Annotated in this window: 105 protein-coding genes (2 of these 105 running past the window's edge); 72 read left to right on the top strand and 33 right to left on the bottom strand. The window is 61.4% G+C overall.

What is annotated here, in order from left to right; genetic code table 11:
• From DM813_RS05910 to DM813_RS05895, 4 genes are all read right to left on the bottom strand, one after another.
• On the bottom strand, window positions 1-764 hold the 5' portion of the coding sequence (locus DM813_RS05910) for an ABC transporter ATP-binding protein (protein WP_128322482.1). 277 nt of this gene lie to the left of the window's left edge; 764 of the gene's 1,041 nt are visible here — the first part of the coding sequence; the start codon lies at window positions 762-764; its stop codon lies beyond the left edge, outside the window.
• Between the two features lie 148 nt (window positions 765-912).
• Complete coding sequence (ydcS, locus tag DM813_RS05905) at window positions 913-2,064, bottom strand: putative ABC transporter substrate-binding protein YdcS (RefSeq protein WP_128322481.1); 1,152 nt, start codon at window positions 2,062-2,064, stop codon at window positions 913-915.
• Window positions 2,065-2,152: 88 nt separating this feature from the next.
• Window positions 2,153-3,616 (bottom strand): gamma-aminobutyraldehyde dehydrogenase, encoded by a 1,464-nt coding sequence (locus tag DM813_RS05900; protein ID WP_128322480.1) that lies wholly within the window; start codon window positions 3,614-3,616, stop codon window positions 2,153-2,155.
• Between the two features lie 103 nt (window positions 3,617-3,719).
• Complete coding sequence (locus tag DM813_RS05895) at window positions 3,720-4,634, bottom strand: LysR family transcriptional regulator (protein ID WP_128322479.1); 915 nt, start codon at window positions 4,632-4,634, stop codon at window positions 3,720-3,722.
• A 212-nt stretch (window positions 4,635-4,846) separates the two neighbouring features.
• Here DM813_RS05895 and DM813_RS05890 point away from each other — a divergent pair, with 212 nt between their 5' ends.
• Window positions 4,847-6,772 carry an acetate--CoA ligase gene (locus DM813_RS05890; RefSeq protein ID WP_128322478.1) on the top strand — a complete coding sequence of 642 codons (1,926 nt, stop codon included), beginning with the start codon at window positions 4,847-4,849 and terminating at the stop codon, window positions 6,770-6,772.
• A 116-nt stretch (window positions 6,773-6,888) separates the two neighbouring features.
• Here DM813_RS05890 and DM813_RS05885 read toward each other — a convergent pair whose 3' ends face one another.
• From DM813_RS05885 to fabG, 3 genes are read right to left on the bottom strand one after another with little or no spacing between them, the layout of a single operon-like run.
• Window positions 6,889-8,199 (bottom strand): aspartate aminotransferase family protein, encoded by a 1,311-nt coding sequence (locus tag DM813_RS05885; protein ID WP_206617361.1) that lies wholly within the window; start codon window positions 8,197-8,199, stop codon window positions 6,889-6,891.
• 11 nt (window positions 8,200-8,210) lie between these two features.
• Complete coding sequence (locus DM813_RS05880; protein ID WP_206617360.1) at window positions 8,211-9,764, bottom strand: APC family permease; 1,554 nt, start codon at window positions 9,762-9,764, stop codon at window positions 8,211-8,213.
• A 38-nt stretch (window positions 9,765-9,802) separates the two neighbouring features.
• The gene (gene fabG / locus DM813_RS05875) at window positions 9,803-10,576 is read right to left on the bottom strand and encodes a 3-oxoacyl-ACP reductase FabG (RefSeq protein WP_128322476.1); all 774 of its coding nucleotides are present in this window, start codon (window positions 10,574-10,576) and stop codon (window positions 9,803-9,805) included.
• A 230-nt stretch (window positions 10,577-10,806) separates the two neighbouring features.
• Between fabG and DM813_RS05870 the strand changes: the two genes are divergently transcribed.
• Complete coding sequence (locus DM813_RS05870) at window positions 10,807-11,817, top strand: phosphotransferase enzyme family protein (protein ID WP_128322475.1); 1,011 nt, start codon at window positions 10,807-10,809, stop codon at window positions 11,815-11,817.
• 192 nt (window positions 11,818-12,009) lie between these two features.
• Window positions 12,010-13,089: an AraC-like transcriptional regulator QhpR gene (qhpR, locus tag DM813_RS05865; protein WP_128322474.1), complete on the top strand. Its 1,080-nt coding sequence runs from the start codon at window positions 12,010-12,012 to the stop codon at window positions 13,087-13,089.
• A 26-nt stretch (window positions 13,090-13,115) separates the two neighbouring features.
• Here the strand turns inward: qhpR and DM813_RS05860 are convergent, their stop codons facing one another.
• Window positions 13,116-14,648 (bottom strand): MDR family MFS transporter, encoded by a 1,533-nt coding sequence (locus tag DM813_RS05860; RefSeq protein WP_128322473.1) that lies wholly within the window; start codon window positions 14,646-14,648, stop codon window positions 13,116-13,118.
• Between the two features lie 51 nt (window positions 14,649-14,699).
• Entirely contained in the window at window positions 14,700-15,362 is a 663-nt protein-coding gene (locus DM813_RS05855; protein ID WP_128322472.1) for a TetR/AcrR family transcriptional regulator, read from the bottom strand.
• A 206-nt stretch (window positions 15,363-15,568) separates the two neighbouring features.
• Here DM813_RS05855 and DM813_RS05850 point away from each other — a divergent pair, with 206 nt between their 5' ends.
• The 15 genes from DM813_RS05850 (at window position 15,569) to DM813_RS05780 (ending at window position 31,593) form a co-directional block, all read left to right on the top strand.
• A complete protein-coding gene (locus DM813_RS05850; protein ID WP_128322471.1) occupies window positions 15,569-16,294 on the top strand; it encodes a tellurite resistance TerB family protein in 726 nt (241 codons plus the stop codon).
• A gap of 130 nt (window positions 16,295-16,424) precedes the next feature.
• Window positions 16,425-18,047: a methyl-accepting chemotaxis protein gene (locus DM813_RS05845; protein WP_128322470.1), complete on the top strand. Its 1,623-nt coding sequence runs from the start codon at window positions 16,425-16,427 to the stop codon at window positions 18,045-18,047.
• Window positions 18,048-18,054: 7 nt separating this feature from the next.
• The gene (locus tag DM813_RS05840; RefSeq protein WP_128322469.1) at window positions 18,055-18,591 is read left to right on the top strand and encodes a chemotaxis protein CheW; all 537 of its coding nucleotides are present in this window, start codon (window positions 18,055-18,057) and stop codon (window positions 18,589-18,591) included.
• On the top strand, window positions 18,588-19,847 hold the full coding sequence (locus DM813_RS05835; RefSeq protein ID WP_128322468.1) for a CheR family methyltransferase: 1,260 nt from the start codon (window positions 18,588-18,590) through the stop codon (window positions 19,845-19,847). Before DM813_RS05840 ends, DM813_RS05835 begins: the two co-directional genes overlap by 4 nt.
• Entirely contained in the window at window positions 19,844-20,506 is a 663-nt protein-coding gene (locus DM813_RS05830; RefSeq protein WP_128322467.1) for a chemotaxis protein CheW, read from the top strand. Before DM813_RS05835 ends, DM813_RS05830 begins: the two co-directional genes overlap by 4 nt.
• Window positions 20,503-22,794, top strand: coding sequence for a hybrid sensor histidine kinase/response regulator (locus DM813_RS05825; protein WP_128322466.1), 2,292 nt, complete (start codon window positions 20,503-20,505; stop codon window positions 22,792-22,794). The genes DM813_RS05830 and DM813_RS05825 overlap by 4 nt, the downstream gene beginning before the upstream one ends.
• Window positions 22,791-23,804 carry a chemotaxis response regulator protein-glutamate methylesterase gene (locus DM813_RS05820; RefSeq protein ID WP_128322465.1) on the top strand — a complete coding sequence of 338 codons (1,014 nt, stop codon included), beginning with the start codon at window positions 22,791-22,793 and terminating at the stop codon, window positions 23,802-23,804. Before DM813_RS05825 ends, DM813_RS05820 begins: the two co-directional genes overlap by 4 nt.
• A gap of 51 nt (window positions 23,805-23,855) precedes the next feature.
• Complete coding sequence (locus DM813_RS05815) at window positions 23,856-24,860, top strand: response regulator (protein ID WP_128322464.1); 1,005 nt, start codon at window positions 23,856-23,858, stop codon at window positions 24,858-24,860.
• Between the two features lie 160 nt (window positions 24,861-25,020).
• Window positions 25,021-26,116, top strand: a protein-coding gene (prfB, locus tag DM813_RS05810; RefSeq protein ID WP_128322463.1) for a peptide chain release factor 2 whose coding sequence is annotated in 2 segments (ribosomal slippage) — window positions 25,021-25,092 and window positions 25,094-26,116 — 1,095 coding nt in all. Because the reading frame shifts where the segments join, the coding sequence is not laid out codon by codon here.
• 71 nt (window positions 26,117-26,187) lie between these two features.
• Entirely contained in the window at window positions 26,188-27,690 is a 1,503-nt protein-coding gene (gene lysS / locus DM813_RS05805) for a lysine--tRNA ligase (RefSeq protein WP_128322462.1), read from the top strand.
• Between the two features lie 101 nt (window positions 27,691-27,791).
• Complete coding sequence (locus DM813_RS05800) at window positions 27,792-28,496, top strand: TetR/AcrR family transcriptional regulator (RefSeq protein ID WP_128322461.1); 705 nt, start codon at window positions 27,792-27,794, stop codon at window positions 28,494-28,496.
• Window positions 28,497-28,524: 28 nt separating this feature from the next.
• A complete protein-coding gene (locus DM813_RS05795; RefSeq protein ID WP_128322460.1) occupies window positions 28,525-29,070 on the top strand; it encodes a hypothetical protein in 546 nt (181 codons plus the stop codon).
• 24 nt (window positions 29,071-29,094) lie between these two features.
• Window positions 29,095-30,372, top strand: coding sequence for a flavohemoglobin expression-modulating QEGLA motif protein (locus tag DM813_RS05790; RefSeq protein ID WP_128322459.1), 1,278 nt, complete (start codon window positions 29,095-29,097; stop codon window positions 30,370-30,372).
• Entirely contained in the window at window positions 30,344-31,267 is a 924-nt protein-coding gene (locus DM813_RS05785; RefSeq protein WP_128322458.1) for an alpha/beta hydrolase, read from the top strand. Before DM813_RS05790 ends, DM813_RS05785 begins: the two co-directional genes overlap by 29 nt.
• Complete coding sequence (locus tag DM813_RS05780; RefSeq protein WP_128322457.1) at window positions 31,264-31,593, top strand: hypothetical protein; 330 nt, start codon at window positions 31,264-31,266, stop codon at window positions 31,591-31,593. Before DM813_RS05785 ends, DM813_RS05780 begins: the two co-directional genes overlap by 4 nt.
• Window positions 31,594-31,671: 78 nt before the next feature.
• Here DM813_RS05780 and DM813_RS05775 read toward each other — a convergent pair whose 3' ends face one another.
• From DM813_RS05775 to DM813_RS05765, 3 genes are all read right to left on the bottom strand, one after another.
• A complete protein-coding gene (locus tag DM813_RS05775) occupies window positions 31,672-32,460 on the bottom strand; it encodes an OmpA family protein (protein ID WP_128322456.1) in 789 nt (262 codons plus the stop codon).
• 50 nt (window positions 32,461-32,510) lie between these two features.
• Window positions 32,511-32,924, bottom strand: coding sequence for a DUF4398 domain-containing protein (locus DM813_RS05770; protein ID WP_128322455.1), 414 nt, complete (start codon window positions 32,922-32,924; stop codon window positions 32,511-32,513).
• Window positions 32,925-33,182: 258 nt separating this feature from the next.
• Window positions 33,183-33,527 carry a pilin assembly protein gene (locus DM813_RS05765; protein WP_128322454.1) on the bottom strand — a complete coding sequence of 115 codons (345 nt, stop codon included), beginning with the start codon at window positions 33,525-33,527 and terminating at the stop codon, window positions 33,183-33,185.
• A 135-nt stretch (window positions 33,528-33,662) separates the two neighbouring features.
• Here DM813_RS05765 and ppc point away from each other — a divergent pair, with 135 nt between their 5' ends.
• The 7 genes from ppc to DM813_RS05730 all read left to right on the top strand — a co-directional run bounded on the left by ppc (window position 33,663) and on the right by DM813_RS05730 (window position 40,810).
• Complete coding sequence (ppc, locus tag DM813_RS05760; protein WP_128322453.1) at window positions 33,663-36,290, top strand: phosphoenolpyruvate carboxylase; 2,628 nt, start codon at window positions 33,663-33,665, stop codon at window positions 36,288-36,290.
• 254 nt (window positions 36,291-36,544) lie between these two features.
• Window positions 36,545-37,195, top strand: coding sequence for an adenylate kinase (gene adk / locus DM813_RS05755; RefSeq protein WP_128322452.1), 651 nt, complete (start codon window positions 36,545-36,547; stop codon window positions 37,193-37,195).
• 87 nt (window positions 37,196-37,282) lie between these two features.
• Window positions 37,283-37,957, top strand: a complete 675-nt coding sequence (gene tsaB / locus DM813_RS05750; RefSeq protein ID WP_128322451.1) for a tRNA (adenosine(37)-N6)-threonylcarbamoyltransferase complex dimerization subunit type 1 TsaB — start codon at window positions 37,283-37,285, stop codon at window positions 37,955-37,957.
• Between the two features lie 130 nt (window positions 37,958-38,087).
• The gene (locus tag DM813_RS05745; RefSeq protein ID WP_128322450.1) at window positions 38,088-38,375 is read left to right on the top strand and encodes a hypothetical protein; all 288 of its coding nucleotides are present in this window, start codon (window positions 38,088-38,090) and stop codon (window positions 38,373-38,375) included.
• Window positions 38,376-38,378: 3 nt separating this feature from the next.
• Complete coding sequence (locus DM813_RS05740) at window positions 38,379-39,248, top strand: DUF72 domain-containing protein (RefSeq protein WP_128322449.1); 870 nt, start codon at window positions 38,379-38,381, stop codon at window positions 39,246-39,248.
• A 33-nt stretch (window positions 39,249-39,281) separates the two neighbouring features.
• A complete protein-coding gene (locus DM813_RS05735; protein WP_128322448.1) occupies window positions 39,282-40,112 on the top strand; it encodes an isocitrate lyase/PEP mutase family protein in 831 nt (276 codons plus the stop codon).
• Between the two features lie 5 nt (window positions 40,113-40,117).
• Window positions 40,118-40,810, top strand: a complete 693-nt coding sequence (locus tag DM813_RS05730) for an extensin family protein (RefSeq protein WP_241653138.1) — start codon at window positions 40,118-40,120, stop codon at window positions 40,808-40,810.
• A gap of 3 nt (window positions 40,811-40,813) precedes the next feature.
• Here DM813_RS05730 and DM813_RS05725 read toward each other — a convergent pair whose 3' ends face one another.
• Window positions 40,814-41,437 carry an energy transducer TonB gene (locus DM813_RS05725; RefSeq protein ID WP_128322447.1) on the bottom strand — a complete coding sequence of 208 codons (624 nt, stop codon included), beginning with the start codon at window positions 41,435-41,437 and terminating at the stop codon, window positions 40,814-40,816.
• A 95-nt stretch (window positions 41,438-41,532) separates the two neighbouring features.
• Here DM813_RS05725 and DM813_RS05720 point away from each other — a divergent pair, with 95 nt between their 5' ends.
• Entirely contained in the window at window positions 41,533-42,315 is a 783-nt protein-coding gene (locus DM813_RS05720) for a class I SAM-dependent methyltransferase (RefSeq protein ID WP_128322446.1), read from the top strand.
• Here DM813_RS05720 and DM813_RS05715 read toward each other — a convergent pair whose 3' ends face one another.
• A complete protein-coding gene (locus tag DM813_RS05715) occupies window positions 42,316-42,951 on the bottom strand; it encodes a TetR/AcrR family transcriptional regulator (protein WP_128322445.1) in 636 nt (211 codons plus the stop codon). It lies immediately after the preceding gene.
• 194 nt (window positions 42,952-43,145) lie between these two features.
• On the opposite strand from DM813_RS05715, the gene DM813_RS05710 reads away from it, so the two are divergent.
• On the top strand, window positions 43,146-44,246 hold the full coding sequence (locus tag DM813_RS05710) for an efflux RND transporter periplasmic adaptor subunit (protein WP_128322444.1): 1,101 nt from the start codon (window positions 43,146-43,148) through the stop codon (window positions 44,244-44,246).
• A gap of 6 nt (window positions 44,247-44,252) precedes the next feature.
• Window positions 44,253-47,318, top strand: a complete 3,066-nt coding sequence (locus tag DM813_RS05705) for an efflux RND transporter permease subunit (protein ID WP_128322443.1) — start codon at window positions 44,253-44,255, stop codon at window positions 47,316-47,318.
• A gap of 54 nt (window positions 47,319-47,372) precedes the next feature.
• Here the strand turns inward: DM813_RS05705 and DM813_RS05700 are convergent, their stop codons facing one another.
• From DM813_RS05700 to plsB, 3 genes are all read right to left on the bottom strand, one after another.
• Window positions 47,373-48,062 carry a DUF4197 domain-containing protein gene (locus DM813_RS05700; RefSeq protein ID WP_128322442.1) on the bottom strand — a complete coding sequence of 230 codons (690 nt, stop codon included), beginning with the start codon at window positions 48,060-48,062 and terminating at the stop codon, window positions 47,373-47,375.
• 33 nt (window positions 48,063-48,095) lie between these two features.
• On the bottom strand, window positions 48,096-48,494 hold the full coding sequence (locus DM813_RS05695; RefSeq protein WP_128322441.1) for a YbaY family lipoprotein: 399 nt from the start codon (window positions 48,492-48,494) through the stop codon (window positions 48,096-48,098).
• A gap of 83 nt (window positions 48,495-48,577) precedes the next feature.
• Window positions 48,578-51,064 carry a glycerol-3-phosphate 1-O-acyltransferase PlsB gene (gene plsB, locus DM813_RS05690; protein ID WP_128322440.1) on the bottom strand — a complete coding sequence of 829 codons (2,487 nt, stop codon included), beginning with the start codon at window positions 51,062-51,064 and terminating at the stop codon, window positions 48,578-48,580.
• Window positions 51,065-51,283: 219 nt separating this feature from the next.
• Between plsB and DM813_RS05685 the strand changes: the two genes are divergently transcribed.
• Complete coding sequence (locus DM813_RS05685; RefSeq protein WP_028942973.1) at window positions 51,284-51,493, top strand: cold-shock protein; 210 nt, start codon at window positions 51,284-51,286, stop codon at window positions 51,491-51,493.
• Between the two features lie 88 nt (window positions 51,494-51,581).
• Here DM813_RS05685 and DM813_RS05680 read toward each other — a convergent pair whose 3' ends face one another.
• The 4 genes from DM813_RS05680 to DM813_RS05665 all read right to left on the bottom strand — a co-directional run bounded on the left by DM813_RS05680 (window position 51,582) and on the right by DM813_RS05665 (window position 56,670).
• Window positions 51,582-51,959, bottom strand: a complete 378-nt coding sequence (locus tag DM813_RS05680) for a hypothetical protein (protein ID WP_128322439.1) — start codon at window positions 51,957-51,959, stop codon at window positions 51,582-51,584.
• A gap of 18 nt (window positions 51,960-51,977) precedes the next feature.
• Complete coding sequence (locus tag DM813_RS05675; protein WP_128322438.1) at window positions 51,978-52,790, bottom strand: putative RNA methyltransferase; 813 nt, start codon at window positions 52,788-52,790, stop codon at window positions 51,978-51,980.
• Entirely contained in the window at window positions 52,790-53,941 is a 1,152-nt protein-coding gene (dapE, locus tag DM813_RS05670) for a succinyl-diaminopimelate desuccinylase (protein ID WP_128322437.1), read from the bottom strand. The genes DM813_RS05675 and dapE overlap by 1 nt, the downstream gene beginning before the upstream one ends.
• Window positions 53,942-54,078: 137 nt before the next feature.
• The gene (locus tag DM813_RS05665) at window positions 54,079-56,670 is read right to left on the bottom strand and encodes a glycosyltransferase (protein ID WP_128322436.1); all 2,592 of its coding nucleotides are present in this window, start codon (window positions 56,668-56,670) and stop codon (window positions 54,079-54,081) included.
• Between the two features lie 289 nt (window positions 56,671-56,959).
• On the opposite strand from DM813_RS05665, the gene tcdA reads away from it, so the two are divergent.
• Window positions 56,960-57,784: a tRNA cyclic N6-threonylcarbamoyladenosine(37) synthase TcdA gene (gene tcdA, locus DM813_RS05660; RefSeq protein WP_128322435.1), complete on the top strand. Its 825-nt coding sequence runs from the start codon at window positions 56,960-56,962 to the stop codon at window positions 57,782-57,784.
• On the opposite strand, the gene DM813_RS05655 is transcribed toward tcdA, so the two are convergent.
• From DM813_RS05655 to DM813_RS05640, 4 genes are read right to left on the bottom strand one after another with little or no spacing between them, the layout of a single operon-like run.
• Entirely contained in the window at window positions 57,763-58,173 is a 411-nt protein-coding gene (locus DM813_RS05655) for a SufE family protein (protein ID WP_128322434.1), read from the bottom strand. The genes tcdA and DM813_RS05655 overlap by 22 nt on opposite strands.
• Complete coding sequence (locus DM813_RS05650) at window positions 58,170-59,375, bottom strand: aminotransferase class V-fold PLP-dependent enzyme (RefSeq protein ID WP_128322433.1); 1,206 nt, start codon at window positions 59,373-59,375, stop codon at window positions 58,170-58,172. Before DM813_RS05650 ends, DM813_RS05655 begins: the two co-directional genes overlap by 4 nt.
• 54 nt (window positions 59,376-59,429) lie before the next feature.
• Window positions 59,430-60,464, bottom strand: coding sequence for a 2,3,4,5-tetrahydropyridine-2,6-dicarboxylate N-succinyltransferase (dapD, locus tag DM813_RS05645; RefSeq protein WP_128322432.1), 1,035 nt, complete (start codon window positions 60,462-60,464; stop codon window positions 59,430-59,432).
• Window positions 60,465-60,506: 42 nt separating this feature from the next.
• The gene (locus tag DM813_RS05640) at window positions 60,507-60,869 is read right to left on the bottom strand and encodes an ArsC family reductase (RefSeq protein ID WP_128322431.1); all 363 of its coding nucleotides are present in this window, start codon (window positions 60,867-60,869) and stop codon (window positions 60,507-60,509) included.
• A gap of 232 nt (window positions 60,870-61,101) precedes the next feature.
• Between DM813_RS05640 and DM813_RS05635 the strand changes: the two genes are divergently transcribed.
• Window positions 61,102-62,748, top strand: coding sequence for a Na+/H+ antiporter (locus DM813_RS05635; RefSeq protein WP_128322430.1), 1,647 nt, complete (start codon window positions 61,102-61,104; stop codon window positions 62,746-62,748).
• An 88-nt stretch (window positions 62,749-62,836) separates the two neighbouring features.
• Here the strand turns inward: DM813_RS05635 and dapC are convergent, their stop codons facing one another.
• The 3 genes from dapC to map are packed head-to-tail and all read right to left on the bottom strand — an operon-like array spanning window position 62,837 to window position 67,569.
• Complete coding sequence (gene dapC, locus DM813_RS05630) at window positions 62,837-64,030, bottom strand: succinyldiaminopimelate transaminase (RefSeq protein ID WP_128322429.1); 1,194 nt, start codon at window positions 64,028-64,030, stop codon at window positions 62,837-62,839.
• A 22-nt stretch (window positions 64,031-64,052) separates the two neighbouring features.
• Window positions 64,053-66,752: a [protein-PII] uridylyltransferase gene (locus DM813_RS05625; RefSeq protein ID WP_128322428.1), complete on the bottom strand. Its 2,700-nt coding sequence runs from the start codon at window positions 66,750-66,752 to the stop codon at window positions 64,053-64,055.
• 34 nt (window positions 66,753-66,786) lie between these two features.
• Window positions 66,787-67,569 carry a type I methionyl aminopeptidase gene (gene map / locus DM813_RS05620; RefSeq protein ID WP_128322427.1) on the bottom strand — a complete coding sequence of 261 codons (783 nt, stop codon included), beginning with the start codon at window positions 67,567-67,569 and terminating at the stop codon, window positions 66,787-66,789.
• Window positions 67,570-67,909: 340 nt separating this feature from the next.
• Here map and rpsB point away from each other — a divergent pair, with 340 nt between their 5' ends.
• The 23 genes from rpsB to ispD all read left to right on the top strand — a co-directional run bounded on the left by rpsB (window position 67,910) and on the right by ispD (window position 93,888).
• Window positions 67,910-68,644 carry a 30S ribosomal protein S2 gene (gene rpsB / locus DM813_RS05615; RefSeq protein WP_038614011.1) on the top strand — a complete coding sequence of 245 codons (735 nt, stop codon included), beginning with the start codon at window positions 67,910-67,912 and terminating at the stop codon, window positions 68,642-68,644.
• Window positions 68,645-68,825: 181 nt separating this feature from the next.
• Complete coding sequence (gene tsf, locus DM813_RS05610; RefSeq protein WP_038614008.1) at window positions 68,826-69,689, top strand: translation elongation factor Ts; 864 nt, start codon at window positions 68,826-68,828, stop codon at window positions 69,687-69,689.
• Between the two features lie 181 nt (window positions 69,690-69,870).
• Window positions 69,871-70,614 (top strand): UMP kinase, encoded by a 744-nt coding sequence (gene pyrH / locus DM813_RS05605; RefSeq protein WP_027920035.1) that lies wholly within the window; start codon window positions 69,871-69,873, stop codon window positions 70,612-70,614.
• Window positions 70,611-71,168 carry a ribosome recycling factor gene (gene frr, locus DM813_RS05600; protein ID WP_045193626.1) on the top strand — a complete coding sequence of 186 codons (558 nt, stop codon included), beginning with the start codon at window positions 70,611-70,613 and terminating at the stop codon, window positions 71,166-71,168. The genes pyrH and frr overlap by 4 nt, the downstream gene beginning before the upstream one ends.
• A 16-nt stretch (window positions 71,169-71,184) precedes the next feature.
• Complete coding sequence (gene uppS / locus DM813_RS05595) at window positions 71,185-71,940, top strand: polyprenyl diphosphate synthase (protein ID WP_128322426.1); 756 nt, start codon at window positions 71,185-71,187, stop codon at window positions 71,938-71,940.
• Window positions 71,940-72,755 carry a phosphatidate cytidylyltransferase gene (locus tag DM813_RS05590; protein ID WP_128322425.1) on the top strand — a complete coding sequence of 272 codons (816 nt, stop codon included), beginning with the start codon at window positions 71,940-71,942 and terminating at the stop codon, window positions 72,753-72,755. The genes uppS and DM813_RS05590 overlap by 1 nt, the downstream gene beginning before the upstream one ends.
• Complete coding sequence (ispC, locus tag DM813_RS05585) at window positions 72,752-73,942, top strand: 1-deoxy-D-xylulose-5-phosphate reductoisomerase (protein WP_128322424.1); 1,191 nt, start codon at window positions 72,752-72,754, stop codon at window positions 73,940-73,942. The genes DM813_RS05590 and ispC overlap by 4 nt, the downstream gene beginning before the upstream one ends.
• A 42-nt stretch (window positions 73,943-73,984) precedes the next feature.
• On the top strand, window positions 73,985-75,337 hold the full coding sequence (rseP, locus tag DM813_RS05580) for an RIP metalloprotease RseP (RefSeq protein ID WP_128322423.1): 1,353 nt from the start codon (window positions 73,985-73,987) through the stop codon (window positions 75,335-75,337).
• A gap of 74 nt (window positions 75,338-75,411) precedes the next feature.
• Window positions 75,412-77,760 carry an outer membrane protein assembly factor BamA gene (gene bamA, locus DM813_RS05575; protein ID WP_128322422.1) on the top strand — a complete coding sequence of 783 codons (2,349 nt, stop codon included), beginning with the start codon at window positions 75,412-75,414 and terminating at the stop codon, window positions 77,758-77,760.
• A 44-nt stretch (window positions 77,761-77,804) separates the two neighbouring features.
• Window positions 77,805-78,308: an OmpH family outer membrane protein gene (locus tag DM813_RS05570; protein WP_128322421.1), complete on the top strand. Its 504-nt coding sequence runs from the start codon at window positions 77,805-77,807 to the stop codon at window positions 78,306-78,308.
• Between the two features lie 2 nt (window positions 78,309-78,310).
• Window positions 78,311-79,366 carry a UDP-3-O-(3-hydroxymyristoyl)glucosamine N-acyltransferase gene (lpxD, locus tag DM813_RS05565; protein ID WP_128322420.1) on the top strand — a complete coding sequence of 352 codons (1,056 nt, stop codon included), beginning with the start codon at window positions 78,311-78,313 and terminating at the stop codon, window positions 79,364-79,366.
• 112 nt (window positions 79,367-79,478) lie between these two features.
• Window positions 79,479-79,919 (top strand): 3-hydroxyacyl-ACP dehydratase FabZ, encoded by a 441-nt coding sequence (fabZ, locus tag DM813_RS05560; protein ID WP_010224833.1) that lies wholly within the window; start codon window positions 79,479-79,481, stop codon window positions 79,917-79,919.
• Window positions 79,916-80,692 carry an acyl-ACP--UDP-N-acetylglucosamine O-acyltransferase gene (lpxA, locus tag DM813_RS05555; RefSeq protein ID WP_128322419.1) on the top strand — a complete coding sequence of 259 codons (777 nt, stop codon included), beginning with the start codon at window positions 79,916-79,918 and terminating at the stop codon, window positions 80,690-80,692. Before fabZ ends, lpxA begins: the two co-directional genes overlap by 4 nt.
• Before the next feature lie 2 nt (window positions 80,693-80,694).
• On the top strand, window positions 80,695-81,822 hold the full coding sequence (gene lpxB / locus DM813_RS05550; protein WP_128322418.1) for a lipid-A-disaccharide synthase: 1,128 nt from the start codon (window positions 80,695-80,697) through the stop codon (window positions 81,820-81,822).
• Window positions 81,823-82,452, top strand: coding sequence for a ribonuclease HII (rnhB, locus tag DM813_RS05545; protein WP_128322417.1), 630 nt, complete (start codon window positions 81,823-81,825; stop codon window positions 82,450-82,452).
• Window positions 82,453-82,560: 108 nt separating this feature from the next.
• The gene (gene dnaE, locus DM813_RS05540; protein ID WP_128322416.1) at window positions 82,561-86,082 is read left to right on the top strand and encodes a DNA polymerase III subunit alpha; all 3,522 of its coding nucleotides are present in this window, start codon (window positions 82,561-82,563) and stop codon (window positions 86,080-86,082) included.
• A 98-nt stretch (window positions 86,083-86,180) separates the two neighbouring features.
• The gene (locus DM813_RS05535) at window positions 86,181-87,128 is read left to right on the top strand and encodes an acetyl-CoA carboxylase carboxyltransferase subunit alpha (protein ID WP_128322415.1); all 948 of its coding nucleotides are present in this window, start codon (window positions 86,181-86,183) and stop codon (window positions 87,126-87,128) included.
• 128 nt (window positions 87,129-87,256) lie between these two features.
• Window positions 87,257-88,549, top strand: a complete 1,293-nt coding sequence (gene tilS / locus DM813_RS05530; RefSeq protein WP_128322414.1) for a tRNA lysidine(34) synthetase TilS — start codon at window positions 87,257-87,259, stop codon at window positions 88,547-88,549.
• Window positions 88,550-88,820: 271 nt separating this feature from the next.
• Window positions 88,821-90,449 (top strand): CTP synthase, encoded by a 1,629-nt coding sequence (locus DM813_RS05525; RefSeq protein WP_128322413.1) that lies wholly within the window; start codon window positions 88,821-88,823, stop codon window positions 90,447-90,449.
• 3 nt (window positions 90,450-90,452) lie between these two features.
• The gene (gene kdsA, locus DM813_RS05520) at window positions 90,453-91,298 is read left to right on the top strand and encodes a 3-deoxy-8-phosphooctulonate synthase (protein WP_128322412.1); all 846 of its coding nucleotides are present in this window, start codon (window positions 90,453-90,455) and stop codon (window positions 91,296-91,298) included.
• A 154-nt stretch (window positions 91,299-91,452) separates the two neighbouring features.
• Window positions 91,453-92,742, top strand: a complete 1,290-nt coding sequence (eno, locus tag DM813_RS05515; RefSeq protein WP_128322411.1) for a phosphopyruvate hydratase — start codon at window positions 91,453-91,455, stop codon at window positions 92,740-92,742.
• A gap of 163 nt (window positions 92,743-92,905) precedes the next feature.
• Window positions 92,906-93,184, top strand: coding sequence for a cell division protein FtsB (gene ftsB / locus DM813_RS05510; RefSeq protein WP_128322410.1), 279 nt, complete (start codon window positions 92,906-92,908; stop codon window positions 93,182-93,184).
• Complete coding sequence (ispD, locus tag DM813_RS05505; protein WP_128322409.1) at window positions 93,181-93,888, top strand: 2-C-methyl-D-erythritol 4-phosphate cytidylyltransferase; 708 nt, start codon at window positions 93,181-93,183, stop codon at window positions 93,886-93,888. Before ftsB ends, ispD begins: the two co-directional genes overlap by 4 nt.
• A gap of 6 nt (window positions 93,889-93,894) precedes the next feature.
• Here the strand turns inward: ispD and DM813_RS05500 are convergent, their stop codons facing one another.
• The gene (locus DM813_RS05500; protein ID WP_128322408.1) at window positions 93,895-94,791 is read right to left on the bottom strand and encodes a LysR substrate-binding domain-containing protein; all 897 of its coding nucleotides are present in this window, start codon (window positions 94,789-94,791) and stop codon (window positions 93,895-93,897) included.
• A 106-nt stretch (window positions 94,792-94,897) separates the two neighbouring features.
• On the opposite strand from DM813_RS05500, the gene DM813_RS05495 reads away from it, so the two are divergent.
• From DM813_RS05495 to rpoS, 8 genes are all read left to right on the top strand, one after another.
• The gene (locus tag DM813_RS05495; RefSeq protein ID WP_128322407.1) at window positions 94,898-96,010 is read left to right on the top strand and encodes an S-(hydroxymethyl)glutathione dehydrogenase/class III alcohol dehydrogenase; all 1,113 of its coding nucleotides are present in this window, start codon (window positions 94,898-94,900) and stop codon (window positions 96,008-96,010) included.
• 8 nt (window positions 96,011-96,018) lie between these two features.
• Window positions 96,019-96,867: an S-formylglutathione hydrolase gene (gene fghA / locus DM813_RS05490; RefSeq protein WP_128322406.1), complete on the top strand. Its 849-nt coding sequence runs from the start codon at window positions 96,019-96,021 to the stop codon at window positions 96,865-96,867.
• A gap of 76 nt (window positions 96,868-96,943) precedes the next feature.
• Window positions 96,944-97,417, top strand: coding sequence for a 2-C-methyl-D-erythritol 2,4-cyclodiphosphate synthase (gene ispF / locus DM813_RS05485; RefSeq protein WP_128322405.1), 474 nt, complete (start codon window positions 96,944-96,946; stop codon window positions 97,415-97,417).
• Entirely contained in the window at window positions 97,414-98,472 is a 1,059-nt protein-coding gene (gene truD / locus DM813_RS05480; protein ID WP_128322404.1) for a tRNA pseudouridine(13) synthase TruD, read from the top strand. Before ispF ends, truD begins: the two co-directional genes overlap by 4 nt.
• Window positions 98,460-99,209 carry a 5'/3'-nucleotidase SurE gene (gene surE, locus DM813_RS05475; RefSeq protein WP_128322403.1) on the top strand — a complete coding sequence of 250 codons (750 nt, stop codon included), beginning with the start codon at window positions 98,460-98,462 and terminating at the stop codon, window positions 99,207-99,209. The genes truD and surE overlap by 13 nt, the downstream gene beginning before the upstream one ends.
• Complete coding sequence (locus DM813_RS05470; protein ID WP_128322402.1) at window positions 99,209-99,886, top strand: protein-L-isoaspartate(D-aspartate) O-methyltransferase; 678 nt, start codon at window positions 99,209-99,211, stop codon at window positions 99,884-99,886. Before surE ends, DM813_RS05470 begins: the two co-directional genes overlap by 1 nt.
• Window positions 99,887-100,065: 179 nt before the next feature.
• Window positions 100,066-100,938 (top strand): peptidoglycan DD-metalloendopeptidase family protein, encoded by an 873-nt coding sequence (locus DM813_RS05465; protein ID WP_128322401.1) that lies wholly within the window; start codon window positions 100,066-100,068, stop codon window positions 100,936-100,938.
• 107 nt (window positions 100,939-101,045) lie between these two features.
• Window positions 101,046-102,053, top strand: coding sequence for an RNA polymerase sigma factor RpoS (gene rpoS / locus DM813_RS05460; RefSeq protein WP_128322400.1), 1,008 nt, complete (start codon window positions 101,046-101,048; stop codon window positions 102,051-102,053).
• Between the two features lie 543 nt (window positions 102,054-102,596).
• Here the strand turns inward: rpoS and fdxA are convergent.
• Together fdxA and mutS are read right to left on the bottom strand one after the other, a co-directional pair.
• On the bottom strand, window positions 102,597-102,920 hold the full coding sequence (gene fdxA / locus DM813_RS05455; protein ID WP_060510084.1) for a ferredoxin FdxA: 324 nt from the start codon (window positions 102,918-102,920) through the stop codon (window positions 102,597-102,599).
• Window positions 102,921-103,060: 140 nt separating this feature from the next.
• Window positions 103,061-105,628, bottom strand: a complete 2,568-nt coding sequence (gene mutS / locus DM813_RS05450; RefSeq protein WP_128322399.1) for a DNA mismatch repair protein MutS — start codon at window positions 105,626-105,628, stop codon at window positions 103,061-103,063.
• A gap of 159 nt (window positions 105,629-105,787) precedes the next feature.
• Here mutS and DM813_RS05445 point away from each other — a divergent pair, with 159 nt between their 5' ends.
• The 7 genes from DM813_RS05445 (at window position 105,788) to recX (ending at window position 110,602) form a co-directional block, all read left to right on the top strand.
• A complete protein-coding gene (locus DM813_RS05445; protein WP_128322398.1) occupies window positions 105,788-106,531 on the top strand; it encodes a LexA family transcriptional regulator in 744 nt (247 codons plus the stop codon).
• Between the two features lie 429 nt (window positions 106,532-106,960).
• Window positions 106,961-107,314: a phage holin family protein gene (locus tag DM813_RS05440; protein ID WP_128322397.1), complete on the top strand. Its 354-nt coding sequence runs from the start codon at window positions 106,961-106,963 to the stop codon at window positions 107,312-107,314.
• Between the two features lie 65 nt (window positions 107,315-107,379).
• A complete protein-coding gene (locus DM813_RS05435; RefSeq protein ID WP_128322396.1) occupies window positions 107,380-107,931 on the top strand; it encodes a glycoside hydrolase family 19 protein in 552 nt (183 codons plus the stop codon).
• 32 nt (window positions 107,932-107,963) lie between these two features.
• A complete protein-coding gene (locus DM813_RS05430) occupies window positions 107,964-108,422 on the top strand; it encodes a lysis system i-spanin subunit Rz (RefSeq protein WP_128322903.1) in 459 nt (152 codons plus the stop codon).
• A gap of 44 nt (window positions 108,423-108,466) precedes the next feature.
• On the top strand, window positions 108,467-108,949 hold the full coding sequence (locus tag DM813_RS05425) for a CinA family protein (RefSeq protein WP_128322395.1): 483 nt from the start codon (window positions 108,467-108,469) through the stop codon (window positions 108,947-108,949).
• A gap of 103 nt (window positions 108,950-109,052) precedes the next feature.
• Entirely contained in the window at window positions 109,053-110,123 is a 1,071-nt protein-coding gene (gene recA, locus DM813_RS05420; RefSeq protein ID WP_128322394.1) for a recombinase RecA, read from the top strand.
• Window positions 110,124-110,131: 8 nt separating this feature from the next.
• Window positions 110,132-110,602, top strand: coding sequence for a recombination regulator RecX (recX, locus tag DM813_RS05415; protein ID WP_128322393.1), 471 nt, complete (start codon window positions 110,132-110,134; stop codon window positions 110,600-110,602).
• A gap of 10 nt (window positions 110,603-110,612) precedes the next feature.
• Here recX and DM813_RS05410 read toward each other — a convergent pair whose 3' ends face one another.
• Window positions 110,613-111,731, bottom strand: a complete 1,119-nt coding sequence (locus tag DM813_RS05410; protein ID WP_128322392.1) for an LOG family protein — start codon at window positions 111,729-111,731, stop codon at window positions 110,613-110,615.
• 394 nt (window positions 111,732-112,125) lie between these two features.
• On the opposite strand from DM813_RS05410, the gene DM813_RS05405 reads away from it, so the two are divergent.
• Window positions 112,126-112,326 (top strand): hypothetical protein, encoded by a 201-nt coding sequence (locus tag DM813_RS05405; protein ID WP_128322391.1) that lies wholly within the window; start codon window positions 112,126-112,128, stop codon window positions 112,324-112,326.
• 2 nt (window positions 112,327-112,328) lie between these two features.
• Here the strand turns inward: DM813_RS05405 and DM813_RS05400 are convergent, their stop codons facing one another.
• Window positions 112,329-112,745, bottom strand: a complete 417-nt coding sequence (locus DM813_RS05400; protein ID WP_128322390.1) for a quorum-sensing-regulated virulence factor family protein — start codon at window positions 112,743-112,745, stop codon at window positions 112,329-112,331.
• Between the two features lie 238 nt (window positions 112,746-112,983).
• On the opposite strand from DM813_RS05400, the gene DM813_RS05395 reads away from it, so the two are divergent.
• The gene (locus DM813_RS05395) at window positions 112,984-113,694 is read left to right on the top strand and encodes a tRNA-uridine aminocarboxypropyltransferase (protein ID WP_128322389.1); all 711 of its coding nucleotides are present in this window, start codon (window positions 112,984-112,986) and stop codon (window positions 113,692-113,694) included.
• Between the two features lie 265 nt (window positions 113,695-113,959).
• Window positions 113,960-114,037 carry the 5' end (the start) of a response regulator transcription factor ErdR gene (gene erdR, locus DM813_RS05390; RefSeq protein WP_128322388.1) on the top strand. The gene runs 573 nt beyond the window's last position, so the window shows 78 of its 651 coding nt (coding positions 1-78); it begins with the start codon at window positions 113,960-113,962; the stop codon falls past the right edge of the window.

The following is a 114,037-nucleotide window of genomic DNA, read 5'->3' as shown; positions in this document are numbered from 1 at the left end:
GGCAGCTGGCTGCCGTTCAGTTGCTGGGCCAGTTCGCCGCGCACGACGTTGGAGGTACCGACAAACTCGGCGACAAAGGTGGTCGCCGGTTTCATGTAGAGATTGCGTGGGGTATCGACCTGTTCGATGCGCCCGCGGTTGAACACTGCGACGCGGTCGGACATCGACAGCGCTTCGGTCTGGTCGTGGGTGACGAAGATGAAGGTGATGCCCAGCTGGCGCTGGAGTTTTTTCAGCTCGCTCTGCATCTGCTCGCGCAGTTTGAGATCGAGGGCGCCTAGTGGTTCGTCCAGCAGCAGCACGCGCGGCCGGTTGACCAGGGCGCGGGCCAGGGCCACCCGTTGGCGCTGGCCACCGGAAAGTTGTACTGGCTTGCGCTCGCCGTAGCCGCCCAGGGCCACCATGGCCAAGGCTTCTTCGGCGCGGGCGTGGCGCTCTTGCTTGCCAACGCCTTTGACCTTCAGGCCGTAGGCGACGTTGTCGCGCACGTTCATGTGCGGGAACAGCGCGTAGTCCTGGAATACAGTGTTGACGTCGCGCTGGTACGGCGGCAAGCCAGCGGCTTCGGCACCATGGATGCGAATCGAGCCGCTGCTGGGTTGTTCGAAGCCGGCGATCAGGCGCAGGCAGGTGGTTTTGCCCGAACCCGAAGGGCCGAGCATGGAGAAGAACTCGCCGTCCTGGATGTCGATGGAAACCCGGTCGACGGCTTTGACCTCGCCGAACGAACGGGAAACCTGGGTGAACTGGACTGCAAGGGTCATGATGGTGTTGCTCCGGACTGCGGGTTGTTTTTGTAGGTGCAGATCCCTGTAGGCGCGGATTTATCCGCGATGGGCTGCGAAGCAGCCCCCTGTTGGGCCCGCGCTGCGGGCCTTCGCGGATGAATCCGCTCCTACAGGGGACGGGGACTCAGCGGCCGCCCATGATCGCGATGTAGTCCTGGGTCCAGCGGCTATACGGCACGAACTTGCCGCCCTCTGCTTGCGGGGTTTTCCAGAAGGCAATCTTCTCGAACAGGTCGTAGCCGTTGGTCTTGCAGCCTTCGGCGCCCAGCAGTTCGCTGCCAGTACAGGCTGCCGGTACCGCTGGCAACGAACCGAACCAGGCCGCCACGTCACCTTGCACCTTCGGTTGCAGCGACCAGTCCATCCACTTGTACGCGCAGTTCGGGTGCTTGGCGTCGGTGTGCAGCATGGTGGTGTCGGCCCAACCGGTGGCGCCTTCTTTTGGTACCGTCGAAGCCACCGGCTGGTTGTCGGCTTTCAGCCCGTTGACCATGTAGCCCCAGGAACTGGAGGCCGCCACGCCTTCGTTCTTCACGTCGCTCATCTGCACGGTTGCGTCATGCCAGTAGCGATGGATCAGCGGTTGTTGCTGGCGCAGCAGGTCAAGCACGGCCTTGTACTGGGCTTCGTTCAGTTCGTAGGGGTTCTGGATGCCCAGTTCCGGCTTGGCCGACTTCAGGTACAGCGCCGCATCGGCAATGTAGATCGGGCCATCGTAGGCCTGCACGCGGCCCTTGTTCGGCTTGCCATCGGGCAGGTTTTGCGGTTCGAACACCACGTTCCAGCTGGTCGGCGCCTCTTTGAACACGTTGGTGTTGTACAGCAGCACGTTAGGGCCCCACTGGTAAGGGGTGCCATAGGTCTGCTTGTTGACCACGAACCAGTCGCCGTTCTGCATGCGCGGGTCGACGTTCTTCCAGTTGGGGATCAGCGCAGTGTTGATCGGCTGCACGCGCTTGCCGGCGATCAGGCGCAGCGAGGCATCGCCCGAGGCGGTGACCAGGTCGTAGCCACCCTTGGCCATCAGGCTGACCATTTCGTCGGAGGTGGCAGCGGTTTTCACGCTGACCTTGCAGCCGGTTTCCTTTTCAAAGCCGGTTACCCAGTCGTAAGCCTTGTCGCTTTCACCGCGCTCGATATAGCCAGGCCACGCCACGATATCCAGCTGGCCTTCGCCAGCGCCCACGGCTTTGAGCGGTTCGGCGGCCTGGACCGCGGCACTGGCCAGCAGGGCGGTACTCAGGGCGCTGAGCAGAGCGTTCTTGTGCACTGACATGGTATTCCCTCTTGTTCAAATTATGGTCGGGGCAGTAGTAGCGAAAGCGGTGACGCAACTCTTGTAAGCGTAGTGCTGTTGTTCCGGTCTATGCCAAATGCTCGCCGTGGCGCGCCATGATGTGGCGGACCACGCTGTAGTCCTGCAGCGAATCGCTGGACAGGTCCTTGCCATACCCGGAGCGCTTGAGGCCGCCATGGGGCATTTCGCTGACCAGCATGAAGTGACTGTTGATCCAGGTGCAGCCGTATTGCAGGCGGGCGGCGATCTGCATGGCCTTGTCCAGGTTCTGCGTCCACACCGAGGAGGCCAGGCCGTATTCGGAGTCGTTGGCCCAGTCCACTGCCTGGCTCAGCGCCTCGAAGCGGGTCACGGTAACGACCGGCCCGAACACCTCGCGCTGGACGATTTCGTCGTTTTGCTTGCAGCCGGCCAGCAAGGTTGGCTGGTAATAGAAGCCCGGCCCCGAGTGCACGGCGGCGCCGGTGACCCGCTCGATATGCGGCTGACTCAGTGCCCGCTCGACAAAACTGGCGACCCGGTCGCGCTGGCGGGCACTGATCAGCGGGCCTATCTCGTTGTCGCTGTCGCGCTTGCCGGCAAAGCGCAGGCTGGCGACAGCGGCGCCCAGCTCGGCCACCAGGCGGTCATGAATACCGGCCTGGGCGTAGATACGGCAAGCGGCGGTACAGTCTTGGCCGGCGTTGTAGTAGCCATAGGTACGTACCCCCTCGACCACGGCCTGCAGGTCGGCATCGTCACAGACGATCACCGGCGCCTTGCCGCCGAGTTCCAGGTGGGTGCGCTTGAGGGTTTTCGAGGCGGCCTGAAGTATTTTCTGGCCGGTGACGATATCGCCGGTCAGCGACACCATGCGTACCTTGGCATGGCTGACCAGATGGCTGCCGACGCTTTCACCGCCGCCGCAGATGATATTCAGCACGCCGGGCGGCAACAGGGCATTGAGGGCCGGTGCCAGCGCCAGGATCGACAACGGTGTGTGTTCAGACGGCTTGAACACCAGGGTGTTGCCGGCGGCCAGGGCCGGAGCGATTTTCCACGCGGCCATCATCATCGGGTAGTTCCATGGCGCAATCGACGCCACCACGCCCAATGCATCCCGGCGCACCATGCTGGTGTAGCCCGGCAGGTATTCGCCGGCCAGCTGGCCGGTCTGGCAGCGCACGGCGCCGGCAAAGAAACGGAACACATCGATGGCGGCCGGCAGGTCGTCCTGGCGTGCCAGGTGCAGCGGCTTGCCACAGTTCAGTGCCTCCAGCTGCGCCAGTTGATCGGCGTGCTGCTCGATGGCATCGGCAATCGCCAACAGTACGTTGGCACGCTGTTGTGGCGTGGTCCGTGACCAGCTGGCAAAGGCGTGGTGCGCGGCCAGGATGGCGGTTTCGACCTGTTCGGTGCTGGCCTCGGGGATCTGTGCCAGCACGGCACCAGTGGCCGGATTGAGAATGGGCTCGGCCAGGCCATTGCCGTTCACCAGCTCGCCATCAATGAGCAGGGCGGTGCGTAGCGCAGTGGAGGGGGAACCTGACATCGTGCGGATTCTCTATTTTTATGGTGGCACGTTGGATGCGTTGTCTGAGACTAGAGCGACTCAGCCAGCCCGACAAATGCTAAATACTGAAGGCACCATTCGATTAAATCGAATGCCGCCTTCCGGCACTCGGTTGTTCGCGGGCGACAGTGAGGAATGGGTCGACCAGCGCCGGGCGTGCCGTGCCCCGGCGCCAGGCGAGACCGATGTCGAGGGTCTGGTGCAGGTCGGCCAGCGGCCGCGCTTCGATGATGTCGCCTTCCAGCGACCACGGGCGGTAGGTCATGTCGGGCTGGATCGATACCCCGAGCCCTGCCGCGACCAGGCTGCGTACCGCTTCGGTGGAGGCCGTGCGCAGGCTGATCTGGGCGCGCAGCCCGGCGCCGGCCCAGATGCGCTTGGCGTTCTGCTCCATTTCATCGACGTTGAGCTGAATCAACGGCTCCAGCGCTACTTCGGCCAGGCTGATGCTGTCGCGCTCCAGCAGCGGGTGCTGGGCCGGTAGCCAGAGCCGGTGCGGGGAGTGGGTGAGGACTTCGGTCTGTAGCGCCAGACGGTCTTCGAGGTTGGAGAGAATCAGCACGCCGACATCGATTTCGCCGCTGACCAGCAAATGTTCGATATAGGGGCGCTCGTCTTCGGTGACGTGGATGTCGACGTTGGGGTAGGCGCGCTGGAAGCGGGTCAGCAGATCGGCCAGGTAGTAACCGGCGACCAGGCTGGTCACGCCGATCGTCAGCTGCCCGGCGACCTGGTCGGTGCTCTGTTGCAGGCTGCGCTTGGCATTGTCGACGGTGGCCAGGATCAAGTGCGCCTGGCGCAGGAACTGGTGCCCCTGGTGGGTCAGGGTCATGCCTTTGGCGTGGCGGTTGAACAGGCTGACGCCGATCTCTTGTTCCAGTTGCTGAATCGCCAGGGTCAGGGTGGATTGAGAAATGAACGCGGTCTGCGCCGCGGCGGAAATCGAGCCGGTTTCAGCAACGGCAATGAAGTGGCGAATCTGGCGCAGGGTCATCATGGCGGCGATCTTTTATGAGTTTTATCGGCCTGATGGAGTGTATATCTTTTTTTTCGATGGCTAACGGTGAGGATCAGGGCTGGGCGCTGCGAGCGCTGTCGTCGGTCAAGTAATTGTGTCCGCAGGTCAAGCGGGCGGCAAAACCTGCTGGGAGGATAGGGGCAGGCCCCGAGGGCCGCCTAAAATAATGACAGGAACCAGGAGAACGCCCCATGACTGCCTACCTAAACGCCTATGCCCGCGCGACCGAGGACCCTGAGGGGTTCTGGCGCGAACAGGCCGCCGAGCTGGACTGGTACCAATTCCCCGAACAGATCTTTGCCCCGGAGCCCAGCGGCAACGGTCGCTGGTTCCCTGACGGGCAGCTCAATACCTGTCACCTGGCTGTCGACCGGCACGTGGCCAATGGTGCCGGGGAGCGCTGCGCGATTATTTACGATTCGCCGGCCACGGGCGTTCAGGAGCGCATCAGCTATCGCCAGTTGCAGGCCCGCGTGGCCCGGTGTGCCGGCATGTTGCGCGCACTGGGGGTAACGCGTGGCGACCGGGTAATCATTTACATGCCGATGATTCCTCAAGCGCTAGTTGGCATGCTTGCCTGTGCCCGCTTGGGCGCCGTGCATTCGGTGGTGTTTGGCGGGTTCTCGGCTGCCGAGCTTGCGGTTCGTATCAACGACGCGGCCCCCAAGGTGCTGCTCAGTGCCAGTTGCGGTATCGAATATGACCGCGTCGTCCCCTACAAGCCGTTGCTGGACAAGGCCCTGGAGCTGGTAGCGGGGATCACGCCGCATGTGGTGATTGAACAGCGCGAGCAGGTCGAGGCGCCGTTGCGCGGGCCCCGGGAGCACGACTGGCAGGCACTGTTAGCCCAAGCCGACCCGGTGGCTCCCGTGCCGCTCAAGGCCACTGATCCGCTCTACATCCTGTACACCTCGGGCACCACCGGTAAACCCAAGGGGGTGGTGCGCGACAACGGTGGTCACGCCGTGGCGCTCAATTTCAGCATGCAGGCGCTGTACGACGCACAACCGGGCGATGTGTTCTGGGCAGCCTCGGATATCGGCTGGGTGGTGGGCCACTCCTACATTGTCTATGCCCCGCTGATTCGTGGTTGCACCACCGTGCTCTATGAGGGCAAACCGGTGCGCACGCCCGATGCGGGCGCGTTCTGGCGGGTGATCGCCGAGCACCAGGTGAATGTGTTCTTCACCGCACCCACTGCTTTTCGCGCGATCAAGCGTGAAGACCCGCAGGTGCGCCTGGCCGCCGGTCGCGACCTGTCGTGCCTGAAGGCGGTGTATGTTGCCGGCGAACGCCTGGACCCGCCGACTTACGAGTGGTTGCACAGTTTCCTGCCGTGTCCGGTGATCGATCACTGGTGGCAGACCGAGACCGGCTGGGCAATTGCCGGCAACCCGCGTGGGCTTGGCGATTTCCCGATGAAGCCGGGTTCCGCCAGCCTTCCGTTACCCGGCTACCAGCTAGAGATTCTCGACGACGACGGTCGGCCTGTGCCGCGAAACGAGCCGGGTAATATCGCCCTGCGCCTGCCGCTGCCACCGGGCACCCTGAGCACGTTGTGGGGCGATCCCGCGCGTTTCGTTGACAGTTACCTGAGCGTGTTCCCGGGCTACTACTGCAGCGGTGATGGTGGCTATGTGGATGACGACGGCTATCTGTTCGTAATGGGTCGTGTGGACGATGTGATCAATGTCGCCGGGCACCGCTTGTCCAGCGGCAGCCTGGAAGAAGCCCTTGGCGATCATCCGGCCGTCGCCGAATGCGCAGTGGTGGCACTAGCCGAAGCGCTGAAGGGTGAGGTGCCGGTAGGCTTTGTGGTGCTCAAGCAAGGTGTCCAGCCAGACCCTGCGCAACTCGAAGGCGAACTGATTGCACGGGTGCGTGATGCCGTGGGTGCAATTGCCTCGCTGCGCCGGGTGTTCATCCTCAAACGCCTGCCCAAGACCCGTTCCGGCAAGATCCTGCGCAAGACCCTGCGCAGCCTGGCGGCGGGGCCGGAGGTGGCGGTACCGCCGACCATCGAGGACCCGGCAGTGCTCGACGAAGTGCGCGCGGTGTTTGAGCAGGCGGGTTGCTATGACGCAGCGCGTGCAAGTTACGCGGCCACCGGGCATTGAACGAAAGTACCCGGTAGCAGAGCCAGCCTTCGCGGTTGGCTCCTTTCGATCACTGAGTCATCAGGCATGAAAAAGCCCCGCCAGGATCAGGTCCTGGCGGGGCTCGCGATTGCCGGTTACAGGAGTCGCAAGACGCGCTGCAGCGCACCGAGGAACTGCGCGACATTCTCTGCACTGAAGCACAGTTGCGGGCGGATCTTGAGTGTATTGTTCTGCGCGCCGGAAACGCCGATCAGCATCCCTTCGTCACGCAGCAGGTTGACGATGCGCCGTGCTGCGGCACCGTCCGGCAGGCCAGCAGCGTCCAGCACATCGACACCGATGAACAGCCCCGCCCCCCGCACCTGGCCAAGGCTGGCATGCTCGCGGGCAACGCCCTCAAGGCCTTCCTTGAGCAGGGCGCCAACACGCAGGGCATTATTCTGCAGGCCCTCCTCCTCAATGACCTGCAGCACCGCCAGACCGGCCGCGGCGGACACCGGATTGCCGCCGAAGGTGTTGAAGTAACTGGCGTTGCGACCGAAGCGCTCGAGAATTTCCGGACGTACCGTGAGGCCGGCAAGCGGATGGCCGTTGCCCATCGGCTTGCCCATGGTCACCAGTTCGGGCACCAGGCCATGACGCTGGAAGCCCCACATGTGCGTGCCGGTCCTGCCAAATCCTGGTTGAACCTCGTCGGCGATGAACACGCCGCCGGCGGCGCGCACGGCTTCCACCGCCTCCCGCAGGAAGCCAGCGGGATCGGCGAACACCCCGTCGCTGGTGAACAGGGTGTCCACCAGCAGTGCCGCTGGGCGGATGCCATGACGTTGCATGTCGGCCAGTGCAGCGCGTACCTGTGCGGCGAACACGCGGCCGGTGCGCTGCGGATCTTCCGGGCTGTGCAGTGGCGCGTCGACCACGCGGACGTCACGCCCCAACGGTACGTAATCGCCCACCGAAGGGGACAGTTCGGCAATTGCCGCCGTCATCCCATGGTAGGCATAGCGGGTAACGATGACCCCGGTGCCGCCGGTGTAGTCGCGGGCGATGCGCAGGGCGAGGTCGTTGGCTTCGCTGCCGGTGCAGGTGAACATCACATTGCTCAGTTGTGCCGGCATGGTTGCCAGCAGTTTCTCGGCGTAGTCGAGTACACCTTCGTGCAAATAGCGGGTGTGGGTGTTCAGGGCGGCAGCCTGGCGGCTCAGGGCTTCGACCACGCGAGGATGGCTGTGGCCAACCGAGGCGACGTTGTTGTACAGGTCGAGGTACGCCCGGCCGTCACTGTCGTAAAGCCAGGTGCCGGCACCACGCACCAGGTGCAGCGGATTGTCGTAGAACAACTGGTAGGCCGGGCCGAGCAATCGCTGGCGACGCTCGATCAGGTGGCGCTCGGTGCTGCCCAGGGACTCGGCGTGTTCGGGCTGGAAGGCGTTCACTTTCAACATGGGAGGGCTCCTCAGGCGTCCTGGCGTTCATCGTCCATGACGATGCTGCCGATGATGTGGTACTTGCGGCGGTCGAAGTAACGGAAGTACAGGGCGATCGACGCGCCGAGCGCAAAGCTTGCGGCGACGATCCACGGAATCAGCCGGAACAGCAGCGATTCGGCTGCAGTGCCGGCGGCGAAGCTGAGGTTGGCGAACAACAGGTAAACCACATAGAGCATGCCGAAGCCGCCGAGCAGGGGAGCCAGGAAGGTCTTGAACCAGTGCGCCTGGGCGCGGTGCCTGGTGCCGACATGGAAGTAGCAGACCACGGCAAAGGCACACAGCGCCTGGACGATGAGGATGCCCATGGTGCCGAGGATGGCCAGCAGTGCGTAAAGGTCGGCGTAGGGGTCCTTGCCGGTGAACAGGAAAGCCAGAACGATCACCGTGGCGATCAGGGTCTGAACGGTGGAGGCAACGTGCGGTGAACCATGGCGCTCGTGGGTGCGGCCCACGGTGCGGCCGAGGAAGTCGAACAGGTTCTCCCGGCCAAGGGCGTACAGGTAGCGTGCCGCACAGTTGTGGAAGGCCATGCCGCAGGCGAACGAACCGGTCACCACCAACAGCTTGAACAGGCTGACCGCCCACTCGCCGATATAGGTGCGGGTCGGGCCGTAGAACACCTCGGCGGCGCTGGCAGGGTCCTGCGCGAGGCGAATCGCCTCGGCGGGGCCGGAGCCGGCGATGGCCATCCACGACACGAACACATAGAACACACCGATGCCGATCACTGCGATCAGCGTCGCCAGCGGAATGATCTTTTTCGGGTTGCGCGACTCTTCGCCGTACATGGCCGAGGACTCAAACCCGACCCAGGACCAGAAGGCGAAGAACAGGCCGATGCCGGCATTGGCGCCAATCACGCCCTCTGCCGGGCGGAATGCGTTCAACGGGTTGATCGACTCCGCTGCCATGCCTTGTGGTCCGCCACCGTGCAGCAGGACGGCAAACGCCATCAGCGCCAGCATCAGGATTTCCAGCACCAGGCACAGGCCCAGCACCTTGGCGGTGAGGGAAATGTCGAAGTAACTGAGTACCCCATTGGCAATCAGCATCGCCAGGGCGAACACAATCCACGGCACCTGCAGGCCCAGCATGCTGGACACCAGGTCTTCGCAGAAAAAGGCGAAGATTCCTACCAGTGCGGCTTCGAAGACAATGTAGGTAAGCGTTACCGCAATCCCCGAGGCCATACCCACCACCCGGCCGAGGCCATGGGAAATGAAGCCATAGAAAGCACCGGTGGCGGTGATGTATTTCGCCATCTGCGCATAGCCGATGGCAAACAGCGCGAGGATGATCGTCGCCACCAGGTAGCCGGCAGGGGCGTACTGGCCATTGCCGCTGCCAATGGCGATCGGTACGTTGCCGAGCATCGCGGTAATCGGTGCTGCGGTCGCCACGGTCATGAACAATACGCCCATCAAACCTACAGCGTTCTTGCGCAGGCGCTGCACCTCGCGGGGTTGTTGCGCCTGGCCGTCCAGCTTCAGTTCCAGCTCGCTGCTATAAGTCCCACTCATCTGGAGATTCTCCGAGTTTTATTGTTTTGTGCGAGGGGTCAGGCCAGCGCCTGCAAGGATTCGGGAAGGATCTGGCCGCCGTCGACGACCAGGCTCTGCCCGGTGAGGTAGCCAGCCTCTTTCGAGGCAAAGAACAGCGCGGCATTGGCGATGTCATCGACCTGGCCAAGGCGCTTGAGCGGTACGGATGCGGCCATGCTGGCCAGGTAGTCGTCACCCATGCCGTGCAGGCCTTCGGTGACAATGTTGCCCGGCAGCACGGCGTTGATGGTGATGCCGTCGCGCGCCAGTTCGATCGCCGCTGTGCGCATGAAGCCCAGTTGCGCCGCCTTGCTCGCGCCGTAATGCGCCCAGCCGGGAAAACCGGTGATCGGCCCGGTGATTGAAGAGGTCAGGATCACCCTGCCATATTCAGCGCGGCGCAAATGCGCCAGTGCGGCTTGCACACACAGAAACGAGCCCTTGGCATTGGTGTCGAGCACAAGGTCCCAGTCGGCATCCGTCATGTGCTCCAGTGCGGCGGAGGGGAACACACCGGCATTGGCACACAGCACATCGAGCCCGCCCTGGGCTGTCGCGACCTCATCGACCAGGCGCTGTACCTGTTCGCGCTCGCTCACATCGGCAGCCAGGCCGATGACGGCCAGGCCCTCGTCGCGCAGGCGGGCGGCCAAGGCCTCGACCTTGTCCCGCTGCCGTCCGCTGATCGCCACCTTGGCACCCTGGCGAGCGAAGCCGATGGCGATGCCCAGGCCGATGCCGCTTGTGCCACCTGTGACCAATACACTCTTGCCTTGTAATGAAGTCAGCATGTTCCAGCCCTCGATCCTGTGACGTAGCCCAGTGGTGTGGATCGATGGTGGGCCGACCGGCAGCGCCCGACTTGACCCCAGGGCACAAGTTGCGGGTCGCAGGATCAAATTCTTGCTCAGGCCCTGTTGCCTTGTGATGCGTGGTCAAGATTTCGCGGTTTACGGTCAAGCCAGCCGCGCGGGGCTCGACACATGCTGGACATCAGACCCCTGCCAATGGAGCGTGCCTGATGACCAGCGATACCCTTATCCATGCCAGCCCCGCCGTACTCGATTGCTTCGCCCAGCGTGCGTTGGCGCGTTATGCCAGCAGCTATCAGGGTCAGATCGAGTTGCTGGTGCACTCGGAGAATGCGACCTATTGCGTGAAAGGCGCTCGGCAACGTTTTGTTCTGCGCGTGCACCGCGCGGGCTACCATCAGCACGCCGACATCGCCAGCGAACTGGCCTGGCTGGCGGCCCTGCAGGCCACCGGCCTGGAAGTGCCAGTGCCGATCGCGGGCCTGGACGGCGAGGCCATCCAGGTTGTCGAATTGCCGGGGCATGGCAGCCGTTTCGTCGTGCTGTTCCACTGGATCGACGGCGGTGAACCGGACCAGCAGCAACTCAATGCCTCGTTCCGCCGGCTGGGCGAGATCAATGCCAGCCTGCACCGTCACGCCCGTAGCTGGCAGCGCCCGAGCAACTTCCAGCGCCTGACCTGGAACCATGAAAGCATGCTCGGCGAGCAGGGCCATTGGGGGCGCTGGAGCGAGGCACCGTACCTGGACGCACGGGCCAGTGCGCTGATCGGCGAGACGGTCGAGGTCATCGGCGAGCGCCTGTGCGGCTATGGTGAAGACCCTTCACGCTTTGGTCTGATCCATGCCGACCTACGCCTGACCAACCTGCTGGTGCAGGGGGATCGCACACGGATCATCGATTTCGACGACTGCGGGATGGGCTGGTACCTGCATGACCTGGCCGCCGCCCTGAGCTTCTTCGAGCACCACCCGGATTTGCTGCAATGGATCGATAACTGGCTCGAAGGCTACAGCCGCGTGGCCAGCCTGGATGCGCGCGACATCGCCATGCTGCCGACCTTGATCATGCAGCGGCGCCTGCAGCTGCTGGCCTGGACCGGGACCCATCGGGGCACCCCGCAGGTGGAATGCCTGGGGCCGGTGTGGGTGGAGCAGACCGTGGGTCTGTGTCACCGCTATCTGGAAGAGCGCCCGGTGGGTGCGCTCGCCCAGGCATGATGCAGACAATTATGTAACCGAAGGTTACGCACCGTGCAGGTGCGTAGCCAGGGTCAGACGCGGCGGGTGTATCCCGGCAATGATCTGCCCTTGAGCGGTCGAATGGCGCTTTTAGCGGTTTTTCCACCGCGTGGAATGAAACTTGCTCCCAACCTTACCCAGCAACCGGTAATGGCTCGAGGAGGGTTCTACGTGCACGTCGTCCAATCAGGTCAGCGCTTGCAAGCGGGTACGCCCCCGGGTAACCCGATCGGTATTCTCGCCTCGGCGGCAACCGGCCTGGTCGGTTTCATCGGCCAGCAAGGTGGCGATGTCGAGCGCATCCTCGGGCGCACCGGCATCGCCTGCGATCAGCTGGAGCACCCGACCTTGAGCCTGGACCTGAACCAATACTGCCAGGTGTTCGAAGAGGCGGCCCGGCAGACGGGCAACGACAACTTCGGCCTGCGCTTTGGCCAGCAATTCAAGCCCGATGCCCTGGGGCTGCTCGGCTATGTCGGCATGTGTTCGGCTACCCTCGGAGACGCCCTGCGCAATGTGGTCAGCACCTTTCCCGTGCACCAGCAAAGCAGCCTCCTGCGCATGGAGGAGCGCGGAGAATTTTGCCAGCTGGATTATCAGGTGCAGTACGGCGCCATCCTGCGCAAGCGTCAGGATGCCGAGTTGTCCCTGGGCATGTTCGTCAACCTGATGCGTCATGCCCTGGGGCAGAACTGGGGGCCGGAGAAGGTGCTGTTCGAGCACCCACAACCCGAGGCCTGGCACGAGCACTGCAAAGTGTTCGATGCGCCAGTGCTGTTCGGTCAGCAACGCAACTCCCTGGTGTTCCGCCGCAGTGTGCTCGACCGGCCGATGCCGGGCCGCGACCCGCGACTGCTGGCAATTGTCATCGAAAGCATGCGTCTACTCGGTACTCAGGCGGGTGCAACGAATCGTCCGGGCATTGTCGATGACGTCAAATCGCAGGTCAGGGCTTTGCTCGGTGATGGCTACCCGAGCCTGGAGCAGGTCGCCGACCAGTTGCGCATGCCGAGCTGGACCGTACAGCGCCGTCTGCAGGAGCAGGGACTGAGCTTTTCCACCTTGGTCGACACCGTTCGCCAGGAGCTGGCGACCTACTACCTGCAACAATCCGCACTGCCGATTTCCGAGCTCGCCCTGTTGCTCGGCTATTCAGAAATCAGCGCGTTCTCGCGGGCGTTCCGGCGCTGGTTCGAGGTCAGCCCGAAACAATGGCGCCAGGCACACAAAGGGCAAGCAACCGCCCCTTGAGTGGAGGACTTGTCGGCCCGCGTGCACTAAGTGCCATGCGTCTTGCGCAGGGGCACCTCTTTCAGCAGCCAGGACAACACAAACGCCACGCCGGTGATCACACAGGCCACCAGAAACACGCCGTGCATGGCGCCGGAAAAAGCCTCCAGATAGAGGTGTTGCAACGGGGCGGCGAGGGCATGTACGTCTGCCGGCGACAAATTGGCCGGTGCCCCGACGCTGGCCGGGAAATCGCCGGTCAGCCGATCCAGCAAGGCATGTGAGAACAGGGCGCCAAACACCGAGACGCCAATGGCCCCGCCGACCGAGCGGAACAGGGTCGTGCCGGAGGTGGCGACGCCCATATGGCGCAGTTCCACGCTGTTCTGCACGGCGAGGATCAGCACCTGCATGACCATGCCCAGGCCGGCACCCAGCAGCCCCATGTAGAGGTTCATCAGCGCCGTTGGCGTGTCCAGGTCCAGGCGGCTCAACAGGCCCAGTGCGATCACCTGCAGCAAGGTGCCGATGATCGGAAATATCCGGTAGCGGCCCCAGCGGCTGATCAGACGCCCGGTAATTGCCGACACCACCAGCAGGCTGCCCATCAACGGCAGCATCTGCAGACCGGCGCCGGTCGGGGTGGCGTCCTTGACCACCTGCATGTACATCGGCAGGAAGGTCACCGAGCCAAACAACGACACACCGACGATAAAGCTGATCAGGCCGGCAAGCACAAAGGTGCGGTGGCGGAACAGGTGCAGCGGCATGATCGGCTCGGCTGCACGGCGCTGCTCCAGAACGAAACCCACCAGAGCGATCAGGGCAAACAGCGACAGGCACAGGATGTCCAGCGAGGCCCAGGCAAACTGGCTGCCGCCCAGGCTGGTGATGAGCACGAGTGAGGCCAGCGCCACGGTCAGGAAAAACGCCCCGATGTAATCGATGTCGTGCTTTACCCGGGTTGCAGGTGGACGGAACACGCTGCCGATCACCACCAGTGCCAGCAAGCCCAGCGGCAGGTTGATATAAAAGATCCAGCGCCAGGACAGCTGTTCGACCAGAAAACCGCCGATCAGCGGCCCGACCACGGTCGCCAGGCCAAACACGCCACCAAACAGCCCCTGGTAACGCCCGCGCTCGGCAGGTGGGATGACGTCGCCGATGGCCGCCATCGCCACCACCATCAACCCGCCACCGCCCAGGCCCTGAAGAGCGCGCAGTAGCACCAGTTCGGTCATGTTCTGCGCGGCGCCGCACAACACCGAGCCGACCAGGAACAGGACGATGGCGACCTGCAGCACGCGCTTGCGGCCGTAAAGATCGCCAAACTTGCCGTACAGCGGCACCACCACCGTGGACGCCAGCAAATAGGCGGTCACCACCCAGGACAGCCAGCGCAACCCGCCCAGGTCGCTGACGATGGTCGGCAGGGCGGTCGAGACGATGGTCTGGTCGAGCGCAGCGAGGAACATCACCAGCAGCAATGCACTGAACAACAGAGGGATGGGCGGGTGATCAGCCTTCTCGACGGGAGCGGCGGTAGCGACTGCGGCAGCGTTCTCGGATGTCGGTTGCATGCGGTGACCTGAGCAAAAAAGGGCGATCGTTGAGGGTGGCGCTGTGCCTGTTCAGCTGCTTTCGCGTTGCGCGTACTGCCTGCCGACTTCCTGCAACCCTGCCAGGGCGAAGCTGTACAACTGGGCGGAAACGACATCGCGGGGCATTCCGAGTATTTCCTGCAGGGCACCGGAGGCGCCTCGCGGGCCGATCAGCAGCATGGCCCAGGGGGCGCTGACGCAGAGAACGCAGCGGGTCAGCGCAGGGTTGTCCACCGGGATGGCGGTGATCTCGCTGAACAGCGCTTTGAGCAGTGACAGTTTCAGTGACGCCTCGGTCTGCAGGCCTGTGGGGCTCTGGCTGCTGGGGGTGAGAATCTCGGTTGCCAGTACGCGCAAATGCCAGCTCTCACGGCCCCGCGACGCCTTGCGTACCACCAACTCGACCAGTTCGCGCAATTTCTCTGCTGCAGGTTGTGCGCTGCGGGTAATGCGCTGCAGGTCGGCAATATCCAGAAAGCGTCGCCGAGCCTCTTCCAGTACTGCCTGGTACAGGCCATTGCGGCTGCCGAAGTGGTAGTTGATCGACGCCAGGTCGACCTCGGCCTTGGCGGCCACTGCCTTGTTGCTGGTATCGGCATGGCCGAGCGCGGCAAAGAGCTCGCCGGCAGCCTCGAGAATGCGCGTGCGGGTAGCTTCGCCGTCTTTGCGGGGTTCACGGGGAGAGGTGGCCATCGAAAGCGCTCCGCAGAGAATGATCGTTGGCAGAGCTTGATCTTCATTAAATTTAAATTCAATTTAAATTTAATTTATGTGGCGAAACGGGCTGAGCGCGGGAGGGACTGCGGTTGGCTTCGTCACGTGTAGCAATACATTTCAAGCTGATCCCAACAGGCGGCGCGCTAGAGTAGCCAGCTCGGAGACTACTGTGGAGAACTGTAATGAATACCCGTGGCTTGCTTGATCAACTGCTCAAATCCGGCCAGGACCTGCTGCAGAACCAGGCCGGCAGAAGCCCGGCGGCCAAGCCGGGTGCAAGCGGTGGGCTGGGCGATCTGCTCGGCGGCAAAGGCGGCGGCCTGGGCAGCCTGCTCAGCGGTGCCGGAGGTGGGGCCCTGGCGGCGGGTGCCATGGGCCTGCTACTGGGTAACAAGAAGGCACGCAAATACGGCGGCAAGGCCCTGACCTACGGTGGCCTGGCAGCCCTCGGCGTGTTGGCCTACAAGGCGTATGGCAACTGGCAGTCCAAGCAGGGTGCCACGTCGGCGAGTGAACCACAGACACTCGACCGTTTGCCGCCGGCGCAGGTCGAGCAGCACAGCCAGGCGATTCTCAAGGCGCTGGTCGCAGCGGCCAAATCCGACGGCCATGTCGATGAGCGTGAGCGGGCCTTGATCGAAGGTGAGTTCGTCAGGCTCGACAACGACCCGCAGTTTCAGCACTGGCTACACGCAGAGCTCAACAAGCCGCTGGATCCGGCCGATGTGGCGCGCGCTGCGAGTACGCCGGAAATGGCCGCTGAAATGTACATCGCCAGCGTCATGATGGTGGACGAGGAACACTTCATGGAGCGCGCCTACCTGGACGAGCTGGCACGGCAATTGAAGCTCGATCCGGCCTTGAAAGCAGAGCTGGAAAATCAGGTGCGGATGGCTGCCGCGCAATGAATGCGGGCTAATGGCCACTATTGCCCTCAATAAGTGCCGAACAGTGCGCAAAGTCAGGCGAAAAACCGCGCAGTGCCTGGGCTATACTCAGCCAATTTTTCTGCTCGCGTAGAACCTTTGAGGGCTGACTGTGAAAAACTGGACCTTGCGCCAACGGATGCTGGCGAGTTTCGCCGCGATAATTGCCATCATGCTGCTTATGGTGGTTGCCGCTTATTCGCGGTTGTTGACTATTCAGGCCGGTGAAGTCGCGGTGCGCACCGACAGCATCCCCGGGGTCTACTACAGCTCGATGATTCGCAGTGCCTGGGTCGACAGCTATTTGTTCACCCAGCAACTGGTGGGTTTGAGTGACAATCGCGAGCTGACAGCGGCTGACATGGAACTGTACAAAAGCTTCGATGCGCGCCTCAAACAACACATGGACAGCTACCAGCGCACCATCCAGGACACTGATGACCAGGCCCGTTTCGAGGAGTTCGGCGACTACGCGCAAAACTACCTCAAGGCCGTCAATAGCGTGGTCGAGGCCTACCGGAACAAGGACTACAACGCAGCTCGACAGTTGATCAACGAAGTACTGACGCCCGCCTGGACCACCGGGCGCACCCACTTGAACGGTGTGATCGAGCACAACCGCAAAGCCGCTGAAGCGGCAGCGGAATCGATCGATGGCGCAGTGATCGCCGCCAAGCTGAGCATGGTCATTTCGCTGACCCTGGCGATCATCGCCGCTGCCATTTGCGGGTTGCTGCTGATGCGTGCAATCACCGCACCGATGCAACGCATCGTGCATGCCCTGGACAAGCTCAGGGGCGGCGACCTGAGTGTGCGCCTGAACCTGGACCGCAAGGACGAGTTCGGTGCCATCGAAACCGGTTTCAACGAGATGATGGGCGAGTTGACCAACCTGGTTTCCCAGGCCCAGCGCTCTTCGGTGCAGGTGACCACTTCGGTTACCGAGATTGCCGCCACCTCCAAGCAGCAGCAGGCGACGGCCACTGAAACCGCAGCGACCACCACTGAAATCGGGGCCACTTCGCGGGAAATCGCTGCCACCTCGCGTGACCTGGTCCGAACCATGACCGAGGTTACCTCGGCCGCTGATCAGGCTTCGATTCTTGCCGGTTCAGGGCAGCAGGGGCTGGCGCGCATGGAAGAGACCATGCACCAGGTAATGGGCGCAGCCGATCTGGTCAACAACAAGCTGGCGATCCTCAACGAGAAGGCCGGCAACATCAACCAGGTGGTGGTGACCATCGTCAAGGTCGCCGACCAGACCAACCTGCTTTCGCTCAATGCTGCCATCGAGGCCGAAAAGGCTGGTGAATACGGTCGCGGCTTCGCCGTGGTCGCCACCGAGGTCCGGCGCCTGGCCGACCAGACCGCCGTGGCCACCTACGATATCGAGCAGATGGTGCGCGAGATCCAGTCGGCGGTGTCTGCCGGGGTCATGGGCATGGACAAGTTCTCTGAAGAAGTGCGTCGTGGCATGTTCGAAGTGCAGCAGGTCGGTGAACAGCTGAGCCAGATCATTCATCAGGTCCAGGCTCTGGCGCCGCGGGTGCTGATGGTCAACGAAGGGATGCAGGCACAGGCCACCGGCGCCGAGCAGATCAATCACGCCCTGGTGCAGCTGGGGGATGCCAGCAGCCAGACCGTGGAGTCGCTGCGTCAGGCCAGCTTTGCCATCGATGAGCTGAGCCAGGTTGCAACCGGCCTGCGTGGCGGTGTGTCGCGGTTCAAAGTCTGACGCGCCGATGACCGACTTTCCGCCTCGCCGTAGCCAGGAAACGACTGCTCACGGGACGTTGCACCTGATGTTCAGGATTGCCGAGCAACGCTTTGCCATTGATGCCCATGAAGTGGTTGAAGTACTGCCACGTCTGCAACTCAAACCCATTGCCCATACTCCCGACTGGGTGGCCGGGGTGCTGGCCCATCGTGGCGCGCTGGTGCCGGTGATTGATGTCGGTGCCTTGAGTTTTGGCAACCCGGCGCCGGTGCGCACCAGTACGCGTCTGGTGCTGGTGCATTATCGGGTCGATCCGCTGCGCCCAGACCTGTTGCTTGGGCTGATTCTCGAGCAGGCCACCGACACCTTGCGTTGCCTGCCCGAGGAGTTCCAGCCTTACGGCCTGGACAACCAGCAAGCGCCCTACCTGGGCCCGGTGCGCGAAGATGCGCTGGGGATGGTGCAGCGCATCAGTGTTCAGGACTTGCTCAGTGATGCGGTGCGCGCGTTGCTGTATCCCTTGCCCGACGTGCCGGCAAGTGAGCAGCGGGAGCCGCTATGAGCGATGAACAGCGTTTTTTTCGTTTCTTGCAGCAGCGTATCGGCCTGGACGTTGCCTCGGTCGGTGCACCGATGGTCGAGCGCGCCCTGCGCCAACGCTGCGCTGCAGTAAACACCGTCAATCTAGACGACTACTGGCTACTGCTACAGCAGTCGAGCGCGGAGCAGCAGGCGCTGATTGAAGCGGTGATTGTCCCGGAAACCTGGTTTTTCCGTTATCCGGAGTCGTTCACGGCCTTGGCCGATCTTGCCCGCAAACGCCTGGCAGAGCTTGGTGGCTCCCGGCCGCTACGTATCCTCAGCCTGCCGTGCTCCACTGGCGAGGAGCCTTACTCCATCGCCATGGCCCTGCTCGACGCCGGGGTCGCCGTGCACGCGTTCAGGGTTGATGGCATGGATATCAGCCCGCTGTCGGTCAAGCGTGCCGAGCAAGGGCTGTATGGACGCAACGCCTTTCGCGGTGCCCACCTGGATTTCCGCCAGCGGCACTTCGATGAAACCGACGAAGGCCACCAACTACATGAACGTGTTCGCCAGCAGGTCGACTTGCAGGTGGGCAACGTGCTCGACCCGGCGCTGAGGGCGCGGGAAGGCAGTTATGATTTTGTGTTTTGCCGCAACCTGCTGATCTATTTCGATGTGCCTACCCAGCAACGGGTATTTGAGGTGCTCAAAAGCCTGATCCACGCACAGGGCGTGTTGTTTATCGGGCCTGCCGAGGGCAGCCTGCTGGCCCGCCTGGGCATGCGCCCGCTGGGGATCTCCCAGTCGTTTGCTTTTGTGCATCAGACCGAGCCGGCGCCTGTCATCGACAGCAGGCCGGTAAACGTCGTGCCGATCTCACCGCCGGCTCCCAACGTGCCGCGACCAGTGCCTGCACCTGCACGCAAACGCACGATGATCTCGCCGCCTGCAGCCCGGGTGCTGGCGCCAGACAGCAGCGCCGAATTGCTGGCACAGATAGCCCGCTTGGCCAATGCCGGCAGCAGTGCCGAGGCTCAGGCAGCCTGCGCTCGCTACCTGCAGCACTACCCACCCCATGCTCAGGTGTTTTATTGGCTGGGGTTGCTCAGTGATACCGCGGGCGAGGCAGACGCGGCACTCAGCCATTACCGCAAGGCACTCTACCTGGAACCGCAGCACCCCGAGGCCCTGGTTCATCTGGCCGCCTTGCTAGAGTCACGAGGCGATAGCGCAGGCGCTCGTCGCCTGCAGGAACGCGCGGCTCGCCGGGTTGGCCGGGAGCCTGAACAATGATCGGAGATAATCAGGTGCAGGTCGTTGCAACGGATGCCGCCGCCATCGATGACTGCTGGAACCGCATCGGTGTGCGCGGCGATAAAAGCTGCCCCTTGCTGGTCGAGCATATTCATTGCCGCAATTGCGCCACCTACGCCAGTGCGGCGACGCGCCTGCTGGATCGTTACTCGCTGTCTCAGGACAGTCATGCGCAGGTACAGGCGCAGGAGGAGGGCAGCGGTCGCTCGATGTTGCTGTTCCGTCTGGGTGAAGAATGGCTGGCCCTGCCTACCGTTTGCCTGGTTGAAGTTGCGCCGTTGCAGCCGGTGCACTCGCTCCCTCATCAACGCTCGCGGGTGCTGCAAGGCGTTGCCAATGTGCGCGGGGCGCTGGTGCCCTGCCTGTCACTGGCAGAGCTGCTTGGCCTGGAAGTGCTTGCCACAGCCAGCACTTCCAGCCGGGTCATGCCGCGCATGCTGATTATCGCCGCCACCGGCGGTTCGGTGGTGGTGCGGGTTGATGAAGTGGACGGTATTCACGGCCTGGACCCTGAGCGCCTGGAACACGAACAGGCCGAGGCCCGTTTTACTGCGGCGGTGCTGCAGTGGCGCGGACGCAGTGTGCGCGTGCTGGACGAACAACAAGTGCTGTCTGCCGTGAACCGGAGCCTGTCATGACCCCAGAGCAAATGCGCGACGCCTCGTTGCTCGAGCTGTTCAGTCTGGAGGCCGATGCCCAGACCCAGGTGCTCAGTGCCGGCTTGTTGGCCCTTGAGCGTAATCCGACACAGGCCGACCAGCTCGAAGCCTGCATGCGTGCAGCCCATTCGCTGAAGGGGGCCGCGCGTATCGTCGGGGTGGATGCCGGGGTCAGTGTTGCCCACGTGATGGAAGATTGTCTGGTCGGTGCACAGGAGGGCCGCTTGCTGCTGCGCGCAGAGCACATCGATGCCTTGCTGCAAGGTACCGACCTGCTCATGCGCATTGCCACGCCGGGGGATGAAACCCTTGAGCCTGCAGTCCAGTCCTTTTTGCTGCAAATGGCTGCGTTGCTGGACCCGGCTGCTACGTCAACGATTACAGCGCCCCCTGTGTCGTTCGCTATGCCATCTGAGCAGCCTGTGCCGCGTGTGGAAGTGCCTTTGGTTGAGGAGGCTCACCTCGATGCCGAACCCGAGCCCGCTGCACAACGCAAAGGCAAACGTAGCGCAGAAGGGGGCGAGCGGGTCTTGCGGGTCACGGCTGAACGCCTGAACAGCCTGCTTGACCTGTCGAGCAAGTCACTGGTTGAAACCCAGCGGCTCAAACCGTACCTGGCCACTTTGCAACGCCTCAAGCGCATGCACAGCCAGAGCATCCGAGCCCTGGACGGGTTGAAAAGCCAACTGGAAGCCAGTGGCCAGAGCGCCGAAGTGCAGGACGCCCTGGCCCAGGCCCAGCAGTTGCTGGGGCAAACCCAGCAGATACTCCTGCAACAGGCCGCCGATCTTGATGAATTCGGTTGGCAAGCCAGTCAGCGTGCACAGCTGCTGTATGACACCGCCCTGGCGTGCCGGATGCGCCCCTTTGCCGACGTACTGACCGGGCAAAGCCGCATGGTCCGTGACCTGGGGCGCTCTTTGGGCAAACAGGTGCGCCTGTATATCGAAGGCGAGAAGACCCAGGTTGATCGCGATGTCCTGGAAAAACTAGAAGCGCCATTGACCCACTTGTTGCGCAATGCGGTCGATCACGGCATCGAATTGCCTGAACGGCGGTTGCTGGCGGGCAAGCCACTGGAAGGTCATGTGCGCTTGCGGGCCTCCCATCAAGCGGGCCTGTTGGTGCTCGAAATCAGCGACGACGGCGGCGGTGTTGATTTGCAGCGCCTGCGCCAGAGCATTGTCGAGCGTCAGTTGTCGCCTGCCGAGACTGTGGCGCAGATGAGCGAGGCAGAGTTGCTGACCTTTCTCTTCCTGCCAGGCTTCAGCCTGCGTGACGAGGTTACCGAGGTGTCCGGGCGCGGCGTCGGGCTGGACGCGGTGCAGCACATGGTCCGCCAGTTGCGCGGTGCGATCGTGATGACCCATACCGGCGAGCAGGGCAGTTGCTTCCACCTGGAAGTGCCGTTGACGCTGTCGGTGGTGCGCAGCCTGGTAGTTGAAGTAGGGGAGGAGGCCTACGCCTTTCCCTTGGCCCATATCGAGCGCACGCTGGAGTTGCCCGCCGAGGCCATTGTCCAGATCGAGGGGCGTCAGCACTTTTGGCATGAGGGCAGGCACATCGGTCTGGTCGCCGCCAGTCAGTTGCTCAATCGCCCGCCGAGTCAAACCGATGGCCAGACCATCAAGGTGGTGGTCATCAGCGAGCGCGAGACCTTGTATGGCGTGGCGGTCGAGCGTCTGATCGGCGAGCGTGTCCTTGTAGTCATGCCGCTCGATGCGCGACTGGGCAAGGTTCAGGACATTTCGTCCGGTGCGTTACTCGATGATGGCAGCGTCGTACTGATTATCGATGTTGAAGACTTGCTGCGCTCGGTCGATAAGCTATTGAGCACCGGTCGCCTGGAGCGCATCGAGCGCGGCCAGTCGGCAGCACGTGAGGCGGCGCGTAAGCGCGTTCTGGTGGTGGATGACTCGCTCACCGTACGTGAGTTGCAGCGCAAGCTGCTCAGCAATCGTGGTTATGAAGTGGCGGTCGCGGTCGATGGCATGGACGGCTGGAATGCCTTGCGCAGCGAGGATTTCGACCTGCTCATCACTGACATCGACATGCCGCGCATGGATGGTATCGAGCTGGTCACCTTGCTGCGTCGCGACAGCCGTTTGCAGTCGCTGCCGGTCATGGTGGTCTCTTACAAGGACCGTGAAGAGGATCGCCGTCGTGGACTGGACGCCGGAGCCGACTACTATTTGGCAAAAGCCAGTTTTCATGATGACGCCTTGCTTGATGCCGTGGTCGAGTTGATCGGGGGAGCCCAGGGATGAAGATCGCTATCGTCAACGACATGCCCATGGCGGTTGAGGCCTTGCGCCGGGCGTTGGCGTTCGAACCTGCGCACCAGGTGGTATGGGTCGCCAGCAACGGCGCCGAAGCAGTGCGCCTGTGCGCCGAGCAGACCCCGGACCTGATACTCATGGACCTGATCATGCCGGTCATGGACGGGGTCGAGGCGACCCGACGGATCATGACCGAGTCACCGTGTCCGATCGTTATCGTTACGGTGGACCGCCAGCAGAATGTCCACCGCGTGTTCGAGGCCATGGGTTACGGCGCCCTCGATGTGGTCGACACCCCGGCCCTTGGCGCAGGCGACCCCCGGCAGGCAGCAGCACCGCTGCTGCGCAAGATCCTCAATATCGGCTGGTTGGTCGGTCAGCAGCGCACCGCGGCCCCACGGCCCATGAGCGCACCGCTACGCGAAGTGGCACAGCGTCAGGGGCTGGTGGCCATTGGATCGTCGGCGGGTGGGCCGGCAGCCCTGGAAGTATTGCTAAAGGGGCTCCCCCGAGACTTTCCTGCCGCTATTGTGCTGGTCCAGCATGTTGACCAGGTGTTTGCCGCCGGCATGGCCGAATGGCTTGGCAGTGCCTCGGGGCTGGCGGTACGCCTGGCCCGCGAGGGAGAACCACCGCAACCGGGGCAGGTGCTGCTGGCAGGGACCAACCACCACATCCGCTTGCTCGACAACGGTAACCTGGCCTACACCGCCGAACCGGTGAACGAGATCTACCGGCCTTCGATCGATGTATTTTTTGAAAGTGTGGCCCGTTACTGGCGTGGCGACGCGGTTGGCGTATTGCTCACCGGCATGGGGCGCGATGGTGCCCAAGGCCTTAAATTGATGCGCCAGCAGCGCTTCCTGACCATCGCTCAGGACCAAAACAGCAGTGCCGTATACGGCATGCCCAAGGCTGCGGCCGCAATAGATGCAGCAATGGAAATTCGCCCTCTGGAGCGGATTGCTGCACGATTGATGGAAATTTTTCCTAAATGAAGATATGTATTGTGGCACGCCGGTCTGCCGGTAGTGACCAGGTGACAGCGCATGAATGAATTACCGCTCGAGGGTTTCCCGGCCGCGAACGAAAACTCGGCAATGGTACTGCTGGTCGACGATCAGGCCATGATCGGCGAAGCAGTGCGCCGTGGTCTGGCGCATGAGGAGAACATCGACTTTCACTTTTGTGCTGACCCGCACCAGGCGGTGGCGCAGGCGATCCGGATCAAACCGACGGTGATTCTCCAGGACCTGATCATGCCCGGGCTTGACGGCCTGACCCTGGTGCGCGCCTACCGCAGCAACCCGGCGACCCAGGACATCCCGATCATCGTCCTGTCGACCAAGGAGGACCCACTGGTGAAAAGCGCGGCATTTGCCGCCGGCGCCAACGACTACCTGGTCAAACTGCCGGACAACATCGAACTGGTGGCGCGCATTCGTTATCACTCGCGCTCCTACCTGACCCTGCTGCAACGTGACGAGGCCTACCGGGCCCTGCGTGTCAGCCAGCAGCAGTTGCTCGATACCAACCTGGTGCTGCAGCGCCTGATGAACTCCGATGGGCTCACCGGGCTGTCGAACCGTCGGCATTTCGACGAGTACCTGGAGCTGGAGTGGCGTCGGGCGATGCGCGAACAGACCCAGTTGTCGTTGTTGATGATCGATGTTGACTACTTCAAAGCCTACAACGATACCTTCGGCCACCTGGCCGGTGACGAAGCCTTGCGTCAGGTGGCCGACGCCATCCGTGGCTCGTGTGCGCGCCCAAGCGACCTGCCGGCGCGATATGGTGGCGAGGAGTTTGTTCTGGTGCTGCCCAACACCTCGCCTGGCGGCGCGCGGCTGGTGGCGGAAAAACTGCGTCAGAGCGTCGAGGTGATGAACATTGCCCACAACATGCCCGATGCCGACGCCTGCCTGACCGTGAGCATCGGTCTGGCGACGCAGACACCGAGCATTGGCAGCCATTGTCGGCAACTGATATCGGCGGCCGACAAGGGCCTGTACCAGGCCAAGCACAATGGGCGCAATCAGGTCGGGGTGAATTGAATTGACGATAGCTACAAGCTTGAAGCTACAAGCGGCAAAGTAGTGGCGTGAGCGACGGGTATTTCTCCGGCCTCTTGTCGCTTGCAGCTTGGCGCTTGCAGCTGTAACTCCGGTATACTCTCCCGCTTTTCTACCGATTACGCACGAGAGTTGCCCGCCCATGGAAATCCAACCGATCCTGAACACCATCAAGGACCTGACCGAGCGCTCCGAGTCCATTCGGGGGTATCTTTGACTACGATCAAAAGCATGACCGCCTGATCGAAGTCAACCGCGAACTCGAAGACCCGAACGTCTGGAACAAGCCTGAATACGCCCAGGCACTCGGCCGCGAGCGCGCCATGCTGGCGCAGGTCGTCGAGACCCTGGACAAACTGGCCGGTGGCCTGGCCGACTGCCAGGACCTGCTCGACATGGCCGTCGGGGAAAACGATGAAGGCGCCGTAGCCGACGTCGTGACCGAGCTGGAAGGCCTGGAAGAGGCCCTGGCACTGCTCGAGTTCCGTCGCATGTTCAGCGGCGAGATGGACATGAACAACGCCTACCTGGACATCCAGGCCGGCTCCGGCGGCACCGAGGCCCAGGACTGGGCCAACATCCTGCTGCGCATGTACCTGCGCTGGGCTGACAAACGCGGCTTCGACGCCACCATCATCGAGCTTTCCGAAGGTGAGGTTGCGGGTATCAAGGGCGCCACCGTGCACATCAAGGGCGAATACGCCTTCGGTTGGCTGCGCACCGAGATCGGCGTGCACCGCCTGGTACGCAAGAGCCCGTTCGACTCCGGCGCGCGTCGCCACACTTCGTTCTCGGCGGTGTTCGTATCCCCCGAGATCGACGACAAGGTCGAGATCGATATCAACCCATCGGACCTGCGCATCGACACCTACCGCTCCTCGGGCGCGGGCGGTCAGCACGTAAACACCACCGACTCGGCCGTACGTATCACCCACGTGCCGACCAACACCGTGGTGGCGTGCCAGAACGAACGCTCCCAGCACGCGAACAAGGACACCGCCATGAAAATGCTGCGGGCCAAGTTGTACGAGCTGGAAATGCAGAAGCGCAACGCCGCCTCCCAGGCGCTGGAAGACAGCAAGTCGGACATCGGCTGGGGCCATCAGATCCGGTCCTACGTGCTTGATGACTCGCGCATCAAGGACCTGCGTACCGGCGTAGAGCGCAGCGACTGCAACAAGGTGCTCGACGGCGACCTCGACGAGTACCTGGAAGCCAGCCTCAAGCAGGGGCTGTAAGTTTCCCGATCCGCTACAAGACCCTCGCCTGCGGGCGGGGGCAATGAACCCCAGATGGAAAATGTATCGACATGAGCGACCTCAAACTCGACCCGCAAGACCTGCAACAGGAAGAAAACACCCTGATCGCGCTGCGCAAGGAAAAGCTTGCTGCCGAGCGCGCCAAGGGTAATGCCTTCCCCAACGACTTCCGCCGTGACAGCTACTGCAATGACCTGCAGAAAAAGTATGTCGACAAGACCAAGGAAGAGCTGGAAGCTGCAGCGATTCCGGTCAAGGTTGCCGGGCGCATCATGCTCAACCGTGGCTCGTTCATGGTGATCCAGGACATGACCGGTCGTATCCAGGTCTACGTCAACCGCAAGACCCTGCCGGAAGAAACCCTGGCCGCAGTGAAAACCTGGGACCTGGGCGACATCATCGCCGCCGAAGGCACCCTGGCCCGTTCCGGCAAGGGCGACCTGTACGTCGAAATGACCAACGTGCGCCTGCTGACCAAGTCGCTGCGCCCGCTGCCCGACAAACACCACGGCCTGACCGACACCGAGCAGCGCTATCGCCAGCGCTACGTCGACCTGATGGTCAACGAAGAAGTTCGCGATACCTTCCGCGTCCGCTCGCAGGTCATCAACCACATCCGCAACTTCCTGATCAAGCGCGACTTCCTCGAAGTGGAAACGCCGATGCTGCAGACCATCCCGGGTGGCGCAGCAGCCAAGCCGTTTGAAACCCACCACAACGCCCTGGACATGGCCATGTTCCTGCGTATCGCGCCGGAGCTGTACCTCAAGCGCCTGGTTGTAGGTGGTTTTGAAAAGGTCTTCGAGATCAACCGCAACTTCCGTAACGAAGGCGTTTCGACCCGGCACAACCCCGAGTTCACCATGCTCGAGTTCTACCAGGCCTACGCTGACTACGAAGACAACATGGACCTCACCGAAGAGCTGTTCCGTGAACTGGCGCAGCTGGTGCTGGGCAGCACCGACGTGCCGTACGGCGACAAGGTGTTCCACTTCGGTGAGCCGTTCGTACGCCTGTCGGTGTTCGACTCGATCCTCAAGTACAACCCCGAGCTGACTGCCGATGACCTGAACGACATCGACAAGGCACGCGCAATCGCCAAGAAAGCCGGTGCCAAGGTTCTCGGTTTCGAAGGCCTGGGCAAGCTGCAGGTGATGATTTTCGAAGAGCTGGTCGAGCACAAGCTGGAACAGCCGCACTTCATTACCCAGTACCCGTTCGAAGTGTCGCCGCTGGCCCGTCGCAACGACGAGAACCCGAACGTCACCGACCGCTTTGAACTGTTCATCGGTGGTCGTGAAATCGCCAACGCCTATTCCGAGCTCAACGATGCGGAAGACCAGGCGGAGCGTTTCATGGCTCAGGTGGCCGACAAAGATGCCGGCGACGACGAAGCCATGCACTACGACGCCGACTTCGTTCGCGCCCTGGAATACGGCATGCCGCCAACGGCCGGTGAGGGCATCGGTATCGACCGTCTGGTCATGCTGCTGACCAACTCGCCATCGATTCGCGATGTGATCCTGTTCCCGCACATGCGCCCACAGGCCTGAGTGTTTTGAACAAGCCGCCTTCCGGGGCGGCTTTTTCATGCCTGCAGAAAATTCTTTTATCGGATCCAACTCTTGGGGGTAGATCAGCAGTGACTCCTGCAATGGCTCAACAAGGTGCCGCTGGCGTTGCCACCGCGGTTGCCGAAAGTGTGCAGTACCAAGGCCGCAAAGCCAGCCGCCAGGGCAGCGAACAGCGGCGCCAGGACATTCTCGATGCGGCCATGCGGATCGTCGTGCGCGAGGGTGTGCGCGGTGTACGGCATCGCGCCGTGGCCGCAGAAGCCGGGGTACCGCTGTCGGCGACCACCTACTACTTCAAAGACATCGAGGACCTGCTCACCGACACCTTCGCCCAGTATGTGGAACGCAGTGCTGCCTACATGGCCAAGCTGTGGGAGAACAGCGAAGTGCTGCTGCGCCAGTTGCTGTCCCAAGGTGATGGCAGCCCGCAATGGCGGGCGCAGCTGGCCGATGAAGTGGCCAAGATGACGGCTGACTACGTGCAACGGCAATTGCACAACCGTCGCGATTTTCTCATGGCCGAGCAGGCCTTTCGCCAGGAGGCCTTGTTGTGCCCGCGGCTGGCCGAACTGGTCAAGCTGCACGAGCAGATTCTGTTGCGCGGAGCCTGCCAACTGCTTCAGGTCGTGGGCTCGCGTCAGCCACAGCAGGACGCACTGGTGTTGACGGCGATTATCGAGCAGATGGAATATCAGGGCCTGCTCGACGGCTCACATGCCGATGCGCACGCGCAGATGCTCGCTATCCTTACCCGGTACCTGCATCTGGTGCTGGCGGCCGTGTGAGACGCGACCCTATTTCAAGGAGAACCTGATGAAAGCCAGAAGTCTGCTGTTGGCGCTGTCGTTTTTGCTGCTTGGCGGTTGTCTGGTGACCTTCAACGAGCCGATGCCGGCCAATGAGGCGGCACCCAAGGCGCTGCTGGGCACATGGACCAGCAAGGACGCCTGGGGCGAACCGCTGACCCTGCAGATCAGCCGTAGCGGCGGCGATGCCTACAAGGCAGTGGCCATTGGCAAGGATAAAAAACGTGATGAGTACGTCTTCACCGTCTCTCGCCACGGTAACCGTTGGTACCTCTCGGCCGGTGTGCCCAAGCGCTTGGGCGGCAATTTTCTGATCGGCGGGTTCGACATCATCGATCGCAAGGAACTGGTGGTGTACAACCTCGACGTCGAGCAGGTCAGCCAGGCCGTGGACAAGAAGGAACTCAGCGGGCGCACCTATGAGGTCTCACAGGAGCACGGCGACGGCGTGCTGATCGACAGCCCGGCCGAGCGCGTCCTGGCGTATCTGGACGATCCGGCCAACTCCGACCTGTTCATCGAAGTGGCGCGGTTCCAGCGGGCCGGCAAGTAATACAGACCAATCAAGGAGTGTAGGGTGGACGAGTACCAGCAGACGATACGTGCCCTGTCTGACCGCATTGTCCTGGCACAAACGCCCATTCGCGTGCTCGATGCGGTGAAGTGGGACGACAGCATTCGCCAGGGCTTTCTCAAGGCCAAAGGCAAAGAGCCCCCTGCAGTGGACCGTGCCTATTACCAGGGGCGGCCGTTGTCGTTCGATTCGGCGGCGGTGAAGCTCGAGTTCCAGAACATCGAGCGCGATATCACCCGCCAGCTGGGGCAATTCAACCCGGTCGGCCAGATCATGCGGCGCATGTGCAAGGAGTACCGCATGGTCGTGCGCATGCTCGAAGCGCGCGGCACCGAGGATTTCGGCCTGATCTCCCAGGAATTGTATGGCGCCGCCTCCGATGCGTTTCACGCCGGTGACCCGACCCTGGCAGACTTGGGGCTGATGCTCTCGGACTACCTGAACAACATTGATGGCCGTGGCGACCTCAAGGACGAACCCAAGGACCTCACCGCCAAACAGGCTGTGGAGATGCTCCAGGGGCGATTGAACAAGGTGTTCAACGAGGCCGAGGACACCATTCGGGTGTTCGAGTCCGATGGTATCGTCGCCGATGCCGCCGCCGGTGCCGACTACATCAAGATCCGCAGCGATGCGATGTTCAACAGCCGCGATGTCCGTGCCCTGGAGGTGCATGAAGGGCTGGTACATGTAGGCACCACCCTGAACGGCCTGAACCAGCCGATCTGTACCTTCCTGGCCAAGGGGCCACCCTCCTCGACGGTGACCCAGGAAGGCCTGGCGATCCTCATGGAGGTCATCGCCTTTGCCTCTTACCCGAGCCGTCTGCGCAAGTTGACCAACCGTACCCGGGCCATTCACATGGTCGAGGAGGGGGCGGACTTCATGCAGATCTACGAGTTCTTCCGCGCCCAGGGCTTCGACATGGCGGCCAGTTACGGCAATGCCAGCCGGGTGTTTCGTGGCTCTGTACCCAATGGCTTGCCGTTTACCAAGGACTTGTCCTACCTCAAGGGCTTTATCATGGTTTACAACTATATTCAGTTGGCCGTGCGCAAGGGCAAGCTCGAACAGATCCCCTTGCTGTTCTGTGGCAAGACCACCCTTGAGGACATGCGTACCTTGCGCCAACTGGTCGATGAAGGTCTGGTGGAACCGCCCAAGTATTTGCCGGAGCAGTTTCGCGACCTCAACGCACTGTCGGCCTGGATGTGCTTCTCCAACTTCCTTAACCACCTGAGCCTGGACCGGATTGAAGCCGATTACTCGAACATTCTCTGACCCATGGCGCAGGCCCCTGGGCCTGCTGCTGGTGCTGTTGAGTCTGGGCGGCTGCAGTTCACTGCTGTTCTACCCCGAGCCCGGCCAGCTGTTCACGCCCGAGAAAGCCAAGCTTGAGTACCGCGACCTGACCCTCACGGCAACGGACGGTACGCGCCTGCACGCCTGGTGGCTGCCGGCCAAGCCGGGCGTGGCGGTCAAGGGTACGGTGCTGCACCTGCATGGCAACGGTGGCAACCTGCCGATGCACCTGGGCGGAAGCTGGTGGCTGCCGGAGCAGGGCTACCAGGTGCTGTTGCTGGATTATCGCGGTTACGGCTTGTCCGAAGGCAAACCGACTTTACCGGCGGTCTATCAGGACATCACTGCAGCGCTCGACTGGCTGGACAAGGCCCCCGAAGTGCAGGGCAAGCCACAGGTGTTGCTGGGGCAAAGCCTGGGCGGCGCCATGGCCATTCATTACCTGGCCCGGCAACCTCAACAGGCGCAGCGCTTCAAAGCCTTGGTGTTCGACGGCGTGCCGGCCAGCTACCGCCAGGTTGGGCGTTTTGCCTTGAGCAACTCATGGCTGACCTGGCCATTTCAGGTGCCGCTGTCCTGGCTGGTGCCTGATGGCGACAGCGCGATTCGTTCGATTGCCCAGATCAAGACGCCACCCAAACTTTTTTTCCACAGCATCGACGACCCGATCGTGCCGCTGCGAAACGGCATCGAACTGTACCAGGCTGCGCCGCCGCCGCGGGTACTGCAACTGACCCGGGGCGGGCACGTACAGACCTTTGCCGACCGCACCTGGCGCCAGGTGATGCTGAAGTTTCTCGATGACCCTGAACATTTCAATGGATTGCGGCGTCTGGCCGAGGTCCCCAATTACCCTGACGAGACGTCACAATGAGTGAAGAACGCAACGCGATCCCCCTGATCATCACCGGTGTCTGCAGCATCATCGGTACCGTCGGTGCCTTGTGGTACTACGGCTATCTGCATTTCGCCAAGCCACAGGATGCGCTGTTGCTGTCCGATTTCACCATGCTCAAGACGGTGCCAGGCGAGGACTACAAAATTTCCCTGCAGCCGGCAACGCAGGTCGCCCAGTGTGTCGATGGCGTGCTGGTGCTGTTCGATACCGCGCAGAAAGGCTTGACCGGTGTGCTGGTGAACAACAAGAAACAGGCGGTGCGCTGCCTGGGTGAAGAGACACCGCAGCAGGTCCAGGAATAAAACCATCCTGTAGGAGCGGATTTATCCGCGAAGGCCGCACAACCATTCGCGGATAAATCCGCTCCTACAGGTTTCGCTTCAGTGCGCCTGGCTCACCGAGCGTGGCGCCACCGGTTGGTTATCGTTGGAAATCGTCACTTCCACCCGACGGTTTTGCGCCCGGCCCGAATTGCTCGTGTTGTCGGCCACCGGGTATTCCTTGCCATAGCCCTGGGCAACCACCCGGGCCGGGTCTACGCCGGCACGCACCAGCGCCGCCCGCACAGAGGCCGCACGGCGCTCAGACAGCGACTGGTTGTAGCTGGCGCTGCCTTTACTGTCGGTATAGCCCTCGACGATAACCTTGCGGTCCGGGTTCTCCTGAAGGTAGCGCGCCAGAGTGGTGACGTTGGGCAGGGCACTGCTCTTGAGCGTGGCCTTGTCAAAATCGAACAGCACGTCCCCGAAGGTCACCAGGGTGCCGCGATCAGTCTGCTTGGCGTTCAGGTTGTCCTGCAGCTTTTTGATCTGGGCATCGCGTGCATCCAGGCGCGCCTGGGTACGCTGTGCGGAGGCATCCTCCAGGGTGCCTTCGGCCGTGCGCAGGGCGATGGTCTGCTTGGCCACTTCCACGCGCTGGTTGGTCAGGTAGGCAAGCTGATCGACGTTCTTCGGGTCCTCCTTGTTCAGGTACGCGGCTTCAGCTTTGTTCAAAGATTCCTGGGCATCCTTGGTTTCAAGGGCGGCCACCTTGCTCGATTGCGGGTTGCTCTGCAGCGCAGAAAAATTGCTCCGGGCCGATTCCAGGTTGGCGTTCGGTGGCGTGGCACAGGCGCTCAGACCAATGCTCAGGGCCAGCAGGGTAGGGATCATCAAGTGATTGCGCATAAGGGGTCATCCTTTGATCGATTACGAATGCATGGGTCGATAGCGCCGCTTCACTGAGCGCTGCGCATGCCTTCCTCACGCAGGTCCTGTACGCCCTGATGGGCATCCTGCACGGCTTTTTCGGCCTTGGCGGCCTGCGCCTTGCGCTCGGCAACGCGGGCATCCCATTCGGCCTGCTCGGCCAGGCGCTTGGCGTCGTCGTACTGCTTGTCATGCATGGCGATTTCAGCTTGTTTGAGCTTGTCCTGAGCGGCTTTCATCTCCACGGCGGCAAACTCGGTGCCCCCGGCGCTGACCGCCGAGTTGACTGCCGACTGGCTCACGGCGTACTGCTCGGTGGGCGGGTTACCGGCGCAGCCGGCCAGAACCAGGCTGCTGCCCAGCGCCAGTGCCGCCAGCTTGAGCCCGCGCAGGTGAGTGGCTGAGGTGTTAACGGGATGGGTCTTCATGGTGGTCAACTCCATTGGATCATTCCTGATGAACAACGAATTCCGTAACAGTCCATCGGCGCGACCCGCCTGATTCAGCGAAGGGAGGGTTTTGCCGTGATGGCTATTGGCTGTGACCGAAGCGTTTTTTCAATAGTTCAGAAAAAATTGCCGCCTTTGTGCGGCAATTGCTGGCTGACCGGTCAGCAGGTTTTTTCTGGAACTTCAGGCGTTCGCCGCAGTACGCGGGCGCCCGCGCGGGCACCCGGTACCGGCTTGATGGGGGAGAGGACGTCAGTGGGTTGATTCGTCTTTGTGGCTGCTCATGTCGTGCAGGTATCGGCGTGACAAAGCCAGAAAGCGGGGCGTCGGGCCTATGTCTTCATACAGCGGATCACCTTCTTCATCAGTGGCAATTACCTGTTGCCCGCGGATGTAGGGAAAGCTCGCTTCGAGTTCTTCCAGGGCCGCCCCCAGCAGCTCGCCGAGCAATTCTTCGGGGCGACGCTTGGGGTACATTTCGGCCAGGGCGGCCAGGCGCGCCGCCGACTCCACATCCAGGTGCAGGACATGGCCAGTGGGGCTCAGACGACCCTTGGCGTTTTGTTCCCAGTACTGGGCAAGGTCACGAATTTTCATGATGTCCTCATCGTTCCTCGTGTGTCTCATTTCAGCGTAGTCACTGCGCAGCCTTTGGTCTGCCTTGAAAGCACGACCGGTACTGGGGCACTCTGGAACCAGAGCGGTTTTTCTGGAATGCCGGAGACAAGGCTGATGACTGATATCGATGTGCGCTTGCGTGAAGATGTTCATTTGTTGGGCGAGTTGTTGGGGGACACCATTCGTGAGCAGCATGGCGAAGCGTTCCTGCAAAAAATCGAAGACATCCGCCGCAGTGCCAAGGCTGATCGCAGCGGCGCTGCCGAGCAGTTGAGTTCGACCCTCAATGACCTGGCCGACGACGAATTGCTTCCTGTCGCGCGGGCGTTCAACCAGTTTCTCAACCTGGCCAACATCGCCGAGCAGTATCAGTTGATTCGCCGTCGCGATACCGGTCAGGCCGAGCCATTCGAATCGCGGGTGTTGCCTGAACTGCTGGCGCGGCTCAAGGCTGCCGGGCACAGTGACGATGCACTGGCGCGTCAGGTGGGCAAGCTGAACATCGAGCTGGTGCTGACCGCGCACCCCACTGAAGTGGCACGCCGCACGTTGATCCAGAAGTACGATGCCATTGCTGCGCAATTGGCAGCGCAGGACCACCGCGACCTGAGCCCCGCCGAGCGCGAGCAGGTCCGTGAGCGCCTGCAGCGGCTGATTGCCGAAGCGTGGCACACGGAAGAAATCCGTCGTACCCGACCGACGCCGGTGGATGAAGCCAAATGGGGCTTTGCAGTCATCGAACATTCGCTTTGGCACGCCATTCCGCATCATCTGCGCAAAGTCGACAAGGCGCTGCAGGCCGCTACCGGGCTGCATTTGCCCCTGGAAGCGGCGCCGATCCGCTTTGCTTCCTGGATGGGCGGCGACCGGGACGGCAACCCCAATGTCACCGCACCCGTAACCCGCGAAGTGTTGCTGTTGGCGCGCTGGATGGCCGCAGACCTGTTTCTGCGGGATATCGATGCCCTGGCTGCCGAGTTGTCCATGCAGCAGGCCAGCGAGGCGCTGAGGGCCAAGGTGGGCGATGCGGCCGAGCCTTATCGGGTGCTGCTCAAACAACTGCGTGATCGCCTGCGGGAGACCCGCGCCTGGGCGCAGAGTGCCTTGAAATCGCCGCAAACGCCTTCGTCGTTGGTATTGCAGCATAACCACGACCTGTTCGAGCCCCTGCACCTGTGCTTCGAGTCGCTGCATGCCTGCGGTATGGGGGTGATCGCCAATGGCCCGTTGCTCGACTGCCTGCGCCGGGCGGTGACGTTCGGCCTGTTCCTGGTACGTCTGGACGTACGTCAGGACGCCGCCCGTCACACTGCAGCGCTGAGCGAAATCACCGAGTACCTGGGGCTGGGACGTTATGCGGACTGGGACGAAGACGCGCGAATCGCCTTCCTCCAGCAGGAACTCAACAGCCGGCGGCCGCTGTTGCCGGGTTACTTCAAGCCCCAGGCCGACACCGCCGAGGTGCTTGCCACCTGTCGTGAGATTGCCGCCGCACCGGCTGCCTCATTGGGTTCTTACGTGATCTCCATGGCGGGTGCTGCCTCCGATGTGCTCGCCGTGCAACTGCTGCTCAAAGAATCCGGTGTGCTGCGCCCGATGCGCGTGGTGCCACTGTTCGAAACCCTCGCCGATCTGGATAACGCCGGCCCGGTGGTGGAGCGCCTGCTGGCGCTGCCGGGCTATCGAAGCGCCCTGCATGGCCCGCAGGAAGTGATGATCGGTTATTCCGACTCGGCCAAGGATGCCGGCACCACGGCGGCCGCCTGGGCGCAGTACCGGGCACAGGAGACGCTGGTGCGGATCTGCGCCGAGCAACAGGTCGAGCTGCTGCTGTTTCATGGCCGTGGTGGCACTGTCGGGCGTGGCGGTGGCCCGGCCCATGCGGCGATTCTGTCGCAGCCGCCGGGGTCGGTTGCCGGGCGTTTCCGCACCACCGAGCAGGGCGAGATGATTCGCTTCAAATTCGGCCTGCCGGACATCGCCGAACAGAACCTCAACCTGTATCTGGCCGCAGTGCTCGAAGCGACCTTGCTGCCACCGCCGCCACCGCAACCGGCCTGGCGGGCGTTGATGGACGAACTGGCGGCCGATGGCGTCGCGACTTACCGCGGGGTAGTTCGCGATAATCCCGAGTTCGTCGAGTATTTCCGCCAGTCGACGCCTGAGCAGGAACTCGGCCGCCTGCCGCTGGGCAGTCGGCCGGCCAAACGCCGCGCTGGCGGCATCGAAAGCCTGCGGGCCATTCCGTGGATTTTCGGCTGGACGCAAACCCGCCTGATGTTGCCCGCCTGGCTAGGCTGGGAAGCGGCGCTGAACAATGCCCTGGCGCGCGGGCAGGGTGATCTGTTGGCCGAAATGCGCGAGCGGTGGCCGTTCTTCCGCACCCGCATCGACATGCTGGAAATGGTCCTGGCCAAGGCCGATGCGGACATCGCGCAGTCCTACGACGAACGTCTAGTGCAACCAGAACTGCGACCTTTGGGTGTACATTTGCGCGACCTATTGTCGCAGGCGTGTCAGGTGGTGCTGGGCCTGACCGGGCAGCGGGTGCTACTGGCGCACAGCCCGGAAACGCTGGAATTCATCCGCTTGCGCAACACCTACCTGGACCCGCTACATCTATTGCAGGCCGAGTTGCTGGCACGCTCGCGGCAGCGCGAAGCCGCTCTGGATAGCCCGCTGGAGCAGGCCCTGCTGGTCACCGTGGCAGGAATTGCGGCAGGCTTGCGCAACACCGGTTGAGTGAACGCAGCGCCGCTCAAATCGTTGTTCAAGGGTGGGAAGAATGCTTGCAAAGCAACAGGTTGCGCCGGGCGCAACCTGTGCTTTACAGCAGTAGTGTGTGGGGTTTTTTCCAACTTTCGACCGCTTGTGTGGCTTGAAGGCGCTGTGTATCTTGAGCAGCCTTTTGACCGATTTGTGGTCATGACCCAAATTCCGGACTTGGCCCTCTGCGCCGACTCCATTGATTTGCTTACAAAAATGAGGAGCACAATATGCGCGTGATTCTGCTGGGAGCTCCCGGGGCCGGTAAAGGTACTCAGGCAAAGTTCATCACCGAAAAATTCGCCATTCCACAGATCTCCACCGGCGACATGCTGCGTGCCGCGGTCAAGGCCGGCACTCCGCTGGGCCTGGAAGCCAAGGCGATCATGGACGCTGGCAAGCTGGTTTCCGACGAGCTGATCATTAACCTGGTCAAAGACCGCATCGCCCAGCCAGATTGCGCGAACGGCTTCCTGTTCGACGGCTTCCCGCGCACCATTCCTCAGGCTGAAGCCCTGGTGACTGCCGGTGTCGAGCTGGATGCAGTGGTTGAAATCGCCGTTGAAGACGAAGAAATCGTTCAGCGTATTGCCGGCCGCCGTGTTCACGAAGGTTCGGGCCGCGTTTACCACGTGGTCTACAACCCGCCGAAGGTTGAAGGCAAGGACGACGAAACCGGTGAAGCGCTGGTACAGCGTAAAGACGACACCGAAGAAACCGTGCGTCACCGCCTGGCGGTCTACCACGAGCAGACCAAGCCACTGGTAGACTTCTACCAGAAGCTGTCCGCTGCCAATGGTGGCAAGCCTAAGTACTCGCACATCGAAGGTGTGGGTTCGGTGGACGCAATCACCGCCAAGGTCCTCGCAGCCCTGAGCTGATCGGTACCTGCAGGTGAAGACAACGGCCCGCTTGCGGGCCGTTGTTGTTTATAATGCCGCTCTTTTTTCTTTTGCCTGGATACACCGATGACCACCTTGCTGGCCCTGGATACCGCCACTGAAGCCTGCTCCGTTGCCTTGCTGCATGACGGCAAGGTTTCCAGCCACTACGAGGTGATCCCGCGCCTGCATGCGCAGAAGCTGTTGCCGATGATCCAGCAACTGCTGGCAGATGCAGGTACCAGCCTGGCGGCAGTCGATGCCATCGCTTTTGGTCGTGGACCTGGAGCGTTCACCGGCGTGCGTATTGCCATCGGCGTGGTACAGGGCCTGGCCTTCGCCCTCGAGCGTCCGGTGCTGCCGGTGTCCAACCTGGCCGTATTGGCCCAGCGCGCGCTGCGCGAGCACGGTGTCGATCAGGTCGCGTCGGCCATTGATGCGCGTATGGATGAGGTCTATTGGGGCTGCTACCAGAACGTCGCCGGGGAAATGCGTCTCCTCGGTAACGAAGCCGTGCTGGCCCCGGAGCGCGCGGTGCTGCCTGAGGGTTCCAGTGGAGAGTGGTTTGGCGCCGGTACCGGCTGGGGCTACGCTGAGCGTATTGCGGTCGCGCTGAGCGGCCAGGATGCCAGCCTTTTGCCGCATGCACAGGACCTGCTGACCCTGGCCACCTTCGCCTGGGAGCGCGGTGAGGCGATTGCCGCCGACCTCGCCCAGCCAGTGTACCTGCGTGACAACGTGGCAACGCCAAAAGCGCGTTGAGTGCAGTTCGTCGGTTATTCCCAAGGCAAATAAAACCTTTTGCCCGAACTGTGGTCCAGTTATCAGTCGGGCATTAGCGAAGGATCTCTGATGCTGCTAAATTGCCATCATTGATCCTGAGTAGATCGCCATGCGTATCGACGGCTTTTCCTCACAGTCCTATCCCATCAAGCGTGCGCCGCGCAAAGCGCCTGTTCGTAACGATGACGTGGACGAGGATCTGCCAGGCGAGTTCGAAGTACAGCCGCAGGCCACTAACGGCCAGGCGCGCAGCGGCGGGCTGCCTGCCCGTCAGCAGGACATGATTTTCCCCCGCGCGCGCGACAAGCGCACCGCCCAGGCCCTGGCCAGCTACCTGACCACTGCAGGGTTCGTCGACTGGGAGATGGAAGTGCTGGGGCTGGACCTGTACATTTGATGGATGAATCTGTCCACGCTTCCCTATTTTCTCGGCTGCCCGTCCTGGAGTGAGAGCGCCTGGCGCGATTACCTCTACCCCGCAGATGCCAAAACCGGCGAGTTTCTTGGCCTCTACAGCCAGGTCTTCAACGCGGTAGAAGGCAATACCACCTTTTACGCCCGACCGGCCCCGGCGACCATCGAACGTTGGGCGCAGGTCATGCCTGCGCACTTTCGCTTCACTGCCAAGTTCCCCGGCGATATCAGCCACGCGGGAGACCTGCGCGAGCAGTTGGTGGCAGCACAGACCTTCATTGAGTTGCTTAAACCTCTGGGGGCAAGGGTTGCCCCCTATTGGCTGCAATTGCCGGCAGCTTTTGGTCCGGCGCGGCTGGGCGAACTCGTTGCATTTCTTGACGAAGTCGACGTGCCGGTCGCCGTCGAGGTGCGCAATCGTGCGTTTTTTGCCAAGGGCGATGAGGAACGATTGCTCAATCGGCTTTTGCAGGGGCGTGGCGTAGAGCGCATTTGCCTGGATCCGCGGGCCCTGTTCAGTTGCACGTCACAAGATCCGGGCGTGTTGCATGCCCAGTCGAAAAAGCCACGGGTGCCGCCACGGCCGACTGCCTTCAGTCAGCATCCGCAGGTGCGTTTCATCGGCCACCCGGAACTGGCGGCCAACGAACCCTTTCTACTGCCATGGCTGGACAAGGTAGCGGCCTGGGTCGAGGAAGGCCGCAGCCCCTATGTTTTCCTGCATACTGCCGATAATCGCCTGGCCGCTGCCCTGGCGCGCCGTTTTCATCGAGGCCTGATGGAGCGCTTGCCCGGATTGCCGGCTTTGCCTGAACTGGACAGGACGCCTGAGGCCGAACAGCTCGGTCTGCTCTGAACGCGCCCTGCCGCCTGCCCGGGAGCCGTGATCATGGATGTACAAACCCTGCGTGCCGAAGCCTTCAAAGCCCTGCATGAGCGCGAACGCGCTTTTGTCATTCCCAACCCATGGGATGCAGGTTCCGCCAAGCTGCTGGCCAGCCTCGGCTTCGAGGCCCTGGCCACCACCAGTGCCGGTCTGGCGTTTTCCCTGGGGCGGCCCGATGCCGAAGGTGCCATGACCCTGGAAGAAACCCTCGACAACGCCCGCGCCATCGTCGACGCCACGGCGCTGCCGGTGGCGGCTGACCTGGAAAACGGTTTCAGCGACGATCCCAAAGGCTGCGCCGAGGCGATTCTGCAGGGCGCGCAGGCAGGGCTGGTGGGAGGCTCCATCGAAGACGCCAGCGGGAATGCAGACGAGCCTATCTACAGCTTCCACCATGCGGTCGAGCGCGTTGAGGCGGCAGTGGCGGCTGTCCGTAGCCTTGAGTTCCCGTTCATGCTCTGTGCGCGTGCCGAGAACCTGCTGCATGGGCGCATGGATCTGGACGACACCATCGCCCGCTTGCAAGCCTTCGCCGAGGCCGGTGCCGACGTGTTGTATGCACCCGGATTACGCACAGCCGATGAAATTCGTGCCGTGGTCCAGGCCGTCGCGCCCAAGCCTGTGAACGTGCTGATGGGCATGAGTGGCGTGAACCTGAGCGTCAACCAGTTGCAGGACCTGGGCGTGCGGCGCATCAGTGTCGGTTCTTCGCTGATGCGTGCAGCCTTCGGCGCATTTTACCGGGGGGCCGAGGAGATACTGGGCCAGGGCACATTCACCTATGGCGAACAGGCGATGCCGTTCGACCGGTTGAATCAACTGTTCCGGCGTTGAGCCGAATGCGCAAGGGCATGCTGGTGTTGTGCCTGGTACTGTTGGCGCTGGCGGCGTATGCCTGGCGCCTGGGCTGGCGCTTGCCGGATACCTGGAACCCCTGGGCTGCGCTCGATGTGCGTGAGCCGCCGAACCTGTTGACGCCTTACAAGCTCGGGCGCCTACAGGACAACCCGCAGCTGTGCGAGCAAGCGCTGGCCACCTCCGGCCTGCGTTATCGCCAGCAAGCGGACAGCCCAGCCGATGCGCCCTGTCCGCTGGTCAACGTGGTGCGTGTCGAAGGCGCCTCGGTGCGCCTGAGCAGCAGCTTTCTGGCCAGCTGTCCGCTGGCGGTCGCGTACGCCCTGTTCGAGCGCCATGCCCTGCAGCCGGCGGCGCAACGGGCGTTTTCCCAGGCTGTGGTGCAGGTCGATCACCTCGGCAGCTTTGCCTGTCGCAATATGTATAACCGCAAGAATGGCCGGCTGAGTCAGCATGCCTCGGCCAATGCGCTGGACATCGCAGGTTTTCGGCTGGCTGACGGTCAGCGTATCCAGTTGCTCAAGGACTGGCCGGGGGAGGGCGCCAAGGCGCGCTTCCTGAGGGATCTGCACGCCGGTGCCTGTGACAGCTTCAATACCGTGCTGGGGCCGGACTACAACGCTGCGCACCGCAATCACTTCCACCTGGACATGGGTTTCTGGCAGGTCTGTCGCTGAGGCTCAGGCGGCGATGCGCACGTTGTTCAGCACAACCGGGCGAGCCCAGCGGGTGTCGAAGTCCAGCGCCGATTGCTGGGCAACCAGGGTTGGCTCATCGAAAGGCTCGGGTGCTTTGTCCAACAGCTCCATCTCGAACTCGGCGATCGGCAGGTACAGCGCTTTGGGCGTCGGTCCCGGGCCTGGCTCAGGCAGCGGATGGCCCTGGCTCATGACTACCGGGCGCACCCAGGTGTTGCTGATGTCGAGCTGGCGTTGCTGCTCGATCAGTTCGACGTCGCTGAAAGGCGGGGCGAGTTTTTCCAGCAGTTGCGGTTCGAATTCGGCAATCGGCAGGAATAACGGTTCGGGAGGGGCGACCTCGGTGTCCTGTACGTTGCACAGGCGCTGGTTGTGGATCTGCGCCAGCACCTGGCTACCACCCAGCGGTTCACCGGTGGTCTTGTCGACAGTCTCGGGGGCAACGCTGCCCGCTTCGCTGCCTTGCGCTTCTTGCTGCTCGGCCAGGGCGCGGGCAAAAAAATCCTGCCACAGGTGGCTGACGCCGCCCAGTGCCTGGGTATTGTGCCGGCCATAATCGCCGACGGGCGATAAGTAACCTGAGCTGAGCTGAAGAATATCGGTCATGGCAGTCGCGGGCCGTGAAGGTCTGGCAAAATAGCGAATACTTCGTATATCGGCCGTGGCCGGCGATCATTTAATTTTTTTGAGTACGGGATGTGATGGTGGAGCAATTGGCGGACGGCGGCATTCGGGTCGAGGCACTGACGGCCGATTATCAAGCCACAGCCGAGCAGTGGGCACAGCGCCTGGAACTGCCGCTGGTAGACGACACCGCCGCGTTTGCAGTGCAGGTCGGCGCCGCCGGTTTGCAGATCCAGCAGTTGGGGCCGCAGGCGCCCGGCCCGGTACGTGTCGACTTCGTCGAAGGTGCGGCTGCGCACCGGCGGGTGTTTGGTGGCGGCAGCGGGCAGATGATTGCCAAGGCCGTGGGCATTGCGCAGGGCGTGCGGCCGCAAGTGCTCGATTGCACGGCGGGGTTGGGCAAGGATGCGTTCGTGTTGGCGAGCCTTGGCTGTCAGATGACCCTGATCGAGCGTCAGCCGCTGGTCGCCGCCTTGCTTGAAGACGGCCTGGCGCGGGCGGCCAGCGATGCCGAAGTGGGGCCCATCATTGCGCGCATGCAGCTGCTCACCGGCAATGCCATCGAGCGCATGCGCAACTGGCAGGGTGAGCCGCCTCAGGTGATCTACCTCGACCCGATGTTCCCGCACCGGGACAAGAGCGCTCTGGTGAAAAAGGAAATGCGTGTGTTCCGTCCGCTGGTGGGCGACGACCTGGACGCTCCAGCACTGCTGGAAGCCGCCCTGGCGCTGGCCAGCCACCGGGTGGTGGTCAAACGTCCACGCAAGGCGCCGATCATTGACGGGCCCAAGCCGAGCCATAGCCTTGAGGGCAAGTCGAGCCGCTACGACATCTACCCGAAAAAAGCCCTCAAGGGGTGATCAACAGCGATAGGCGCGCAGGAACATGCTGACCACTTCTGCCACGTGCGTCTGCGCTTCCTGCGCATTAAGCGCGGGGGCGTAGCCCAGCAGCAGGCGATAGTTCGGCGCGCCCTTGAGCAGGCAGAAGAAGTGTTCCGCCGCCTTGTCCGCATGTTCGATGCGCAGCAGGCCGCGCTGGTCGGCGCGCTGCAGTAATGCCTCCATCTCGCCCAGTACCCGTAGCGGCCCGGCTTCGAAGAAGATCTGCGTCAGCTTCGGATCCTGGCTGCCCAGGGTCATGATCAGCCGCGTCAGTTGTACCGACTGTTCGCTGCTGATCAGTGCCTGAAACCCGCAGCCAATATTGAGCAGCACCTGCTCCAGTGGCACATCGTCAGGCAGGTCGAAGATCAGCTCGGGCAGTTGCGCCGTGCACGTGGCCGAGATGGCTGCGGTGAACAGCGTTTCCTTGTCCGTGAAGTGGCTGTAGACCGTCAATTTTGAAACACCTGCCGCTGTCGCGACCGCATCCATGCTGGTGCTGGCATAGCCAAGGGTCAGAAATAGCTGCTTGGCCGCCTCGAGTATGGCCTGGCGCTTTGCCAGATCCTTGGGCCGGCCGGGGCCGACGGGAGCGGTGAGATCGTTGGGCATGGTTCTCTGTTTACACGTTTCAGTAAGTGCATAGGGTACATCGCCAGCCCGGTCCTGGCTGTCCGATATCGTCATAACGCGCGCGTGTTAATGCGTTTTTTCTCTTGGGGAGCGGCTTCCCCGCTCTTGCTTGCTGATTTAATATACTCGCCAGTATAAATATTCAAAGCGCCATTCGCGAAAGGTCATTCATCATGTTGCGCCATGCCTTGCCCCTCGCTTTGCCCGTCAGCCTTGCCTTGCTGCTTTCTGCCTGCGGGCAGGAAAGCGAGCCGCAGACGTCCCTGCGCCCTGCCATGGTGGTGCAGCCGCAACCGGCCAGCTCTGCTGCCGACAGCTACCCCGGCGAGGTGCATGCGCGCTTCGAACCGGACCTTGCGTTCCGGATCGGTGGCAAGGTCAGCAAGCGTCTGGTTGAGGAAGGGCAGCGGGTCAAGGCCGAGCAGCCCTTGGCTGAGCTGGACCCGCAAGACGTGCGCCTGCAACTTGAAGCCAGTCGCGCCCAGTTGGCCGCTGCGCAAGCCAACCTTTCCCTGGTCAAGGCCGAGCGTGATCGCTACAAAACGCTGCTTGACCGGCAGATGGTCAGTCACTCCCAGTACGACAATGCTGAAAACCTCTACCGCGCGGGCCTGGCCAGGCTCAAGCAGGTGCGGGCAGAGTTTGACGTGGCCGGTAACCAGGCCGAATACGCGGTGCTGCGTGCCTCCCAGGACGGCGTGATTGCCAAGCGCCAGGTTGAAGTGGGGCAGGTGGTCTCCGCAGGCCAGACCGTGTTTACCCTGGCCACCGACGGCGAGCGCGAGGTGCTGATCGGCCTGCCTGAGCAGCAGGTCGGGCATTTCAAGGTGGGCCAGCCGGTCTCGGTTGAGCTCTGGTCGCAACCTGACCAGCGTTTCAACGGGCGCATCCGCGAGTTGTCACCGTCGGCCGACCCGCGTTCGCGGACCTTCGCCGCGCGCATTGCCTTTACCGCCGGCAAGGTGCCGGCAGAGCTGGGGCAAAGTGCCCGCGTCTATATCCAGCACGATCAACAGGCACCCCTGGCGGTACCACTGTCGGCGTTGACTGCCGAAAACGGCCAGACCTATGTCTGGCGGGTGGACGCCAGCAACACCCTCAAGCGCATTCCGGTGCGGGTAGGGCCTTATGGTGAACACAGTGTCCCGGTGCTCGAAGGGCTCAATGCCTCGGACTGGGTGGTGGCGGCTGGCGTGCATGTGCTCCAGGAGGGGCAGCAGGTACGACCGGTGGATCGTTCCAATCGTGTGGTGAATCTGGCGGCCAAGGAGTAAGTCCCGATGGGTTTCAACCTTTCCGCCTGGGCCCTGCGCAATCGGCAGATCGTGCTGTTCCTGATGATTCTCCTGGCCGTGGTCGGCGCACTGTCCTACACGAAACTGGGGCAGAGCGAAGACCCGCCCTTTACCTTCAAGGCCATGGTGATTCGCACCCAGTGGCCAGGCGCAAGCGCCGAGGAAGTCTCGCGCCAGGTCACCGAGCGCATTGAAAAGAAGCTGATGGAGACCGGTGAGTACGAGAAGATCGTCTCGTTCTCGCGTCCTGGCGAGTCGCAAGTCACCTTCGTTGCCCGCGACTCGATGCATTCGGTGGAAATCCCCGAGTTGTGGTACCAGATCCGCAAGAAGGTGGCCGATATCCGTCACACCTTGCCGCCGGGTATCCAGGGGCCGTTCTTCAACGACGAGTTCGGTACCACCTTTGGCAACATCTACGCCCTGACCGGCGATGGCTTCGATTACGCCGTGCTCAAGGACTACGCCGACCGGGTACAGATCCAGCTGCAGCGGGTCAAGGATGTCGGCAAGGTCGAGCTGCTGGGGTTGCAGGACGAGAAGATCTGGATCGAACTGTCCAACCTCAAGCTGGCGACGCTGGGTTTGCCGCTGGCTGCCGTGCAGCAGGCCCTCGAGGAGCAGAACGCGGTCAGCACCGCGGGTTTCTTCGAGACGCCTAGCGAACGCCTGCAACTGCGGGTCAGCGGTCGCTTTGATACCGTCGAGCAGATCGAACAGTTCCCCATCCGCGTAGGCGAACGCACCTTCCGTATCGGTGATGTGGCCACGGTGCGCCGTGGTTTCAACGATCCTCCCGCACCGCGCATGCGCTACATGGGGCAGGACGCGATCGGTCTGGCGGTGTCAATGAAAGCGGGCGGCGACATCCTGGTGCTGGGCAAGGCATTGGAGACCGAGTTCGCGCGGATTGCCCACAACCTGCCGGTTGGCATGGAGCTGCGCAAGGTGTCGGATCAGCCTGCGGCGGTGAAAACCGGCGTGGGTGAATTCGTCCAGGTGCTGGTCGAGGCTCTGGCGATTGTATTGCTGGTGAGTTTCTTCTCCCTCGGCATGCGCACCGGGCTGGTTGTCGCCCTGGCGATTCCACTGGTGCTGGCGATGACTTTCGCCGCCATGTACTACCTGGGGATCGGCCTGCACAAGATTTCCCTGGGGGCGCTGGTACTGGCCCTGGGCTTGCTGGTGGATGACGCGATCATTGCCGTCGAGATGATGGCGATCAAGATGGAGCAGGGTTTCGACCGCTTCAAGGCGGCCAGCTATGCCTGGACCAGCACCGCTTTCCCTATGCTGACCGGTACGCTGATCACCGCGGCGGGTTTTCTGCCGATTGCGACTGCCCAGTCGGGTACGGGCGAGTACACCCGTTCGATCTTCCAGGTCGTGACCATCGCCTTGCTCGCTTCCTGGGTTGCTGCGGTCGTCTTTGTGCCTTACCTCGGAGCAAAACTGTTGCCGGACCTGGCCAAGCTGCACGCGGCCAAGCACGGCACCAGCGAGGGTGGCCCAGACCCGTATGGCACTCCGTTCTACCAGCGTGTAAGGCGCCTGGTCGGCTGGTGTGTCGGGCACCGCAAGACGGTGATCGTGGCGACGCTGGCGTTGTTCATCGGCAGCATCCTGCTGTTTCGCTTCGTGCCGCAGCAGTTTTTCCCGGCCTCCGGGCGCCTTGAACTGATGGTCGACCTGAAACTGGCCGAAGGTGTTTCGCTGAGCAATACCACCGAGCAGGTCAAGCGCCTGGAAGCGATGCTCAAGGAGCGTGCGGGTATCGACAACTATGTGGCCTACATCGGTACCGGTTCGCCGCGGTTCTACCTGCCACTGGACCAACAGCTGCCCGCTGCCAGCTTTGCCCAGTTTGTGGTGCTGGCAAAAACCATCGAAGAGCGCGAAGCATTGCGCAGCTGGTTGATTACTACCCTCGATGAACAGTTTCCGGACCTGCGCTCGCGAGTCACACGCCTGGAGAACGGCCCGCCCGTGGGCTATCCGGTGCAGTTCAGGGTAACCGGCGAGCACATCGAGCAAGTGCGCGCGCTGGCGCGCAAGGTCGCGGTCAAGGTGCGGGAGAACCCGCATGTGGTCAACGTGCACCTGGACTGGGAAGAGCCGAGCAAGGTGGTCTATCTGAACATTGACCAGGACCGTGCCCGTGCTCTGGGAGTCAGTACGGCCAACCTTGCCAAGTTCCTGCAGAGCTCGTTGACCGGCTCCTCGGTCAGCCAGTTCCGTGAAGACAACGAGCTGATCGAGATCCTGTTGCGCGGTACGCAGCAGGAGCGCACCGAGCTTGCCAACCTGCCAAGCCTGGCGGTGCCCACCGACAATGGCCGCAGTGTCGCCTTGTCGCAGGTGGCCACCCTGGAGTACGGCTTCGAAGAGGGCATCATCTGGCACCGTAACCGCCTGCCAAGCGTCACTGTGCGGGCCGATATCTACGGCAAGGAGCAGCCGGTAACCCTGGTCAAGCAGATACTGCCGACCCTGGACCCGGTGCGTGCCGAACTGCCTGACGGTTATTTGCTGGAAGTGGGCGGTACGGTAGAGGACTCGACGCGTGGGCAGAAGTCAGTGAATGCCGGGGTGCCGCTGTTCATCGTCGTGGTGCTGACGCTGTTGATGCTGCAATTGCGCAGCTTCTCGCGCACGGTGATGGTGTTCCTCACGGCGCCACTGGGGTTGATCGGCGTGACCTTGTTCCTGCTGGTGTTTCGTCAACCGTTCGGTTTTGTCGCCATGCTCGGAACCATTGCCCTGTCGGGGATGATCATGCGCAACTCGGTGATCCTGGTCGATCAGATCGAACAGGACATCGCTGCCGGGCTGGACCGCTGGCAGGCGATTATCGAGGCAACGGTGAGGCGTTTCCGGCCGATCGTACTGACCGCGCTGGCGGCGGTGCTGGCGATGATCCCGCTGTCGCGCAGTGTGTTCTTCGGGCCGATGGCGGTGGCGATCATGGGTGGGCTGATCGTGGCGACGGCGCTGACGCTATTGTTCCTGCCGGCGCTTTATGCGGCGTGGTTCCGGGTGAAGAAGACTTGAATGGGCATTGCCTGAAACTGCAGGAGCCGGCGAGCCGGCTCCTACAGAGAGCGCTTACAGCGCGCCAAAGACCTTTTTCGCCAGGCCTGTGGCTGCCGCCGCCGGGTTCTGGCGAATGCCTTCTTCCTGCTTGGCGATCATTTCGAACAGGCCATTGAGTGCCTGTTCGGTCACGTAGCCCTCGACATTGGCGTTCTTGGCGTCCAGCACGCCCAATGTCGCCGCTTGCCCGGCGAAGCTGTTGTACTGTTTGGCCAGCCCGACCTGGTCGGTCGCTTGCTTGACGATCGGCAGGAACTTGGCGCGGATCTGCTCACGGCTGGTCTTGCTCAGGTACTGAGTTGCCGAGTCGTTACCACCTGCAAGAATGCCTTTGGCATCATCGACGGTCATTTTCTTCACGGCATCGACCAGCAGCGCCTGGGCCTGCGGCACGGCAGCCTCGGCAGCCTTGTTCATGCTGGCTTCAAGTTGCTCGACCTGCTCGCCCATGCCGAACTGCTTCATTTTCTTCGCGACTTTGCCGAGGTTGCCCGGCAGTTCGATGCGTACATCCGGGTTGGTGCTGAAGCCACCCGGTGTGCCGAGTTGCTTGACGGCAACCTGGGCACCTTGGGTCAGGGCATCCTTGAGTCCACCCGTTGCATCTTTTTGAGACAGGTCGCTGAGCGACAGCGCCAGTGCGCTGGCCGAAAGCAGCAAGCCGGCGCACAGGCCGGTAAAGGTGAGAGCAGGGCGAAACATGGCAGCATCCTTATCAATAATCAGAACGGGCGATCAGCGAACAGCATCGACTTTAATGCGCAGCGACTGCTGGTCCTTGCCATCCAGCGTGACACCATGGTGCTCGGTGTTGATGAACAGCAGCTTGCCGTCCAGTTCGATTCGCGCGCTGATTGCGTAGCGATGGCCTGGCTTGACCTGTGCCGGGTCATAGCTCAGGTGGAAGGGCAGTGGAACGTTGCCTTTTACCGGACCGTTCTGGCTGGCCAGGGTTACGGCGGGGGCGTCCATCAGCGAAACGTCCTGCAGGCTGACACTCAGCGTGGCCGCCGGTGGCAGGGCGATGCGTTGCAGGTAGAACACTTCACCGTCGAGGCTGACCTTGGAGGCGGGCGGGGTGCTGCTGCAGGCGGCCAGCAGGCCACCAAGTAGAATCAGGGATAGTTTTTTCATGTAAAGCTCCTTGAGGACGGTGCCACAGTGTCGGCGGCCGTCCAGGTAAAGTCGTATGGCTCCAGGGCACAGGCCAGTATGGACTATGCCGATGTGTCGGTAGTTTCCTCGTTGCGATGCAAAGCCACCTGCCGGATCGACAGGCGTATCTCCGCCGACAACACACGTTTGGCCGCCCCCTCGGCCAACTCACTCAGTTTCTCGTGGTAACCCAGTTTGCCATTGGTATCCGGGCGCAACACGCCTTGCTCGATCTGGGTCTGGATGAAGTGGCGGAACAGGGTCTTGTCAAAGAACTCGGGCGCGTTCAGACCGTGCAGGATCGACAGGCGCTGGGCCATGACCACGCAGAGGTCTTCGAGCTCTTCGGCGCTCAAGGTGTGCTGGCCGCTGTTGAGCAACAGTGCGGTGGCCATGTAGAAGCGCTGCAGTGTCTGGGTAATGGCCCGTGCCAGCAGGGTCAGCAGCACGAACTGGCGTGAACTCGGCGCCGGCCGCAGGTAGACGTCATTCTCGAAGCGCAGCAGACCTTGTTCGACAAACGCCTGCAGCCACTGGTCGATTACCCCGTCCAGCTCCTCTGGTTCCCAGCGAATGAACAGCTCCGACTGCAGGTACGGGTACAAGGCCCGGGTGTACTGCAGGATCAGGTCGCGGCTCATGCGCGAGCTGCTCTGGAAGAAGCTCGCCAGCAAAGCCGGCAGCGCGAAGATATGCAGGACGTTGTTGCGGTAGTAGGTCATCAGGACGGCGTTCTGCTCGTCCAGGTAAAGGATTTTACCCAGGGCGTCACTCTGTTCGGCCAGCAGGTCCATGCCTTTGACGTGGCTGATCAGGGCCAGCCCGTCACCTTCCGGCAGGGTGGTATGCGGCGAATAGGGCACCTGGCGCAGCAATGCCAGGTACAGGTCCAGGACCCGCGCCAGCGCGCGCTCGTCCAGGGCCAGGCGGCTGGTGGAGAGCAGGGCCAGGGCGACCAGGTTGACCGGGTTGATCGCAGCGGCTTCGTTCAGGTGACGGGCCACCTTTTCACCCAGGCGCGACGTGGTTTCGTTGAGCCAGGCCGGGCGGAACTGCGGGGCGTGCGACTGTTCGCGCCAGCCGGGTTGCTGTTCATCGAGGAAGGCCCCGAGGCGGATTGGTTCGCCGAAATTCACCGCGACCTGGCCAAAACGCTGTTTGAGCGCACCGATGACCTTGAAAATGTCGAAGATGGACTCTTTCTTCTTGCTTGCGCCCCGCAGTTCGCCCAGGTAGGTACGCCCTTCAAGCACCCGCTCATAGCCGATGTAAACCGGCACGAAGACGATGGGCGTACGCGATGAACGCAGGTAGCTACGCAAGGTGATGGCCAGCATGCCGGTCTTGGGTTGCAGCATGCGACCAGTGCGTGAGCGACCGCCCTCGACGAAGTACTCGACGGGAAAGCCCTTGGTGAACAGGGTGTGCAGATATTCGTTGAACACCGCCGTGTAGAGCGGGTTGCCCTTAAAGGTGCGGCGCATGAAAAACGCCCCGCCGCGACGCAGCAGGCCGCCGATGACCGGCATGTTCAAGTTGATCCCGGCGGCAATGTGCGGCGGGGTCAGACCGTTGCGAAACAGCAGGTAGGAGAGCAGCAGGTAATCGATGTGGCTGCGGTGGCAGGGCACGTAGATCACTTCGTGACCCGGGGCGATGCCTTGCACCTGTTCGATATGGTTGACCTTGATGCCGTCGTAGATCTTGTTCCAGAACCAACTGAGCACCACTTCGAGGAAGCGGATGGCGGTATAGGTGTAGTCCGAGGCGATCTCGTTGCCATAACGCAGCGCCTGGGCTTCGGCTTTGGCCAAGGGGATCTTCTCGCGCTCGGCCTCGTCGACGATGGCCTGGCGTACCAGCGGGTCATGGACCAGGCCTTTGACCAGGTTGCGCCGGTGCGAGATGTCCGGGCCGATGACCGCGGTCTTGAGGTTGCGAAAGTGTACGCGCAGCATGCGTTGGGCCATGCGCACGGTGCGTTCATGGCCTTTGTTGTGCTGCACCAGTTCGCGCAGGTGGATAGGTGCAGAGAACTGCACGCGGGTCTTGCGGCCCAGGATCAGCACGGTCAGCAGGCGGCGCAAGCGACCGGTCACCGCCCAGCTGTCGGCAAACAGCAGTTTCCACGGGCTGGATTCGCTGGCCGGCGACTGCCCCCAGAACACGCTGACGGGAATGATCTGCGCATCTTCTTCGGCATGCTGGCTAACGGCATTGACCAGGCGCGCAAGGGTCGGTGGCGCGCCGCGTTTGTCCTGGCGGCCCAGCCAGTCCGGCTCGGGCGTCAGGTAGAAAAATGCAGCGGGCTCCTGCAGGGTACCCACGGCAACCGGCAGTACCGGGCGCGGAAGCCCGGCTTTGGTGCATTCACGGTCGAGTACGGCCAGGTCGGTCAACGAGGGCGACTGAAGGGCATAGAACACCGGACGGCTACGGTCCAGGTTCAGGGTGAAGGACGACTGATTGATAGTCTCGGAGCGAACCCACAAGTACAACAGGCGACGCAGGGCGCCAAAGATCAGGCGGCGCAGGGGGGAACGGGTCATACAGTGTGTGCTCTGGGTGATTTTTCGAGTTGTAGCTCAGTCGGTTAGTGTGACGTATATGCGCAAGTTCAGCAAAAAGCCGACCGGTCATAAAAAATCTTTGTGGCCTGTCATATACTCGGTCCGCAGCTTGCAGGTGTATTCCTCAAGCTGTGTCGGCGGAGGGGGTGAATCTCCGCTTGCAAGGCGATTCCAAAATAAAAATCCGGAGTAGTTCAGATGTCGTCTCGTGAGACTGGAAGTGTTAAGTGGTTCAATGACGCCAAAGGTTATGGCTTCATTCAGCGTGAAGGTGGCGCGGATGTGTTCGTTCACTACCGTGCCATTCGTGGTGAGGGGCATCGCACTCTGATCGAGGGGCAGCAGGTCGAATACAGTCTGACTCAGGGCCAGAAAGGTCTGCAGGCAGAAGACGTAATCGGTCTGTAAGCGCCGGGCCACGGGCCTTGAGCCTGGGTCCACAAGCGAAAAGGCCCGTCGCCGGACGACCGGGACGGGCCTTTTCGTAGAAGCCGGCTCAGCCGGTACGCCAGGTGATTTCCTCTTCACCGTCGGCACTGATGCGGATCCAGCGGTCGGCATCTTCTTCACCTTCTTCCTCGACCCAGCTACCCGGGGCGCAGCGCACTTCGACGTTCAGTGCAGCGAAGGCCGCGCGGGCACAGGCAATGTCGTCTTCCCAAGGCGTCTGATCGCTTTCCAGGTAAAGACTGTTCCATTTGCCTACAGCCTTCGGTAACCAGGTAACCGGAATGTTACCGGCCTTGCACTTATAGGTCTGGCCTTTCTGTACCCAGTCGCTGCAAGGTCCCAGGGATTCTCCGAGCCAGGCGGCGATCTGTTTGTGATCGACGTCGGCGTCTTTGAGGTAAATCTCGATATCGGGTTGGCGCATGAGGGGGCTCCGGTGTGCTCAGTCTTGGCGCACGAAATAATCGTAACGCATCGATACCGTGACCTCGAAAGGCTCGGCCTGCTCGATGACGCGGGCTCGTTTTTCTGCGCTGGCGCGCCAGCCATGAGGGGTCATGGCCAACAGGTCGGCGCGAGATTTGCCATCGACAAGGCTCAGGCGGAATTTCAGGGTTTCGCTGTGGGCGTGCTGCATGCCCGGCGGGACTAGGGCCAGGTGCTTGTCGTCGGCGTAATCGCGCACTTCATCATAGAGCTTGTGGCGCAACTCGATCAGGTGCTCGTTGGTCGGGCCGACACGCATCAGGCCCCCACCGGGAGCGAGCAGGCGCAGCGCTTCCTGCCAGTCCAGCGGGCTGAACACGCTGGCCAGGAACTGGCAGCTGGCGTCGGCCAGCGGCACGCGCGCCATGCTCGCGACCAGCCAGGTCAACGCCGGGTTGCGTTTGCAGGCACGCTTGACCGCCTCACGAGAAATGTCCAGGGCGTAGCCATCGGCCGCCGGCAGCGCCTGTGCAATCCGGGCGGTGTAGTAGCCTTCGCCGCAGCCGATATCCAGCCAGCGTGCAGGCGCGCGCTCGGCGGCCAGTTCGGCCAGGCGCTGGGCCACCGGGGCATAGTGGCCGGCATTGAGAAAGTCGCGGCGGGCTTCAACCATGGCCAGGTTGTCGCCTGGGTCGCGGCTGTTCTTGTGCTGCACCGGCAACAGGTTCAGGTAGCCCTGGCGGGCACGGTCGAAACGGTGGCCTGCCGGGCAGGCCACACCGTTGTCGAGCGTGTTCAGCGGTGCACTGCAGAGCGGGCAGATGAGCATCAGGCAAGCAACCGGGTCAGGGTCTGGTAGTAGATCTCGGTCAGCACGTCGAGGTCACTGGCCAGAATCCGCTCGTTGACCTGGTGAATGGTGGCGTTGACCGGGCCCAGTTCGACCACCTGGGTACCGAGGGTGGCGATGAAGCGGCCATCGGAGGTACCGCCACTGGTCGACGCCTGGGTTTCACGGCCGGTGACGGCCTTGATGCTGGCCGACACGGCATCGAGCAGTTCGCCCGGTTCGGTCAGGAACGGCAGGCCGGACAATGCCCAGTCCACGTGCCAGTCCAGCTGATGCTTGTCGAGGATCGCGGCGACACGTTGCTGCAGGCCTTCGACGGTCGACTCGGTGGAGAAACGGAAGTTGAACAGTGCCGTCAGCTCGCCGGGGACCACGTTGGTGGCACCGGTGCCGGAGTTGAGGTTGGAGATCTGGAAGCTGGTCGGCGGGAAGAAGGCGTTGCCTTCGTCCCAGTGCTCGGCTGCCAGTTCCGCCAGGGCCGGGGCGGCCAGGTGAATCGGGTTCTTCGCCAGGTGCGGGTAGGCCACATGGCCCTGAACGCCGCGCACGGTCAGCTTTGCACCGAGCGAGCCGCGTCGTCCGTTCTTGACCACATCGCCGACCAGGCTGGTGCTCGATGGCTCACCGACGATGCACCAGTCCAGGCGCTCTTTGCGCGCGGCCAGGCGTTCGATCACGGCCTTGGTGCCGTGGTGGGCCGGGCCTTCCTCGTCGCTGGTGATCAGGAAGGCGACCTTGCCGCGGTGGTTCGGGTAGTCGGCGACGAAGCGCTCGGTAGCCACGACCATTGCCGCCAGGCTGCCTTTCATGTCGGCAGCGCCACGGCCACAGAGCATGCCATCGGCATCGATCAGTGCATCAAACGGGTCGTTCTGCCAGGCCTGCACAGGGCCGGTGGGCACAACGTCGGTGTGACCGGCAAAGCACAGTACCGGACCGTCCTGGGTGCCATGAGTGGCCCAAAAGTTGTCGACGTCTTCGATACGCATTGGCTCAAGCATGAAACCGGCATCGCCCAGGCGTTGCATCATCTGTTTCTGGCAGTCGGCGTCAACCGGGGTCACCGAGGGGCGACGAATCAGGTCGCAGGCCAGTGCGAGGGTAGGCGAGAGGTCGGCTGGGGCCGTCATTGAAGGAACTCCGGGGGCAAGGCAGGGCACAAATTCGAGGGGCGTTATCTTATAGCAATTCGATCCGATAAGGGTGGCCCCCGCCCATCGGATTAGGAGCGCTTGTAGGAGCGGATAAATCCGCTCCTACAGTTGTATCAGGAAGCCTGCGCCGGTTGCGCTGCATCCACGGGCTTGGGCAGCGACGACAGCATCGCCATGATCAACGCCGCCAGGTACGGCAGCGACTGCACCAGCAGCATGGTCACCCAGAAGCGCATGTCATTGCTCGGCAGCCCCTGAACCAGGTAGATACCGGCCGCGGCGCTCCACAGCAGCAACATGATGAACAACTCTTCGCGGGCTTCGGACAGGGCCACCATGAAGCCATGACTGTCGGCGTTCTTCGGCGTACGGAAGAATGGAATGCTCGAGGTGAAGAAACCGTACAGCACCGCCTTGGCGATCGTGTGCGACAGCGCCAAACCGGCGAGGGCCGCGGCGAAGGCATCCTTGAGGTTGACCCCGACCGCGCGGCGGTACAGGAACACAATCTTGCCGACCTTGAACACGAACAGCGCCAGCGGCGGAATCGCGAAGATCAGCAGCGGCGGATCGACCCGTTGCGGCACGATGATCATCGCTGCCGACCAGAGCAGGGCGCCGACAGTGAAGAAAATGTTCATGCCATCGGCAATCCACGGCAACCAGCCCGCCAGGAAGTGGTAGCGCTGGCCACGGGTGAGCTCGGTGTCCTTGCCGCGCAGCAGGCTGGCGGTGTGGCGCTTGATGATCTGGATGGCGCCGTAGGCCCAGCGGAAGCGCTGCTTCTTGAAGTCGATAAAGGTATCGGGCATCAGGCCCTTGCCATAGCTTTCGTGCGAATAGGCCGCGGAATAGCCCTTTTCGAACACGCGCAGGCCCAGCTCGGCGTCTTCACAGATACACCAGTCGGCCCAGCCCAGTTCTTCAAGTACCGAGCGCCGGGTCATGGTCATGGTGCCGTGCTGGATGATCGCGTCACGATCATTGCGGGTCACCATGCCGATGTGGAAGAAGCCCTTGTACTCGCTGTAGCAGAGCTTCTTGAAGGTGCTTTCGTTCTGGTCGCGGTAGTCTTGCGGCGACTGCACCACGGCGATTTTCGGGTCGGCGAAATGCGGCACCATGTGCTTGAGCCAGTTGCGGTCCACGCAGTAGTCCGAGTCGATCACCGCAATCACTTCGGCGTCCTTGGCGGTGTGCGGAATCAGGTAGTTCAGCGCGCCACCCTTGAACCCGGCCAGCGGCGAGACGTGGAAGAACTTGAAGCGCTCGCCGAGCATCTCGCAATGCGCCTTGATCGGTTCCCACACCGCAGGGTCCTTGGTGTTGTTGTCGATGATCAGCACTTCGTAGTCCGGATAATCCAGCGCTGCCAAGGCATTGAGGGTCTGTTTGACCATCTCGGGGGGCTCGTTGTAGCACGGCACGTGCACCGAGACTTTCGGGCGGTAGGCGCTGTCGGCCTGTACCGGCAGGAACTCGCGGCGGCGCTTGTGGATCCACACGGCCTCGGCCAGTTCGTGGGCTTCGGTCAGCAAAACGATGAAGACCCCCAGCGCACCGAGCGCGAGCAGGAAGCCCACCGTCAGGCTGAACCAGGTGCTGTATTGCTGGCTGTAGTCATAGCCGATCCACACCAGCACCGAACCACAAAGGAAGGCGATGAATGTCAGGAAGGTACGACCCCGTTGACGCAGGGCCGAGCCATCGATCAGCAGCAGGGTCAGCGAGAGCATCGCCAGTACCACCGAACCCACTGCCAGCACGCGCCATTGGGGAATGGCGACTACCGGGCCTTCGAAGTTGAACTTCTGCTGGCGCGCCGCGTTGAACACGCCCCAGTAGGCGCCCACCGAGCCTTCATCACTGGCCTTCCACGGCTGGTCATACGCTTCGATGACGAAGTAGTTGTAGCCCCGGCGGTTGAGCTGGTTGACCAAGGTGCGCAGGTAGATCGCCTGGTCGGCCTGGGTCGCATCGGCACCGCCGCGCATGCGGCCGTTGCTTGGCCAGCCGACTTCGGACAGCAGCAGCGGTTTGCGCGGGAACAATTGCTTGAGGTCGCGGGCACGGTCGAGCACGAACTGGCCGGCGTCCTTCATCGGGATGAATTCCCAGTACGGCAGGATGTGCGCCGCGATCAGGTCAACGTGCTTGGCCAGTTCCGGGTGCTCTTTCCAGATGTGCCACTGCTCACTGGTCGTCACCGGTACTTTCACCGCCGCCCGCACGCGGTCCAGGTACTGGATCAGCGCCTCGGGGGTGATTTCCTCGCGGAACAGGGCTTCGTTACCGACCATCACCCGTACCACGCTGCGTGAACTGTTGGCCAGTTCGATCGCCTTCTGGATCTCCCGCTCGTTACGCTCAAGGTCCGGGCTGATCCACACGCCGAGGGTCACCCGCAGGCCAAACTCTTCGGCCAGGCGCGGAATGTCGGCCTGTGTGCCTTCGACGGTATAGATACGAATACTGTCGGTCAGCTTGCTCAGTTGTTCGAGGTCCTGGCGCAGTTCATCCTCAGTGGGATACTGACCCTTTTGTGGGCTTTCTCCGAGGCGAAACGGCGAATAGGAGAAGCCGGAAATCTGCTCCGGCCAGTTGGGGGCGGAAACCGGGCGGTTGATCAGCGCCCAGAACCCGGTGAATAGCGCGGCAATGGCCATGACTATCACCAGGTTGATACCAAATTTACGCGATGACATAGAGAGTACGGGTTCCGAAGGGTGGAACGGGCGAGCGCCACGGGGCGCGGATTCTGCGCTTTACACGCCTATGCTGTGTAGGAACAGTGCGGCGACAGTAGGTTAGATTGACTTCAAGCGTTGAAGTTCTTATGCCCGTGCAGTTGTCGTCCAGGACTAGGGGTTGCGAGCCACATTAAAGCAGGATTTCCGCCGACTTTACCAATTCCTACTTGAGTATAGGATTCAAGCGGGGTGGCATCGGACTTCAAGAGGCCTATAATGCGCGCCGGTTTTTTGGGGTATGGCCATGAGTACAGATGATCCACGCTTTGCCGGAGTTGCCCGGTTATACGGCGACAACGGTTTGCAGCGCCTGCGCGAGGCCCATGTGGCCATCGTCGGTATTGGCGGCGTCGGCTCCTGGGCCGCCGAAGCCATGGCCCGCAGCGGTGTGGGTGAAATCTCCCTGTTTGATCTGGATGATGTCTGCGTAAGCAACACCAACCGTCAACTGCATGCCATGGAGGGCAATATCGGCCGCTCCAAGGCTGAAGTGATGGCCGAGCGCTTGCGCGCGATCAACCCGGCGTGCACGGTGCACGCGGTAGTGGATTTCGTCACCAAGGAAACCTTGCCTGAGTACATCGGCGAGCATATCGATTGCGTGATCGACTGTATCGACAGCGTGATGGCCAAGGCGGCGTTGATCGGCTGGTGCAAGCGGCACAAGGTCACCATCATCACCACCGGCGGTGCCGGAGGGCAGATCGACCCGACCCAGATCCAGGTCGCCGACCTCAACAAGACCTTCAACGACCCGCTGGCCTCGCGGGTGCGTTCGACCTTGCGCCGCGACTACAACTTTTCCCGTACGGTCACCCGCAACTACAGCGTGCCGTGCGTGTTCTCCACCGAGCAGCTGCGTTATCCCAAGGGTGACGGCAGTGTCTGCCTGCAGAAAAGCTTTGTCGGTGAGGGTGTCAAGCTCGACTGCTCGGGTGGCTTTGGCGCGGTGATGATGGTGACCGCGACCTTCGGCATGGTCGCGGCCAGCAAGGCTGTGGAAAAGCTGGTGGCCGGCGCCCGGCGGCCGTCCGAGCGCAAGCAGGCTCAGGCGTCAGCGGCAAGCTGAGCGATACGCTGCAGCACGGCATTCAGACCGTTGCTGCGCGAGGGTGAGAGCTGGCGCCCGAGGCCCAGCTGGTTGAACCAGCCGGGTAAGTCCAGCTGTTGCAGTTCGCGGCTGGACAAGCCTTCGACCCGGACCAGCAGCAATGCCAACAGGCCACGAATGATCCGGGCGTCGCTGGCGCCTTTGAAACGCCACTGCCCTTCATGCTGTTCCGCTACCAGCCATACCTGACTTTCACAGCCGTGTACGCGGTTGGCTTCGCACTTTTCTGCCGCTTCCAGTGGGGACAAGCGTTCTCCCCATTGCATCAGCAACCGTGCCCGTTGCTCCCAGCCTGCGGCCTGCTCGAAGCTGTCGAGTGCCGCCTGGGCGTGATCGTTCAGGCTCATCGCAGCAGCTCCAGGGCCTGATCCAATGCTGCAAAAAAGCGTTGCAGGTCGTCGGAATCGTTGTACAGCGCCAGCGAGACCCGGATTGCGCCGTCCAGCCCGAGGCTTTTCAGCAGCGGCATGGCGCAATGGTGCCCGGCGCGCACGGCGATGCCCTGTTCGGTCAACATGTGGGCGAGGTCGGCATTATGCACGCCATCGATCACGAAGCTGGCTAAGGCGCATTGCGGTGTGCCAAGCAGGCGAATGCCTTCGCGATCGTCCAGGCCACGCAGCAGCTGGCGATGCAGGCTAGCTTCGTGGGTGGCGACCGCGTTTTCATCCAGCCCCGCCAGATAGTCGAGGCTGGCACCCAGTGCTATCACGCTGGCGATAGGCGGGGTGCCGGCTTCAAAGCCCAGTGGTGCCGGGCGGAAGCTGGCACTTCGATAGTCAGCCACTTGCACCATCTCGCCACCGAATTGCCAGTGACGCAGCCGTGCCAGTGCCTCGGTACGGCCGTAAAGCACACCGAGGCCATCAGGGCCATACAGTTTGTGGCTGGAGAATACGTAGAAGTCGCACCCGAGCAGCGGCATGTCCTGACGAGCGTGGACCACACCCTGGGCGCCGTCGACGACGGTGAGGGCGCCTTGAGCCTGCGCATGAGCCAGGAGTGGCGAAAGCGGTTGCCAGGTACCCAGGACGTTAGACAGCTGGCTTATCGCCAGCAGCCGCGTACGTGAGCCGATCAGTTGCAAGGCGGCATCAAGATCGATCACGCCGTGGCTGTTCAATGGCAGCACGATCAACCGCAGTCCACGACGAAGGGCCAGTTGCTGCCAGGGCAACAGGTTGGCGTGGTGTTCCACGGCGCTGATGACGATTTCGTCCCCCGGCTCGAACAACGGTTCCAGGCCATAGGCCAGCAAGTTGATCGCCGAGGTTGCGCCATGGGTGAAGATGATCTGTTGCGGATCGCTGGCATTCAGCCAGCTGGCAACTTTTTCCCGGCTGCGCTCAAAGGCCTGGGTAGCCAGGGCGCCGGGAAGGTGTTGGGCACGGTGCACGTTGGCAGCACCATGGCCGTAATAGTGGCTCAGTGCGTCGAGCAGCAACTGGGGTTTTTGCGTGGTTGCAGCGTTGTCCAGGTAGGTCTGGTGCTGCCTTTGCAGAGCGGCGATGGCCGGAAAGTCGGCGCGCCAAGGGGAGGGCTGAAACATGATGATCGAACCTGAATATCGGGCCTGGCGGTAAGCCAGACCCGATGGTACCACTTAGTTGTGGGCGTGCAGCGCTTCGTTCAGCTCGATCGCCGACTTGTGCGTCTTGCACTCCACGGCGCCGTTCAGCGAGTTGCGACGGAACAGCAGGTCGGTCTGGCCGGCCAGGTCACGTGCCTTGACGACTTTGACCAGTTGGTTGTTTTCGTCCAGCAGGTTCACCTTGGTGCCCGCAGTGATGTACAGGCCTGCTTCGACGGTGTTGCGGTCGCCCAGCGGGATACCGATACCGGCGTTGGCGCCGATCAGGCAGCCTTCGCCCACTTTGATGACGATGTTGCCGCCACCAGACAGGGTGCCCATGGTCGAGCAACCGCCGCCCAGGTCTGAACCCTTGCCGACGAATACGCCAGCCGACACGCGGCCTTCGATCATGCCAGGGCCTTCGGTACCGGCGTTAAAGTTGACGAAGCCTTCGTGCATGATGGTGGTGCCTTCGCCGATGTAAGCGCCCAGGCGCACACGGGCGCTGTCGGCGATACGCACGCCGGCAGGCACGACGTAGTCAGTCATTTTCGGGAACTTGTCTACCGAGAACACTTCCAGCAGTTCGCCTTTCAGGCGTGCTTCCAGCTGTTGTTCGGCCAGTTCCGCCAGGTCGATGGCACCCTGGCTGGTCCAGGCTACGTTTGGCAGCAGCGGGAAGATACCGGCCAGGCTCAGGCCGTGCGGCTTGACCAGGCGATGCGAGAGCAGGTGCAGCTTCAGGTAGGCTTCCGGGGTGGAGGTCAGTGCGGCGTCTTCGGCCAGTACGGTGGCGACCAGCGGCTTGTTGCTTTCGGCCAGGCGGGTCAGCAGGGCAGCCTGGGCTGCGTCGACACCCTTGAGGGCATCAGCCAGCTGCGCAGCTTGGGCGTTGCTGAAGGCGATGGCCTGGTTGCCACCTTCGTAACCCAGTACAGGCGTGATGGCAGCGACCAGTTCGGCGCTTGGCTGGATCAGCGGCTGTGCGTAGAAAACCTCCAGCCAGGCGCCTTGACGGTTCTGGGTGCCGACACCGAAGGCCAGGCTGAACAGGGTAGTGGACATGCAGTTACCTCTTGCGAATTAGAGTGAAAGCGTGACGCCGCGTTATTGAAGGGCGGCTGCGTACAGGTCCGGCTTGAAGCCGACCAGGGTCCGCTCGCCGAGGTCGAGCACCGGGCGCTTGATCATCGACGGTTGGGCCAGCATCAGTTCGATGGCCTTGGCCTGGTCGAGGTCGGCCTTCTGGGCGTCTTCGAGCTTGCGGAAGGTGGTGCCGGCACGGTTGAGGACGGTTTCCCAGCCGTGCTCGTCGCACCAGCGGGTCAGGCTGGCACGGTCGATGCCTTGGGTCTTGTAGTCATGGAAGTCGTACCCCAGGCCTTGGTCTTCCAGCCAGGTACGGGCTTTCTTCATGGTGTCACAGGCCTTGATTCCATAAAGGTGCAATGGCGTGTCGCGTTTGGTCATGTCTTGCCCCTCCTGGGAAAATTTGGTGAAGGATTATGCCACGGTCAACCGGTTTGGGTTGGCCTTGCCGGGACACTTTGTAGCATTGTGTTACAGGTTTCGGCAGCTTCTGCGACTTTTGTGCAGCGGTGCGTCTGCAGCCTGAACGGCTACTATGTCGATTCAATGGCAATGTCCAGAATGGGCAGACGATGCGCCATTGATCGTGCATGAATTGAAAGGAACACGCCGTATGCAGTCAGCCTACACCGTTCTCATCCTGCTGATGCTGGTGAGTGTCTCCAAACTTGTCGGTCGCGTGATACCGCTGCCGTTGCCGCTGGTGCAGATAGCCGCGGGGGCGCTGCTGGCCTGGCCGACCCTGGGGCTGCACGTGGCGCTTGATCCGGAACTGTTTCTGTTTTTGTTCCTGCCGCCATTGTTGTTCGCGGATGGCTGGCGCATGCCCAAGCGCGACCTCTGGCGCCTTCGCGGTCCGATCCTGACCCTGGCGGTGGGCCTGGTTCTGTTCACGGTGGTGGGGGCTGGTTACTTCATTCACTGGATCCTGCCGAGTATCCCCTTGCCGGTGGCGTTCGCCCTGGCCGCGGTGCTGTCGCCCACCGATGCGGTGGCGGTTTCGGCCATTACCCAGGACCGCTTGCCGACGCCTTTGATGCATATGCTCCAGGGGGAGGCACTGATGAACGATGCGTCGGGCCTGGTGACCTTCAAGTTTGCCCTGGTGGCGGCGATTACCGGGGTGTTTTCCCTGGCCGAGGCCAGCGTCACTTTTGTCCTGGTGGCTGTCGGCGGGCTGGCCATCGGTGTGGCCCTGAGCTGGCTGGTTGGCCGCCTGCGTGCGTGGATGATCGCCCGTGGCTGGGATGACCCGGCCACCCATGTGGTGTTCATGTTGCTGCTGCCATTTGCGGCTTATGTGCTGGCCGAGCGCCTGGGCGCTTCGGGGATCCTTTCGGCCGTGGCCGCCGGCATGATGCAGAGCTGGCTTGACCTGCTGCCGCGCCAGACAAGCACCCGCCTGCTCAATCGCAGTGTCTGGTCGTTGCTGGAGTTCAGCTTCAACGGCCTGATTTTCCTGCTGCTGGGCTTGCAACTGCCGGACATCATCAAGGCTGTGACCAGTCACGAAGCATCGCTGTGGCCGACCCTGTTGTGGCGTTGCCTGGATGTCGTGGCGATCTTCGCGGTATTGCTGGTGCTGCGTTTTGTCTGGGTGCAGAGCGTGTGGCGTTTGATTGGCGTGATCCGGCGCTGGCGTGGCAAGGAGGATCTGGTGTTGCTGCCCAATGCCCGTTCGGCCTGGCTGCTGACCGTAGGCGGGGTGCGCGGTGCAGTGACCCTGGCGGGTGTGATGTCGGTGCCGTTGCTGATCAGTGCCGGCAAGACGTTTCCTGAGCGCGACCTGCTGATTTTCATTGCTGCGGGGGTGATCCTGCTATCGCTGGTGTCGGCGGTGATTGCCTTGCCGCTGCTGTTACGCGGTGTGGCTCGCAGCCCGGACGATGCCTTGCGCCAAGAGGCCAAGGAAGCCTGGCGGCGTACGGCGGAAGCGGCGATCCATGCCCTTGAGGCTGAAGAGCTGACCGAGCCGGGCGTACCTCAGGATGCTGCGCAGGCTGCCTTGGCAGCGGAGCTCAAGGCACGACTGATGGCTGAATACCGGCATCAACTGGAAAACTTCAATGACAGTGCCGAAGCCCAGGCCCTGGCCGAACAGATGGACCAGCTGGAGCGGCGTTTGCGCCTGCGTGCACTGCGGGCGCAGCGCCTGGAGCTGTACAAGCTGCACCGCCATCACCAGGTGGGGGATGATGTAGTGCGCCAGGTGCTGGGCGAGCTGGACCTGAGTGAAGCGAATCTGGGCCCGGTGAAATAACCCTGTAGGCGCTGGCTTGCCAGCGATGCGCCACCCGGTAATTGAAACCCGGGTGATGCCATCGCCAGCAAGCCGGCTCCTACGTACGTCAGCCCTTCAGAAACGCACGAATGCGTTGCGCAGCTTCCACACACTCCGCCAGCGGTGCCACCAGTGCCATGCGCACACGCCCGGCGCCCGGGTTGACGCCATTCACTTCCCGCGACAGGTAAGAGCCCGGCACCACGGTGACATGCTCGGCTTCGAACAGGCGGCGGCAGAACTCGGCATCGTCCATCGGCACCTTGGCCCACAGGTAGAAGCCACCGTCCGGACGCTGAACGTCGAGGACCGGCGCGAGAATTTCCAGCACGGCATCGAACTTCTCGCGGTAAAGGTCACGGTTCGCCAGTACGTGTTCTTCGTCATTCCAGGCAGCAATGCTTGCCAGCTGGGTCTGCACCGGCATGGCGCAGCCGTGGTAAGTACGGTACAGCAGGAACGGCTTGATGATCTCGGCGTCGCCAGCGACAAAACCCGAGCGCAGGCCTGGCAGGTTGGAGCGCTTGGACAGGCTGTGGAACACCACGCAGCGCTTGAAGTCGCTGCGGCCCAGCTCCACGCAGGCGCTGAGCAAGCCGGGCGGCGGGCTTTGCTCATCGAAGTACAGTTCGCTGTAGCACTCGTCGGCAGCAATCACGAAATCGTGCTCGTCAGCCAGGGCAATCAGCTTTTTCAGGGTTTCCATCGGCACCAGGGCGCCGGTAGGGTTGCCGGGGGAGCAGAGGAACAGGATCTGGCAGCGCTTCCAGGTCTCGGCTGACACCGCGTCGAAATCCGGGTTGAAACCGTTGCTGTCCAGGCACGGCAGGTAGTGCGGCGTGGCCCCGGCCAGCAGGGCTGCGCCTTCATAGATCTGGTAGAACGGGTTGGGGCTGATCACCAGGCCTTCGGCCTCGCGGTTGACCACGGCCTGGGTAAAGGCGAACAGCGCTTCACGGGTGCCGTTGACCGGCAGCACATGCTTGTCGGCATCCAGCCAGCCGCTCGGTACATTGAAACGACGCTCGCACCAACGGGTAATCGCCTGGCGCAGGGCCGGCTGGCCGACGGTAGTGGGGTACACCGCCATTTGCGGCAGGTTGTCGGCCAAGGCCTTGGCGACGAACGCAGGCGATTCATGCTTGGGCTCACCGATCGACAGGGCAATGGCGCGTTTGTCGGCGGCAGGCTGGACGCCGCCGAGCAATGCCCGAAGTTTTTCGAACGGGTAGGGCTGAAGCTGGAGCAAATCGGTGTTCATCGGCACAAGGTCTCGTCAAACGTTAAATGGTCAGGCGGGAAACAGAAGCCACGGTGGCCTGGTCGATGCGTAATTGCTCGACGATGGCATCCTGCAGGCGGCTGCACAGCTGGGGGTCGGACAGCGGCTGGTTGTCGGCGTCGGTGATGAAAAACACGTCTTCAACCCGCTCGCCGAGGGTGGCGATCTTGGCATTTTGCAACGACAGGTCGAACTCAAGGAAAATCTTGCCGATCCGCGCCAGCAGGCCCGGGCGGTCGGGGGCGTTGAGTTCGAGAATGGTCACCGGACGCTGGGCGTCGTTGTGGATGGTGACTTGCGGTGCAAAGGTGAAGTGCTTGAGCTGGCGCGGTACCCGCCGCTTGATGATGGTCGGGTAATCGTCCGGATTGCGCAGGGCTTCGGTCAGGCCGTCGCGAATCTCCTTGACGCGCTGCGGATTGTCGCCGATCGAGCCGCCATCGTTGTCGAGCACAATGTAGGTGTCGAGGGTGAACTGGCTGCTCGAGGTAATGATGCGGGCGTCATGAATGTTCAGGTTGAGCTGGTCCATGGCTGCCACGGTCACGGCGAAGAAGTCGTGCTGGTCGGGGGCGTAGATGAAAATCTGCGTGCCGCCCTCGAATTCGCGCTGTGTGGTTTCCTTGATCAGTACCAGCGGGCCGCCGTCGGCCGGTTGCTGGAGAATGGCGTCGCTGTGCCAGGCCACATCGGCGGCGGTGTGACGCAAGAAATAGTCATCGCCCAACTGCGACCAGAGTTGCTCGACGTCGTCCGGATCGGTGCCTTCGCGGATCAGGATGTCCAGGGCGGAAGTCTGCGTCTGGCGGATCTGCTCCTCGCGGTCCAGCGGGTTCTCCAGACCACGGCGCAGGGCGCGCTTGGTCTCGGTGTAGAGCTGGCGCAGCAGGCTGGCACGCCAGGAGTTCCACAGGCTGGGGTTGGTGGCGTTGATATCGGCCACGGTCAGCACATAGAGGTAGTCCAGGCGGGTTTCGTCACCCACCTGCTGGGCGAAGTCGTGGATCACCTGCGGGTCGGACAAGTCCTTGCGCTGCGCGGTGGTCGACATGACCAGGTGGTTCTGTACCAGCCAGACGATCAGGCGGCTGTCCCAAACGGGCAACTGATGGCGTACGCAGAAGGCCTGGGCATCGACTGCGCCAAGCTCCGAGTGATCGCCTTGGCGGCCTTTGCCAATATCATGATAAAGCCCGGCCAGGTAGATCAGTTCGGGCTTGGGCAGGCGACCCATGAGCTTGCTGGCGAGCGGGAATTTCTCCGAGACCGGCGTGTACTGCAATTTGCGCAGGTGCTTGATCAGGTTCAGGGTGTGGGCATCAACCGTGTAGATGTGGAACAGGTCATGTTGCATCTGCCCGACAATCAAACCGAACTCCGGCAGGTAGCGGCCAAGGATGCCGTAGCGGTTCATGCGCCGCAGGTTGCGGTGAATGCCGATTTCGCACTTGAACAGCTCAATGAACAGGCTGGTATTGCGGATATCGTTGCGAAAATCATCGTTGATCAGGTGCCGGTGCTCGCGCAGCAGGCGAATGGTGTCGGCACGCACCCCTTTGATCTCCGGGTGCTGAGCCATCAATACGAAGATTTCCAGCATGGCGAACGGCGTACGCTTGAACACGTTCGGGCGTACCGCTTCAATGTAGCCGTCATGCAGGCGGAAGCGGGCATTGAGCGGCTGCGTGCTGCCACTGTCATCGTCGAGGATGATTTCCTCGAAGTGCTGGATGATCAGGTCGCTGAGCTCGGCGATGCTCATCACCACCCGGTAGTACTGCTGCATGAACTGTTCGATGGCACGCTTGGGGTTGTCATCGGTAAAGCCGAGGAGGGTGGCAATACTGCGCTGATGATCGAACAGCAAACGGTCTTCGGCACGGCCGGCAGACATGTGCAAGGCATAACGGACCTTCCAGAGAAATTCCTGGGAGGATGCCAGCAAGGCGTTTTCACTTTCCAGAAGGAAACCTTCCCCTGCCAATGCATGCAGGTTGAGGGTGCCGTACTGGCGCCTTGCGATCCACAGTACTGTCTGGATGTCACGCAGGCCGCCGGGTGAGCCTTTGACGTTGGGCTCAAGGTTGTATTCGGTGTCGTTGTACTTGTGGTGCCGGGCCTTTTGCTCGGCGCGCTTGGCCAGGAAGAACTCCTTGCTTGGCCACATGTGTTCGGTGCTGGTGACCTCCAGCATACGCTGGCGCAGGCGCTCGGGCCCGGCAATGGTGCGGCTTTCCATCAGGTTGGTGACGACGGTGAGGTCGGCACGGGCCTGTTCGGCACACTCATCGATCGAGCGCACGCTCTGGCCCACTTCCAGGCCGATGTCCCAGAGCAGGGTCAGGAAGCGTTCGATCGAGTCGCGAAACACCTCGTGATCGGCGCTGTCGAGCAGGATCAGCAGGTCGATGTCCGAGTACGGGTGCAACTCACCCCGGCCATAGCCGCCGGTAGCGACCAGTGCAATGTCGGCTTCATCGCTCCAGTCGAATTTGTTCCAGGCCTGCTGCAGGATGTTGTCGACGAACCAGGCCCGATCCTCGATCAGCCGGCGGATCTCGCGGCCTTCACGAAACCGCTTGTCGAGTACTTCGCCCGCCTGACGGATGGCCTTCTTGAAGGCTGCGATAGGGCTAGCCTTGAGGGCCAGTTCCGCCTGGAACTGACCGCGGTCGAACAGTTCGGGATCCACCTGGGGCATCGCGTGACTTTCCTGTTTGACTGTCCTGTTGGAATCAGGCCGACGTGCGGGGAATGGTGTCGTCTTTGCGCAGGGTGAAGATCTCGTAGCCAGTGGCGGTAACCACCAGTGTGTGTTCCCACTGCGCCGAGAGCTTGCGGTCCTTGGTGATGGCGGTCCAGCCGTCGCCCAGTACCTTGGTATCGGCCCGGCCCTGGTTGATCATCGGCTCGATGGTGAAGGTCATGCCTTCCTTGAGCTCCATGCCGGTGCCGGCGCGGCCATAGTGCAGAATCTGCGGCTCTTCATGGAACACCTTGCCGATGCCATGACCGCAGAACTCGCGGACCACCGAGAAACCGTTCTTTTCCGCGTGCTTCTGGATCACTTCACCGATGTCGCCCAGGCGGCAGCCCGGCTTCACCAGCTCGATGGCCTTGTACATGCATTCCTGGGTGACCTGGGACAGGCGCTCGGCCCAGACTGGCACGTTACCCACGTGGAACATGCGGCTGGTGTCGCCGTGGTAGCCATCCTTGATGACGGTCACGTCGATGTTCAGGGTGTCGCCATCCTTGAGTGGCTTGTCGCCCGGGATGCCGTGGCACACCACGTGGTTGACCGACGTGCAGATCGACTTGGGGAAGCCCTTGTAGTTCAGCGGGGCCGGAATCGCCTTCTGGACGTTGACGATGTAGTCGTGGCACAGGCGGTCGAGCTCCTCGGTGGTGACACCGGGCTTGACGTGCTCTTCGATCATCTCAAGGACTTCGGCGGCCAGGCGGCCGGCGACGCGCATCTTTTCGATGTCTTCGGCGGTTTTGATGGTAACTGTCATTGCAGGCTCTCTACGGCGCATCGAAGCGCGAATATTCCGGGAAAGGCCGAATTCTACCAGAGCGGTGCCCGCTGCGGCGGCCACGACTGTGATACAGCCTTTATATAGAGGCATTTTGGCGCGATTAGCGCATGGGTGCAAAAGCAGCTGGCGGACATTGTTAATTCGGGTTCCGTTTGGCCGGCGTCTGTGATATAAAATGCGCCGCTTTGCGGGGATAGCCCCGAAAGCTTAAACCCACACACGTGTCGACACGATGACCTGGGTGCCTTCGATCTACGGATCCTGGGTTGGTCATTGGGATACGTGGAGGCCCAACCCGACTTATCAAGGAACTATCATGTCCCAAGTCAACATGCGCGATATGCTGAAGGCCGGTGTGCACTTCGGTCACCAAACCCGTTACTGGAACCCGAAAATGGGTAAGTACATTTTCGGCGCGCGCAACAAGATTCACATCATCAACCTTGAAAAAACCCTGCCAATGTTCAACGACGCACTGACTTTCGTCGAGCGTCTGGCCCAGGGCAAAAACAAGATTCTGTTCGTCGGCACCAAGCGTTCCGCTGGCAAGATCGTTGCTGAAGAAGCAGCACGTTGCGGTTCGCCGTACGTCGATCACCGCTGGTTGGGCGGCATGCTGACCAACTACAAAACCATCCGTGCTTCGATCAAGCGTCTGCGCGACCTGGAAACCCAGGCCGAAGATGGCACCTTCGCCAAGCTGACCAAGAAAGAAGCCCTGATGCGCTCCCGTGATCTGGAAAAACTGGATCGCAGCCTGGGCGGTATCAAGGACATGGGCGGCCTGCCTGATGCCCTGTTCGTGATCGACGTTGACCACGAGCGCATCGCTATCACCGAAGCCAACAAGCTGGGCATCCCGGTCATCGGCGTTGTCGATACCAACAGCAGCCCGGAAGGCGTTGACTACATCATCCCAGGCAACGATGACGCCATTCGCGCTATCCAGCTGTACATGGGTTCGATGGCTGACGCCGTTATCCGTGGCCGCAACAACGTTGCCGGCGGCACTGAAGTTTACGCTGAAGAAGCCGCACCAGCTGCTGAGTAATTGACGCCTGGCGTCTACTCGGCACGCAAAAAGGGGGCTAGGCCCCCTTTTTGCCACCTTGAAATCCTCCTGTCAGCATCGCCGTTGCAAACTGCATGAGTGCTGGCACTGGATTTACAGATTTGAACGCCCGTCAAGTATCGGGTGGAATGGTTGAAAACCTATCCAAGAGGAATTTGAAATGGCAGAGATTACTGCGGCGCTGGTCAAAGAACTGCGCGAGCGTACCGGCGAAGGCATGATGGACTGCAAGAAAGCCTTGACCAAGGCTGGCGGCGACATCGAAAAAGCAATCGACGACATGCGTGCTTCGGGCGCCATCAAGGCCGCCAAGAAAGCTGGCAACGTTGCTGCTGAAGGCGCCATCGCCATCAAGGCTGACGACAAGTCCGCCGTCCTGCTGGAAGTGAACTCGCAGACCGACTTCCTGGCTCTGCAAGACGACTTCAAGAACTTCGTCGCTGAAAGCGTTGAACAGGCTTTCGCCGAGAAGCTGACCGATGCCGCTCCGCTGATCGCTTCGCGCGAAGCTGCTCGTGAAGCCCTGGTTGCCAAAGTTGGCGAAAACGTCAACATCCGTCGTCTGGTACGTGTTGAAGGTGACGTTGTCGGCACCTACCTGCACGGTAACAAGATCGGTGTTGCTGTTGTCCTGAAGGGCGGTGACGTCCAGCTGGCCAAAGAAATCGCCATGCACGTGGCTGCCAGCAACCCAGAGTTCCTGAATCCATCGGAAGTCTCGGCTGAAGCAATCGAGCGCGAGAAGGCTGTATTCATGCAGCTGAACGAAGAGAAGATGAAGGGCAAGCCTGAGAACATCGTCGCCAACATGATCGACGGTCGTATCAAGAAGTTCCTGGCCGAAGCTTCGCTGGTCGAGCAAGCTTTCGTCATGAACCCGGAAATCAAGGTCGGCGAGCTGGCCAAGAAAGCCGGTGCTGAAATCGTTTCCTTCACCTACTTCAAAGTCGGCGAAGGCATCGAGAAGCCAGTCGACAACTTCGCTGAAGAAGTTGCCGCACAGCTGGCTGCTGCCAAGCAATAAGACGGATTTACATCTGTCGCCCCGAAGAGGCTGCCCGCTCACGCGCGCAGCCTCTTTGTCAAAGCGAGGACGGTTTACGAGACCGCCTTTCGCTGGCGCAGTCGCTGCGCCACGCTTAGAGTTACGCGCAGGCTGAAAACAGCCCGCCAGATTTTTACAAACGCCGCAGGAGAGATTCGCAATGGCTCAGCAGGGCAGTGGTCATCAAGCTCGCTATAAACGCATTCTACTCAAACTTAGCGGCGAGGCCCTGATGGGCTCGGAAGAGTTCGGGATCGACCCCAAGGTCCTGGATCGCATGGCGCTGGAAGTCGGCCAACTGGTCGGTATCGGCGTTCAGGTAGGCCTGGTGATCGGTGGTGGCAACCTGTTCCGTGGCGCAGCGCTGAGTGCCGCTGGCATGGACCGCGTTACCGGTGACCACATGGGTATGCTGGCGACGGTAATGAACGGCCTGGCCATGCGCGATGCGCTGGAGCGTGCGAACATCACCGCCATCGTCATGTCCGCCATCTCCATGGTCGGTGTGACCGATCACTACGACCGCCGCAAAGCAATGCGTCACCTCAATGCGAAAGAAGTTGTAATCTTCGCTGCCGGTACCGGCAACCCGTTCTTCACCACCGACTCCGCCGCTTGCCTGCGCGCCATCGAAATCGATGCCGACGTGGTATTGAAGGCAACCAAGGTCGATGGTGTATACACTGCAGATCCATTCAAAGACCCACATGCCGAGAAGTTCGATCATCTGACTTACGATGAAGTGCTGGATCGCAAGCTGGGCGTAATGGACCTGACGGCAATCTGCCTGTGCCGCGACCACAAGATGCCGCTGCGCGTCTTCAACATGAACAAGCCCGGCGCCCTGCTGAACATCGTGCATGGTGGCGCTGAAGGAACTCTGATCGAGGAAGTTCAAAAATGATCAACGAAATCAAGAAAGATGCCCAGGCGCGCATGCAGAAATCGCTGGAGTCTCTGGCTTACGCGTTCGGCCAGATTCGTACCGGCAAGGCACACCCGAGCATCCTGGCAAGCGTGATGGTGCCTTACTACGGTACCGACACCCCGATCAGCGGCGTCGCCAACGTCACTGTGAAAGATTCGCGCACCCTGCAGGTCGTGGCTTTCGAGCGCAACATGCTCGCTGCCGTTGACAAGGCCATCCAGAGCGCTGGTTTGAATCTCAACCCGACCAACCTGGGTGAGTTGCTGCTGATCACCATGCCGGCCCTGACTGAAGAAACCCGCAAGGGCTTCACCAAGCAGGCACGCAGTGCGGCCGAAGATGCTCGCGTTGCCGTGCGCAACATTCGCCGCGATGCTCTGGGTGAGCTGAAGAAGCTGGTCAAGGACAAGGAAATCAGTGAAGACGAAGAGCGTCGTGCCATCGCTGATATCGACAAGCTGACGAAAGATACCGAGGCCCAGATCACCAAGGCCACCGAAGAGAAAGAAAAGGACCTGATGGCCGTTTAAGGGTCGGGACTTTTAAATGGAAAAGACCAAACAGGGTGTGTCCCCATCGGTGCCGCGCCATGTCGCGATCATCATGGATGGGAATAATCGCTGGGCGAAACGGCGCCTGTTGCCCGGTGTTGCCGGGCACAAGGCGGGCGTCGACGCAGTGCGCGCGGTCATCGAGGTGTGTGCCGAGGCCAAGGTCGAGGTACTGACCCTGTTTGCCTTCTCCAGCGAAAACTGGCAACGACCGGCCGATGAGGTCGGTGCGTTGATGGAGCTGTTCTTCTCGGCCTTGCGCCGCGAAGCCAAGCGCCTCAACGACAACAATATCAGCCTGCGTATCATTGGTGATCGCTCGCGCTTTCACCCTGAGCTGCAGGCCGCCATGCGCGAAGCCGAAGCGCTGACCGCTGGCAGCAATCGATTCATCCTGCAGATCGCCGCCAACTATGGCGGTCAGTGGGATATCGCCCAGGCCGCCCAGCGCCTGGCACGCGAGGTTCAGGCCGGCCATCTGCGCCCGGACGATATCACTCCCGAGCTGCTGCAAACCTGCCTGGCAACCGGTGATTTGCCGCTGCCTGACCTGTGCATCCGTACCGGTGGCGAGCACCGCATCAGCAATTTCCTGCTGTGGCAGTTGGCCTACGCCGAGCTGTATTTCTCCGACCTCTACTGGCCGGACTTCAAACACGAGGCCATGCGCAAAGCGCTGGCCGATTATGCTTCGCGTCAGCGCCGCTTCGGGAAAACCAGCGAGCAGGTCGAAGCTGGAGCCCGTGCTTAATGCTTAAACAACGCATCATCACTGCGCTGATCCTGTTGCCGATTGCTCTGGGTGGTTTTTTCCTCCTTGAGGGTGGGGATTTCGCCCTGTTCATCGGTCTGGTCGTCACCCTGGGTGCCTGGGAATGGGCGCGTCTGGCCGGCCTTGTTGCACAACCGGTGCGCATCGCCTATGCCGCCGTGGTGGCCGGGTTGCTGATGCTGCTTTATCTCATGCCGGACCTGGCACCCTGGGTGCTGGGCGCTTCGGTATTGTGGTGGGGTACCGCGACCTGGCTGGTGTTGACGTACCCGCGCACCAGTGAGCTGTGGTCCAGCGTCGCCTGCCGTCTGCTGATCGGCTTGTTGATCCTGCTGCCGGCCTGGCAAGGGCTGGTGCTGCTCAAGCACTGGCCGCTGGGTAACTGGTTGATCATGGCGGTCATGGTGCTGGTGTGGGGCGCGGATATCGGTGCCTATTTCTCCGGGCGTGCCTTTGGCAAGCGCAAGCTGGCGCCACAGGTAAGCCCAGGCAAGAGCTGGGAAGGTGTTTACGGTGGTTTGGCGCTGAGCCTGGTGATCACTCTGGTGGTGGGGCTCAATCGCGACTGGAGCGTTGCTCAGTTGCTGCTCGGCTTGCTCGGGGCGGCTGTCGTGGTGCTGGTGTCGGTGGTCGGTGACCTGACCGAAAGCATGTTCAAGCGGCGCTCCGGAATCAAGGACAGCAGTAACCTGTTGCCCGGCCATGGCGGCGTACTTGATCGTATCGACAGCCTGACGGCCGCCATTCCACTGTTTGCCGTGCTGCTGTGGGCCGCTAACTGGGGCGTGATGTGAGCAGTCTGCAGCGGATTACCGTACTCGGTGCGACCGGCTCGATAGGGCTGAGTACGCTGGATGTGATCGCTCGGCACCCTGATCGTTATCAGGTGTTCGCCGTGAGCGGCTATTCGCGGCTCGACGAGCTCCTGGCGCTGTGCCTTCGTCATACCCCGGAATTTGCCGTCGTACCTTCGGCTGAATCTGCACAGCAGTTACGTGCAGGCCTGGCTGCGGCCGGGTCGCGCACTGAAGTGCTCGAAGGTGAAGCAGGGTTGTGCCAGGTGGCCTCTGCGCCGGAAGTCGATGCGGTGATGGCGGCAATTGTCGGCGCAGCCGGCCTGCGTCCGACCCTGGCAGCTGTTGAAGCGGGCAAGAAGGTATTGCTGGCCAACAAGGAAGCGCTGGTGATGTCCGGCGCGCTGTTCATGCAGGCTGTGCAGCGCAGCGGCGCCGTATTGCTGCCGATCGACAGCGAACACAACGCGATTTTTCAGTGTCTGCCGGGCGACTATGCCCGCGGCTTGTCTCAGGTCGGGGTGCGGCGCATTCTGCTGACGGCCTCCGGCGGGCCTTTTCGCGAAACACCGTTGGCCGAGCTGGCCGCGGTCACGCCGGAGCAGGCCTGTGCTCACCCGAACTGGTCCATGGGGCGCAAAATTTCGGTTGATTCGGCCAGCATGATGAACAAGGGGCTCGAACTGATCGAGGCCTGCTGGTTGTTTGACGCGCGGCCGGCCCAGGTCGAAGTGGTGGTGCATCCGCAAAGCGTGATTCACTCGCTGGTCGACTATGTTGACGGTTCGGTACTGGCCCAGCTGGGTAACCCGGACATGCGCACGCCGATTGCAAACGCGCTTGCCTGGCCACAACGAATCGATTCCGGTGTGGCGCCACTGGATCTGTTTACCGTCGCCCGTCTGGACTTTCAGGCGCCCGATGAGCAGCGCTTTCCCTGCTTGCGTTTGGCGCGTCAGGCTGCAGAGGCGGGCAACAGCGCGCCGGCGATGCTCAATGCGGCCAATGAAGTGGCAGTCGAGGCGTTTCTTCAGCGGCGCATTCGCTTTCCAGAGATCGCGAGTATGATCGAACAAGTACTCGATCAGGAGCCGGTCGTGGCGGTGCAGACGCTCGACGCGGTGTTTGCTGCCGATCAGCGCGCCCGCCAGCTGGCCGGGCAGTGGTTGAATCATCACGGGTGCTGAAGCTGCGCGCCTGGTTGGGCTGAACGTCATTCGGAGAAAGACATGAGTGCGCTCTACATGATTATCGGCACCCTGGTGGCTTTGGGTGTGCTGGTCACCTTTCACGAATTCGGTCACTTCTGGGTGGCCCGGCGTTGTGGCGTCAAGGTTTTGCGTTTTTCTGTCGGTTTCGGCACGCCGTTGATTCGTTGGCATGATCGTCATGGCACTGAATTCGTCGTGGCGGCGATTCCGTTGGGCGGCTACGTCAAGATGCTTGATGAGCGCGAAGGCGAGGTGCCGGCTGATCAGGTCGATCAATCGTTCAACCGCAAGTCGGTGCGTCAGCGCATTGCCATTGTCGCGGCGGGCCCTGTCGCCAACTTCCTCTTGGCAATCTTCTTCTTCTGGATCCTGGCCATGCTTGGCACCCAGCAGGAGCGCCCGGTGATTGGCGGGGTCGAGGCCGGCAGTATTGCTGAAGTGGCCGGGCTCAAAGCCGGGCAAGAAATTGTTTCAATTGATGGTAAGCCGACCAGCGGTTGGGCTGCGGTCAATCTGCAATTGATTCGCCGCCTGGGCGAGAGTGGTCAGCTGCATATCAATGTGCGTGAAGACGGAGCGACCGTTGATAGCCCGCATGTACTGAAGCTGGACAGCTGGCTCAAAGGTGCGGACGAGCCGGATCCGATCCGTTCGCTCGGGATTCGCCTGTGGCGTCCGGCGCTTGTTCCGATTCTGGCTGAACTGGACCCCAAAGGCCCGGCGCAGGCTGCAGGGCTGAAGACCGGTGACCGCTTGCTGGCCCTCGATGGCCAGGCGCTCAATGACTGGCAGCAGGTGGTCGACACCGTGCGTGGGCGTGCCGGCAGCAAGGTTGTCCTGCAGGTAGAGCGCGAAGGCGCGACGCTGGAAGTGCCGGTTACCTTGGCGACCCGGGGTGAGGGGAAGTCGGCCAGTGGTTATCTCGGGGCTGGCGTCAAGCCAGTCAAGTGGCCGGATGCCATGCTGCGAGAGGTCAGTTATGGGCCGCTGGAGGCTGTGGGCGAGGGGCTTACACGGACCTGGAGCATGAGCGTCCTGACCCTCGAATCGTTGAAGAAAATGCTGTTCGGCGAGCTCTCGGTAAAAAACTTGAGTGGACCGATAACCATTGCTAAAGTGGCGGGCGCTTCAGCCCAGTCGGGCGTTGGGGATTTCCTGAATTTCCTCGCTTACCTGAGCATTAGCCTGGGGGTTCTTAATTTGCTGCCCATACCAGTGCTGGATGGGGGGCATTTGCTGTTCTACCTGATCGAATGGGCGCGTGGTCGTCCGCTGTCGGATCGGGTGCAAGGTTGGGGGATCCAGATCGGTATCAGTTTGGTAGTCGGGGTGATGTTGCTAGCCCTGATCAACGATTTGGGTCGACTGTAAAGCTTCGCTCAATTGCGAACCTTCCGCGTCCCGCGGCGGGTCGTTTATTGCCAGTTGGAATAAGAAAGGACTTCATGAAACGTCTGCTGCTAACTGCGGTTCTCGCCGTACTGATGATCGCTGAAGTTCACGCCGAGTCCTTCACCATCTCCGATATTCGTGTCAACGGTCTGCAGCGGGTTTCCGCGGGCAGCGTTTTTGGCGCGCTACCTTTGAACGTCGGGGATGAGGCCGATGACCGTCGCCTGGTGGATTCCACCCGCGCACTGTTCAAGACCGGTTTCTTCCAGGACATCCAACTGGGCCGTGACGGTAACGTCCTGATCATTACTGTGGTCGAGCGTCCTTCGGTGTCCAGCATCGAGATCGAAGGTAACAAGGCCATCAGCACCGAAGACCTCATGAAGGGTCTGAAGCAGTCTGGTCTGTCCGAAGGCGAGATCTTCCAGCGCGCCACTCTTGAAGGTGTGCGTAACGAACTGCAGCGTCAGTACGTTGCCCAGGGTCGTTACTCGGCAGAGGTCGACACTGAAGTCGTACCGCAGCCGCGCAACCGCGTAGGTCTGAAGATCAAGATCAACGAAGGTACCGTTGCTGCTATCCAGCACATCAACGTGGTTGGCAACACTGTCTTCCCCGAAGAAGACCTGGTCGGCCTGTTCGAACTGAAGACCACCAACTGGCTGTCGTTCTTCAAGAACGACGACAAGTACGCCCGTGAAAAACTCTCCGGTGACCTGGAACGTCTGCGTTCCTACTACCTGGACCGCGGCTACATCAACATGGACATTGCTTCTACCCAGGTGTCCATCACCCCGGACAAGAAGCACGTCTACATCACTGTCAACGTCAACGAAGGCGAGAAGTACACCGTTCGTGACGTGAAGCTTTCCGGTGACCTGAAAGTGCCGGAAGACCAGGTCAAGTCGCTGATGCTCGTGCAGCCGGGTCAGGTGTTCTCGCGTAAAGTGATGACCACCACTTCCGAGCTGATCACCCGTCGTCTGGGTAACGAAGGCTACACCTTCGCCAACGTCAACGGCGTGCCACAGCCAAACGACCAGGACCACACGGTCGACATCACCTTCGTGGTCGATCCGGGCAAGCGTGCCTACGTCAACCGTATCAACTTCCGCGGCAACACCAAGTCGGAAGACGAAGTGCTGCGTCGCGAAATGCGCCAGATGGAAGGTGGCTGGGCCTCGACGTACCTGATCGACCAGTCCAAGACCCGTCTGGAGCGTCTGGGCTTCTTCAAGGAAGTCAACGTCGAAACTCCAGCCGTGCCGGGCACCGATGACCAGGTCGACGTCAACTACAGTGTCGAAGAGCAGGCGTCGGGTTCGATCACCGCCAGCGTCGGTTTCGCGCAGAGCGCCGGTCTGATCCTCGGCGGCTCGATCAGCCAGACCAACTTCCTGGGTACCGGTAACAAGGTTTCTATCGGCCTGACCCGCAGTGAATACCAGAGCCGCTACAACTTCGGCTTCGTGGACCCCTACTGGACTGCCGACGGCGTCAGCCTGGGCTACAACGCCTTCTACCGCACCACTGACTACGATGACCTCGACGTCGACGTTGCCAGCTATGCGGTTGACAGCCTGGGTGCCGGTGTCAGCGTCGGTTATCCGATCAGCGAGACCTCGCGTCTGACCTTTGGTCTGACGGCCCAGCAGGATGAAATCAAGACCGGTCGTTACACCGTCGACGAGATTTTCGACTTCGTCAACGAAGAGGGCGACAAGTACCTGAACTTCAAGGCTTCTGCCGGTTGGTCCGAGTCGACCCTGAACAAGGGTGTACTGGCTACCCGTGGTCATTCCCAGAGCCTGGTGCTCGAGGCAACCACGCCGGGCAGCGACCTGTCGTTCTTCAAACTCGACTACCGTGGCCAGCTGTTCAAGCCGATCACCAACGACTACACCCTGCGTATGCACACCGAGTTGGGCTATGGTGATGGTTTCGGGGGCACGTCTGGCCTGCCGTTCTATGAGAACTACTACGCCGGTGGTTTCAACTCGGTACGTGGCTTCAAAGACAGCAGCCTGGGCCCACGCAGTACCCCAAGTGACGGCCATAACCCGGGCACGATTGCCGACCCGGACCAGGACCCACTGCCGTTCGGTGGTAACGTCCTGATCCAGGGTGGTGTAGAGCTGCTGTTCCCGCTGCCGTTCGTCAAGGACCAGCGCTCGCTGCGTACCTCGGTATTCTGGGATGTGGGTAACGTGTTCGACACCAACTGCGGTTCCAAGCCGGACTGTGAAGATATCGGTCTGTCTGGCCTGGCCAGCTCCGTTGGTCTGGGTGTGACCTGGATTACTGCACTGGGCCCGCTGAGCTTCAGCCTGGCAATGCCGGTGAAGAAACCGGACGACGCCGATACCCAGGTGTTCCAATTCTCTCTGGGCCAGACCTTCTAAGGTCTGCCCCTTGCTAACGACATCGGATTCTGTAGGAGTGCATCGTGCGTAAGTTGACCCAACTGGCAGTACTGGCTGCGACCCTGGTCGCAACCCCGGCTTTCGCCGAAATGAAAGTTGCCGTTCTGAACTATCAGATGGCCCTGCTGGAATCGGACTCGGCGAAGAAGTACGCAGTCGACGCCGAGAAGAAGTTCGGCCCGCAACTGACCAAGCTGAAGAACCTGGAAAGCAGCGCCAAAGCCATTGCTGACCGCATCCGTGCGGGTGGCGACAAAATGGCCCAGCCAGAGCGCGAGCGCCTGGAGCTTGAATACAAGCAGAAAGCCCGTGACTTCCAGTTCCAGTCCAAGGAGCTGAACGAGTCCAAGGCCGTTGCTGACCGTGAGATGCTCAAGCAACTGAAGCCAAAGCTGGACGGCGCAGTTGAAGAAGTGATCAAGAAGGGCGGTTTCGACCTGGTGCTCGAGCGTGGCGCGGTGATTGATGTCAAACCTCAGTACGACATCACCCGCCAGGTCATCGAGCGCATGAACCAGTCCCGTTGAACATGACTGTGACCATGAAACTCGGTCAGTTGGCCGAGTTCCTCGGGGCTACGCTCAGTGGCCCTGCGGAGCTGGAAATCACCGGTCTGGCGACCCTTCAGGAAGCCGGGCCGGGTCAGTTGAGCTTTCTCGCCAATCCCCAGTACCGCAAGTACCTGGGGAGCAGCCACGCCGCTGCCGTGCTGCTCAAGGCCGGCGACGCCGAAGGCTTTGCCGGGCACGCGTTGATCGTCCCTGATCCGTACCTCGCCTATGCACGCATTTCCCACCTGTTCGATCCAAAACCGAAGGCTGTAGCGGGAATTCATCCCAGCGCCGTGGTTGCGGCCGACGCCAAGGTGGATGCCAGCGCCAGTGTCGGTGCCTGTGCAGTGATCGAGAGCGGGGCGCAGATCGGCCCGGGTGTGACCATTGGTGCCCAGTGCTTTATCGGTGCGCGTTGCGTAATCGGTGAAGGCGGTTGGCTGGCCCCGCGTGTCACCCTCTATCATGACGTGCGTATCGGTAAGCGTGTGGTGATTCAGTCGGGTGCGGTAATCGGCGGCGAAGGCTTCGGCTTTGCCAACGACAAAGGTGTATGGCAGAAAATCGCCCAGATCGGCGGGGTCAGTATCGGTGACGATGTCGAAATCGGCGTTAACACTGCGGTCGACCGTGGCGCGCTGGCAGACACCCGGATCGGCGACGGTGTCAAACTCGACAACCAGATCCAGATCGCGCATAACGTACAGATTGGTGATCACACGGCAATGGCGGCCTGCGTCGGCATTTCCGGCAGTACCAAGATCGGCAAGCATTGCACCATTGCCGGCGGTGTTGGCATGGTGGGGCATATCGATGTCTGCGACGGCGTTTTCGTATCCGGCATGACCATGGTCACGCGCTCGATCACCGAGCCTGGGGCTTATTCTTCCGGTACGGCGATGCAACCGCTGGGCGAGTGGCGCAAGAGTGCCGCACGGATTCGCCAGCTCGACGAGATGGCGAAACGCCTTCAACAGTTGGAAAAGCGTGTCGAGGTCGTGACCTCAGGCAGCCAGCCTTCATCAGAAGGCTGATACCATTTCCTGATCGAGAGTGAATAGCCGCAGGCTGACTCTTTGATTTGCAAAAGGAGCGCCTGGCGAACAAGCAGGCGCTCCCTATCTTTACTACAGGCTTCCCCCCGAAATGATGGACATCAACGAGATTCGCGAATACCTGCCTCACCGTTACCCGTTCCTGCTGGTGGACCGGGTAGTGGAACTGGACGTCGAGGCTCAGCGCATTCGTGCCTACAAGAATGTCAGCATCAACGAACCGTTCTTCAATGGCCACTTCCCGGCGCACCCGATCATGCCAGGCGTGCTCATCATTGAAGCCATGGCCCAGGCTGCCGGTATTCTCGGCTTCAAGATGCTCGACGTGAAACCTGCGGACGGCACCTTGTACTACTTCGTCGGCTCCGACAAGCTGCGCTTTCGCCAGCCGGTACTGCCGGGCGACCAGTTGATCCTTGAAGCCAAGTTCATCAGCTGCAAGCGTCAGATCTGGAAGTTCGAATGCCAGGCGTCGGTAGACGGCAAGCCAGTCTGCTCGGCTGAAATCATTTGTGCGGAACGTAAACTATGACGTTGATTGACCCTCGGGCAATCATCGATCCTTCGGCGAAGCTCGCCGATGGCGTCGAGGTCGGCCCTTGGTCGATCATCGGTGCCGGGGTCGAGATCGGGGAGGGGACCGTTATCGGTCCGCACGTGATTCTCAAAGGGCCGACCCGCATTGGCCGGCACAATCGCATCTACCAGTTTTCTTCGGTAGGCGAAGACACCCCGGACCTCAAGTACAAAGGCGAACCCACGCGTCTGGTGATCGGCGATCACAACGTCATTCGCGAAGGGGTGACCATTCACCGGGGTACCGTGCAGGATCGTTCGGAAACCACTCTGGGTGATCACAACCTGATCATGGCGTATGCCCACATCGGCCACGACAGCGTCATCGGCAACCATTGCATCCTGGTCAATAACACGGCGTTGGCCGGTCACGTTCATGTCGACGATTGGGCGATTCTCTCCGGATTCACCCTGGTGCACCAGTTCTGCCATATCGGCGCCCACAGCTTTTCCGGCATGGGTACTGCCATTGGCAAGGACGTACCGGCTTATGTAACCGTCTTTGGCAACCCGGCCGAAGCCCGCAGCATGAACTTCGAGGGTATGCGCCGTCGTGGTTTCAGTGAAGACGCCATTCATGCGCTGCGCCGGGCCTACAAAGTAGTCTATCGCCAGGGGCTTACGGTGGAACAGGCTATCGCCGAACTGGCCGAGCCTGCTGCGCAGTTTCCTGAAGTCGATGTGTTCCTCAAGTCGATCCAGAACTCCACTCGCGGCATCACGCGCTGATCATGGCTGAACTCTGTGTAGCGCTGGTGGCGGGTGAGGCCAGCGGCGACATTCTAGGTGCCGGGTTGATGCGTGCGCTTAAAGCGCGCCACCCTCAGGTGCGCTTTATCGGTGTCGGTGGGCCGTTGATGCAGGCCGAGGGCATGGTCTCGTACTTTCCCATGGAGCGCCTGGCCGTTATGGGCCTGGTCGAGGTGCTGGGTCGCCTGCGTGAACTGCTCAAGCGACGCAAGGCTCTGATCCAGACCCTGGTCGAGGAGCGTCCGGATGTGTTCATCGGCATCGACGCGCCTGACTTCACCCTCAATATCGAGTTGAACCTGCGCAAGGCCGGGATCAAGACGGTGCACTATGTCAGCCCGTCGGTCTGGGCCTGGCGGCAGAAGCGCGTGCTGAAGATCCGCGAAGGTTGCGACCTGATGCTGACCTTGTTGCCCTTCGAGGCGAAGTTCTACGAAGAGCAGGGTGTGCCGGTGCGCTTTGTCGGACATCCGCTGGCTGACACCATTCCCCTTGAAGCCGATCGCCGCGCTGCTCGCGAGCAGCTCGGGCTTGGCGATGGGCCGCTGGTGGCGTTGATGCCTGGCAGTCGTGGCGGTGAAGTGGGTCGCCTGGGTGCATTGTTTCTCGATACCGCACAGCGCCTGCGTGAGTTGGTGCCGGGTGTTCGCTTTGTTTCGCCTTGCGCCAATGCCGAGCGCCGTGCCCAGCTTGAGCAGATGCTCGAGGGGCGGGACCTGCCGCTCACTTTGCTCGACGGCCGTTCACACCAGGCCTTGGCGGCCTGCGACGCAGTGTTGATCGCGTCGGGTACGGCCACCCTGGAAGCGCTGTTGTTCAAGCGGCCGATGGTGGTCGCCTACCGCTTGGCGCCGTTGACTTACTGGATTCTCAAACGACTGGTCAAAAGCCCCTACGTCTCCCTGCCCAACCTGTTGGCCCAGCGCATGCTGGTCCCGGAGTTGCTGCAGGATGCCGCCACCCCTGAGGCACTGGCCCAGGCATTGGCACCGCTGGTCGAGGCCGGCGTGCAGCAGACCGAAGGGTTTGACCAGATTCACCGTACCCTGCGCCGCGACGCCTCGAATCAGGCGGCTGACGCGGTGCTGGCCCTGCTGGAAGCCCGATAGATGCAAATGGGACTGGATTTTACCCTGGTCGAAGACCTGGTTGCCGGCGTCGACGAAGTCGGCCGCGGCCCGCTGTGCGGTGCTGTCGTCACGGCAGCCGTGATTCTCGATCCACAGCGGCCGATTCTGGGTCTGAACGATTCGAAGAAACTCACCGAAGCACGTCGTGAAAAGCTGTTCGACGAAATTTGCGAGAAAGCCCTGAGCTTCTGCATCGCCCGTGCTGAAGTCGAAGAAATCGATGAGTTGAACATCCTGCATGCCACCATGCTGGCCATGCAGCGCGCGGTCGAAGGGCTGAGTGTCACGCCGAAACTGGCGCTGATCGACGGTAACCGTTGCCCCAAGCTGTCGGTGCCGTCGGCACCGGTGGTCAAAGGTGATAGCCAGGTACCGGCGATTGCTGCCGCCTCGATCCTGGCCAAGGTTACCCGCGACCGCGAGATGGCGGCATTCGAACTGATTTATCCGGGGTACGGCATCGGTGGCCACAAGGGTTACCCGACCCCGGTGCACCTTGAAGCCCTTGCACGGCTGGGGCCGACGCCGATTCATCGACGCTCCTTTGCGCCGGTACGTGCCGCGTATGAAGCCCGCGATGCAGTGAGCAACGGTTTCGCCGAGGTCTGAGGGCCCCGGGCAGGTTTCAGTCGTCAGGATCACCCTGTACCGGCTGATGTTTTGATCAAGGCCCGGTACAATCCGGGCCTTGTTGTTTTGTGCTGCTATAGGATCATCATGTCGGCTTCTTTCGTTCATCTTCGCCTGCACACCGAATTCTCCCTGGTCGATGGCCTGGTGCGGATCAAGCCGCTGGCCAAGGCACTGGCCTCGATGAACATGCCGGCCGTAGCCGTCACTGACCAGAGCAACATGTGCTCGCTGGTCAAGTTCTACAAAAACGCCATGGGTGCCGGGATCAAGCCGATCTGCGGCGTTGACCTGTGGTTGAGCAATGGCGATCCGGATGCGCCACTGGCGCGTATCTGCCTGCTCGCCATGGACCCGCAGGGCTACCGCAACCTCACCGAGTTGATCTCGCGTGGCTGGGTAGACGGCCAGCGCAACGGTCTGGTGATCATCGAGCGTGAGTGGATTGCCCCAGCCAGCGAAGGCGTCATTGCACTCTCGGCAGCGAGGGAAGGTGATATCGGCATGGCGTTGCTCAACGGCAACCCTGATGAAGCCGAGGCCTTGCTGCGTGACTGGATGGCGATGTTTCCCGATCGTTTCTATGTCGAGATCCAGCGCACCAACCGTGCCGGTGACGAAGAATACCTGCACGCCGCCGTTGCCCTGGCCGACAAGGTCGGTGCACCGCTGGTAGCGACCAACGATGTGCGCTTTATCAAGCAGTCGGACTACGACGCCCACGAAACCCGCGTTTGTATTGGCGAAGGCCGTGCGCTGGATGACCCTCGGCGCTCGCGCAACTACAGCGACCAACAGTACCTGAAAAGCCCGGAAGAGATGGCTGAGCTGTTCAGCGACCTGCCCGACGCGATTGCCAACACCGTCGAGATCGCCAAGCGCTGCAACATCCAGGTCCAACTGGGCAAGCACTTCCTGCCCGACTTCCCCACGCCCAACGGCATGGGTATCGACGATTACCTGCGCCACGTGTCGCACGAGGGGCTGGAAGAGCGCCTGGCGGTGCTGTGGCCCAAGGACACCACGCCCAACTATGAAGAAAAGCGTCAGGTCTACCTGGACCGGCTGAAGTTCGAGCTGGATATCATCATCCAGATGGGCTTCCCCGGTTACTTCCTGATCGTTATGGACTTCATCAAGTGGGCCAAGAACAACGGCGTTCCGGTAGGCCCGGGCCGGGGTTCGGGCGCCGGCTCGCTGGTCGCCTATGTGCTGAAAATTACCGACCTCGACCCGCTGGCCTATGACCTGCTGTTCGAACGCTTCCTCAACCCGGAACGGGTTTCCATGCCCGACTTCGACGTCGACTTCTGCATGGACGGTCGCGACCGGGTGATCGAGTACGTGGCCGACGCCTACGGCCGCAATGCCGTGAGTCAGATCATCACCTTCGGTACCATGGCCGCCAAGGCAGTGGTGCGCGACGTGGCGCGGGTGCAAGGCAAGTCTTACGGTCTGGCCGACCGTCTGTCGAAAATGATCCCCTTCGAAGTCGGCATGACCCTGGAAAAAGCCTACGAGCAGGAAGAGGTGCTGCGCGACTTCCTCAAAACCGATGAGGACGCCAAGGAAATCTGGGACATGGCCCTCAAGCTTGAGGGTGTCTGCCGTGGTACCGGTAAGCACGCCGGTGGTGTGGTTATCGCCCCGACCAAGCTCACCGATTTCTCGCCGATCGCCTGTGATGAAGAGGGTGGCGGCCTGGTTACCCAGTTCGACAAGGACGACGTTGAGGCAGCAGGCCTGGTGAAGTTCGACTTCCTTGGCCTGAGGACCCTGACCATCATCAAGTGGGCGATGGAAACCATCAACCGCGAGCAGGCCAAGCAAGGCCTGGATGACCTGAATATCGACTTCATCCCGCTGGATGACAAGAAAACCTACGACCTGCTGCAGAAAGCCGAAACCACTGCGGTATTCCAGCTTGAATCGCGCGGCATGAAAGAGCTGATCAAAAAGCTCAAGCCTGACTGCCTGGAAGACCTGATCGCACTGGTGGCGCTGTTCCGTCCGGGCCCGCTGCAATCGGGCATGGTGGACGACTTCATCAACCGTAAGCATGGTCGGGCCGAACTGGCCTATCCGCACTCGGACTATCAGTACGAGGGCCTCAAGCCCGTACTGGCACCGACCTACGGCATCATTCTGTATCAGGAACAGGTGATGCAGATTGCCCAGGTGATGGCCGGGTATACCCTGGGTGGTGCAGACATGCTGCGCCGGGCCATGGGTAAGAAAAAGCCCGAGGAAATGGCCAAGCAGCGCGGCGGTTTCATTGAAGGTTGTGCGACCAACAATATTGACCCGGATCTGGCGGGTAACATCTTCGACCTGGTGGAGAAATTCGCCGGTTACGGCTTCAACAAATCGCACTCCGCGGCCTATGGCCTGGTGTCTTATCAGACTGCCTGGTTGAAAACCCACCATCCTGCGCCGTTCATGGCGGCGGTGCTGTCGGCGGATATGCACAACACCGACAAGGTCGTGACCTTGATCGAAGAAGTGCGCAGCATGAAGCTGCGTCTTGATGCACCGGACGTAAACACCTCCGATTTCAAGTTCACGGTCAATGACGACGGCCGGATCGTGTACGGCTTGGGAGCAATCAAGGGCGTTGGTGAAGGGCCGGTGGAGGCAATCGTCGAAGCGCGTCGGGAAGGTCCGTTCAAGGACCTGTTCGACTTCTGCGAGCGGGTTGACCTCAAGCGCATCAACAAACGCACCCTGGATGCACTGGTGCGCAGCGGTGCCCTGGATCGCCTGGGGCCGTACTTCCACGATGAGATCAAGGCCTATCAGGCCAACATCGACCGCAACCGCGCGGTATTGCTGACCGCGATGGAAGAGGCGATCAAATCGGCCGAGCAAACCGCCCGTACCGCCGACAGCGGCCACGCCGACCTGTTCGGCGGGCTGTTTGTCGAAGAGGACGCCGATGTCTACGCCAATCACCGCAAAGCCCGTGAACTGACGCTCAAGGAGCGTCTGCGCGGCGAGAAGGACACCCTGGGCCTGTACCTCACCGGCCACCCGATTGACGAATACGAAGGTGAGATCCGGCGTTTCGCCCGCCAGCGCATCGTTGACCTGAAGCCGGCGCGCGATACCCAGACGGTCGCCGGCATGATCATTGCGCTGCGCGTCATGAAGAACAAGAAGGGTGACAAGATGGGATTCGTCACCCTCGACGACCGCTCCGGGCGCATCGAGGCCTCGTTGTTTGCCGATGCCTTCATGGCTGCGCAGGCCCTGTTGCAGACCGATGCGATGGTGGTGGTCGAAGGCGAGGTCAGCAACGATGACTTTTCCGGCGGCTTGCGCCTGCGGGTCAAGCGGGTCATGAGCATGGAAGATGCGCGTACCAACCTGGCGGAAAGCCTGCGCCTGAAGGTCAACACCGATGCGCTCAAAGGCGATCGGCTGAGCTGGCTGGGTGAGCTGTTCAAGCGCCATCGTGGTGCCTGCCCGATCACCATGGAGTACACCGGCAATGACGCCAAAGCCATGCTGCAGTTTGGTGAAGGCTGGCGAATCGACCCGGCAGACGGCCTGATTCAGGCGCTGCGTGACCAGTTCGGGCGTGAGAACGTCTTTTTGCAATATCGATGAATTTTTAATCTCGACCTGAACGCGCCTGATCCCTTAAGGTAGGGCGCCAAACGGATCAACCGGCCGGCCGCCTGGCCGTAGACCCAAGACGGATGCCTATGAACCCGAATTTTCTGGATTTCGAACAGCCGATTGCTGACCTGCAAGCCAAGATCGAAGAGCTGCGCCTGGTCGGCAATGACAACTCGCTGAACATCGGCGATGAAATCGCCCGTCTGCAAGACAAGAGCAGCACCCTGACCGAAAGCATCTTCGGCAACCTGACCAGCTGGCAAATTGCCCGTCTGGCCCGTCACCCCCGTCGTCCCTACACCCTGGACTACATCGACCACATCTTCACCGAGTTCGACGAGCTGCACGGCGATCGGCATTTTGCCGATGACGCTGCCATCGTTGGTGGTATCGCGCGTCTGGATGACAAGCCAGTGATGGTCATCGGTCACCAGAAAGGCCGGGAAGTGCGTGAGAAGGTTCGCCGCAACTTTGGTATGCCGCGTCCGGAAGGTTACCGTAAGGCTTGCCGCCTGATGGAAATGGCCGAGCGCTTCAAGATGCCGATCCTGACCTTCATCGATACGCCGGGCGCCTACCCGGGTATCGACGCCGAAGAGCGTAACCAGAGCGAGGCGATTGCCTGGAACCTGCGCGTCATGGCACGCCTGAAGACCCCGATCATCGCCACCGTTATCGGTGAAGGTGGCTCGGGTGGCGCATTGGCCATCGGTGTGTGCGATCAGTTGAACATGCTGCAGTACTCCACCTACTCGGTGATCTCGCCAGAAGGCTGCGCCTCGATTCTGTGGAAGACCGCCGAGAAGGCGTCGGACGCAGCCGAAGCCATGGGTATCACCGCTGAGCGTCTCAAGGGCCTGGGAATTGTCGATAAGGTCATTCCCGAGCCGCTGGGCGGCGCTCACCGTGATCCGGCAAAAATGTCGGGCGCTATCCGTGGCGAACTGATCGAACAGCTGGACATGCTCAAGAAGTTCGACAACGACGCGCTGCTCAAGCGCCGTTATGACCGCCTGATGAGCTACGGCCTCTGATCTGAGGTTAGCTGCCGGGGCTGCTTCGCAGCCCATCGCCGGCAACGCCGGCTCCCACAGGAAAGAACGTGTAGGAGCTGGCAAAGCCTGCGATCGAGCGTAAAGCGCTCGCAAAAGAGGCGCCTGCGATGATTGATCTCTACCCAAGACTCACTCCCTGGCTTCACGCCCCCGCCTGGTGCGTCGCGCTCTCCGGCGGCCTCGACTCCACGGTCCTTCTGCACCTGCTTGCACGTCTGTCCCGTCAGCACTCGTTACCCCCTCTTCGTGCCATCCACATCCACCACGGCCTGCAAGCTGCGGCCGACGCCTGGCCAGCCCATTGCAAGCGTCTGTGCGACGATCTTGGCGTCGATCTGCACGTCATTCACGTCACGGTCGTCCCCGGCGCCAGCCTCGAGCAGGGCGCTCGGGATGCACGCTACGCGGCTTTTGCCGAGGCCCTGCGTCCAGGCGAAGTGCTGCTGACCGGGCAACACCGCGAAGACCAGGCCGAAACTCTGTTGTTCCGGCTGCTGCGTGGGGCCGGTGTGCGCGGTCTGAGCGCGATGCCGGCCCAGCGTGTATTGGGGCAGGGGGTGCTGGTGCGGCCTTTGCTCGACGTATCACGCGCGGCACTGGAGGCCTACGCCGCTGGGCAGCGGTTCATGTGGGTGGAAGACCCCTCCAATGGTGACACGCGGTATTCGCGTAACTATTTGCGTCACGCGGTGTTTCCGGTGTTGCGCCAGCGCTGGCCGCATGTTGCGCAAAATCTGGCGCGCGCCGCCGAGCACCTGAGTGAGGCTCAGGGCCTGCTCGATGAGCTGGCTGTCGCCGACTTGCAACAGGCCTCGACGCCCTGCGGCTTTGACTGGCTGTGCCTGGCTTCGCTGGACCTGGCGGTGTTGCGGGGATTGTCACCGGCGCGCCAGCGCAATGCGTTGCAGTACTGGTTGGCCAAGCGTACCCGTCTGCCAGATGCCCGGCACTGGGCTGGCTGGGAGGCCCTGCGTGATGCCTCAGGCGACGGACGGCCGTGCTGGCGCCTGACCGATGGTGAACTGCACCGTGGCAATGAACGCATCTGGTGGCTGTCCGACGACTGGTTGCAGGCCCCGCAGGGGCAGGGTTGGGAAGATCCTGCGCAACGATTGGCATTGCCGGGCAACGGCAGCCTGCAGCTGAGCGGCATGATGCCGCAGGGGCCGTTGCGCATTGCCTATCGCCAAGGCGGTGAAAGCCTGCAGATTGCCGGGCGCGGCAGGCGTGACCTGAAGCGCCTGCTCAACGAGTTGCAGGTGCCTGCATTTGTTCGCTCGCGCCTGCCGTTGCTCTATCGCGACGATCAACTGCTGGCGGTGGCTAACCTGCCGGAACTGAGTCAGGGCGACTGGCAATTACATTGGTGTGTACCGACGAGCGCGCAAGGTTTGAGATGAAAGGCACATTCCGGTAGACTACGCTCCCTTCTTGATACAACTTCTGTGGCTTCCCTGAAATCACGGCAGTTGCCGATTACCAAGCAGTTTTTTGCTGGGCGATTCTAAAAATGTGTAGCGAGCTCCGTACCGGGTCGAAAGCCCCCGGTCTGTCCAGACGCGGCAGTTTTTTAAGTAGCACTGTGATTGACGCAGGTGATCGGGGGCTTCGGCCTTCCTTCGCTTTCCCCGGCGGCGCAGACCGCTTTAACGCAGACTTCTAGGGTTTTTCATGACGCGCTACATATTCGTCACGGGCGGTGTTGTTTCTTCATTGGGGAAAGGCATTGCCTCGGCTTCATTGGCGGCCATCCTGGAGGCGCGGGGGCTCAAGGTCACCATGCTCAAGCTGGACCCGTACATCAACGTCGACCCGGGCACCATGAGCCCGTTCCAGCACGGTGAAGTGTTCGTCACCCACGACGGCGCCGAGACCGACCTGGACCTGGGCCACTACGAGCGGTTCATCCGCACGACCATGACCCAGAACAACAACTTCACCACCGGCCGTATCTACGAGCACGTGCTGCGCAAAGAGCGTCGTGGTGATTATCTGGGCGCGACCATCCAGGTCATTCCGCACATCACCGACGAGATCAAGCGCCGCATCATCAAGGGCGCCGGCGATGCCGACGTGGCCCTGGTGGAAATCGGCGGTACCGTGGGTGACATCGAGTCGCAACCGTTCCTCGAGGCCATCCGTCAGTTGCGCGTTGAAGTGGGCTCCAAGCGCGCCATGCTCATGCACCTGACCCTGGTTCCGTATATCGCCACCGCAGGCGAAACCAAGACCAAGCCGACCCAGCACTCGGTCAAGGAACTGCGCTCGATCGGCCTGCAGCCTGACGTGCTGATCTGCCGTTCCGACCACCCGGTCGACGTTTCGTCGCGCCGCAAGATTGCCTTGTTCACCAACGTTGAAGAACGTGCGGTGATCTCCCTGGAAGACGTCGACACCATCTACAAGATCCCGGCCGTGCTGCACGCCCAGGGCCTGGATGATTTCGTCGTCGAACGCTTTGGCCTGCAGTGCAACGGCGCTGACCTCTCCGAGTGGGAAAAGGTCGTCGATGCCAAGCTCAATCCAGAGCACGAAGTGACCATCGCCATGGTCGGCAAGTACATGGAGCTGCTGGATGCCTACAAGTCGCTGATCGAAGCGATGAGCCATGCCGGTATCCAGAACCGTACCAAGGTCAACCTGCGTTACATCGACTCCGAAGACATCGAGAACCAGGGCACCAGCCTGCTCGAAGGTGCCGATGCCATCCTGGTACCGGGCGGCTTCGGTCTGCGCGGTGTCGAAGGCAAGATCACTGCCGTGCAGTACGCTCGTGAGAACAAAGTGCCTTACCTGGGTATCTGCCTGGGCATGCAGGTGGCGGTCATCGAGTTCGCCCGTAATGTCATGGGCTGGAAAGATGCCAACTCCACCGAGTTCGATCGCAACAGCGGTCACCCGGTCGTCGGCCTGATCACCGAGTGGGAAGATGCCACAGGCGCGGTCGAAACCCGTACCGAAGCGTCCGATCTGGGCGGCACCATGCGTCTGGGTGCCCAGGAGTGCCAGCTGGAAAGCGGCTCCAAGGTTCATGACTGCTACGCCAAGGATGTAATCGTAGAGCGTCATCGTCATCGCTACGAAGTGAACAACAAGCTGCTGCCGCAACTGGTCGACGCCGGCCTGAAAGTCTCCGGTCGTTCCGGTGATGGTGCGCTGGTCGAAGTGGTTGAGTCCCAGGATCACCCATGGTTCGTCGCTTGCCAGTTCCACCCGGAGTTCACTTCGACCCCGCGTGACGGCCATCCGCTGTTCAGCGGTTTCGTCAAGGCAGCACTGGCTCAAAAGAACAAGGCCTGATCCATGACCCAGAAGATCATTCGCGTCGGTAACATCGAGATCGCCAACGACAAGCCGTTCGTTCTGTTCGGCGGCATGAACGTACTGGAATCCCGTGATCTGGCCATGAAGGTCTGTGAAGAATATGTACGGGTTACCGAGAAGCTCGGTATCCCTTACGTGTTCAAGGCCAGCTTCGACAAGGCCAACCGTTCGTCGATCAACTCGTACCGTGGCCCGGGCCTGGAAGCGGGGATGAAGATCTTCGAAGAGATCAAGCGCACCTTCAATGTGCCGGTTATCACCGACGTGCACGAGCCGGATCAGGCGCAAGCCGTGGCAGACGTCTGTGACATCATCCAGCTGCCGGCGTTTCTGTCGCGTCAGACCGACCTGGTAGTGGCCATGGCCAAGACCGGGGCGGTGATCAACATCAAGAAGGCCCAGTTCCTCGCACCTCAGGAAATGAAACACATCCTGACCAAGTGCGAAGAAGCCGGTAATGATCAATTGATCCTCTGCGAGCGCGGATCGAGCTTCGGCTACAACAACCTTGTGGTCGACATGCTCGGCTTCGGCATCATGAAGCAGTTCGAATACCCGGTGTTCTTCGACGTAACCCATGCCCTGCAAATGCCGGGTGGTCGCGCCGATTCCGCCGGCGGCCGTCGTGCCCAGGTCACCGACCTGGCCAAGGCGGGCCTCAGCCAGGGCCTGGCCGGGCTTTTCCTCGAAGCCCACCCGGACCCGGACAACGCCAAGTGCGACGGTCCATGCGCCCTGCGCCTGGACAAACTGGAGCCATTCCTGGCCCAGCTCAAGCAACTGGACGATCTGGTGAAGAGTTTTCCGACGGTAGAAACCGCGTAATCCTCAATTCTCCGGTAAAGTACCGCCCGTTCAACCCCTGACCTTCGGGTCAGGGGCACGCCATCGTCAGGCCTGCCCGTTTTCAACAGCCAGGCGAACGGCAAAGATTTTTTTCAGCTGCGTTGTTTTCGTCAATTCTGGAGTGCTTACAACAATGGCAAAAATCGTCGACATCAAAGGTCGTGAAGTTCTCGATTCGCGTGGTAACCCTACCGTAGAAGCGGACGTACTGCTCGACAACGGCATCATCGGCAGCGCTTGCGCGCCGTCCGGTGCTTCCACTGGCTCGCGCGAAGCGCTGGAGCTGCGTGATGGCGACAAGAGCCGTTACATGGGTAAAGGCGTACTGAAAGCCGTTGCCAACATCAACGGCCCGATTCGCGACCTGCTGCTGGGCAAAGACCCGGTTGACCAGAAAGCCCTCGACCACGCCATGATCAAGCTGGACGGTACCGAGAACAAGGCCAGCCTGGGCGCCAACGCCATTCTGGCTGTTTCCCTGGCTGCTGCCAAAGCCGCTGCCCAGGATCAGGACCTGCCGCTCTACGCGCACATCGCCAACCTGAACGGCACCCCAGGCCAGTATTCGATGCCGGTCCCGATGATGAACATCATCAACGGTGGCGAGCACGCCGATAACAACGTCGACATCCAGGAGTTCATGGTTCAGCCGGTTGGCGCCAAGACCTTCTCCGACGGCCTGCGCATGGGCACCGAAATTTTCCATCACCTCAAAGCCGTGCTCAAGGCCCGTGGCCTGAACACTGCAGTGGGTGACGAAGGTGGTTTCGCGCCTAACCTGGCTTCCAACGAAGACGCCCTCGGCGCCATCGCCGAAGCCGTAGCCAACGCTGGCTACAAGCTGGGCACCGACGTGACCCTGGCCCTGGACTGCGCGGCCAGCGAGTTCTACGAAGACGGCAAGTACAACCTGTCCGGTGAAGGCAAGTCGTTCGACGCTGAAGGTTTTGCCGAGTACCTGAAAGGCCTGACCGAGCGCTTCCCGATCATCTCGATCGAAGATGGCCTGGACGAGTCCGACTGGGCAGGCTGGAAGATTCTCACCGACAAGATCGGCGCCAAGGTGCAACTGGTGGGCGACGACCTGTTCGTCACCAACACCAAGATCCTTAAAGAAGGCATCGACAAGCAGATCGGCAACTCGATCCTGATCAAGTTCAACCAGATCGGCTCGCTGACTGAAACCCTGGAAGCCATCCAGATGGCCAAGGCTGCCGGTTACACTGCGGTGATCTCGCACCGTTCGGGCGAAACCGAAGATTCGACCATCGCCGACCTGGCCGTCGGTACTGCTGCTGGCCAGATCAAAACCGGCTCGCTGTGCCGTTCCGACCGCGTTTCCAAGTACAACCAGCTGCTGCGTATCGAAGAGCAACTGGGCAGCAAGGCTGTGTACCGTGGTCGCGCCGAGTTTCGCGGCTAAGCAAGAGATGGTAAAAAGACAGCAGCTAACGTTCGCTGAACAGCCATACTGACGGTTCAGCGACGTCATGCAGCAGGTCTGACTCCACAAAGCCTGGCTTCGGCCAGGCTTCGTGCCATCAGAGCCCTGCTGAGGCGGCGGTTTTTTTCCACTGGATACCCTGATGCGCAGTCCCTATTGGTTGTTCCTCGTCCTGCTTCTGCTGCTCGGTGGCTTGCAATATCGCCTGTGGGTGGGCAATGGCAGCCTGGCCCAGGTCACCGAACTCAAGCAACAGATTGCCGACCAGCACGCCGAAAACGAGCGTCTGCTGGAACGCAACCGCGTGCTTGATGCAGAGGTTCTGGAGTTGAAGAAAGGTATGGAAACCGTCGAAGAACGGGCTCGCCATGAACTGGGTATGGTCAAAGAGGGCGAAACCCTCTTCCAGCTGGCCCAATGATCCAGACCTTGCCGGCCTTCTGGGCCGTTATTCCCGCCGCGGGCGTTGGCGCCCGCATGGCTGCCGACCGGCCCAAGCAGTACCTGCAACTGGGCGGACAGACCATCCTCGAGCATAGTCTCGACTGTTTTCTCGACCATCCCTGTGTCAAAGGGGTGGTGGTCAGTGTCGCTGCTGACGATCCTTACTGGCCAGGCCTGCGTTGTGCCACTGATCCGCGCATTCAACGGGCAGAGGGTGGCCAGGAGCGTGCCGATTCGGTCCTGAATGCCCTTTTGTTACTGCATGCCCAAGGCGCAGCCGACAGCGATTGGGTGCTTGTGCACGATGCGGCACGGCCCAACCTTGCGCGAAGCGACCTTGACCGCTTGCTGGGTGAACTGGCCGACGATCCTGTCGGCGGGCTGCTGGCGGTACCGGCACGAGACACGCTCAAGCGGGCGAGCGCCGATGGCCGCGTGCGCAAGACGATTGACCGCAGCACCGTCTGGCAGGCTTACACCCCGCAGATGTTTCGTCTCGGCGCCCTGCATCGGGCGCTTGCCGATAGCCTGGTCGCGGATGTAGCGATTACCGACGAGTCTTCGGCTATAGAGTGGGCCGGGCATTCGCCACGGTTGATAGAAGGGCGCAGCGACAACATCAAGGTCACGCGTCCGGAAGACCTGGAGTATTTGCGTCAGCGCTGGGCCAAGCGTGGCTGAGGCACGTCAGGCGACCCGGTATTCGGGCAAGCCTGCCAGCCCTTCACGCAGATAGTCCACCAGCTTGCGCACCTTCGGTGACAAATGCCGCTGTTGCGGGTAAAGCGCCCATACCGCCGTGTTAGGCGGCTGTTGGGCCTCGAGCAGAGAAACCAGCGCTCCGGTGTTCAAGTGTTCGAGCACGTAGTAGTCGGGTAACTGGCACAATCCCATCCCTTGCAACGCCGCATCCAGCACCGCCTGGCCGCTGTTGCAGCGCCAGTTGCCCTGAACCCGCACACTCTGCTCGCGCCCCTCTTGCTGCAATGTCCAGATATCCGAACTGCCGATCAGGCAGTTATGCCGGGCCAACTCCGACAGGCTGTGGGGCCGTCCGTAGCGCTCAAGGTAGGCTGGTGAGGCGCACAGGTACATGCGCCGAGGGGCCAGGCGAGTGGCCACCAGGCGCGAGTCCTGCAGGCGGCCCAGGCGAATGGCCAGGTCCATGCCTTCGTGAAGCAGGTCGAGCGTGCGGTTGCTCAGTTCGATATCAACGCGCAGTTGCGGGTAGGCCGCCATGAAGCGTGTCACCAGTGGCACTATAAAGCGTTCGCCATAGGCCACCGCGCAGGTCATGCGCAGCAATCCCTTGGGTTCGCTGGTGAGGTCGCCCATGGCACGCAGGGCCTCCTCACGACCATCTTGCAGGCGCTGGCAATGTTGCAGAAAGGTGTGGCCGGCTTCGGTCAGGGTCACTTTGCGCGTGCTGCGGTAGAGCAGGCGGGTTTGCAGGCGGTCCTCCAGGCGGGCGATCTGACGGCTGATATGCGACGACGATACCCCAAGGCGCTCTGCGGCTGCGGTGAACTGTCCTGATTCGGCCACGGCAACAAACTCATCGATGCCTTCCCAGCGACTGCTCATTGATTATCCCTGTATAGCAATAATGTTTTGTCTTTGGCCTGATTATTAATCAAATGGTGATGAATTACACTTTGAGCTTGAACTGAACCCTTGCTGGAGAAGATTGATGATCAAGTCCCGTGCCGCCGTTGCCTTCGAGGCCAAGAAACCGCTGGAGATCGTTGAAGTCGACGTGGCCATGCCCAAGGCAGGCGAAGTGCTTTTGCGCGTTGTCGCCAGCGGTGTCTGCCACACCGATGCCTACACGCTGTCCGGTGCGGACCCTGAAGGCATCTTCCCGTCGATTCTGGGCCACGAAGGCGGCGCTATCGTCGAGGCGATCGGTGAGGGAGTCACCTCGGTGGCGGTGGGCGACCATGTGATCCCGCTGTACACCCCGGAGTGCGGTCAGTGCAAATTCTGCCGCTCCGGCAAGACCAACCTGTGCCAGGCGATTCGCGCCACGCAAGGCAAGGGCCTGATGCCGGATGGCACCACGCGCTTCTCTTACAAAGGTCAGCAGCTGTTCCATTACATGGGTACGTCGACGTTCTCCGAGTACACCGTGCTGCCGGAAATTTCTGTAGCCAAGATCCAGAAAGAAGCCCCGCTGGAGAAGGTTTGCCTGCTGGGTTGTGGCGTCACTACCGGGATCGGCGCTGTGCTGAACACCGCCAAGGTCAAGCCGGGCGACACCGTTGCCATCTTCGGTCTGGGCGGCATTGGCCTCTCGGCGATCATTGGTGCGGTCAAAGCCAAGGCATCGCGGATCATTGCCGTGGATATCAACCCGGGCAAGTTCGAGATCGCCAAACAGCTGGGTGCCACCGATTGCGTCAACCCGAAGGACTACGACCGTCCGATTCAGGAAGTCATCGTTGATCTTACCGACGGTGGTGTGGATTTCTCCTTCGAGTGCGTAGGTAATGTGCAGCTGATGCGCGCGGCACTTGAATGCTGCCACAAGGGCTGGGGCGAGTCGGTCATCATTGGTGTCGCCGGCGCAGGCCAGGAAATCGCCACGCGTCCATTCCAGCTGGTGACCGGCCGCGTATGGCGCGGTTCGGCGTTTGGTGGCGTGCGTGGCCGCAGCGAGCTGCCAAGCTACGTGGAAATGTCGGAAAAGGGCGAGATCCCGCTGGATACCTTCATCACCCATACCATGGGCCTGGAAGACATCAACAAGGCCTTTGACCTGATGCATGAAGGCAAGAGCATCCGTAGCGTCATCCATTTCTGAGGTTTGCCATGAGCCTGGAAAACATTTCCTGCCAGAAGAGTTTCGGCGGCTGGCACAAGCGTTACCGTCACCGCTCCGAGGTGCTCGGTTGCGACATGGCGTTTGCTGTCTACCTGCCACCGCAAGCAGAGCAGGGCGGAAAGCTGCCGGTGCTGTACTGGCTGAGCGGACTGACCTGCACTGACGAGAACTTCATGCAGAAGGCGGGGGCGCACAAGCTTGCGGCCGAACTCGGGTTGATCATCGTCGCCCCTGACACCAGCCCGCGCGGGCCTCAGGTGCCGGGTGATCCGGACGGCGCCTGGGACTTTGGCCTCGGTGCCGGCTTCTACCTCAACGCCACGGAGCAGCCCTGGGCGCAGCACTACCGCATGCACGACTATGTGGTGCACGAGCTACCGAAGCTGGTCGAGGCGCATTTTCCCGCGTCCGATCGTCGCGGTATCAGCGGGCATTCCATGGGCGGCCACGGGGCACTGGTTTGTGCGCTGCGCAATCCCAAGCGATACCTGTCGGTATCGGCGTTCGCCCCGATCAGCAATCCGATGGATTGCCCTTGGGGGCAGAAGGCTTTCTCTCGCTACCTGGGTGAAGACCGCGCGCGCTGGCGCGAATGGGATGCCAGTGTGTTGATCGCCGATGCCGAGGAGCGCCTGCCGTTGTTGGTGGACCAGGGTGATCGTGATGATTTCCTTGAAAACCAGCTCAAGCCCCAGGTGTTGGTGCAGGCGGCGAAGGCAGCTGGCCATCCTCTTGAGCTGCGGCTGCAGCCAGGTTATGACCACAGCTACTACTTCATCGCCAGCTTCATCGATGAGCACCTGCGCCATCATGGCGTGGCCCTGGGTTTGTTGTAAGCACCGCCCTACAAATCAGCCAAAGGCCCGGCAAAGCAGGTAGAATCACGCCCTGACTCAATCAGGGCGTTTTTTTATGCGTATTGGCCACGGCTACGATGTGCACCGCTTCGCGGAAGGCGATTTCATCACCTTGGGTGGGGTGCGCATTGCGCACACGTTCGGGCTGTTGGCCCATTCCGATGGCGACGTCCTCTTGCATGCCTTGAGTGATGCGCTGCTGGGTGCTGCTGCACTGGGCGATATCGGCAAGCACTTCCCCGACACCGACCCGCAGTTCAAAGGCGCCGACAGCCGTGTGCTGTTGCGTCACGTGGTGCAGATTGTCCAGGCCAAAGGCTGGAAGGTCGGCAATGTCGACGCCACCATCGTTGCCCAGGCGCCGAAGATGGCCCCGCATATCGACACCATGCGCACGCTAATCGCCGAAGACCTGCAAGTGGAGCTGGACCAGGTCAACGTCAAGGCCACCACCACCGAGAAGCTCGGCTTCACCGGTCGTGAAGAAGGCATTGCGGTGCATGCCGTCGCCTTGTTGCTGCGCGCATGACGGAACTCGAACTTCTCGGCCCGCGCGCATCGGGCCCTGCACTCGGTAGCGCAATCCTCAAGGCAACCGCTGAAGACTTCCAGGTGGATGAGGTCCTCGACATCCCCTTGTCAGGTACGGGTGAGCACCTGTGGTTGTGGGTTGAAAAACGCGACCTCAACACCGAAGAGGCCGCCCGCCGCCTGGCCCGGGCAGCCGGCGTGCCGCTGCGCAGCATCAGTTATGCCGGCCTCAAGGACCGCCAGGCCCTTACCCGCCAGTGGTTCAGCCTGCATCTGCCGGGCAAGGCCGACCCGAACCTGAGCGCCGCGGAAAACGAAACGCTGAGCATCCTCAAGCAGGCCCGGCATTCGCGCAAACTGCAGCGCGGCGCCCACTCGGCCAACGGCTTTACCCTGCGCCTGACCGGCTTGAGCGCTGACCACGCAGCACTGGACGCGCGCCTGGAGCAACTGCGCAGCCAGGGCGTGCCGAATTACTTTGGCACCCAGCGCTTCGGTCATGCCGGCGGCAATATTTACGACGCCCGTGACTGGGCACAGCGCCAGGCGCTGCCAGAGCAGCGCAATGTGCGTTCCCGGCTGCTCTCCAGTGCACGCAGTTACCTCTTCAACCAGGTCCTTGCCCAGCGTGTTGCCGATGGCAGCTGGCAGCGTGCACAGGTCGGTGACTTGCTGGCCTTTACCGACAGCCGCAGTTTTTTCCCGGCCGGCGAAGCCGAATGTTCCGATCCTCGCCTGGCGATTCTCGACCTGCACCCGACCGGTCCGTTGTGGGGCGAAGGTGTGTCGGCTGCCAGTGGCGCTGCCGGGGCACTTGAGCAAGGTATCGCCGAACAGCATGCCGCGTTATGCCAATGGTTGGCGCGGGCGGGCATGAGTCACGAACGTCGCATCCTGCGACTGCCCATTGGCGGCTTGACGTGGCATTATCCCGAGCCTGATATCCTGCAACTGGAATTCGTCCTTCCGGCCGGATGCTTCGCCACCGTCGTGGTGCGCGAGCTCGTTGATCTGGTGCCGGCAGGGCAGACGGACAGCCCATGCGTATTCTGATTTCAAATGACGACGGGGTTACCGCACCCGGAATCGCCGCGCTGCATGCTGCGCTGGCGGATTATGCCGACTGTGTGGTCATCGCCCCGGATCAAGACAAAAGCGGCGCCAGCAGTTCGCTGACGCTGGATAGGCCGTTGTGCCCGCAAACTCTGGCCAACGGCTACATCAGCCTGAACGGCACACCGACAGACTGTGTTCACCTGGGTCTCAACGGTTTGCTGGAGCACACGCCGGACATGGTGGTGTCGGGGATCAATCTCGGCGCCAACCTGGGGGATGACGTGTTGTACTCCGGCACGGTCGCCGCGGCCCTGGAGGGGCGTTTCCTGGGGGGCACGTCCTTCGCCTTCTCGCTGCTCTCGCGGCTGCCCGACAACCTGCCAACCGCGGCGTATTTCGCGCGCAAACTGGTTGAGGCGCACAAGAGCCTGGAATTGCCGCCGCGAACAGTGCTCAATGTGAATATCCCCAACTTGCCGCTGGAGCACATACGCGGCATTCAGTTGACGCGCCTGGGCCATCGGGCCCGCGCCGCAGCGCCTACCAAGGTGGTCAACCCGAGGGGCAAGGAAGGTTACTGGATCGCCGTGGCCGGTGACGCCGAGGACGGCGGCCCGGGCACCGATTTTCATGCGGTGATGCAAGGCTATGTCTCGATCACTCCATTGCAGCTGGACCGTACGTTCAACGATGCCTTCGAGCGTCTGGATGGCTGGCTGGAGGAGCTGCTCTGATGCGTGAACAGGAGGATCTGATGCGCCATGGTATCGGTTTTACCTCTGAGCGAACCCGTGAGCGGTTGATCAAGCGCCTGATCGAAGAGGGGGTGTCCAATCCCAAGGTGCTGGATGTGCTGCGACGCACCCCCCGCCACCTGTTTGTCGACGAAGCGCTGGCGCACCGTGCCTACGAAGACACTGCGCTACCGATCGGCAATAACCAGACGATCTCCCAGCCGTTCATGGTCGCGCACATGAGCGAACTGTTACTCGAGGCCGGGCCGCTGGACAAGGTGCTGGAAATTGGCACCGGCTCCGGTTACCAGACCGCCATTCTGGCGCAACTGGTCGAGCGGGTGTTTTCCGTGGAGCGCATCAAGGTGCTGCAGGATCGTGCCAAGGAGCGCCTGAGCGAGCTCAACCTGCGCAATGTGGTATTCCGTTGGGGCGATGGCTGCGAAGGATGGCCGGCGCTGGCGCCCTACAACGGCATCATCGTCACTGCCGTAGCACCGGAAGTACCCCAGGCCCTGCTTGACCAATTGGCCCCGGGCGGGCGCATGGTCATTCCGGTGGGGCCGGCCGGTGAAGTGCAGCACCTGATGCTGATCGTCCGTGAAGAACACGGTTTTTCACGACGGGTGCTCGGCGCTGTTCGTTTCGTACCGTTGTTGACCGGGCCGTTGGCCTGATCAGGACTTTTTTTCGCAGCGGGCGAATTCCTCCGACATTGCCCTGTCTATCTGGCGGGCTACCCTGCACTGTCAGGGTTCACAATTTGCGAACGTCCGGCGTCCGCAAGGCGTAGGCGCTCGGTTATAATTGCAACAATATTGCATTTTACAGCAGTCACCATGAGAGGGAGCGGCGGGTGGGGCACACAATCATTCGGCAGCGCAGGGGATTTTCGAGCGTCAGGCTTCTGTTGATTGCGCTTGCCGTGGGGTCGATGGTGACGGGTTGCTCCAGCACCTCCAGCAACAGCGCCCGGGTGGTCGATCGCAATGCACCTGCGGTGGCCAAGCGTCCTGCGACCACCAGCGGTCAGTATGTGGTGCGCCCTGGCGATACCCTGTTCTCGATCGCTTTCCGTTATGGCTGGGACTACAAAGACCTGGCTGCCCGCAATGGTATCGCTCCCCCCTATACCATCCGCCCAGGGCAGGCGATTCGTTTTGACAGTCGCTCCGGTACCGCTACGCGGACTACCACCGTTGTCACAAGCTCGTCATCGTCTTCAAGCAAAACTACCGTCACCACGCGCCCTGTAGGCACGCCAGCCAGCAAGCCCGTGACGACCGCGCCAGCGACAGTTGCAACACCCGCGCCGGTGGTAGCCACCCCAACTCAGGTGCCTGCCGCAGAGCGTGCGGTGGGCGGCTGGGCATGGCCGGCCAACGGCGTGTTGATTGGTAAATTTGCTTCAAACGGCAGTTTGAATAAAGGCATTGATATCGCCGGTGATTTGGGACAGCCTGTTTTTGCTGCGTCTGATGGTTCGGTGGTCTATGCCGGAAGTGGCTTGCGGGGCTACGGCGAGTTGGTAATCATCAAGCACAGCGACACCTACGTCAGTGCCTACGGCCACAACCGCAGGCTTTTGGTTCGGGAGGGACAGCAGGTCAAGGTTGGGCAGACAATTGCCGAAATGGGTTCCACGGGCACAGACCGGGTGAAGCTGCATTTTGAGATTCGCCGCCAGGGCAAACCTGTAGATCCGCTGCAATTCCTGCCGCGTCGTTGATTGCTTGTACCCGGCCTGTTCCTCGCGTAGAGGGGACAGGCTCCAGCGCTGCCAAGGATATCGGCGCCGCTTGAGTCTGAGTTCGAACTCAGCAAAGGACTATAACAATGGCTCTCAGTAAAGAAGTGCCGGAGTTTGACATCGACGATGAAGTGCTCCTGATGGAGACGGGCATCGTTTTGGAAACGGATGTGGTGTCAGACGAACCTGCTGTACCTTCGGTTCGGACCAGAGCTAAACAAGGCTCTACGCTCAAGCAGCACAAGTATATTGATTATACCCGTGCGCTTGATGCGACCCAGTTGTACCTGAATGAAATTGGTTTTTCACCGCTGCTCTCGCCAGAAGAAGAAGTTCATTTTGCGCGCCTGTCGCAAAGTGGCGATCCGGCAGGGCGCAAACGCATGATCGAAAGCAACTTGCGCCTGGTGGTGAAAATCGCCCGGCGTTATGTCAATCGGGGGCTTTCGCTGCTGGACCTGATCGAAGAGGGCAACCTGGGCCTGATTCGCGCGGTCGAGAAATTCGACCCTGAACGGGGTTTCCGTTTTTCCACCTACGCCACCTGGTGGATTCGGCAGACCATCGAACGGGCGATCATGAACCAGACCCGTACCATTCGCTTGCCCATTCATGTGGTCAAGGAGTTGAACGTATACCTGCGTGCCGCGCGGGAACTGACCCAGAAGCTCGATCACGAACCGTCCCCGGAAGAGATCGCCACCCTCCTGGAGAAGCCGGTCAATGAGGTCAAGCGCATGCTTGGGCTCAATGAACGTGTATCGTCGGTGGATGTGTCGCTTGGGCCAGACTCGGACAAGACGCTGCTCGACACCCTGACTGACGATCGCCCCACCGACCCGTGCGAACTGCTACAGGATGATGACTTGTCCCAAAGCATCGACCAGTGGTTGAGCGAGTTGACCGACAAGCAGCGTGAAGTGGTGATTCGCCGGTTCGGGTTGCGTGGGCATGAAAGCAGTACACTGGAAGATGTTGGCCTGGAGATCGGCCTGACCCGTGAACGGGTTCGCCAGATCCAGGTAGAGGGTCTCAAGCGCTTGCGCGAGATCCTTGAAAAGAACGGCCTGTCCAGTGAGTCGTTGTTCCAGTAACTGTTGTTCCGGTAACTTCAGTTAGCCGCAAAAAGCGCCTCGATATGATCGAGGCGTTTTTGTGTGTAAGCGAAAAATACCGGGTGCGATGTTTCGTGCCATTGCTTAATAAACATCCGGTTTTACTCGGCAAGGCCGGTTGTTGTTCTCCTGGTTATTTTCTGTGTAAGCCTTTGCTTACCTGTGATGTAAGTCATCGCTGTAAGCCACAGTAAACCGAAGTCGATTTTACTGTGTGCTTCTTCATAACTTATTGATAAACATATGTTTTATATTTGTATTGATAATGCTTCTGCAGCTTTTTGAGAGCTTTGACCAGTTGCTGGAAATATCGCAGGCGCTAGTATCTGAACTGTGTCTACGGACTGACACAGGCTTTCAAGGATGAAGGTCAAGGACATCGCAGGACGCGATTCATCAGGACGATGACAGGGAATAAAGGGACTACGGAAAAAATGTGGGCGGGTCATACCGCCCCTTTTTTTTGCCCACAGCAAATATGAAAAAAGGCCCTTGAAGGGCCTTTTTTTAATCCGTGAGCGCTTAACGCTCCAGATCGGCGATCTTGCCTGGCTTGCCATCCCACTCTTCAGCGTCTGGCAGGGCATCCTTACGCTCGGTGATGTTTGGCCAGACCTCGGCAAGCTCGGCGTTGAGCTCGATGAAGTTCTCCATGCCAGCCGGGATTTCATCTTCCGAGAAAATGGCTTGGGCGGGGCATTCAGGCTCGCACAGTGCACAATCGATGCACTCATCCGGGTGAATGACCAGGAAGTTCGGGCCTTCGTAGAAGCAGTCCACCGGACAGACTTCTACGCAGTCGGTGTACTTGCACTTGATGCAGTTGTCGGTGACGACGAAGGTCATTTCTAATTCTCTCCTCAGGCGACGGCAGCGATACCCTTCCAGACAGGGTCGCTCGGCTTGGTCGTTGGGCTGCAGGCCAGGCTAGTAACCTGCAGCATCGCCAAACCGCGCGGGATTCTATCAGCTTGTGCGGGCTCGCGTTATAACAGAGTCTTCAGTGTATAGAGCATTTCGATAGCTTGGCGTGGCGTCATGTTGTCCAGGTCGAGCCTCCCGAGCTTCTCGATGGCCGGGTGAGGCAGGCTGGCAAACAGGTCGCTCTGGTGCGGAACATCAGCTGCACCTTTGGCTACGACAGGCATTTCCTGCGGCAGGCTGGCGGTTTCCAGGCGGCCCAGGTGCTCCCGTGCGCGCTGGATCACCGGTGTCGGGACCCCCGCCAACTGCGCCACGGCCAGGCCGTAGCTCTGGCTGGCAGGCCCCGGCAATACGTGGTGGAGGAACACGATACGCTCATTGTGCTCGGTAGCGTTCAGGTGCACGTTGGCAACCAGCGGCTCGCTTTCCGGCAATACCGTCAGTTCGAAGTAATGCGTGGCAAACAGGGTATAGGCACGCAGTTGCGCCAGGCGCTCTGCTGCGGCCCAGGCCAGGGACAGCCCGTCGAAGGTGCTGGTGCCGCGGCCCACTTCGTCCATCAGCACCAGGCTGCGATCGGTGGCGTTGTGCAGGATGTTGGCGGTTTCGCTCATCTCGACCATGAAGGTCGAGCGTCCGCCGGCCAGGTCGTCACTGGAGCCGATCCGGGTAAAGATCCGGTCGACCAGCGACAGCTCGCAGCTGGCGGCCGGTACGAAGCTGCCGATGTGCGCCATCAGTACGATCAGGGCGGTCTGACGCATGTAGGTGGATTTACCACCCATGTTCGGTCCGGTGATCACCAGCATGCGGGTGTTATCGTCCAGCGCCAGGTCGTTGGCCACGAACGGCGTGGTCAGTACCTGCTCTACAACCGGATGGCGACCCTGGGTGATACGCATGCACGGCTCGTCGACGAAGGACGGGCAGTTCAGGTCCAGGTTCAACGCGCGTTCGGCGAGGTTGCTCAGCACGTCCAGTTCAGCCAGGGCTGCGGAGGTGTCTTGCAGAGGCGCCAAATGACCGATCAGGGTTTCCAGCAGCGCGTCGTAGAGCATCTTCTCACGAGCAAGGGCGCGGCTCTTGGCCGACAGTGCCTTGTCTTCGAAGACCTTCAGCTCGGGAGTGATGAAACGTTCGGCTCCCTTGAGCGTCTGCCGGCGGATGTAGTCGGCAGGCGCCTGTTCGGCCTGCTTGCTGGGCAGTTCGATGAAATAGCCATGCACACGGTTGTAGCCGACCTTGAGGTTGGCCAGGCCCGTACGCGCTTTTTCCCGCGCTTCCAGGTCAATCAGGAACTGACCGGCGTTCTCGCTCATGGACAGCAACTCGTCCAGTTCGCTGTCGTAGCCGGTTTTCAGCACGCCGCCGTCGCGGATGACCGCGGGCGGGTTGTCGATGATGGCTTTTTCCAGCAGGTCGGCCAGTTCCGGGTAAGTACCGGTGATGGCCGCCAGGCGTGCCAGGTGCGGCGCTTCAAGCTCCGCCATGGCGTTTTGCAGTTCAGGCAGGGCGCCGAGGGCATCGCGCAAGCGCGCCAGGTCCCGTGGACGGGCGTTGCGCAGGCCGATACGGGCAAGGATCCGTTCGAGGTCGCCGATTTCCTTTAGTTGCGGCTGCAGCTTTTCGAAACGGTAGCCGTCGAGCAGGCAGCGGATGGAGCCCTGTCGCGCCTGCAGTACTTTCAGGTCGCGCAGCGGACGGTTCAGCCAGCGGGTCAGCAAACGGCTGCCCATGGCGGTCTGGCAACGATCGATAACCGATTGCAGGGTGTTGTCGCGCCCACCAGCCAGGTTCACGTCGAGTTCGAGGTTGCGACGGCTGGCGCCGTCGAGCACCACGGTATCGTCCAGGCGCTCGTGCTTGAGGCTGCGCAGGTGCGGCAGGGCAGTGCGCTGGGTTTCCTTGGCATAGCCCAGCAGGCAGCCGGCGGCGCCGATGGCCAGGGTCAGCTTCTCGCAACCGAAGCCTTTGAGGTCCTGGGTTGCGAATTGCTGGCACAGGCTCTTGCGTGCCGAGTCGCGATCGAAGTCCCAAGGCGCGCGACGACGGGCGCCGCGGCGCTTCTCTGCAGGCAAGCCTTGTGGCCAGTCATCCGGGATCAGCAACTCCACCGGGTTGATGCGTTCGAGTTCAGCCAGCAGGTTTTCCCAGCCTTTGATCTCCAGTACGGTGAAGTTGCCGCTGGTGATATCCAGCACGGCCAGGCCGAACAGGCGCTCGTCACCCAGGACGGCGGCGATCAGGTTGTCGCGGCGCTCGTCGAGCAAGGCCTCGTCGCTGACGGTGCCGGGGGTAATGATACGCACCACCTGGCGTTCCACAGGTCCCTTGCTGGTAGCCGGGTCGCCGATCTGCTCGCAGATCACCACCGACTCGCCCAGCTTCACCAGCTTGGCCAGGTAACCTTCGGCCGCGTGGAAGGGGATACCGCACATGGGAATCGACTGGCCAGCCGACTGCCCGCGGGCGGTCAGGGTGATATCCAGCAGTTTTGCGGCTTTCTTCGCATCTTCATAGAAGATCTCGTAGAAGTCGCCCATGCGGTAGAACATCAGCTGGTCCGGGTGCTGGTTTTTCAGCTTCCAGTACTGCTGCATCATCGGGGTGTGTGCGGAAAGATCGCTCATTACAGAAACTTGGCTCGCAGTGTCGTTTAGACCAAAGGCAAGCGCGCAATGGTACAGGGATTTTGACCGCGATGCCGAGGTGAACCGCCTGGTCGCAACCATTTATCCATGCATTTTCGTGCATATAGGCTGTTGCGTTCTGCAAAAACCGGTAGCACTATGCAATTTATGCAAAAACGCAACGTAGCATCTGTCTTGAGAGCATTGCTCGACCGCCACGGTATCTCCCCCACGGAGCTGCACCGGCGTACCGGCGTGCCGCAATCCACCCTGTCGCGCATCCTCAGCGAGAAAATCGTCGACCCTTCCGACAAGCATGTGTCGAAGATCGCTGAATATTTCGGTGTGAGCACCGATCAGCTGCGGGGGCGCGTCGACCTGGGCGAAAGCCGCGAAGCTGCGCCCGGGCGCAGCCATGCCGAATTACGTGACATCAGCTTGTGGGATGACGACACCCCCGTCGATGACGACGAAGTGTCCATTCCGTTTCTTCGCGAGGTCGAGTTGGCAGCAGGGTCAGGACGATTCGTCATCGAGGAAAGCGAGAAGGCCAGCCTGCGTTTCGGCAAGCGCAGCCTGCGGCACAACGGTGTGCAGTTCGACCAGGCCAAGTGTGTCACGGTACGCGGCAACAGCATGTTGCCGGTGCTGCGTGATGGCGCGACGGTCGGGGTCAACTCCGGCAAGAACGCTATTGGCGATATCGTTGACGGCGACCTCTATGCCATCAACCACAATGGCCAGTTGCGGGTGAAGCAGCTCTACCGCCTGCCTACCGGTATCCGTCTGCGCAGCTTCAACCGCGATGAGCATCCGGATGAAGACTACAGCTTCCAGCAGATGCAGGAAGAGCAGATCAGTATCCTTGGTCATGTGTTCTGGTGGGGCATGTACGCCCGTTGACCTCCACCCGGATAGTCAGAAAAAACCCGCTTCGGCGGGTTTTTTTTCGCCTGCTGAAAGTACTTCAAGCTCTATGACGCAAGGCTTATATGCACATGTGCATTTTCATATGCATAATTATTTCCATAAATGCATTGACCATGTATGCATCAGTGCATAATCTTCGTCTCAAGCCGGTCGACGCCGGCGGCGACAAAGGCAGCGATGAACAGGCCTGAACTGTTCAGAGGGTTGGCAACTGGCCCGGGTGTGCAGCGTAAAGCACCACAAGCAGTTATCCGGCGGGTAGGCGGCCGCGGTCGGAGGAACAATTTGAAGCGGAGTGGCCCGGGCATCAAGCATGCCGGGCTTTCTAGGGGGCAGGTAATCGGTTTTCAAACATACGCCGCGGGCAAGGTGCCGCGCGGAAGGACTCAAGGAGACAGCACAGTGACAAGCGAGCAATTGACGTTACTGGAAATGCCGATCTGGCCGGTGGTGCTCCTGGCCTTGCTGGGCGGCCTTAGCGGAGAAATGTGGCGTGCGGACAAGGCTGGTGCCCAGGGATGGACGCTTGTTCGGCGCCTGCTTTTGCGTTCGGGGGCCTGCATGGTCTGCGGCGTGTCGACGGTGATGCTGCTGTATGCCAGCGGTATGTCGATCTGGACAGCCAGTGCGTTTGGCTGTTTGACGGCCATGGCTGGGGCTGATGTGGCGATCAGTCTTTACGAACGCTGGGCGGCAAGACGCCTGGGAGTTGAAGTGCGGGCGCCGGAGTTGCACCGTCAGGACAACAAGGACTGAGCAGGTAAAGCATCAGGCGCGAAGAGGGTAACTGCTTGTTGAATGAGCATGAAGATGAGGTTTACATGGAAATAACTGAAAACACGCTGTTAATGATTTTCCCTAACGCCCGCCAGCAAGCGGGCGTTTTTGTTCCTGCCCTGCACGCTGCGATGCAGCGCTGGGAAATCGATTCGCCGCGACGCATGACGGCGTTCCTGGCACAGATTGGCCATGAATCGGGGCAACTGCGCTATGTGAAGGAGTTGGGCAATGACCGCTACCTGTCGCGCTATGACACCGGCAGCCTTGCCTTGCGTCTGGGTAACAGTCCGCAGCCTGATGGCGACGGCCAGCTGTATTGCGGGCGTGGGCTGATTCAGGTCACCGGCCGCAATAACTACCAGGCCTGCAGCATGGCGTTGTTCGGCGACGAGCGTCTGCTGGCGCTGCCACAACTCCTGGAGCAGCCACGATGGGCAAGCGAGTCTGCAGCCTGGTTCTGGCATTCGCGCGGGCTCAATCAACTGGCCGACCGCGGTGAATTCAACCGCATCACCCGCCACATCAATGGCGGGCTAAATGGTCTGGAGGATCGACTGAAACTCTGGGCAAGGGCTCGTGAGGTGTTGTCGTGAGTCGGTTGTGTGTGGTGCTGCTGGTGACCCTGATGCTGTTGGTTGCGGCGGCGATCTGGCAGCTTCAGGCCTGGCGTTACGGCCGGCAGTTGGCAGAGCAAGCACGGCTTTACGCTCAGGAGCGCCTGCAACAGGCCGACGCTGCCTCCCGCGAACTACTTGAGCAACGCCAGCAGCGTCATGTGCTGGAGCAACAGATCCAGGCCACCGATCAATCCCATTACCAGGAGCTCCACGATGCCCAGCAGGCTCAGGTGCGTTTGCGTGACCGGCTGGCTACTGCTGATCTGCGGTTGTCAGTCCTCCTTGCCGCCACCCCCGGCTCCGGGATGCCTGCCACCTCCGGCAGCGGCAACCTGGATGATGGCGCCCCGCGCGCCGAACTTGACTCGGCGCATGCTCGACGAGTTATCGCCATCACCGATGAGGGCGATCAGGGATTGATCGCCCTGCGTGCCTGCCAGGCGTATGTGCGGGCGTTACAGCGTTGAAGCAGCTGGTGTAGGGTAGGCGGCAGACTTTCAAGGAGCTTGTCATGGACCCGATCACTGCGCTTTCTGCCCGCCTGGGGGAACATCTGCGGCGTTTCAACGCTCAGGTGACCACGGCCGAATCCTGCACCGGCGGTGGCATCGCCGAAGCCATTACCCGAATTCCGGGCAGCTCGGCCTGGTTCGAGGCCGGGTATGTGACCTATTCCAATAAACAGAAAACCCGCCAGTTGGCGGTACCCGAGACGTTGTTCGCGCAGGTTGGAGCGGTCAGCCAGGAAGTGGTCGAAGCCATGGTTCGCGGGGCCCAGGCTGCCAGCGGCGCACGCTTTGCTGTGGCGGTCAGTGGCGTGGCGGGGCCCGACGGCGGTTCGCCGGCCAAGCCGGTGGGCACCGTATGGCTGGCCTGGGCTGACGGCGGTCACGTCAACAGCGAGCGTCGGCACTTCGACGGCGACCGTGACGAGGTGCGCCGACAAACGGTAATCGCCGCGCTAGAGGGCTTGTTACAGCTTGGCGCAGAGTAATTCGCACATCGGGGGTAGGCGGGAACAAAACCCTGTGGAATAATACTGGCTACTTATACAGGTGTTCTGGCCGTCAGGCCCTATCGATTACGTGAGGACTTCAATGGACGACAACAAGAAGCGCGCCTTGGCTGCGGCCCTGGGGCAAATCGAGCGTCAATTCGGTAAAGGCGCGGTCATGCGCATGGGCGACCACGAGCGTCAGGCGATTCCGGCCATTTCCACCGGTTCCCTGGGCCTGGACATTGCCTTGGGCATTGGCGGTCTGCCCAAAGGCCGTATTGTCGAGATCTACGGCCCTGAGTCGTCCGGTAAAACTACCCTGACCCTCTCGGTGATCGCCCAGGCTCAGAAAATGGGTGCAACCTGCGCCTTCGTCGACGCCGAACACGCGCTTGATCCGGAATACGCCGGCAAGCTGGGTGTCAACGTCGACGACCTGCTGGTCTCGCAGCCTGACACCGGTGAACAGGCACTGGAAATCACCGACATGCTGGTGCGCTCCAACGCCGTTGACGTGATCATCGTCGACTCCGTGGCCGCACTGGTACCCAAGGCTGAAATCGAAGGCGAAATGGGTGACATGCACGTGGGCCTGCAAGCCCGTCTGATGTCCCAGGCGCTGCGTAAAATCACCGGTAACATCAAGAACGCCAACTGCCTGGTGATCTTTATCAACCAGATCCGTATGAAGATCGGTGTGATGTTTGGCAGCCCGGAAACCACCACCGGTGGTAACGCGCTGAAGTTCTACGCGTCGGTCCGTCTGGACATCCGCCGTACCGGCGCGGTGAAGGAAGGCGACGAAGTGGTCGGCAGCGAAACCCGCGTCAAGATCGTCAAGAACAAGGTGGCACCGCCTTTCCGTCAGGCTGAATTCCAGATTCTCTACGGCAAGGGTATCTACCGTAACGGCGAGATCATCGACCTCGGTGTGCTGCATGGCTTCCTGGAAAAATCCGGTGCCTGGTACAGCTACCAGGGCAGCAAGATCGGTCAGGGCAAGGCCAACTCGGCCAAGTTCCTTCAGGACAACCCGGAAATTGCCGCCACGCTCGAGAAGCAGATTCGCGACAAGCTGCTGACTGCGGGTGCCGTTGACGCCGCAGGCAAAGCTGCAGCCGTCAATGCCGAGCCTGAAGACGATCTGGCTGACGCTGAAGCCGGCTACTGATCGCATCCATGTCCGCCGTACTCGACACCCCCGTCGCCGTAAGGCGGACAGCCATGGACTTGCTCGCTCGCCGCGAGCATGGTCGTGTCGAGCTGACGCGCAAACTGCGTCAGCGCGGCGCTCCTCCCGAATTGATTGACCAGGAACTCGATCGCTTGACGGAAGAGGGTCTGCTCAGTGAAGCCCGCTACCTGGAAAGCTTTATCAGCTATCGCTCACGCTCTGGCTACGGCCCGGCGCGTATACGCGAGGAGTTGAGTCAGCGTGGCCTGCAACGTGGCGACATCGACCAGGCACTGCGCGAGAGCGGGGTGGATTGGGCGAGCCAGTTGCAAGATGTCTGGCAGCGCAAGTTTTCTGGTCAACTACCCGTCGATCCACGCAGCCGCGCCCAGCAAACCCGCTTTCTGGTCTACCGGGGCTATTCCATGGAAATGGTCGGCCGCCTGTTGAGCGGCCGAGGGCTGGACGACTACTAGCGCACGAGCCTCAGGTAACTTTGAGTGCTTCGCGGGCATGTTGGGTCGTGTGCATCGGTTCGGGTTTGGCCCAGTTTTCAGCCAGATTGATGAAGTCCACCAGTTCGCGCAGGCGCCCCTGATCACGTCCGTTGAAGGCGAAAGTCAGGCGCGTCAGGTGGCTGAACCTGAGCTCATCATGGTGTTCGCCGGCATAGGCGTGCTGATGGTAATGACCGCTCAGCCGCAAGTCGGCAAAGCCCTCCTGCAAATCGAGCAACGCGCCTTCGCTGAGCGGGTGGTGCATGCGGATCACGAACTGGTTTTTAAGCCAGCGGCTGGAGTGATAGTTGCTGTAGAACTGGTTGATCTCCTCCACGGCGTCTTCGGCGCTATGGACCAAACGCAGCAGTTTCAGGTCGCTGGGCAGAATGTAGCGGTTCTCTTCCAGTTGCCGGGTAATGAAGTTCAGCGCGTCCTGCCAGAAGGTTCCGCCTGGTGAGTCCAGCAGCACCACCGGCACCAGCGGGCTCTTGCCGGTCTGGATCAAGGTGAGCACTTCCAGTGCTTCGTCCAGCGTCCCGAAGCCACCCGGGCATAGCACCAAGGCGTCGGCTTCCTTGACGAAGAACAGTTTGCGAATGAAGAAAAAGTGAAACGGCAGCAGCTTGTCGGTGCCATCCACCGTCGGGTTGGCGTGTTGTTCGAACGGCAGGGTGATATTGAAGCCCAGGCTATGATCGACACCTGCCCCTTCGTGGGCGGCTGCCATGATGCCGCCGCCGGCACCGGTAATGACCATCAGATTGGAACGGGCCAGTGCCGCGCCAAGCTCACGGGCCAGCGCATACATGGGGTGTTCGAGCGGGGTGCGGGCCGAGCCGAAAACGGTGACCTTGCGACGCCCTTTGTACTGTTCAAGGGTGCGGAAGGCATGGTCCAGTTCGCGCAGCGCCTGCAAGGTGATCTTGGCGTTCCAGCGGTTGCTGTCATCCTCGGCCATGCGCAGGACGGTCAGCATCATGTCGCGGTACAGCGGCAGGTTGGGGCTTTCAGGGGCAACCAGCTTCAGTTGCTCGTCCAGCTTGCTCAGGTCGATTCCGTTAAGGGTGAAGTGACTCGCTAACAGTTCATTCGGTTGGTAAGGCATTCAACGTCTCCTTCTGCAGCAAAACCTCTGACCGGGCCCGAGACGGTTTCCGGCCGCGACACTGCGTGTGTCGCTGGCTGCCATGGCTCGAGTGTACGCCTCGAGCGTTGCAGTAGACCTGCAAGGTCTTAGTGCAGTGATGATGGGCTCTTTGTAGTTGTCGCTCGGCCGTGCACCGTGCAAGGCGTCGGCAGGCATCCCCCTGTGCGAGCCCTGAAACGGGCGGGCGCTTGCTATCAATCTAGACCCTGGCGGGTGTTTATGCCGAAAGGTTCTTCGTGTGAAACAATCGTGGAGGTGCGCAGCAGACCGCTCGTCAGCCGGGATTCAGGTCAGGGGAGGGTCTGGTTAACTGGAAGCCTGAGCGATCGTCGCGGTGCAGGGAGGCTGGCACATGCAACGGCTTAATCTTGAGCTCGATGCTCAGCTGTTTGAGCAGCTCGAGCAATCGGCCCAGGCCAACAACCTGAGCCTTGAAGAGGAGTGCCTGCGTCGCTTGGGGGGAGGGGAGCGGCACTCACGCTACGTCCAGGCCCTGGTGGCCGAACTGCGCGCCGATGAAAAACAACGACGCGACAGCGAGCAGGTGGCCTAGGCCTACTTGCTGACTTTCAGGCCGCAGCTGGCAGCATTGAACGCCTGTTCGCCGACCATGCGGTTGGTCTTGTACTCGGTGAAGCGGTAGGTCAGCACTGCGCCTTTGGCGAGCAGTTGGCGATAGCCCGTGTTCTTGCACACGCTGGCACCCAGTTGATCGCGGACCTTGTCCGGATTGGCCTGCATCTGCTCGGCATGGCTGGCGCGTACGCTCAGGTGGTTGATCAGCTGCTTGCCTTCGACAGTGTAACCCTGGTCGAGGATGTCTTCGTTGATCGCTCGCGGTGTGCCCACACTGCTCTCGGTGGCAACTTTTTGCAGCATCTGGCTCAGCTCGTATTCCTGCTTGGAGGCTGCGTTGGCGGCCAGGGGCAGAGCGAGCAACAGGCTCAGGGACGGGGCGATGAAGCGCAGCATGAATTTCTCCTGGTTCGGTAACTGGCGATTGGACCGGCAACAAGGCACGGTGTTCCGTCACGTGCGTGGTTGCGGTGCCAGCGGGTAGCGTCAGGGGGACGATTATAGGGGAGACGGTGCTATGGCTGCACGGCAAATACCGTAAGTGTGTAGGCGGTCTCTGATAAACTGGCCGGGTTTTCCTGTCTTGCCGAGTCCGTGCAGTGCCATCCTTCCTTTACCGCCATAGACTGCTGCCATGAGCCACGCTGTATCGCGCCTGCGGGCCGAGCGCCTGGCGCGCAGTGTCAAACCCTTCGTTGCTCGCGGATCCCGGGCGCCACGCTGCCCGCAATGCCGCGTTATTTTCAGCCATTGCCTGTGTGCCTGGCGGCCCCAGGTGCCGGCCGATTCGGCCATGTGCCTGTTGATGCATGACACCGAGCCGTTGAAGCCGAGCAATACCGGCTGGCTGATTGCTGACCTGATTGCCGATACGTCGGCATTTGGCTGGCAGCGCACCTCGGTCGATGAAGCTTTGCTGGCTTTGCTCGATCAGCCTCACTGGCAGCCTTACATTGTTTTTCCCGGTGAGTTTGTCGCACCGCAGCGGGTGGTCAGCGAAGTGCTCCGCGAGCCTGGCAAGCGGCCCTTGTTCATCCTCCTGGATGCAACCTGGACCGAGGCGCGCAAGATGTTTCGCAAGAGCCCGTATCTGGATCGCTTTCCGGTACTCAGCCTGCAGCCCGAGCAGTTGTCACGCTACCGTCTGCGTCGTTCCAAGCGTGACGACCACTTCTGCACCGCCGAAGTGGCCGCCATGTGCCTGGAGCTTGCTGGCGATCAGCGCGCCGCCGAGGCCCTGGACGCTTACCTGGATGTGTTCAGCACCCACTACCTCAGTGCCAAGCATCAATGGCCGCTGGATGAACAGGATGCGGTGCATCAGCGTTTGCACACCTTCCTATAGTCCAAGGGGCAGCCTGCGCACATTGGTTCATAATAGGTAGCCAGGACGTCCGGATCGTGCCTGCCGTAACCGGGTAATCAACTTGACCACCCGGTTCTGGCTCGGCATCCTTGGCGCCGGTTCAGGCATATCCAGGGCTTGAAACACTATTTTTCTGGCCTTGAAGTGCCTTTTGGGTGCGTGACACTGCTGTCAGCACCTTGAGTTGCCCGCCAGGCGCCCCTTCTTCCTCCCCGCGCCTGCACAGAACAGGATCATTAGATCGATGGCCACGTACGAAATCCTGATAGCCGATGACCACCCGCTGTTTCGCAGTGCCCTGCGCCAGGCAGTCACTCTGGGG

The sequence above is a fragment of the Pseudomonas alkylphenolica genome (assembly GCF_004025535.1).
Lineage (GTDB): Bacteria > Pseudomonadota > Gammaproteobacteria > Pseudomonadales > Pseudomonadaceae > Aquipseudomonas > Aquipseudomonas alkylphenolica_A.
The sequence above is the reverse complement of the archived record's forward strand: the minus strand, read 5'-3'. Positions and strand labels throughout refer to the sequence as shown.

Excerpts from the sequence above, each read along its gene's own strand:
- tsaB (WP_128322451.1), top strand. The coding sequence starts at position 37,283 with ATGACCACCTTGCTGGCCCTGGATACCGCCACTGAAGCCTGCTCCGTT.
- dapE (WP_128322437.1), bottom strand. The coding sequence starts at position 53,941 with ATGACGGCCCCAGCCGACCTCTCGCCTACCCTCGCACTGGCCTGCGAC.
- plsB (WP_128322440.1), bottom strand. The coding sequence starts at position 51,064 with ATGACCCGTTCCCCCCTGCGCCGCCTGATCTTTGGCGCCCTGCGTCGC.
- DM813_RS05500 (WP_128322408.1), bottom strand. The coding sequence starts at position 94,791 with ATGAGCAGTCGCTGGGAAGGCATCGATGAGTTTGTTGCCGTGGCCGAA.
- DM813_RS05470 (WP_128322402.1), top strand. The coding sequence starts at position 99,209 with ATGCGTGAACAGGAGGATCTGATGCGCCATGGTATCGGTTTTACCTCT.
- DM813_RS05675 (WP_128322438.1), bottom strand. The coding sequence starts at position 52,790 with ATGCTCATCTGCCCGCTCTGCAGTGCACCGCTGAACACGCTCGACAAC.
- bamA (WP_128322422.1), top strand. The coding sequence starts at position 75,412 with ATGAAACGTCTGCTGCTAACTGCGGTTCTCGCCGTACTGATGATCGCT.
- fdxA (WP_060510084.1), bottom strand. The coding sequence starts at position 102,920 with ATGACCTTCGTCGTCACCGACAACTGCATCAAGTGCAAGTACACCGAC.
- DM813_RS05590 (WP_128322425.1), top strand. The coding sequence starts at position 71,940 with ATGCTTAAACAACGCATCATCACTGCGCTGATCCTGTTGCCGATTGCT.
- rpoS (WP_128322400.1), top strand. The coding sequence starts at position 101,046 with ATGGCTCTCAGTAAAGAAGTGCCGGAGTTTGACATCGACGATGAAGTG.
- ppc (WP_128322453.1), top strand. The coding sequence starts at position 33,663 with ATGACTGATATCGATGTGCGCTTGCGTGAAGATGTTCATTTGTTGGGC.
- ftsB (WP_128322410.1), top strand. The coding sequence starts at position 92,906 with ATGCGCAGTCCCTATTGGTTGTTCCTCGTCCTGCTTCTGCTGCTCGGT.
- DM813_RS05725 (WP_128322447.1), bottom strand. The coding sequence starts at position 41,437 with ATGACCGATATTCTTCAGCTCAGCTCAGGTTACTTATCGCCCGTCGGC.
- DM813_RS05400 (WP_128322390.1), bottom strand. The coding sequence starts at position 112,745 with ATGCTGCGCTTCATCGCCCCGTCCCTGAGCCTGTTGCTCGCTCTGCCC.
- DM813_RS05625 (WP_128322428.1), bottom strand. The coding sequence starts at position 66,752 with ATGCCCCAGGTGGATCCCGAACTGTTCGACCGCGGTCAGTTCCAGGCG.
- DM813_RS05900 (WP_128322480.1), bottom strand. The coding sequence starts at position 3,616 with ATGTCAGGTTCCCCCTCCACTGCGCTACGCACCGCCCTGCTCATTGAT.
- mutS (WP_128322399.1), bottom strand. The coding sequence starts at position 105,628 with ATGAGCGATCTTTCCGCACACACCCCGATGATGCAGCAGTACTGGAAG.
- DM813_RS05635 (WP_128322430.1), top strand. The coding sequence starts at position 61,102 with ATGCAGTCAGCCTACACCGTTCTCATCCTGCTGATGCTGGTGAGTGTC.
- dapC (WP_128322429.1), bottom strand. The coding sequence starts at position 64,030 with ATGAACACCGATTTGCTCCAGCTTCAGCCCTACCCGTTCGAAAAACTT.
- surE (WP_128322403.1), top strand. The coding sequence starts at position 98,460 with ATGCGTATTCTGATTTCAAATGACGACGGGGTTACCGCACCCGGAATC.
- DM813_RS05695 (WP_128322441.1), bottom strand. The coding sequence starts at position 48,494 with ATGAAAAAACTATCCCTGATTCTACTTGGTGGCCTGCTGGCCGCCTGC.
- DM813_RS05825 (WP_128322466.1), top strand. The coding sequence starts at position 20,503 with ATGACCCCAGAGCAAATGCGCGACGCCTCGTTGCTCGAGCTGTTCAGT.
- DM813_RS05535 (WP_128322415.1), top strand. The coding sequence starts at position 86,181 with ATGAACCCGAATTTTCTGGATTTCGAACAGCCGATTGCTGACCTGCAA.
- DM813_RS05855 (WP_128322472.1), bottom strand. The coding sequence starts at position 15,362 with ATGGCCACCTCTCCCCGTGAACCCCGCAAAGACGGCGAAGCTACCCGC.
- DM813_RS05405 (WP_128322391.1), top strand. The coding sequence starts at position 112,126 with ATGCAACGGCTTAATCTTGAGCTCGATGCTCAGCTGTTTGAGCAGCTC.
- DM813_RS05820 (WP_128322465.1), top strand. The coding sequence starts at position 22,791 with ATGAAGATCGCTATCGTCAACGACATGCCCATGGCGGTTGAGGCCTTG.
- DM813_RS05685 (WP_028942973.1), top strand. The coding sequence starts at position 51,284 with ATGTCGTCTCGTGAGACTGGAAGTGTTAAGTGGTTCAATGACGCCAAA.
- DM813_RS05435 (WP_128322396.1), top strand. The coding sequence starts at position 107,380 with ATGGAAATAACTGAAAACACGCTGTTAATGATTTTCCCTAACGCCCGC.
- DM813_RS05775 (WP_128322456.1), bottom strand. The coding sequence starts at position 32,460 with ATGCGCAATCACTTGATGATCCCTACCCTGCTGGCCCTGAGCATTGGT.
- lpxA (WP_128322419.1), top strand. The coding sequence starts at position 79,916 with ATGACGTTGATTGACCCTCGGGCAATCATCGATCCTTCGGCGAAGCTC.
- fabZ (WP_010224833.1), top strand. The coding sequence starts at position 79,479 with ATGATGGACATCAACGAGATTCGCGAATACCTGCCTCACCGTTACCCG.
- DM813_RS05650 (WP_128322433.1), bottom strand. The coding sequence starts at position 59,375 with ATGTTTCAGCCCTCCCCTTGGCGCGCCGACTTTCCGGCCATCGCCGCT.
- DM813_RS05765 (WP_128322454.1), bottom strand. The coding sequence starts at position 33,527 with ATGAAAATTCGTGACCTTGCCCAGTACTGGGAACAAAACGCCAAGGGT.
- DM813_RS05770 (WP_128322455.1), bottom strand. The coding sequence starts at position 32,924 with ATGGAGTTGACCACCATGAAGACCCATCCCGTTAACACCTCAGCCACT.
- fghA (WP_128322406.1), top strand. The coding sequence starts at position 96,019 with ATGAGCCTGGAAAACATTTCCTGCCAGAAGAGTTTCGGCGGCTGGCAC.
- DM813_RS05840 (WP_128322469.1), top strand. The coding sequence starts at position 18,055 with ATGACCGACTTTCCGCCTCGCCGTAGCCAGGAAACGACTGCTCACGGG.
- uppS (WP_128322426.1), top strand. The coding sequence starts at position 71,185 with ATGGAAAAGACCAAACAGGGTGTGTCCCCATCGGTGCCGCGCCATGTC.
- map (WP_128322427.1), bottom strand. The coding sequence starts at position 67,569 with ATGACAGTTACCATCAAAACCGCCGAAGACATCGAAAAGATGCGCGTC.
- ispF (WP_128322405.1), top strand. The coding sequence starts at position 96,944 with ATGCGTATTGGCCACGGCTACGATGTGCACCGCTTCGCGGAAGGCGAT.
- DM813_RS05495 (WP_128322407.1), top strand. The coding sequence starts at position 94,898 with ATGATCAAGTCCCGTGCCGCCGTTGCCTTCGAGGCCAAGAAACCGCTG.
- DM813_RS05655 (WP_128322434.1), bottom strand. The coding sequence starts at position 58,173 with ATGAGCCTGAACGATCACGCCCAGGCGGCACTCGACAGCTTCGAGCAG.
- DM813_RS05735 (WP_128322448.1), top strand. The coding sequence starts at position 39,282 with ATGGATGTACAAACCCTGCGTGCCGAAGCCTTCAAAGCCCTGCATGAG.
- frr (WP_045193626.1), top strand. The coding sequence starts at position 70,611 with ATGATCAACGAAATCAAGAAAGATGCCCAGGCGCGCATGCAGAAATCG.
- DM813_RS05850 (WP_128322471.1), top strand. The coding sequence starts at position 15,569 with ATGAATACCCGTGGCTTGCTTGATCAACTGCTCAAATCCGGCCAGGAC.
- dapD (WP_128322432.1), bottom strand. The coding sequence starts at position 60,464 with ATGTCCACTACCCTGTTCAGCCTGGCCTTCGGTGTCGGCACCCAGAAC.
- DM813_RS05730 (WP_241653138.1), top strand. The coding sequence starts at position 40,118 with ATGCGCAAGGGCATGCTGGTGTTGTGCCTGGTACTGTTGGCGCTGGCG.
- rseP (WP_128322423.1), top strand. The coding sequence starts at position 73,985 with ATGAGTGCGCTCTACATGATTATCGGCACCCTGGTGGCTTTGGGTGTG.
- eno (WP_128322411.1), top strand. The coding sequence starts at position 91,453 with ATGGCAAAAATCGTCGACATCAAAGGTCGTGAAGTTCTCGATTCGCGT.
- DM813_RS05895 (WP_128322479.1), bottom strand. The coding sequence starts at position 4,634 with ATGATGACCCTGCGCCAGATTCGCCACTTCATTGCCGTTGCTGAAACC.
- DM813_RS05680 (WP_128322439.1), bottom strand. The coding sequence starts at position 51,959 with ATGCGCCAACCCGATATCGAGATTTACCTCAAAGACGCCGACGTCGAT.
- adk (WP_128322452.1), top strand. The coding sequence starts at position 36,545 with ATGCGCGTGATTCTGCTGGGAGCTCCCGGGGCCGGTAAAGGTACTCAG.
- DM813_RS05430 (WP_128322903.1), top strand. The coding sequence starts at position 107,964 with ATGCTGTTGGTTGCGGCGGCGATCTGGCAGCTTCAGGCCTGGCGTTAC.
- lpxD (WP_128322420.1), top strand. The coding sequence starts at position 78,311 with ATGACTGTGACCATGAAACTCGGTCAGTTGGCCGAGTTCCTCGGGGCT.
- fabG (WP_128322476.1), bottom strand. The coding sequence starts at position 10,576 with ATGCTGACTTCATTACAAGGCAAGAGTGTATTGGTCACAGGTGGCACA.
- lpxB (WP_128322418.1), top strand. The coding sequence starts at position 80,695 with ATGGCTGAACTCTGTGTAGCGCTGGTGGCGGGTGAGGCCAGCGGCGAC.
- tsf (WP_038614008.1), top strand. The coding sequence starts at position 68,826 with ATGGCAGAGATTACTGCGGCGCTGGTCAAAGAACTGCGCGAGCGTACC.
- dnaE (WP_128322416.1), top strand. The coding sequence starts at position 82,561 with ATGTCGGCTTCTTTCGTTCATCTTCGCCTGCACACCGAATTCTCCCTG.
- kdsA (WP_128322412.1), top strand. The coding sequence starts at position 90,453 with ATGACCCAGAAGATCATTCGCGTCGGTAACATCGAGATCGCCAACGAC.
- DM813_RS05445 (WP_128322398.1), top strand. The coding sequence starts at position 105,788 with ATGCAATTTATGCAAAAACGCAACGTAGCATCTGTCTTGAGAGCATTG.
- tcdA (WP_128322435.1), top strand. The coding sequence starts at position 56,960 with ATGAGTACAGATGATCCACGCTTTGCCGGAGTTGCCCGGTTATACGGC.
- DM813_RS05410 (WP_128322392.1), bottom strand. The coding sequence starts at position 111,731 with ATGCCTTACCAACCGAATGAACTGTTAGCGAGTCACTTCACCCTTAAC.
- DM813_RS05780 (WP_128322457.1), top strand. The coding sequence starts at position 31,264 with ATGAGTGAAGAACGCAACGCGATCCCCCTGATCATCACCGGTGTCTGC.
- DM813_RS05835 (WP_128322468.1), top strand. The coding sequence starts at position 18,588 with ATGAGCGATGAACAGCGTTTTTTTCGTTTCTTGCAGCAGCGTATCGGC.
- DM813_RS05700 (WP_128322442.1), bottom strand. The coding sequence starts at position 48,062 with ATGTTTCGCCCTGCTCTCACCTTTACCGGCCTGTGCGCCGGCTTGCTG.
- rpsB (WP_038614011.1), top strand. The coding sequence starts at position 67,910 with ATGTCCCAAGTCAACATGCGCGATATGCTGAAGGCCGGTGTGCACTTC.
- DM813_RS05710 (WP_128322444.1), top strand. The coding sequence starts at position 43,146 with ATGTTGCGCCATGCCTTGCCCCTCGCTTTGCCCGTCAGCCTTGCCTTG.
- recX (WP_128322393.1), top strand. The coding sequence starts at position 110,132 with ATGTCCGCCGTACTCGACACCCCCGTCGCCGTAAGGCGGACAGCCATG.
- tilS (WP_128322414.1), top strand. The coding sequence starts at position 87,257 with ATGATTGATCTCTACCCAAGACTCACTCCCTGGCTTCACGCCCCCGCC.
- DM813_RS05740 (WP_128322449.1), top strand. The coding sequence starts at position 38,379 with ATGAATCTGTCCACGCTTCCCTATTTTCTCGGCTGCCCGTCCTGGAGT.
- DM813_RS05395 (WP_128322389.1), top strand. The coding sequence starts at position 112,984 with ATGAGCCACGCTGTATCGCGCCTGCGGGCCGAGCGCCTGGCGCGCAGT.
- pyrH (WP_027920035.1), top strand. The coding sequence starts at position 69,871 with ATGGCTCAGCAGGGCAGTGGTCATCAAGCTCGCTATAAACGCATTCTA.
- DM813_RS05425 (WP_128322395.1), top strand. The coding sequence starts at position 108,467 with ATGGACCCGATCACTGCGCTTTCTGCCCGCCTGGGGGAACATCTGCGG.
- rnhB (WP_128322417.1), top strand. The coding sequence starts at position 81,823 with ATGCAAATGGGACTGGATTTTACCCTGGTCGAAGACCTGGTTGCCGGC.
- DM813_RS05880 (WP_206617360.1), bottom strand. The coding sequence starts at position 9,764 with ATGAGTGGGACTTATAGCAGCGAGCTGGAACTGAAGCTGGACGGCCAG.
- DM813_RS05885 (WP_206617361.1), bottom strand. The coding sequence starts at position 8,199 with ATGTTGAAAGTGAACGCCTTCCAGCCCGAACACGCCGAGTCCCTGGGC.
- DM813_RS05720 (WP_128322446.1), top strand. The coding sequence starts at position 41,533 with ATGGTGGAGCAATTGGCGGACGGCGGCATTCGGGTCGAGGCACTGACG.
- DM813_RS05815 (WP_128322464.1), top strand. The coding sequence starts at position 23,856 with ATGAATGAATTACCGCTCGAGGGTTTCCCGGCCGCGAACGAAAACTCG.
- DM813_RS05890 (WP_128322478.1), top strand. The coding sequence starts at position 4,847 with ATGACTGCCTACCTAAACGCCTATGCCCGCGCGACCGAGGACCCTGAG.
- DM813_RS05665 (WP_128322436.1), bottom strand. The coding sequence starts at position 56,670 with ATGTCATCGCGTAAATTTGGTATCAACCTGGTGATAGTCATGGCCATT.
- DM813_RS05525 (WP_128322413.1), top strand. The coding sequence starts at position 88,821 with ATGACGCGCTACATATTCGTCACGGGCGGTGTTGTTTCTTCATTGGGG.
- DM813_RS05795 (WP_128322460.1), top strand. The coding sequence starts at position 28,525 with ATGAAAGCCAGAAGTCTGCTGTTGGCGCTGTCGTTTTTGCTGCTTGGC.
- DM813_RS05715 (WP_128322445.1), bottom strand. The coding sequence starts at position 42,951 with ATGCCCAACGATCTCACCGCTCCCGTCGGCCCCGGCCGGCCCAAGGAT.
- DM813_RS05860 (WP_128322473.1), bottom strand. The coding sequence starts at position 14,648 with ATGCAACCGACATCCGAGAACGCTGCCGCAGTCGCTACCGCCGCTCCC.
- ispD (WP_128322409.1), top strand. The coding sequence starts at position 93,181 with ATGATCCAGACCTTGCCGGCCTTCTGGGCCGTTATTCCCGCCGCGGGC.
- DM813_RS05830 (WP_128322467.1), top strand. The coding sequence starts at position 19,844 with ATGATCGGAGATAATCAGGTGCAGGTCGTTGCAACGGATGCCGCCGCC.
- lysS (WP_128322462.1), top strand. The coding sequence starts at position 26,188 with ATGAGCGACCTCAAACTCGACCCGCAAGACCTGCAACAGGAAGAAAAC.
- ydcS (WP_128322481.1), bottom strand. The coding sequence starts at position 2,064 with ATGTCAGTGCACAAGAACGCTCTGCTCAGCGCCCTGAGTACCGCCCTG.
- DM813_RS05745 (WP_128322450.1), top strand. The coding sequence starts at position 38,088 with ATGCGTATCGACGGCTTTTCCTCACAGTCCTATCCCATCAAGCGTGCG.
- DM813_RS05800 (WP_128322461.1), top strand. The coding sequence starts at position 27,792 with ATGGCTCAACAAGGTGCCGCTGGCGTTGCCACCGCGGTTGCCGAAAGT.
- DM813_RS05870 (WP_128322475.1), top strand. The coding sequence starts at position 10,807 with ATGACCAGCGATACCCTTATCCATGCCAGCCCCGCCGTACTCGATTGC.
- DM813_RS05640 (WP_128322431.1), bottom strand. The coding sequence starts at position 60,869 with ATGACCAAACGCGACACGCCATTGCACCTTTATGGAATCAAGGCCTGT.
- recA (WP_128322394.1), top strand. The coding sequence starts at position 109,053 with ATGGACGACAACAAGAAGCGCGCCTTGGCTGCGGCCCTGGGGCAAATC.
- truD (WP_128322404.1), top strand. The coding sequence starts at position 97,414 with ATGACGGAACTCGAACTTCTCGGCCCGCGCGCATCGGGCCCTGCACTC.
- DM813_RS05705 (WP_128322443.1), top strand. The coding sequence starts at position 44,253 with ATGGGTTTCAACCTTTCCGCCTGGGCCCTGCGCAATCGGCAGATCGTG.